Here is a 115343-nt window from a genome sequence, read left to right as displayed (position 1 = left end):
ACCAACGTGGTCGCCACGGCGATGGCGAACAAAACGGCCAGGATCGCTTGGGCGATTATGGTCCGGAAGGAAAATTTCGTCCCAGCAGCGGCTCGAACCGTGGCGTGAATCAAGCAGATTCGAGGCCCGCTGGAAGCCGGAGTTGCATTGCAAGACTGAAGTTGAATGATGGCAAACGGTCGTGACCGTGACTGATAAAGCCCGTCCGTCCCAGAGGACTTGAAGTCCGCTCTTTTGATGGGGCGTCAGTTCGCGGATTCCATCAAGGCCCGTGCGGCTACGCATCGCACACTGGAGGCCGAATACATGACCGCAAGCGATCCGAATGCTGTCGGCCATCTTAGGTCTTGCAAAACGGAGGCCAATGGTATGGACCCCGCCTTCCAGGCGAGGTGAAATCTCGAACGTCAACTGCAACAAAGGAGGATGTCATGCAGGTCGTTCGAATAGGTCTGGATCTTGCGAAATATGTGTTCCAGGTTCACGGGGTCGACTGCCACGGAAAAGTCGTCGTGCAAAAGACGCTGCGTCGCGATGCGGTAGCCTGCTTCTTCGCCAATCTGCCCCGATGCCTGGTCGGCATGGAAGCCTCGAACGGCGCGCATTACTGGGCAAGGGTGCTCACCGAGCTTGGCCATGAGGTTCGGCTGATCAGTCCTCAGTTCGTTACACCATATGTGAAGTCCAACAAGAACGACCGAAACGATGCGGAAGCCATCTGCGAAGCGGTCGGCCGGCCTTCGATGCGCTTTTTGCCGCCGAAATCGACTGATCAGCTGGCGGTCCAGGCCGTTCATCGCATTCGTCGGCGTCTGGTCGCTGGGGAGTTCCGCTGGCCGAAAGTGCATGACGGCATGATGCGGCTGACGGCCGCGCAGCTGTCGGCGCTATTGGAAGGGCTTGACTGGCGGCGGGTCCACGAGGCGCGCCGGACCCGCGTTCCAGCGCAGGCCGGCTGACCCGCGACGAAGCGTCGCGCGCCGGGACCATCGCCTTCAGCGCGTCCGGATCGTCGGGAAGCTGGTCAGCCGTCATCGCCATGACCGGGATCAGACCATATTCGCCGACAGTCCGCGACAGCGGAATCCAGGCTGATTCACTCGGCCGCGCCGCCGGCATCTGCGTCCGGTGCATGAGCGGCTGCTTGTAAGGCTGAAGGCGTCGCCGAAGCTCTTCGCCGACGAGACGACTGCGCCGGTGCTCGATCCCGGCCGAGGCAAGACCAAGACCGGGCAGCTCTGGGCCTATGCGCGTGATGATCGGCCATGGCAGGGAGCCGACCCGCCGGGCGTCTCCTATGTCTACGCACCCGACCGGAAGGCCGAGCGTCCGATTGCTCATCTCGCAGGCTTCACCGGCATCCTGCAGGTCGACGGCTATGGCGGCTATCGCGTGTTGGCCGAAAAGAGCGGCGTGACGCTCGCCTTCTGCCGAGTAGGCGGGGTCGTTACCGAGCCCCGCCCCTCACAGATCCGGACGTGCAGATTTCCCGCATCCGGTTCCTCACGGTCCAGTTTCGCTCAGGTACGGCTCCATTGATGTACGATCCGGGTTGGCGGCAGGGGAAATCGGTCAAGGACCTGGGCCATCCGATTCCAGTTCGGCTTTCCAGATCGGCTGCGGCGCGAGAGCCCGCTTTTCCAGATACGCTCGACCTGATGGTGATACCACGTCAAACGTCGTCCGTTGCCCGTGATCCCGTAGTAGGCGTAGTGGCCTCGCATCATTCGGGTCAGGTGTCGATGCTGAACCGTGAGCGACAGGTGCAGGTGCTTGATGCACCACTCCCTGGCTGCCCGTAAGGCCCGCGCAAACCGATCCTTGGCCGTGACCTGCCGCACCACCGGCTTCCCTCTCCGCGACTGGCCCCAGACATGGGTAAAGCCGAGAAAGTTGAAACTGGTGGCACTCGTTGCCGGATGCTGCCCATGAGGGCGCCGGAAACGGAAGTCCACATAGCGCGTCTTGTCAGGATGTAGCCGAAGCCCATACCGTTCGAAACGCTTGCCCAGCACGGCCAGCATGCGCCGACCGTCCAAGTGATCCTCGAAGCTCATGACGAAGTCGTCAGCGTACCGCACCATCTGGCACCGCCGCTTTAGGCGGGGCTTCGCCACCTCTGCGAACCACTTATCCAGCACATAGTGCAAGAAGATGTTCGCAAGAAGTGGGCTGATCACTCCGCCTTGTGGCGTTCCAGCTACCGATCGGCTCAGGGTGCCTTGCTCCAACACCCCTGCGTTCAACCACTTGTCAATCATGCGTCTGATGACGCCGTCTCTGATCCTCAGGTCGAGGAAGCTGCGTAAATGCCCATGATCGATGCTGTCGAAATACTTCGAGATATCTGCGTCGATCACCCATCGCTGACCGGTGTCCATGATGCCATCGCTTAATGTGCGGATGGCGTCATGAGCCGACCGTTCCGGCCGGAACCCGAACGAGCAGTCCAGAAAGGCCTCCTCGTAGATCGGTTCCAGCAGCATCACGATTGCCCGTTGCGCCACCTTGTCCTCGAACGTTGGGATACCCAGAGGTCGTCGGGACCCATCGGCTTTCGGGATGTAGTGGCGTCGCACCGGGGGCGCGTGGTAACTGCCCGACATCATCCGGATCCGGAGGCTTTCAAGGTTTGCCTCGAGATCTTTCTCATAGTCGTCAGCCGTGCGCCCGTCGATGCCCGCCGCGCCATCCTTGCGCGTTAGAGCCCACGCCTCGAACATCCAGTCGAGGTCAATCAGATGGTGCAAGGATGTGAGCACCCTTTCGGGGTGCTTCCTCGCCTGTTCGGCTATCCACTGCCGTTTCGTGTACACGTTTGTAGGGCTCAGGGTCCCCTCCGTTGTTTCCTGTCAGTGGTTCTGGTTCCGTGACACCCTCCTTTCCTCCTTCGGGTCCCGCCGGACACGGTTCCCCGCGCTCATTGGTACTATGAGGGTGCTACGACTTCCCGCTCACGCTTACCCATCAGCTTATTGCTTCGCCTTCAGGGTTCCATACGGCCCTGCTTGTTTGTGTCCGCCAAAGCGCTCCCTTCCGACATGCAGGGCTGTCGTAGGGCCTGGATTCTTTTACGTCAGCCGGCTCCCCGTTTCCGGCATTGCTTCCTTGGACGTGAGTGGGATCTCTCAGGTTCCCCGGCAATCCATCCCGTGACTTTGCGGCGGCCCAAGACCCCGGACGACCCCGATTGCCTCGCCAATATCGGCCGGTCGGGTGCTGCCCCCGGTCCCAACACTCCGAAGGCGTCATCAAGATCATGATATCGGGGCTTACCCCGCCGCTTTATCACCCGCTGTCTACGCTTCACGAATGACGTTGCCGCCACCCATGCAAGACTCGCTTCCGGCTGGCGGGCTGCGCCTTTGCCGGACGGGCGTTGAACCCGCTGGATCGCTGCGAACGGTTTCTACTCGATTCTCACCTCCTTTCTTGTTCATCCCCCGTTCCGGGGCTTGCCTGACGCAAGCTGGGCACATCTATGGACGCCCCCGACTTTGCAAGGACTTTATGCGCGGCTTCGGCAATGCCCTGCGGCTGCAGTCATCTATTCGGCCTCTACGATGTGGAGCACCCTGCGCCACGGGCCTTGATGGAATATCCGCGAACCGGCACCCAATCACGTTGCGCGAGCTCGAGGCTCGATGCGCCCAACGGGTTCACCCGGTCCCGGTACGCCCGGTCTTGCCATCACCTGCTTACTTGCCCTCGCAACCGCATCAGCCCGAAGCCGGGCCGATCAGAATGGCGTCGGAGATCATGCCGCTCCACGCGTCAGTACGCCGTAGGTTCCACCGTATCGCAGCAATGCCCACACAACGCGTGCCGTCTTGTTCGCGATCGCCACGACCGCAACATTAGCAGGCCGCCGGTCCCTCAATTTAGCGAGCCAAATCCAAGTACGTCCTCGCCAGCGCATCTATGGACGGCTACCGTGAATCAGCAGCTTGCGTAGATAGCCGTTCCCTCGTTTGCTGATCGAGCCGAACTGCTCCTTACCGCCCGTGGAATGCTGCTTGGGCACCAGCCCGAGCCACGCGGAAAAATGACGGCCGGATTTGAAGTCGGCCGGATCACGCATGGACGAAACCAAGGCACTCGCGGTGACAACGCCAACCCCGGGTATGGTCATCAATCGCCGGCAGGCGCTGGAGTCTCTCGCCACAGTAATCAGGTCGCTGTCGATCCGGGCGAGTTTGGTCTTCACCTCTCTTAGCTGCTCGACGAGATAACGCAGCGCATGCCGCGCCACAGGCGGAATACGTGTCTCCGTCTCATCTTCGATCAGAACGGTGAGCAGGCCGATATTATGCGCCCGGTTCGGACCAATCACCCCGAACTCGGCCAAGTGACCGCGGATCGCATTGATAAGCTGCGTCCTCTGGCGGATCAGCATCTCCCGGACGCGGTGGATGACCAGGATCTCCTGCTGCATTTCTTCCTTGATGGGAACGAAGCGCATCGTCGGTCGCGTGACTGCTTCACAGATCGCCTCCGCATCGGCGGCATCATTCTTATTGGTCTTGACTAATCACGAGATCCCCGTAATGCGGAGGAGCGCGGCCTGACTGGCGGATTCTCGCCGATTTCGGATCGGCTTGCTTTGCATTATTCTGTGCCGAACCTCTGCGGGTCAATCGACCAACAGAGGACCCGCCAATGTCGGATAGCCGTCACGAACTAATCGCCGCTCTCAATTCCTCGCTTATTAGTCAGCAATACAGCCCAGTCGTGGCGAGGAACTACTGCACCTACGCATCTGGATTTCTCGATTATCTGGGACCGCGGGGCATCTCGGTCACAGACGTGATCGACGTGCAGGTGGAGCAATACCTGCGGCACGCCATCGTACTGTTCGAAAAACAGCGTGGTCGACGTCCCAGCGCGCGCTGGCACGAGGTCCCGCGTTCCGGAATTCACGCGCTGCTGCGGCTTGTTCACGGCCAATGGCCGCCAGCTATCAATCCTACCTGTGTGGCCGATGAGGTCCGATTTTCAATCTGCGACGAATACGAACTCTGGCTGCGTGAGGAACGCGGGTTGGCTTGCTCCAGCGTCGCAGCATTAATGTGGGAAGCCCGGAACTTCCTTGCCTGGCAGATCGATCACGGCATCGACGGATCGACGGGCCTCAGCATCAGTGACGTTGACCGTTACATGGATTTGCGCGCGCCGAAACTGACGCGCTGCTCGCTGAAGGCTGTAGCCGAGCGGCTTCGCTCGCTGCTGCGTTATCTCCACACCACAGGTCGCGTCACGACGGACCTGTCGGGGCACATCATAGCGCCGATGCTTTATGCATATGAAGGAGTACCTTCGGTCCTGGACCGCAGCCAGATCGTGGCCGTGCTGGAGAGCGCGAAGAAGGACAAGACATCGGCAGGGTTGCGAGACCATGCGATTTTGCAACTCCTTGCAACATATGGGCTACGGTCTGGAGAGATCCGCCATCTACGGATCGAGGACATCGACTGGCGGACGGAAGCCATCCATGTTCGTCACCACAAGACGCGAGCCAGCACATCCTTGCCCCTGATGGAGCCGGTCGGCGAAGCGGTGCTCTCCTATCTGCGTTCCGGACGGCCCCTGACGGACGCCAGAGAGATCTTCATCCGCACGCGCGCGCCCTATCGCAAGCTCGACAAGCTTTACAGCGTTGTTCGCCGGCGACTCCGTGACGCTGGCGTCCAACCGCCTGGTAAGTGTGGACCCCTGTCGAAGACGGTCGAAACCCGCTGATAAACGACGACAAGATCTGAAGCGCTGGAAGAGCAAAGGCGGCCGCCCGCGCGCTCTTCAACTAGCGCTGTAGCGGGCGGCCGCCTTTGCGGCGCGGTGCTGATCATGGGAGGTTGAAGGGATAGACGCGGGGCACGTCTCCAGCCGCCCTGAGGCGGCTTTCGACGTACCCCGCCATGCGCGTGCCTTGTGGTAGATCTGCGGGTAATCAGCGCCGCAGAAACAATCCGGCGTAACACCGATCTCAACTGGCAAGTCCGGGCTCGGTGTCACGCTCCACTGACGGTGCGCGACTGCATTATCGCATTGTCAGCGCATTCCGTCGACCTTTTCCCCGAACTCCCAGCGGCGCTCCGAAAGGATCGTCGCGGATGCTCACGGGCCGCTTCTTTCTGTGCGGCCGCTGCCGTTCGCAGGTAACGATCTGCCGCAGCTGCGACCGGGGACAGCGCTACTGCGGCCAGGACTGCGCCCGTGCTGCCCGCCGCGAGAGTGTGCGCGAGGCGGGGCGACGTTATCAGCGCAGCCGCCGGGGACGCCTGGCTCATGCGGTCCGGGCCCGACGATATCGGGCTCGGCACAATAAAGTGACGCATCATTCTCCACCTGCATCTCCTGCCGGTTCACTACTGGTCAGTCCTCGAACGTCGCCGGGCGGGCGACGACATCGGTCATGCCCACGCCGTGCTGTCGGCGCTGCGACTGTCGACTGTCGCCGTTCGTTCGCACCGGCTTCGTGCGTCGCCGGGGGCCTCGTTATGCCCGTGAAGCTGACTACGCAGACGGAGAGCCCGTATCATGACCATCAGCCCCGAACTGGAAGCGCAGATCCTGCGCCTGTATCACGCCGAGAAGTGGCGCTGCGGCACCATCGCCAGGCAATTGCATGTCCATCACACGACGGTGCATCGCGTTCTGGCCCAGGCGGGATTGCCCCGGCACAAGCCGCTGCAGAGAGCCTCAATCATTGACCCGTATCTTCCATTCATTGAGCAGACGCTGGAAAAGTTCCCCTCGCTGACCGCCAGCCGCCTTTATGCGATGGTGCGCGAGCGCGGCTACCGGGGCTTGCCGACGCACTTTCGGCACCTGGTCGCCCTGCACCGTCCCCGCAAGCCGGCCGAGGCGTTCCTGCGGCTGCGCACATTGCCGGGCGAGCAGGGACAGGTCGACTGGGCCCACTTCGGTCACATCGAGATCGGCAACGCCCGCCGGCCGCTCATGGCGTTCGTGATGGTGCTTTCTTACTCACGCGACATCTACCTGCGCTTCTTCCTCGACGCGCGCATGGAAAACTTCCTGCGCGGTCACGTCGGCGCGTTCAACACATGGTGCGGGCTGCCCAGGGTCCTGCTCTACGACAATCTCAAGAGTGCGGTGCTCGAGCGCCAGGGCGATGCGATCCGCTTCCATCCGACGCTGCTTGCCTTCGCCGGCTTCTATCGGTTCGAGCCACGTCCTGTCGCGGTTGCCCGGGGCAACGAAAAAGGCCGCGTCGAGCGCGCCATACGGCATATAAGGGAAGCATTCTTCATCGCCCGCAAGTTCACCGATCTCGACGATCTGAACGCCCAGGCCGAACAGTGGTGCCGCAACCAGGCAGCCGACCGGCCATGCCCCGAGGACCGGACGATGACGGTCCGCCAGGCGTTTGCGCAAGAGCAGCCACTGCTTCTGCCGCTGCCCGCCAACCCATACCCCGTCGAGGAGCAGGTCGCCGCCAAGGTTGGCAAAACGCCCTATGTGCGCTTCGACCTCAACGATTACTCGGTACCGCATGCTCATGTCCGGCGCACGCTCAGCGTGCGCGCCGATCTCGGCCTGGTCCGCGTCTTCGACGGCGCAAAGATGATCGCCAGTCACCGTCGCAGCTATGATCGCGACCAGCAGATCGAGGACCCTCAGCACCTCAAGGCACTCGTCGCAATCAAGCGCGAGGCGCGCCAGCATCGCGGCCTCAACAGCCTGACCCGCGCCGTGCCGGCCTGCCAGACCCTGATGATCCGGGCCGCCGAGCGTGGCTCCAATATCGGTGCGATCACAAACGCGTTGCTGAAACTGCTTGACCTGTACGGCGCGCAGGAACTGCAGGCCGCCGTCGAGGAAGCTTTGCATGCCGGCGCCTCCCATTCGAGGTCGGTTCGCGACGCACTGGAACGCCGCCGGGTCGCCCGCGGTGCTCCGCCGCCGGTCGAAACGAGCCTGCCCGAACACGTGCGGCGCAAGGATACGACGGTACGGCCGCATCGCCTCGACAGCTACGACCAACTGACCCTTGGAGGCAAAGATGATGAATAATCCCGACATCCTGCTCAACCGGGCCAAGGCGTTGCGCCTCAATGGCCTGATCACCCATTGGGACGAAATCGCTGACGCGGACTGGCTGGCCGCCGTCCTTCAATGGGAAGAAGAGGAGCGCTCCGACCGTTCGATGCGGCGACGCACGCGTGCCGCCAGGCTCGGCCACTTCAAGCAACTGTCCGATTATGACTGGCACTGGCCTCGCCGCATCGACCGCGCCGCCGTCGAGGATCTGATGACCCTGTCCTTCATGAACGATGCCGCCAACATCGTCTTTATCGGCCCCAACGGCGTCGGGAAATCGACACTTGCTCGCAATGTCGCTCACCAGGCGCTCATCTGCGGTCACACCGTCGTCTTCCGAACCGCCAGCGAGATGCTCGGCGAACTCGCCGCCCTCGACAGCGACGCAGCCTTGCGCCGACGCCTTCACCACTACGCCGCCGCCGACGTTCTTGCGATCGACGAGGTCGGGTATCTGTCCTACTCGAACCGTCATGCGGACCTGCTGTTCGAACTCATCAGCCGGCGCTACGAAAAACGCTCAACCATCATCACCACCAACAGACCCTTCGCTGATTGGTCGGAGGTCTTTCCCAATGCCGCCTGCGTCGTCAGCCTCGTCGACCGCCTCATGCACCGATCCGAGGTGATCTCCATCGAAGGCGATTCCTACCGCTTCAAGGAAGCGGCCGAGCGATCAAAGGCACAGCGCGAAAAACGCACCAGCCGCTCCTCCGGCGAAAAGGTGCCCGCAGCATGAAACCAGATCCTCAACCGTCCGGCCTCAGTCGTGGTATCCACTTCCTCATCAATCCCGAATGGACACCCGAACAGGCGCTCGCTGTCTTCGAGCTCCTCAACGATCTCGCCGATAGCATCTGGTCTCACTACGGCGTCCAACTCCAGGAACTTATCCAGGAGCAGCAACGAACACCGACCGATCACAGCGATATCGAAAAAGCCCCGTCCTCGCTCTAAAGCACACATCCTCCACACTCGGCGGCCTGCAAAGGCCGCCTTTTTGTTCCGTCCACAAGCACCAAACGCTTGTCGTCGTTTAGACGCGCTTTTGAAAAGCCATCAACAACCCCATATCTTCCGTCATGCGCGCGCGGTTGAGATGCTGCGGGTCGCGGTGCCTCAAAAGATCATCGGCGACGTGCTGGGGCACCGCTCGACAGGATCGACGGCTCCCTATCTCAAGCTCGCCACCGAGGACCTCAGGGCCATTGCGCTTGAGGTGCCGGGAATGGAGGTGGCGGCATGACCGCCCGCTGGCCTGATCCCGACCGCGCGACCCTTGACCGATATGTCGCGAGCCTTGATCTGCGTAGCATGAAAAGCCGAACCAGTTATCGACAGGTCTTGCATGGCTTCCAGGATGTCGCCGAACGTTACGAGGCGCTCAATCAGGAGGTGCTGCTGGCCTGGCTACGAGAATCAGCCATTCGCCGGGCGACATCCACGCTCTTGCACCGCACCCGCATCATTGACCGATTCCTCGAGCGCCTGGTGGAAATCGGTGCTATCGAACGAAATCCCGTCGTCGCTCTGCGAGATGAGTGCAATATCAAGCAGTGCATGCCGATCTGGCGGGCACTGGCGTCGCGGGATTCGGAACGGGCTCTTGCCGAACTGCGCCAGCCCAGGCCGTTCTGCAGCGTGCTGGGCGAAATGATGGCCGAGCATGTCGCGATGATGCGGCGCAGAGGATACAAATACACTTCGCAACCCCTGTTGCTCTTGCGGTTCGACCGGTTCCTGTAGTTGCATCCGGGACCGGAAACCGAACCGCTGAGCGCCATGATAGATCGATGGGCGGCAACGCATGTCACGCGTGACCACGCGGAGGAATGCGAAAGGCTCAAGCGCGTCTTTGCGAAAATCCTTCGTCGCCGCGACCCGTCGATGCCTGTGCGGCGACCGGATCCGAGACCGAGGAAGGAGGCCGCCAAGCAATGGCGAAAGCCCCATATCTACTCGCCTGCCGACGTGCGACGGATGCTCGACGTCGCACGTTGTACCTATCCGTCGCCACGGGTGCCGCTTCGGCCGCTGAGCACGTACACGATGCTGCTGCTGGCTTATTGCGCAGGCTTACGGCGCGGCGAGCTTGCCCGGCTCGATCTTGGTGACGTTGACCTGCAGGGCGGTACGATAACCATCCGGCAGACCAAGTTCTTCAAGACCCGGATCCTGCCGCTACCCGACAGCGTTATAGCCGAGCTCCGGGCCTACAACGATGCGCGACGGCGTGCCGGTGGATCACAGGACGCGCGCTCCGGCCTGTTCTGGCACGAGCGAGGCGATGGCCATTACACGCCGGAAATGATCACCTGGCTGCTTGCTGACGTCATACGCCGCGCTGGGTTGAAGCCATTGCGAGGAAAAACGGGTCCTCGCGTTCATGACCTGCGCCACTCGATGGTCGTGAACAGGATCCTCGAATGGTACCGGACGGGCATCAATCCACAGGACCGCCTGCCGTTCCTCGCGACCTACCTCGGCCATCGGGATATCAACTCCACCCTGGTCTACATCACCGTGACGCAAGACCTGCTGCATTACGCAAATGAGCGGTTCCGGGCGGTTGGCGCATCATGCCTCAACCTGGGGCGGGAGGTGCGGTCATGAGCAGGGCTGATCGGTTCCCAGACCTGATGCGCGCGTTCTTCTACGAATGGCTGGTCGAACAGCGCAACGCGTCCATCCATACGGTTCGATCATACCGCGATACCTGGCGGTTGTTGCTCCGATTCGTCGCCCAGCGCACTGGGAAGAAAGTGGCTATGATCATGCTGACCGATCTGGCGCCCGCGAGGTCGCCGCGTTCCTCAGTCACGCCGAACATGAACGCGGCGGTACGATGGGCACGCGCAATTGCCGGCTTGCCGCGATCCGCAGCTTCTTCCACTTCGTGGCCACCAAGGATCCTGCATCGATCGCGCAATGCGTGGAAATCCTCAACATACCGATCAAGCGCGCTCCGGTGTCGGAACCGAGCTATTTGGATCCGGCGGAAGTGACGGCGATCCTCGGTCAGCCAGACCGTTCGACCGTTGAGGGCATGCGAGATCATGCGCTGCTCTCGTTCCTCTACAACAGCGGCGCACGAATACAGGAAGCGCTCGACCTGTGCCCCGAAGCAATCCGGTTCGAAAGCCCGAACTGCGTGCGTCTGATCGGCAAGGGCCGGAAGGAACGTATCTGCCCGCTCTGGCCGGAAACCGTGATATTGCTGAAGAAACTGCTTGAGCGGCAACCACGGGCGCCCGACCAGCGGCTGTTCGTTAACCGCTATGGTGAGCCCCTAAGCGCCTCGGGGGTCCGGTTCAAGCTCGCCGCCTACGTGAAGGCGGCGGCCGAAACCATGCCGACGCTGCGCGCCAAGCATGTAACGCCACACGCCTTCCGGCACGCCACCGCCGTGCACCTCATCTCGGCGGGCGTCGACGTTACGGTCATCCGCAGCTGGCTCGGCCATGTGAGCCTCGACACAACCAACCACTATGCCAGGGCCAATCTGGAAACGAAGCGGAAAGCCCTGGAAAAGGTCGCCGTTCCAACGACACCCGGCGGCCAGCCATCTTGGAAGCGCGATGCAAGCGTGCTCGCCTGGCTGGATACGCTCTGAAATAATGCGGAGGAACATGGACAAAACCGGCGAAAATCCGCCAATCAGGCCGCGCTCCTCCGCATTACGGGGATCTCGTGATTACTGAAGTTATGGCGAGGTGAGCATAACTTGACGTAGGGCCGAACGTATTGCGCCGGGATCAAGCGGACCTCGTGCCCCATACTGCGCAGCAGCCGACCCCAGAAATGTGCACCCGGGCAAGCTTCCAGCCCAACCAAGCAGCTCGGAAGGACGCGAAAGAACTGCTCCACGTCATCGCGCCTGAGCTTCCGTCGGACAATTGCTCTCCCATGCTCGTCAGCCCCGTGAACCTGAAAGACTGATTTGGCTATGTCGAGACCGACCACGTGAACTTCATCTGGCATGGCAATATCCTTTGTTTGACCACGCCCCATACTCCTCGCCACAGGGCGGAAGCGGAAGGGGGCGTCCATGCCATCACGTGCGCCGCCGCTTCTATGAACTGGCCGCTGCCGGCCCCGCGCCGATCGCCAGCGAGGCGCTCAAACGGATCGCCGAACTCTACAGAATAGAGGGTGACATCCGCGGCCGATCGACCGACGAACGCCACGCCATGCGCCAGGACAGGAGCCGCCCGGTCATCACCGACCTCGAACCTTGGCTGCGCGAAAAGCTCGGCCTCATCAGCCAGAAGACGAAGCTCGCCGAGGCGATCCGCTACACGCTCTCGCGCTGGCAAAGCCTCTCGCGCTTCCTTGACGACGGCCGCATCGAGATCGACAGCAACACCGTCGAGCGCTCAAGAATTCGCTGGCTCGGACGGCGGCGCCGAGCACTGGGCAGTCATTGCGTCGCTGTCGAAACCGGCAAACTCAATGGCGTCGAGCCACTCGGCTATCTCGCCGACGTACTCACCACGATCGTCAACGGCCATCCGAACAGCCAAATCGACGACCTGCTGCCTTGGGCCTACATCCGGGCGGCCGAGCTAAAGTCCGTGGCCTGAGAACACCCCTTACCCTTGAGCGGTGGTTGCCGAACAACTTTCTGGCTGCATCAAAGGATTCGCATCCGCCGCTTCAGCGATCCTCACTGCCGTTGCCAGGCTGACTGCCCCGCAAAGAACGAGGGGGGTCAGAAAGCGCGTGGTCATAGGTTGCCCCATCATACCTCACGAACTCAGACATTAGGTCGCTTCCGAGGATCGTCCGTGACCGAGTGTGGCCGGCTTCCTTATCGACGGTCGCTCTTTGGCGCCCACCAAGGGAATGGCCAAGGAAGCGGCATACCTTCGCCGCTGATCGCCGCCGGACTCGGCGCAGCGGCGCCGTGGATCTTATCCTCAACTGCGTTCGTAGAGCTATGAACCCGCACGCCAACTACCCAACCGGGAACAGGAAACGCCTTGGTCACGCTGATCCTCGTAAATACTTGGAGCACGAGGCCGGTGGGCGGGGTGGCCACAAAATCGAGATCGAGAATACCGTCTTTCGGAGGGACTATGTACATCCATGGCGCAAGATCGGGATGCGACCATCCACTTGTAGGCACCCATCCCCTCGCCGATACCGAAATGGCCGGCGGGTTCTCGGGGATCACCATGAGGCCCTCAACGTGCACATCATCGACGGAATAGACACGCGACATACCTTCTTCTCCATCCACTCGTGTTCATTCGCACATTTGCGGCCGCTTGTGTTTCGCCACCGCTGTATCACTTATGAAAGGCATCTGGATGCCGCGTCGAACGATCAGCGTGCGGTCAATTCCGAGGATCTTCCGGGCGCTCGCGAGTGCAGCCTCGTTCACATCGATGTACGCGACGATGTACCACTCGCCATTCTCCTCCCTCGCCATACCCATGGGCTCTGCCCGCCATTTCAGGGCGCCATGATGAGGCATGAAGTAAGTCTCCTGGATACCGCCGACGGCACTCAAGCCCTCGTCAAGCGCGTATTCCATCACCGCGCAACATAGCTGCGTTAACGTGCCGCGCAGCCCCGTCGAGCGTTTGTCAGCAACGACGAAAGTCCGTGTCCATTCCGCCCAATCCGGCCGTCGAGGTACACCGGACCTCTCGCACATGTGAGGAAAAACCTCCGAAACCATGTGCGGCTCGCTCGTTGGGATCAATCGAGCCGATGTCACCACGCGACCGTCTTCGAGACCAAGCAGATAGGTCGCTGCGTCGGTATCGAATTGGTCTCGTTCTCGACCGTCCGGGCTTGGAGGACGCCAGCGTTTTTGATGAACGAAGAAGTCGTGTCGCCTGCGCAAAAACTCGTCGAACTCTTTCTCATAGAGATGTTTGTTCTGCGCATTGACGACATGAGCCGTGATCATCGCGCGGTCCTCCAATCAATTTTTCAGGCAGATAGTTGCAGTTGCTCTAAAATAGGTCACCTGTCCGATCGGACAGTTGACTGCAGAAGAGACGATGTTTGGTGTTCACCAATCAACGAACCCTCTCAATCCCTCGCAAGGCATCTCATAAGCGCCCTTTCCGGCGCATGAGCGTCGGCACAACTACTGCGTGTTCCCACACACCTTGCTCGCGTCGGGCTTCCATTCCGCCGGTTTGAGCAGAGTTCCCTGTTGGCATGTATCTGCATCGCCAGTAACGCTACCCGTTACGGTGCCATAGGTGCCCACTGTTGGTTTTGGGGTGGCATGTGTGATGTTATAGAGCTTTTCGCCGTCCTTCATCACAATGCATCCATTTTCAACGCCGGCTTCTGCGCATCCAGAGGCAGTCACCTGCTGAGCCTCGGCAGCGAACGTGAGGCTCACTGACACTGCAGTGCACAAAGCAAATAGGGCTTTTTTCATCTCGTCCTCTCGATACAATGGTTGACCGCGCTGATTGCTGCTAACATGCTCTTCGGAGCACCGATCCGTCGATACTGTGGGGTTCTTGGGCATTAACGATATCAGTGGCAACCATGCACAAACTCCGTGATCGCCATGCGGGATAGTTGCAGCGCGTCTACAATACGTCACCTGTCCGATCGGACAGTTGACTCAGGGCATCTTGGTTGATGTTTTTGATACCATTACGGCGCCGTGCGTTCAGGTCAGAACGTCCACGGACAGAATTTCGATCGCCGAATTGATTGGGGCGGATTTGTTGTCTGATAAGGTCATCGCAACAATCGCAGCCGTGGGCAGATTTGCAAATCGCCAAGCTGGCAAGGAGAGAAACACTTCCTTCGTTTCGCCCACGATCAGTGGTTTATAGAAGGCCGACCCAGATGCATCCGGCGAGACCGCATCCGTTGTAATGCGAACATCAGAAACCGGCTTGTCTGTTAGTTGCACCTGGAGCAGCAAGTGCTCTTCTGGATCGACCCTAAGTGGCCGGAAGCTGACCTTTATCGTGATTACCCCCGACGTCAGGACTTTTGCCTCAACCCCCCTCAAAGGAACTACAACTGCACGCCGATCGGTTGCGATGTTCGGTCCCAAGAACTCAACGCCATCCACAGTTGACTCGGAGACCTGCTGGCAAGCGGCCAAGTTTGTCGGAGCACCCACAAGGACCGCTGCAGACCATATCAACGCCATCATTCCAATGGCTCGACCATTGATCCGAGAACTCAAGGCATCTTGGCATTTCGACCGCAGCTCCATAGCCCTTTACGCCCCATAATTTGGGCTGAAATCAGGCCGATAGGATCGTAACACCCTTGAAGGGGATACGGACGTCCGCGGGAACACCCTCAGCGATAGGAACAGCCATCAATTGGACTTTGAAGCCGTTGTCTGCCAGACGGCCTTGCGATGCGACACCCCGCAAGGCATCAGTCAAGTCGATGTAGAAATTTCTTCCGCCGCCGTGATGCGCGTGCGCTCCGCCGGGCCCGAAAAAGCTGAACACACCTGCGCAAAGCTTGTCGTCAGTTGGCGTTTCAGGTGAGAGATAGGGACAATTCACGAACACCCCTACGGTCATATCGGTGTTTTGAGGAACCTCAACGCCTTCTATGCGTGCAATGATGCGGCTCGGCTCGATTGCTTTAAGGGACGTTTCGGGTGCGTAGAAGACTCGCACGTCTGATAGAACTTTGACCAAATCATTTACTTTCACATCGACTGCTCTTTCGATGTTTGGCAGCGCGGGACCTGGAGAGGCACCCGACCCTATGGACGTGGCAATGGTCAGATTGAGCTTCGAGAGCAACGCGCCTCCGCCCGTGTCGAACTTCTGTAGATCGAGCTTCGCTGAAATTTGTTCGATCACCGCCGGCTCGATCGTATCATAAATGTAGTCAAACGATCCAAGCGACAGCGCGCCCTTCGATGTCGGATCGCTGACTGGCTTGCCATCTGCGTCATAAAAGCTGTCGGGATACGTGTTGTTCGGATCCCCAGAAGTATTTCCAACAACCTGCCATTCGGCCCAGATGCGATCGATATTGCAATGGTGGAGCCAGAATATGGGGTCAAGGGAAGACATTCCGCTGCCCATGTGACCCTTTGCACCGTGGAGAGATCCCACAGCCACATGAGTGTTGTTGTGCGGTTGCCCCTCGAGTAGGCCGGTGAATATCTCGAAGTCGGGCTGACCGCGAATACCGTCCAAAGTGGATTTCCGGAACGAATTGGCAAACTGCGGGATCGACGTCATGGTCTGCCCCCTGGAAATCCCGCGTGCGCCGACAGTGGTTACTTTACCTGGTCCCCAATTGTCGGATTGCTCGTTCGATTGATCGCTCCATTGGACGACATTGAGTTGCAAAATGTCGAAGAAGGTATCTGGTACCTTGCTATTGCTGTCCTCCCAATCCCAATACGCCAGCGCAAAATCCGGCTTGCCAATCAGCTTTGCACAAATCTGCTCAAAGAACGAAAGATACCATCGATGCCAGTGCGTAAAATCAGTAACGCCATGGGTGCAGTGGCGTATGTGGATCAACGCCTGATTTCGCCAGTTGCGTTGGTCGCTCACGGGCAATTGGTGCATCGCCTCGATGGCTTGCGCATAATCAGAAAAGAAGGGATCGGTAGGCGCCATGATAGAGGCATTGCGGCGAACGCGAGACGCTGATGACCATGCTGGTCGATAGCGGAGAATTGCCGGCGCCGCTACACCAACTGCCGTGGCCGCCAGGAAACTGCGACGAGTGAGCATTTGTGACCCCCTTCCCTCGATTGCTGTGGATGTAATGAATTCATGTCGATTGGTCGTCACTGTTGGACTGCTATGAAAGACGCTACATAGCCCGCAGGCGCACCATTGTGCGGCTTGGCTCTTATGACGCTCCCGACCAGAGCGGGAACCTGTCCCACCCCTTGCGGCCAAGTATGAGCCAAATATCCCAAGTAATCATATTCCCAATCTTGGGTGCCTGTGCCGACCCGCCCCATTCCGACGATTTGAACCGTCAGGGGCGCGCCGGATGCAGCTGGTTGGACGCTTCCATGGAGATCCAGGCCACCGCCGCTCCAGTCGATTGTTCCCGTGAGTATGTTGTCAGCGGCAACGTCAAACGTAAAAGTAGCCTCCGCGAAAAAGAGGCCAAGAGCCGTCTGGCCATTGTCGGTTACGAGATTCTTGTTGTTGTGGAAGCTGCGGTATGTCCATTTTCCTGTGATGTCCTGAGGCGAATTCGGCGGGGCCGCTAGTCTTACTGCGTCATAAATTTGGATATTTCGGCTTCGACTGAGCGCAGCAGGGACATCGCATCAATCTGCGGGCAAGTGCGACGGTCAGTTTTCTATGCAGCGTCGCGATCGAATTTGAGGTGTGCCGTTCGGGGCGAATGGGCGGGCTCGCTGGATCGTGAACCGCGGGGAATAGGAGGTTTTTCGCTGCTTTTGGAACGGGCGATTGCTGAGGGGGGAATCGTCTCCCGTTCGGAGAGGAGAAACCCGTAAGCCGCGATGCAAAGACTGGCGTGATGATGGAATCCGCGCCAACCTCGACCCTCGTAGTGGCCAAGGCCCAGTTCCTGCTTGAGCTCGCGATAATCCCGTTCAATCCGCCACCTTAGCTTGGTCGTGGCAACAAGATCACGCAGCGCGGTCGTTTCCGGCAGGGTCGAAAGCCAGTATTTGAGCGGCTCTTTGTCACCTTCGGGCCATTCGACAAGCAACCATTCTTCGGCGTGCGGATGTCCGAGATTATAGTCTCTGGACGCGACACGAAGACGAACAGCGGTAAAGCGCGACGCAAGATCGGTATTGCTGCCCTCCCGCCATATGACGGTCTGCCACGCGTCTATCGGCAGACTTTCCGCAAGCGCCTTGGCTGAAAGAGGTTGATGATCCGCGCTTCGTTGCATCAGCGACGGCGGCCGACCCTTTCCGCTCCAGGTCTTGGGCGGTAGCGGTCCTTCGCCTGGGCGCCAAACACTGAGCGTCGGCTGGACACCCACGACATAGCTGAGGCCCAGCTCGGTCAATCCTCGGCGGAACCCGCCGTCTGCGCCGTAACCGGCGTCGGCAAGGATCACGCCCGCCGGCATCTGCGTCTCTAGCGCCGCACGTACTTGTTCAAGCGCGATCTGTGGCTTGGTTTGAAATAGGATCTCGTCCGGGATCTTCGCCTTCTTCCGGCGCTCTGGATCATTTGCCCAGATCTCAGGTAGATAAAGCTGCCAGGCAACCGGTAAGCTGGCCCCCTCATTCGCAATCGAAAGACTGACGGCAACCTGGCAATTGTCCTGCTTGCCGAGCTGGCCGCAATATTGGCGTGCGACACCGACGGAATGCTTCCCCTTCTTTGGAAAGCCAGTGTCGTCGACAATCCAGGCGGTGATCGCACCGCCACGCTCGATCATGCGCGGCAAGGCCCAATCACGAACGCGCGCCAGCAGTGCGTCATCCGACCAAGGCGCTTGTCCCACGAAATGCAAAAGCGATTGATGCTTGGCCGAAACACGTGATGGCGCCGTAACGGCGGCCAGGGGCTCCACGCTTTTGCGCGCCACCGGCATCATCAAACCCGTACAATAATCCCGCAGCGGCTCTGCCCGATCGGCATGGCCTATGACCTCGACCAGTGCTTCCAAATACCCATCAAACGCGGCTGCTTCGCAACCGTCCTCGCTGACCATGGCGCCCATCCATCGCTGTGAATCGCCAACCTATCACAACCAGGTCGCCTACGAATCCCCCTCCGCGCGCTTTCGTGACTCAGTAAGACTAGGCATGAAGCATCGCGGATGGCTCTGTGGGCACCGAAATCATAGGGATCAGGACGCTTCTGGTGTTCGGTACCGGACAATTCGCCCTCTCGGAAAGAGGTGGGAAAGAAAGTTGAAGTCCCGAATGTTTCCCTTGCGCCCGCTTGTCGCGCCTGCAGGAAAACGGGCGTCGTTGACGAACTTGCGCTCGTGGATTCCGAGGGCCTCGAATTCCAGCCGGCAATCTGGCGGACGTGTGCCCCGATGCGCCTGCGGCGGGGTAAGACTCCGAAGCCCTTCTGGTCGTGGGATCGGCCGATTATCTCGACCACGATATCGAGGTAGGCAGCCTTCCATGAGCTTGAGCCGATCGTAGCCGCAGTCGGCGAAGGTCTTTCACCCAGGGCCAGTGGGGGCAGGGAGGCCCGTCTACTGAACGAGTTGGTTGGCGGTCAGATAGAATAGGACTTTGCTGAAAAAGATCGTGGATACGAAGCGCCGGACCAGCCCCATCGCTCTCCCCCGTGATCCGTTCGCGCAAGCGCCCTCAACCTCTCGCAGGGGCGAAGCCAACGGCCGAGATCACCTGAAGTCTTCCGAAAGATCGGACTGCGTTCACGAGCTTCCGGCGCTCGTCCTCAGCGCACACGGATAGCATTACATCACTTTCGCAGTCGGTGTGTCAGGCCTGTTTGTCGGGCCGAACCAGATCCGTGTGGCTAACGCCGAGGGCCAATGCAAGCTCATAGATCGTGATGATTGTTGGATTTCTTCGGCCTTTCTCCAAACCGCTGATGTACTGCTGGCTGAACCCGGAAATGTCGGCAAGCTGCTCCTGCGTCAGGTGCTGCCGTTGCCTGATTTTCTGCACATTCCGTCCGACCAACCTGCGCATATCCATGCAGGAAAGCGAGCGGATTGAGCGGTTTGAGTTTATCAACTATAATATGTAATTCACATTTCAGCACCTGAATCCGCTGGCGAGGGGCTTCGCGGAGGCCATTTTTCCGGAGGTAGAATCGAGCGATGTTACAGCCTAAATCGAACACCCCGATCGCCGATGAAGCCCCCTGGTCGGAAAGCCTCACGGCTTACGACAAAGAGCATTTCACTATCTATATGCAGCTCCTGGACGCATCCGCTGACGACGCCAGCGAAGAGGAAATGGCGCATCTGATCCTCGGCATTGATCCGGCAAAGGAACCGGAGCGCGCCCGAAAGGCTCTCCGCAGTCATCTCGACCGTGTGAACTGGGTTGTGACCACCGGCTACAAGGAACTGTTCGGCAGCTGACGAATTGCGCGGTGCTCGATTTTCAAAACGAACTCCCGGCGCCCGCCATTCACAAGCGCCTGGCCAGTGGCGGGGTAGACTGATGCAGCCATGCAGATGATGACGGGCATTTTCAGTCGACCTGGACCCGCAGTTCGCTGCTACGGCAATTTTCCCGGCGCGAAGCCTCCCCAGGCGAGCCCGTCGAGAACCTGGGGGACGTCCGCAGATGTCGGCCACGCGCTTCCGGCTGAAACAGGGTCTTTGGCCGGCGTCCGTCCGCACTGAGACTGCCGAGCTGCCCAGGGGGGCCAGACTACGTCGACATGGAGGTGGACGGACAACAAAACGCCAACGCTCGACACGACAAGCTGGACGTCCTAGATGCCGTAATGGGCCGGCCTTCGCGAGCATAGCCAGGTTGGGTGGCTGTCCCTCAGAATGATGGTGTTGAAACGGAGTCCGAGCGATCGGCTCCAAACATCATGAGAGGAACAGCCATGGAACATTATGCGGGAATCGATGTCTCTCTGGAAGAGAGCAGCGTGTGCATTGTTGACGCGACCGGAACGATCATGCGCGAGGTCAAGATCGCCAGCGAGCCGGAGGCGCTGGTCCGCTATTTCGACGAACTGGAATTGTCTGTTAGTCGCATTGGGCTCGAGGCCGGGCCATTGTCGCAATGGCTGCATGCCGGGCTTGTGGCCGCCGGACGCGATGCGGTTTTGCTCGAGACGCGGCACGTGAAGGCGGCGCTCTCGGCTATGACGGTGAAGACCGACCGGAAAGATGCACGCGGGATCGCCCAACTGCTGAGGATGGGATGGTACCGTCCGGTTCATGCCAAATCGGTGACTTGCAAGGATAGCCGAGCCCTTCTTGTTGGACGCAAGCTTCTGCAAGGCAAGCTTCTCGACGTCGAACTTAGCATCCGCGGGATCTTGCGCGGCTATGGGCTGAAGGTCGGAGAGGTCAGTCGTGGAAAGTTTGAGACGCGCATCCGGGAGCTGACAGCAGGCCACGTCACTTTGGAGACGGTGATTGGTGCGATGCTGGCGGCGCGGATGGCGTTGTGGTGCGAGTTCAGCAAGCTCCATCGCGAGATGCTGAAGATCGCGCGCGCTGATAAGGTCTGCCACAGATTGATGAGCACACCTGGCGTTGGGGCCTTGGTCGCCCTGACCTATCGCTCGGCGGTGGACGACCCGATGCGGTTTGGAAAATCCAGTACGGTCGGAGCCTACTTCGGGCTTACGCCCAAAAAATATCAATCCGGTGAGACCGATCGGGACGGTGGTGTCAGCAAGGTCGGCGACGCCATGGTGCGAACTGCGCTCTTTGAAGCTGCGCACGTCATGCTGACGCGGGCGATCCGCTTCTCGAGCCTGAAGCACTGGGCGCTCGACGTGGCGAAACGTCGGGGCATGAAGCGCGCCAAGGTGGCCCTTGCCCGCAAGTTGGGCGTCGTGCTCCATCGCATGTGGGTGGATGCGACCGACTTCCGCTGGAGCAAGGCCGCAGCGATGGCATAGGAGATAGAGCGTTCGGAGCGAGCCGAAACGGCACCGCTCTCCTGAGGTCCCGTCGCCGGGACGAGGGCTTGGCAAGGTCGTGTGTAGTGCTGTGAATGCTTCGGCAAACCACGCTTCCTAGATTGACCTGTCAGCTCTGGATCTGATGGCATAGTGTGGCGGCCTTCGCGCTGACCACGGACAGAAGCATGATCCTGGCGACGAGATATCGTTCAGAGGGGACTTGACGAACGAAGGCCCATTACAGAAGCACTACTTTGGCAGTTTAGGTTTGAGGGCGTGTGCGAGCAGCTTCTGACAGTGAGGACATCTGCGGGGTGGCGACCGCGTGAAGAGGTCGAGAATGGGCTTGTCTAACAGCTGGCATGCTCGGTTGTGGCGGTGGTCCGCCGACTCTTTTTTTTCCGTCCCGCTGCTTTGAGGCGGCGGGCTTGGAGAAAGGCGTAGGCGATCATGGTCATCAAGGCGTGTCGATGTAATCCAGTCCATGATCGGCCTTCGAAGTGGTCGAGGCCGAGTTCCTCCTTCAATTGCTGATGTGCCTGCTCACAGACCCACCTGGCCTTGATCGTGGCGGCGAGCATCTTGAGGCTCGCATCGGCCGGTAAGTTCGACACATAGTATTTTTGCTCGCCAGTCGACCGGCGTTCGCCGACGAGCCAGACCTCGTCGCCTGGCATGCACTGCACGCGATTGTCGAGCATGCGGTGCTTATGACCATCCGCAACGCGGACACGGCGAGCCGCAAACAAACATGTCAGCCGACCTTTAGTGCCGCGCCGCCAGCTTATCTTGTGCCATCTCTCACCAGACAGCATCACCTCGGCAGAGACCGGCGGCTGGTCCGGGATGTGATATTGGCGGCGCCTGCCGGTGGTCGCGACCGGGAAGATCAGATCAACATCGGCCGGATAGACGTTTTGGCGCCGCGATAGTCCTACCGCCCACAGCAGACCGCGCTCACTCAAAGCCTGACGAAAAGAGCTGCTCGACCCGTAGCCCGCGTCGGCAAGCACACAGCCGAAACGCGCGCCGGAGGCGATGACACGATCGATCTCTTCGATGGCGATCTCCGGCTTTGTCAGAGCGACCTGTCGATCCTTCGGGACGCGCGCCCGCATCATCCGCTCGGGATCATTCGTCCAGGTGTCGGGCAGGAAGAGCCGAAGGCCCACCATCATCGGCACTTCGCGCGAGGCCAGGGTCACCGACACCAGTGACTGGCAATTGGACGTCTTGCCAAGCGACGAAGCGTATTGAGGCGCGACACCAACCGAATGTTGTCCCTTCTTCGGTAACGCTGTGTCGTCGATGACGAGAAAACCCGCCTCATCGCCGACCAGGCGATCTGCCTCCTTCAGCAGGGCGGCCTCGAGCGGAGCGCTGTCCCAAACCCCTGCCGCGACGAAATGATGAAGCTGATCGTAGCCGACCTCGCCAGTGCGCGCGGCCATCGGTTGTACGCTCTTACGGTCGCCCGGCCCGATCAGACCAGCAATGTACAGCGGACACATCCGGCGCCGAGCTGGATGCGAAAGACCCGCCAAAAACGGCCGAAGCCATTGCTCGAGATCGGTTTGCCAATCCACGTCCATTGATCGGCCCTCCATGAGCCGACCTCTCATGAATCACGCAAACTCTCTCTTGGGAATTCCAAAACGCGCCCGAAGCTAAATAACTGCCAAAGTAGTGCTTCTGTAATGGGCCTTCGTTCGTCAAGTCCCCTCTGAACGATATCTCGTCGCCAGGATCATGCTTCTGTCCGTGGTCAGCGCGAAGGCCGCCACACTATGCCATCAGATCCAGAGCTGACAGGTCAATCTAGGAAGCGTGGTTTGCCGAAGCATTCACAGCACTACACACGACCTTGCCAAGCCCTCGTCCCGGCGACGGGACCTCAGGAGAGCGCTGCCGTTTCGGCTCGCTCCGAACGCTCTATCTCCTATGCCATCGCTGCGGCCTTGCTCCAGCGGAAGTCGGTCGCATCCACCCACATGCGATGGAGCACGACGCCCAACTTGCGGGCAAGGGCCACCTTGGCGCGCTTCATGCCCCGACGTTTCGCCACGTCGAGCGCCCAGTGCTTCAGGCTCGAGAAGCGGATCGCCCGCGTCAGCATGACGTGCGCAGCTTCAAAGAGCGCAGTTCGCACCATGGCGTCGCCGACCTTGCTGACACCACCGTCCCGATCGGTCTCACCGGATTGATATTTTTTGGGCGTAAGCCCGAAGTAGGCTCCGACCGTACTGGATTTTCCAAACCGCATCGGGTCGTCCACCGCCGAGCGATAGGTCAGGGCGACCAAGGCCCCAACGCCAGGTGTGCTCATCAATCTGTGGCAGACCTTATCAGCGCGCGCGATCTTCAGCATCTCGCGATGGAGCTTGCTGAACTCGCACCACAACGCCATCCGCGCCGCCAGCATCGCACCAATCACCGTCTCCAAAGTGACGTGGCCTGCTGTCAGCTCCCGGATGCGCGTCTCAAACTTTCCACGACTGACCTCTCCGACCTTCAGCCCATAGCCGCGCAAGATCCCGCGGATGCTAAGTTCGACGTCGAGAAGCTTGCCTTGCAGAAGCTTGCGTCCAACAAGAAGGGCTCGGCTATCCTTGCAAGTCACCGATTTGGCATGAACCGGACGGTACCATCCCATCCTCAGCAGTTGGGCGATCCCGCGTGCATCTTTCCGGTCGGTCTTCACCGTCATAGCCGAGAGCGCCGCCTTCACGTGCCGCGTCTCGAGCAAAACCGCATCGCGTCCGGCGGCCACAAGCCCGGCATGCAGCCATTGCGACAATGGCCCGGCCTCGAGCCCAATGGTAAGCGGTTAGCTGACGGCGTCTGGTTTGAAGTTCCAGGGCATGAGCATTTCGATTTTGGCTGCGGGCCAGCGCTGAGCGATGCGGGTCAAGGTCTGGGAGAGCCAGGCGAGTGGGTCGACGCCATTCATTTTACAGGTTTGCAGAAGTGTCGCGACGGTGGCCCAGGTGCGTCCACCGCCCTCGCTTCCAGCGAAGAGACTATTTTTTCTCGTAATTGTCTGGGGCCTGATTGCACGCTCGACGATATTGGAGTCGATCTCGATACGACCGTCCATCAGAAAGCGTTCCAGCGCCTCCCGCCGGGTGAGCGCGTAGCGGATCGCCTCGGCAGTCTTGGATTTTCCGGAGACCTTGTGCAGTTCTTTTTCCCACAGGTCGAAGAGGCTCGCGACAATGGCCGCGGACTTTTCCTGACGCAGCGCGGCGCGGCTCCCAGCATCCTTGCCGCGAACCTCGTCCTCGACCTTCCACAATTCGGTCATGGCGGTGATCGTTGCCGTCGCGGCCGGTGAGATCCCGCTGATGTGCAGATCGTAAAACTTGCGCCGCAGATGCGCCCAGCACCCTGCGAGCCGGATTGTTTCATTGCCGCCGGCTTTGGCCCGTGCCTTGACCAGGTTAGTATAGGCCGAGTAGCCATCCACTTGCAGGATGCCCCCGAATCCAGCGAGGTGACGCGCCACGCAATCGGCGCCCCTGCTATCTTCAAAGCGATAAGCAACCATCGGTGGGCTGGTCCCGCCGAACGGTCGATCATCACGCGCGTAGGCCCACAACCAGGCTTTCGTGGTTTTCCCGGACCCAGGGGCAAGGGTGGGCAAGGTCGTCTCGTCGGCGAAGACCCTTTCGCCCTCCTTCACACGCTCCAGGATATAATCGGCGAGCATCTGCAATTCAAAGCCCAGATGTCCCATCCACTGCGCCATCAGCGACCGGCTGATCTCGACACCGTCGCGCAGATAGATCGCCTCCTGCCGGTAAAGCGGGAGGCCATCGGCGTATTTCGAGACAGCGATATAGGCGAGCAACCGCTCCGTCGGCAGGCCGCTTTCAACGATGTGCGCCGGCGCCAGAGCCTGGACCACGCCGTCACGGCCCCGGAAAGCGTATTTGGGACGGCGCGTCACGATGACTCGGAACTTCGGCGGCACGACGTCCAGCCGCTCGGATCGATCCTCGCCGATCATAACCTTTTCCAACCCCTCGCAGTCGGCCGGGATTTCCGGCTCGATAACTTCCTCGATGCGTTCGAGGTGGGCGGCAAAACCCTTGCGCGGGCGCGGGGCACGCTTCGGCTTTTCCCCGGCCGCGTGAGCAAGTTCGCTCCGGATCGCCGAAAGGCCGGTCTCGACCTCCTCGAAGACAAAGGAGGCCTGCTCGTCGTCGATGGCCAGGCGTAGCCGCTCGGAACGCGTGCCATGTTGCGTGCGCTGCAAAACTTTCAGGATCGACGTGAGGTTGGCAATACGCTCGTTGGCGCTTTTCTCGACGGCTTTCAGCCGGGTGACCTCCGTCTCAGATGCTGCGATCCGAGCTTCGGCGACTGCGATCCGGGCCTCGCTCGCAGCCTGCTCGCGAGCCATGGAAAGGATCATCGCCTTCAGCGCATCAACGTCGTCGGGAAGGGCAAGATCCGGTAGAACCATGGCAAGCAGCAGAGCACAAAAACAGCCGCTTTCCCAACCGTTACAGCCCCATGATTCATCTTGCCGCAGCCGGTTTCAGCCCGTCGATAACGGCCGCCTGACCCTGGCCGGACGGATCTTTTTCCAGTCTAGCCCGGCCAGAAGCGCCATCAACTGGGCGTGGTCGAGACGCATGCGCGCGGCCGATATCGCAGACCAGCAGAAGCTGTGCTCTTCCAACGTTTTCGAATAAAGGCAAACCCCGCTGCCGTCCCACCACACGATGCGAACCCGGTCCGCACGCTTCGAACGGAATACGTGAAGCGCCCCCGAGAACGGGTCCAGGCCGCCGTCCCTGACCAGCGCCATCAAAGATGCCGCGCCCTTGCGGAAGTCGACCGGCTGGCACGACACGTAAACAACCACACCGGAAGCGATCATGCCTTGCGAACCGCGCGGATGATCCTCGCCAGGCGATCGGGATCAACATCGCCGCCGGCGCGCACCACTGCATCGCCAATGACGATTTCCACCGTGTCGCTGCCCACCGCTTCAAAGCGCGTGAACTTCGCCGGCTTGCTCGCTGCCTCCGTCAGTGGCGCAACCATGCCCGAAAGCGCCTTGCGGCGCCACGCATAGAGCTGCGAGGGATCCAGCCCCTCGGAACGCGCAACCGCCGACACACTGCCCCCTGGCGAGAACGCTTCGGCGACAAGCCGTGCCTTCTCTTCGTCCGACCGATGGCGCGGCTTGCGTCGGGACGGCACAGGCTCCGCCGTCAAAATCTCGAATGTTCGATGATGGCTCATACTGTCGCTCACAGGATTCTCCGCATGATTCATGCTGAAAATGAGCGATCAACCGCCTGCACGCTACGTGGGGATGCCTACGCGCTTACAGTCTAAACAAAAAAGTTGCGGCTTCTGAGCGTCAAAGGAATCAATCTAATTTCATATCCACCCTTTCGTCCGACAGGTCCCAGTCGAGCCTGGCCCTTGAAACCTCGGTACCACACACGGCCACTGGAGAATGCGCTAGCCGAGACAGCCGGTGTACAGGCACAGGCGGAACCAAATGACGAAATTCAGTTCTTAAAGAATTGAAGACTGTGAGGAGGCCAGCAGCGCTATGGCCTGGTTTTGGGTGCGCACGCCGAGCTTCTTCTTGGCGTTATCCAGATGGAAAGCGGCGGTGCGCGGCTTGACGCCCAAGATGCAGCCCATGTCTGAGGCAGACTTGCCGCGCGCTGCCCATTGCAGGCACTCATGTTCGCGGGGTGTCAGCAAAACGCCGTCGACCATTCGATTGCCCGAGAGTTTACGGCGAACATGTATGTGAAAGTACGTCGCCATGAGCTGGAGCGCCTGCTCATGCTTCTCGGCAGCGCGCATGAACGCAGAATTGGGCTCATCCGCAGCAAAGGTCATTGCTGCAACGCCGCCCCTGCGATCGACAATCGGAATCGTCAATCCGCAACAGATGCCAAACTCTGCCGCTTCAGCAAACAGCCTTTGCTGAACCTGCGATATCCCAACGCCACGAAGATCCGGCTCCCATATAAAAGGACATCCGCCACACCGCGCACGCAAGACGATTGGATCGAGTTTATGATACCGGTTTCGCAGATAGTACGCGGTCCAGGAAGGCGGATAATTCGAGATCAGCCTGGCCTCGCCGGAAGGTTGCAGTGGCAAGGACAGATAAGCAAACGTGAGTAGATCAAGTCTCAAGGCCACGCTGGCCATTGCTTCGCGGAAATCTGTCTGATCGACACTCTCCGACAGCTGTTTCAGGAATGTCTCGAAGATAGCTGGCAGGTCCCTCGTCATTATCCTGACTCAATCCCTCCGTCTGTCTGCTGCGCGCCACCCGGTTTGTAGACTCCATCGCAAGCCGGCCCGCACAAACGTGGCCGGGCTTTGTCTGAGATGCTGTTGTATCCGCCAACACAATAATGCAAGCAAAGTCTTTCTTGGATGAAATGAAATACAATCGCGAGAAGTCATCCTGCGCCACCACTGGTCATCGGCATCGAAATCGTCGTCAATCCGGTGATTGCCACGTGAACGTCCGTCGGGACGAAGAAGAGGACATCGGATAGATGACGCTAATGATCCAGAACGCATCGTTACATTGTCATAGACAAGGGGCCGCTGTTCTGCGCTAAAATTGAAATAACTATCATCTTAAGCCGGGCCCAACCCAAGCCGGCACTGTCCCCCGGCACTTCTGCGGCGACATCCCATTGAAGGCTCTGAAACACTTCGCGAAGTGCGAAGCCGACATGAACCCGCAGGCCATGGCAACGTCGATGATGGGCATCCGCGTGCCTTCGATCAGGCGCTTCGCATGGTCTGTGCGAATCCGGAGATAGTGACGCACCGGCGGAAGTCCGATATGGGAAGCGAACAAGCGTTCCAATTGGCGCCGCGATACTCCGGCCCTTTGCGCGACCTCGTCCATTGCCAGCGGGAACTCCACATTTTCTTCCATTATCCGCATCGCCATCAGAAGTTTGTCGCTCACCCCCGCGAATGCTAGACCTGATGGCCCCGTCTGGCGGTTCGATCCTGAGCGCTGACCTTCGACCGTTGCGTGACGGCAAACCTCCTGCGCGGTAAATCCACCCGCCTGGCTAGCGATCAGATCCACTGCCAGATCGAAGGCTGCCAGTTCACCGGCGCAGGTCGAGAACTGACCATGTTTTACGAAGAGAGAGTCGCGGATACACGCCTGGTTAAACACTTCCGAAAAAGCAGCTAGCCGCGACCAGTGGATCGTGCAGCGTGTGCCCGCCAGAAGGCCGGTCTGCGCAAGCAGCCATGTCGCTGTTCCGACGGCTGACATGGGAACCCCACGGCGGGCCATCACCCGAAGAAATCCGTTAAGTTGCGGCGTGAGTTGCCGTTCTACAGGCTCGCCTGCAACGATGGCGAGTTGGCCGACTCTCCGATTCTCCGGGTTGGAGGTCAGCTCATCTATGGTGACATCAATAGAAATCGCGAGGCCATTGGCGCCCTGGACTGGCCGCGCGTCCAACCCCGCGATCCGCCAGCGAAACAGCGGCAGCCGTGATACTGTATTGGCAATGCGGAAGGGTTCAATGTAGGCGTAAAGCGCCAGATGCGAAAACCCTGGCAGCACCAGAACCACCAGATCAAATGGTCTGTCGGCCGCCGCCGAAATTTCCGGCGTCGCCAACGACTTCACGGCGCTGATATTGGCGGGCGCATTCATGCGTATGGGGCTATCGGCTTGCCGAACATGCCGAGTTCGGGCTTCACGCCGAGACCCGGCAGTTGCGGGACGGCGATATGTCCCTGCGTGATGATGACCGGGTTCTTCGCGTCGAAATGTCCTTCGATATATTCCTGCGCGATCCACGCGCCCTCAAAACGGCGCGGCTCCACAGTGGAAGCTATATGCACGCAAGCCGCCGCGATTATGTCGCCACCCCATGCGTCATCACAGCTGTGCGGGAGCGAACGAATGGCGCAAAGGTCGCGCACGGCCGTCATTTTGGTGAGGCCGCCAAGACGGGTGACCTTCAAGCCGAAGCCATCCGCGATGCCGAGGGAGATCGCCCTGAGCACAGCATTCTGATCTTCGGTGTTCTCGTCCAGATACACCGGATGCGTCACCCTGCCCCTCAGCGTGGCGACCTCATCCATCGTGTTGCAAGGCTGTTCAAAAATAAATGGGATCGCCTGGCAGAGCCGATCGAGATGAATTGCGGAAGCTACAGTTAGGCCCCTGTTGGCGTCCACTGCGATGCGCGCCTCATAGCCGACCGCTTCCCAAACCTTGTGAACGGTGGCCACATCCTCTTCGACATTTCGTCCCGAGATCTTGACCTGCAGGCGTGGATAACCTGCCTTCACCTTGTCTGCGGCAATCCTGGCCGTTTCGTCGGGTGAGCCAACTATCAGGGAGTAGTAGGCCGGGACGCTATTGGTCAGCGCGCCGCCCAACAGCGTTGAAACCGGTACGCCCAGCCGCTGGCCGAGGAGATCTAAAAAGGCGATGTCGAACGCTGCCTTGGCATACCCTTGTCCATTCAAGCGCTCGTCCATGCGTTTGGCGAGAAGCCTGATTGAAGCTATTTCCGAACCGATCAGGCCCGGGGCAATTTCGGCGATCGCTGCGCGGGCGCCCAATGCATGATGCGGCTGATAGACCGGTCCGACGGGACAGGTTTCACCCCAGCCGGTTAAACCGTCATCGGCAACTATCTCGAGAAGCGTGCTGTCCAGCGACTTTACGTCGACGCTCGCCATGCGGTACGTGCCAGCTTTGACTGGCAGATTAGCCGTGTAAACGTTGATCCGGTCTATCCGCATGACGTCGCTCAGTAGTCTTCATTCAGTGCATCAACAGCGGGAATTTCGCGGGAGCGCCGGTCGATATAGGCGCGCAGCTCCTCATCTTTCGCAATGTCGAGCGTGGGCTCCTGATATTCGACCAGAAGTCGCCGAGCATGCTCCAACGCCCGCTGCTTGATGTCCTTCGAGCCGTCAGCGTACCACTGCTCGACCGAGTTGTTGTCGAAGAGCTTCGGGATGAAGAAGGCCCGTTCAAAGTTTGCCTGCGTGTGCGGGTGACCGAAATAGTGCCCACCCGGCCCAACGTCGCGCACAGCAGCGAGGGCTTCGTCGAAGTCATCCCACTGTATGCCCTGCGTCATGCGGTAGCCCATTGCGCACACCTCGGCATCGACGACGAACTTGGCGATCGAGCAATGCATGCCGGCCTCGTTCCAACCTGCCGAATGCCAGATGTAGTTGGCGCCCGACATCAGCACGGCCATCATGGTCATGGCGCTTTCATAACCCGCCTGCGCATCGAACACCTTAGCACCGCCGAGCAGGTTCGAAGTGCGCCACGGCACGTTGTAGCGACGCGCCATCTGGCCGATCATGAAATTCATGAGTGAAATTTCCGGCGTTCCCGCCATCGGCGCTCCCGATTGCATCGACACCGTCGCTAAGTAATGTCCGTAGATTGCGGGGCAGCCCTTGCGTACCACCTGCGTGTAAGCGAGCGCGGAAAGCGCCTCGGCGTTCAACTGGGCGACGGCCGCGGCGGTGGAGGCGGGCGTGTTCGCACCGCCGAGAACGAAGGGCGAACACAGTACCGGCTGGTTGCGTCGGCAGAAGGCCCGCATGGCGCCGAGCATAACCTGGTCCCAGACCAGCGGCGAATTGCCATTGCAGTTTCCTGTCGTCACCGCATGCGTCTCAAGAAAGCCCTCGCCGAAAAGGATCTCGCACATGTCGAGCACATCCTCGGCATTCTTCGGCGAGGTGGTCATGCCCATGAAGATCTTGTCGGAATGCTTCATCGACGAATAGGTGATGTGCAGGTGTCGATGCGCGACGACAAGGTCCATTGGTTCTACGATGTGGTGCGCCGATGAATGTAACGCTGGCATCATATGCGCCAGTTTGTGGAAGGTACCGAGATCCGCGATCGTGGGGCCTCGCCTCACATCGTCCAGGTCGCGCATATACGGCGCGCCTGTCATCGGGACGAAAATCGATTTGTTTTCTCCAAGCTCGACATTCTTGGAAGGGTCACGTGCGAAATATTCGACCTTGGGGGGAATGGTCTTGATGAGCTCCATGACCAAGCCGCGGTCGAGATGAACGCGGTCATCCGCACGGACGTCGGCCCCTACCTTCTTCCAGTCCGCAATCGCGACCGGGTCGCGGAACACCACGCCCACCTCTTCGAGAATTGCGAGTGAAGCCTCGTGAACGCGCTCGACCTGCTCAGCATCCATCGGCTCTACCACCGGCAGGCCGCGCGTGAGCGTCGGCAGCATGTCGATCTTTGGTGCCATGCGTATGGTACGCCGCGCTTCTCGGCCTCCTCTACGAGAAACTTGTAGTTGAGCAGTCATGCCGGCCTCCAAACAAAGTGCCGCAGTGCCGAAATCGGACCGCGAGTAACTATCGCCGGAGCCAGGGCATTTGACCTACTGCAAAAGTCTCACTCGTGCGTTGAGTAAAGCGCCGTCGCAATCATATCTTGGGTACGATCGCAGCTCAGTTGTACTTGAGCGCACCGGCCGGCCCCAGCGATAGCACAGTGAACACCGGTCGCGGTAATCAGATCAGTTACTCGTCGCCTGCAGGTCGGCGAGTTTGCAGCCCGGTCTCGCCCCGATGGTGCGCGCAACCCATCAATCGTCACGAGGCAGATCGGCGAGAACCGAACGTACAGACTGACCGGAGGCCGCGATCGGCCGGGGCCCGCTCTTTTACGAAAGAGGAAGAGGCACTTTTCTGGTGCGCCCCCCGTCGACGACATAGACCTGACCGGTCACAAAGGCACTTTCCTCCGAGGCAAGCCAGACAGCCAGATTCCCGACATCTTTCGGTTCGCCCAAGCGCCCCACCGGATGCATGGCGAGCAACTCGCTACGAACACGAGAGCTGTCGACCATGCTGTTGATGTATATTTCGCTGAGGTCAGAATTGATCCAGCCCGGCGCAATGGCATTGCACCGGACGCCTTCGTGCCCATGGTCGACTGCGACCGCTGCTGCGAAGCCATGGATGCCTGCTTTCGAGGCGGAATAGCAGTGTGCCCCGGATTGGACGCCAGCCCTTCGATCGAGCCTATATTGACGATGCTTGCACTGCCGCGCATCCGAAGGTGCGGCATTGCCGCCTTTATCAGTAAGAACGGAGCCTTTAGATTGATGTCCATCATCTGGTCCCAGTCCGCTTCGGTCATCTCCTCGATCGTTTTCTCGAACATGATCCCGGCGTTGTTAACCACGATGTCAAGGCCCCCGAGCCGTTCGACAAACGTCTCGACGGCCGCTTTAATCTGCTCAGAACTTAACAGGTCTGCCTTCACGTAGATGGTGCGATCGCCGAGGATCCCGTCAGACGGTGATGTCCTCTGACAATTGCGACATTTGCCCCTTCCTCCACGAAGCGTTGCGCGATCCCAGCGCCAATGCCCCGTCCACCGCCGGTTATGATGGCAATCTTCCCTGCAAACCTGTCACTGGGGGCGTTCTCAATAAACCGGCTTCGCGTTCACTTCAATCACCGCACCGGATCGGTCAAGACAAGCCTGGCCGGTGTCCCGTGACAACTACTCGGACCGCGTCCGCAATGAACTGTCCGGAGATGATTGCCCAATATCGGCCGCTATCACAGTAGTTGTCTTCTTGATATCGGTCATCGCCCACACCCTTTTTTGCTGAGACAAAGGTACGACCATGTTGCCTGAACGGCGGCCGAAGACCAGTGAGGTTCGCTCTGAAAAAGTCTCATCTAGGTATTGAGTTTTAAGCCGGTCGCCTGAGGTACCCGAAGCCCTTCACCAGGAAACATCGGAGCTTGATTGTAAGCCGTCGCACGTCGTAATGGACATGACATGCAATCCTTATGATATCGGCCGCGAATGGGTTTCGAGCATCCATCGTCGCGACTACCTGCAATGCAGTTAATCACCTCCCTCTACAAACCGAGTTAAGGGATTTTGCGCCCCTTGCCTTGTCGGTCGTGCCGCGTGATCATCAAAATGGTAGGAGATTGAGATGGTTCGCCGATATTACGACTTGCCCTCCCTGACTGCATTGGCGGTTTTTGAGGCGTCTGCGCGGCACCTGTCATTCAAACTGGCGGCTGCGGAACTGAACGTTACGCCTGGCGCCGTCAGCCGGCAGATCAAAGCGATCGAGGACGAGCTAGGTGTGCCACTATTTACCCGGCTTGCAACCGGGGTGGCTCTGACAAGTGCTGGCGAAGAGCTCTACAGCGTGTTGGCCAGCGGCTTTTCGCGAGCGGCGGACATCGTCCGAAATGTGAAGCGCGGCGACCGCTCGAAGTACGTCACTCTCGCGTGCTCTGATGCCTTCGCCTCGATGTGGTTGATACCACGAATGCCGGATTTCTGGACGCAATATCAGGACATTGCTGTTGACCACCTAATTTCGGACAACCCTCGAGACTATCGCCGTGCCGAAGTCGAACTGCGCATCCGCTACGGGTTCGGATCGTGGTCGAATGAACATGCCGAGCTCCTTTTCGACGAAACCATCTATCCGGTATGTGGGCCCAGGTTTGCAAGCACGCATCGTGACGCAACGACGGACTCTTTAGCGGACCTCCCCTTGCTGCATGTTGACTGGGTGGATCCGGACTGGACTGGCTGGGACGAGGTCTTACGACGCGCGGGGGTGCCGCACGGGTCGACTCGCGGTCGGCGTTTCGGCAAATTCTTTGTGGCGCTTCAGGCCGCTCAGGCCGACCAGGGCGTTGCCGTTGGCTGGCACCGCCTTGTGAAGGCACAGATTGATGAAGGGAAACTAGTCAGAGTGACGGATCTCGAGCTCCCAGCACCAGGCGGCTACTATCTCACCTGGAATGAGAATCGCGTGCTTTCCCCTGCCGCAGAAAGCCTGCGCAGCTGGATCCGGGAGATAGCGGCGCAAGAACGAGGGAACTAGAGTTCTCTCCCAGCGCGCCTCTGCATCGCCCAAAGCTTCAGTGGGGCGCCAATCGACATCAGCGGTTCTGGATACAGCCGAACTGGGGCTGGCTCATTCAGGGCGTCTGCTACCATGGGCTCGTTGCTGCCCGCAGCAAGATCGGCAGACAGCATCCCGAAGAGGGTGCCCTGCACCGTTCCCAGACCATTGCAGCATCCGGCGACGAACACCCTCTCCTCAACTTCCCCAAACGCCGGCGCGGAATTGAGGGAGAGACACAAGTGGCCTCCCCATCGAAACTCCATCTCCATTTTGCCCAGCATTGGAAAGCGCGCGCGGAACGATCGATCATGGGCCGCGCCGATCCGGTTGATCTGCTTCTCGTTCGTAGACATGTCCGGGTTGTAGGTGAAGGTGTTGCGGACGACGATGCGGTCGCCGATGCGGCGAATGGTCGATCCCATCGGATCGGCCGGGATCAATCCCCAATTTGGCTCACCGCCCAGAGTGGCCTGCTCACTCTTCGAAAGCGGCCTGGTCATGCTGGCGTAAGTAAAGACATGCAGCAAGCGTTTCCTGAAGAAGCCGAAGCTTTCGAGGTGGCCGTTTACCGTCAAGATCAAGCGCGGCGCGGTGATCTCGCCCCCTACCGTCCTGACGGTGTGCAATTTGCCGGTCTGCACGGATGTAACCGGCGAGTTCTCGAACAACCGAACGCGGTTCGATAAGCCTTCGGCGAGTCCACGAATGAACCCGGCTGGCTGAGCCATCACCGTTCCCGGCGTGAAAGTGCCACCGATGAAGAAGTCGGTTCCCGTGATTTTCTTCAACTGCGGCCCGTCGAGTCGCTCGAATGGCTCGCCGAGGCCCGTCAGATGGTTTTCAAATTCGCGCAGCACGGCAAGGCCGTGATCCGTTGCAGCCCCATGGAACTTGCCGGCCCGAAGGAAGAAACTCTGTAGTCCGAATTCATCCGCCGCCGCCGCCGAGAACTCGATCGCGGCGCGGTTCATGCGAATGCGCTTGCGGTCGTGGTCCTGGTTTCCGCCATAATTCTCGCCGCCAAGCTCGTGTGGCAGGTCGATCATAAAGCCTGTGTTGCGTCCGGCAGCACTCCACGCGACGCGCTGGGCATCGACAACAACGATACGCTCGTTCGGCACCAGTTGTGTGAGGCGCCGCGCGGCCGCCAATCCAGCAAATCCAGCTCCTACAATGAGCCAGTCTGCTTTTTGACGGCCGCGCAGCACCTCAGGTGCCTTGGGAGGCGGCAGAATACCGTACCAGCCCGACAGGGACGTGTCCGCGGGCGCGCGGACGGCCACATGATCACCCATCGTTGACCAGACTAGTCTACGGAACGCGAGACTTTCTGGTCGGAAATGTCCGCCCAGATGGTCTTGAGTTCGGTGTATTGGTCGTGGGCTTGAAGTGACTTATCGCGGCCGCCAAAGCCAGAAAGCTTGAAGCCTCCGAATGGGGTCGAGATGTCTCCTTCGCCGTAGCAATTGATGGTCACCGTACCGGCGCGGATATCTCGCGCGATGCGATGTGCCTTGCCGAGGTTGGCGGTGAAGATCGAGGCTGTAAGCCCGTATTGCGTATCGTTAGCGACGCGGACCGCCTCGTCAGCGTTGGCCACCTTGATCACCGATAGAACCGGGCCGAAGATTTCCTCCCGGGCGATCGTCATGCCAGGCGTGACATCATCGAACACAGTGGGCTCGATGAAGTAGCCCTTGCCGTGCTTGTAGGCGCTACCGCCCGTCACGATCCTGGCTCCTTCCGCGCGGCCCTTCTTGATGTAGCCCATGATGCGGTCGAACTGCTCCTTTGAGACGATGGCGCCGAGCCGATTGCCCGGATCCAGTGGTTCGCCCAAAGGCCATTCCTTGAGCTTGTGAAGGACTATTTCCACCAAACGGTCTTTGATCTTCTCATGCACGATCAGCCGCGAATTGGACGAGCAGTTTTCGCCCATGTTCCAGAACACCGCCTGAGTCACATGTTGTGCGACAACATCAAGGTTTTCCGCGTCATCAAGCACGATGCAGGGGTTCTTGCCGCCGCATTCGAGCACAATGCGTTTGAGGTTTGACCTAGCGGAATATTCCAGGAATTTCCGCCCGACATCGGTGGAACCGGTGAACGCAACCATGTCGATATCCGGATGCATGCCAAGCGCCTTACCGGTGATTTCGCCCAGGCCGGTTACGATCTGCAGGACGCCCGGCGGCAACCCGGCCTCGTGTGCCAGCTCGGCAATCCGCAATGTCGACATGTTGGTCTGCTCGGCCGGCTTGACGATGACGGAGTTGCCGGTCGCGAGAGCCGGCCCAATCTTCCAGGCCAGCATCAAGATCGGGAAATTCCAGGGTAGAACGCAGGCGACCACGCCAAGTGGCTGGCGCACTATCATCGACACGACGTCATCGCCTGAGGGCGACGTCTGGCCGTAAAGCTTGTCAGTGGCCTCCGCGTGCCATTCCAGGCAGTGCAGTGCCTCGGGGATGTCTATGGTTTCGACGTCGTAGATCGGCTTGCCGCTTTCGAGCGTCTCAAGCACCGCAAGCTCATGGGCATCGCGCTCCATCAGCCTGACCAGGCGCCGCAGCACCCGCTTGCGTTCGCTCGGATGGGCACGCGACCAGGCGCCCGATTCAAACGCCAGTCGTGCCTTCTCGACAGCGAGGTCGACGTCGGCCTGGCCGCAGGAGGCGATGCTTGAGATGACCTGGCCCGTCGCGGGATTGATGGTCTCGAAAGTTTCCCCAGATTGTGCCGCCCGCGCCTTGCCGTCGATAACCGCGTTGGTTGGCAGCGGCAGGCTGTCGGCCAGGTTCTGGTACTCATCACGCGTTAATAGCGATGACATTCTCGGAGGCCCTCTTTTGGGATTTTGCAGTGATTGACGCGATGGCTGCTTTGAGCGTGCGGATCGTCATCTCGAGTTCCCGCTTCTGCTCATCGTCGAGCGCCCGCATCGGGCGGCGCACGGGTCCGGCCGGCAGCCCGACCAGCTCGCAGCCGAACTTGATGCTCTGCACGAACTTGCCGCCCTGTTCGAGAACTCGCATCAAGGGCAGCAGCGCCGACATGATCTGCCGGCCTTTGCTGAAATCCTTCTCGACGACGCAAGCGTTGTAGAGGGCAAGATGCTCTCTGGGCAGGCAATTGCCAGCGCCGCAGATCCATCCCTTGGCGCCCCAGGCGAAGAATTCCAGCGCCTGATCGTCCATGCCGCAAAACAGGTCAATATGCGGATAGTCACGTGCCAGCGCGTGCAGCTGGTTCATGCTGCCACTGGACTCCTTGATGGCGCAAAAATTGGCGCTGCGGCCTACCCGGTCCAAGAACTCGAGGTCCATCATTGTACCGGTACGTCCGGGGTAGTTGTATAGCATTACCGGTAGATTGGCTGCCTTGTCGATCGCCAGAGCATGATTGGCCAGTTCGAGCTGTGTCGGGACGGCATAATACGGCGAGCCGATCAGTATACCGTCGTAATTCAGGTCCTTGGCGACAAGCGCATATTCGATGCAATCCTCTGTGCGGATCGCGCCAACGCCGGCGATCAGAGGCACTTTCCCCTTCACCAAGCTCCTGGCAAGCTTTAGCAGGCCGATGCGTTCATCGCGCGATTGGGCGTAGTATTCACCGGTCGTGCCGCCGACGATGATGCCGTGCACGCCCGACGAAACCAGATGCTCGACCATTACGCAGAAGCCGTCGCGGTCAATTGATCCGTCCGCATGAAAGGGCGTGGTGACGGGCGGGATAACGCCTTTGAACGACATCTGGCCTCGCTCCAAATAGGGCTACAGGTCAGTGTTATATCCAAGCTACGGGGCCGGAACAGCCGAAATAAAGTCACCTGGCAGGCAATTTTTTTGCGCGACACTAGACTTGTTAGTCGTGGTAACCCTGCCGTTAAGACCGGCTCATAAAACCAATGGGAAACAACGATGAGCGGATGTGGCGTGTTAAATCCGTTCGCGTGCGGCACCCTGCCGCTCGCACAATTCGTCAGCGATGGTCTGCGGTGGCTGGTCGACAATTACCGGCCGATTTTCCAGGTTGTTAAAGCACCCTTCGACACGGTTCTCCAATCGCTGGCCTCGTTTATGACTTCGGCGCCACCTCTCCTGGTAATAATCATTATTGTCCTTGTTGCCTGGCAGCTTGCCAGTTGGCGGCTGGCCGTCGTTGTGGGAGCGATCCTTTTTTTTATTGGCTTCATCGGCGTGTGGACAGAAACCATGATCACGCTGTCGATCGTGCTTACGGCCCTGATTTTTGCTGTGGCCATAGGCATCCCCTTCGGTATCCTTGCGACGCGCTCAGAATGGCTATATGCCGTGCTGCGCCCGCTCCTCGACGGCATGCAGACCATTCCAGCTTTTGTGTACCTCGTACCCATCGTTATGCTTTTTGGAATCGGAAATGTGCCGGGCGTCATCGTGACCGTGATTTTCGCGGTCTCCCCCGTGATCCGGCTTACTTATCTTGGTATCGTACAGGTGCCAGAAGAAGTGATTGAGGCCATGCGGGCGTTCGGGGCCAACGAACGCCAATTGCTTCTAAAGGCACAGCTGCCGCTTGCCCTCCCGACCATTATGGCAGGTGTCAATCAGACCCTCATGATGTCTCTGTCAATGGTCGTCATCTCCTCGATGATTGCGGTGGGGGGGCTCGGCCAAATGGTGTTGCGAGGCATTGGCCGCCTAGACGTGGGACTCGCGACTACAGGTGGCCTTGGCATCGTTGCCCTTGCAATCGTTCTCGACAGACTTACACAGGCGCTGGCGCGGCGACGCCGGCGGCCTGGTGAGGTCTGGGAACACGGCCCGGTCGCGGCGGTGAACCGCCTCTTCGCGCAATTCAAAGCGTCCTCAGTTCAGGCCTCGGTAGCCAGCGAAACGCCCCATCATCTGGGTTCCGGTGGCAAGGGCGCAACTTGAAACAAAGTGAACTCCAAGGAGCAAATCCAGAAACGCGTGACAATCGCAGCAGACAAGACTTTGGATAAGTGGATCGCTGCGACCGAGCAGCGACGCAATTGTTACATCGCTGGCTTCGGTGAGCAAAAATGGACTGTGGCAGCAGACAACGTTGGTGATCGATGAGTAAGACTGCAATCCAGTGTTCTGGCGTATGGAAGATTTTCGGGAACGGCGCTCTCGACGCATTTCGGGCGATCCGCGACGAAGGCCTTTCAAAGTCCGACATACTGAGGAAGTTCGGTTGCGTAACTGCGGTCGCCGACGTCTCGTTTTCTGTGGATGAAGGCAAAATCTTTTGCATCATGGGACTTTCGGGCTCCGGCAAGTCGACGCTGGTACGGCACATCAACCGGCTGGTCGAGCCGACAGCCGGGGAAATTATCGTTGCAGGCCGCAACATCAATGCCTTGAACACGAGGGACCTCCGGGAGCTTCGCTCTCTGAGCGTAGGCATGGTGTTCCAGAACATGGCTTTGCTTCCCCACAGAAGCGTGGAGGACAACGTCGCGCTGAGCCTGGAGCTGCGGGGTACGAAGCGCTCAGAGCGGACTGCCAAAGCCCGGGAGAAGCTCAAGCTCGTCGGCCTTGAGGAGTGGGCACTTCGGTATCCGGAAGAGCTTTCCGGGGGCATGAAGCAGCGCGTGGGATTGGCGCGGGCAATGGCAGCCGACCCTGAGATCCTGCTCATGGACGAGCCGTTTTCAGCGCTAGATCCGCTTATCCGGCGCCAGCTGCAGGCGCAATTCCTAGAACTCTCGAGACTCGTCAAAAAGACAACCATTTTCATCACGCACGACTTAGACGAGGCGATCCGACTGGGCGACCGTATCGCGATTATGAAAGACGGTAGATTCGTCCAGGTCGGCACACCGGAAGAAATCGTAACTGAACCGACTGATGGTTACGTGGCTGACTTTGTAAAGGGAATATCGAGGCTAGACCTCGTGACAGCTCGCAAAATCATGAAACCGATCGGCGGCTCGATGGCGGTCCACAGTCGTGCTATCGTTAGCGCCGACGCAACTATCGGCTCCCTCATAGGAATGGCGACCGAGCACGACGGCGAAATCACCGTGCTCGATGACAAAACGCCCGTGGGAACGATTTCCCGCAAGGATTTGCTGCTCGGTATCAGGGGCTGATGTGTTGGCTGACCGTTGGTCGCTTCTTTCCACCGTCTGTCTGGGTCAACAGCAACCGCCGGGAGCTATGCTGGAATTTGGGTGACGAGGCTGATCAAGCGGCGCTCTGCGGCTTCGTTTCGATGACCTCGATTCCGTCTAGGAACTTGGCACCTGCGATGAGTTTCGGCAACTGATTTTGTCCTTTCAATCGTCGCCACGTCCTGGCTGCGGCCATGACCAGCTTGAAGACCATCAGCCTGGCGGTTTTCGAGGACAGCGAGCCCTTGGTACGCACCGTGCGGTGGCGAACGGTCGCAAAGACGCTTTCGATGGGATTGGGACGTTCGCAGCTGATCCCAGTGTTCAGCGGGGAAATCGTAGAACGCCAGCAACGCATTCTGATCTTTCGTCAGGCAGTCGACCGCCTTGGCATATTTCGCGTCATATTTTTCGACGAAGACGGCAATTGCCGTCTCGGCGGAGGCCCGGTTGGGAGCGAGATAGATTTCGCGCAGGTCTGCCTTCATGCCCGCCTGCACCGATTTCGGCACCTTGTTGAGAACGTTGGCTGTCTTGTGCAGCCAGCATCGCTGGTGTTTGGTGCCGGGAAGGAGCTCATCGAGCGCCTTCCAGAAGCCAAGCGCGCCGTCGCCCACGGCAAGATCGAGCGCGATCTTAAGGCCACGACGCTTGACGTCGACCAGCAGCTCGCGCCATCTTTGCACACCGAATACCGGTCTGGAAGCCGACAAGTTCCTTCTGCCCTCGGGTGTGGCGCCGATCAGAACCAGCATGCATTCGCCTTGGTCTTCCATCCGGGCCTGCGGATAGACCCGTCCGCCCACACATAGACAGTAAGCGGTGCGCCAAGGCACCTTGCAATAGGCCGATGAACATGGAGTTTTCGCGCCATGACATTGGAACATGCAGAGGGCGATTTGGTCGCCGAGTTAAGCGGTGCGGCGGCGGCCGAAGACCGTGCAACAGTGGTTGGGCGCTCGCGGCAACGAAGGCTGTGGAGTTGCGCCGAGAAGCGCGCGTTGGTCGACCTGGCGAGCGCGGCGGGGTCGTCGGTGACCGAGGTCGCGCAAGCGTTCGGCGTAGCCCCATCACAGCTCTATGCCTGGCGCAAGCAGATGGCCGGCGGCGAGCCTGATGCCGATCAGGCGATGGCGACCTTCGCGCGCATCGACGTGAGCGATCTGCCCGAGGTTGAACGCCCCGTCGCCGATTGCCCGGACCCGGCCGGCAGGATCGTCGTGGCCTTTCCGAGCGGCGCGCGATTGCGGATCGACGGGATCGTCGATCCGACAGCACTGCGCATCGTCCTGGCGGAGTTGACCAAGTGATCACGGTGGTGCCGACCGACCGGATTTACTTGTGCTGCGGCGCGACCGATATGCGCCGCGGGATCAACAGCCTGGCGCTGATGGTGCAGCAGGTGCTTGCGCTCAATCCGCACACTGGCGCGATCTTCTGCTTCCGTGGACGCAAGGGTCATATCATCAAGATTCTGGCGCATGACGACCAGGGGTTCTGCCTTTTTACAAAACGGCTTTCCGAGGGTTGTTTCGCCTGGCCAACCACGAAGGATCAGGTCACCGTGTCGCTCACCAAGGCGCAGCTTTCGCTGCTTTTGGACGGGATCGATTGGCGCCGGCCAAGCAAGATTTATCGACCGCGTCTGGCTGGCTGATTTTGCTCGTTTCTTATTGATTCTGTGTCGATTCTGCTTCCGTAAAGAAGCTCTTTCGGGTATGTAATTTGGGTGTCGGAACAGACCCCCTCAATCGCTGATTTCATCGCCCGGATCGCCCTTCTGGAGGCGGCCGTTTCATCACCATCGCCGAACGCGATGAGCAACTGCGAAGGGAGCGCGCCGAGGCCGCACTTCGCATCCAGCGCCTGCAGCTGCAGATCGATCGCTTCAACCGCAAGGCCTTCGGCCGCTCGTCCGAGAAGCTGGGCCAGATGCTGCTCGAACTCGAAGATCTCGAGACAGATTTCGCCGCCGGCGTGCCCGATATCGAGCTGCCCATCGTCGCCGACACCGACAAGGTCCGGGTGTTGCCGGTGCGCAAGCTCAACCCCAACCTGCCGCGCAAGCGCATCGTTCGCGAACCCTCTTGCGCATGCTGTCCGGGCTGCGGCGGCGATCTGCGCGCCATGGGCGAAGATAGCGAGGAGATGCTCGATCTGGTCGCCCAGGCCTGGCAGGTGATGGAGACCATTCGACCCAAGTACAGCTGCCGGACCTGCGATAAAATCATCCAGGCGCCGGCACCAGCCAAGGCCATTGCACGCGGCAAGCTCAGCTATGCCGCGCTCGCCCATATCATGATGGCGAAGTGGGGTTATCATCTACCCTTCTACCGTCAGGCACAGATGATGGCCGCCAAGGGCGTCGATATCGAGCGATCCACCCTTGCGCGCAGCGCCGGCTACGCCGCCGCCTTGCTCGATCCGATCTACAATCGCATCCGCGAGATCGGCCGTACCCGCACCAAGATACACACCGACGACACGCGGCTTCCGATCCTGGCGCCCGGCACCGGCAAGACGCACAAAGGCGCGCTCTGGGTTTACGTCGCCGACGACCGCAACTCGGGTTCGCAGGAGCCGCCGATCGCCTGGTATCGCGCCACCATGGGACGCGCTGGCGAGAGCGTCATGACCGAGCTCGCCGGATTTGCCGGCACGCTCCAGGCCGACGGTTTCAGCGGCTATAACCAGATCTACAAGGGCGGCGCCATTCGAGAAGCTGCCTGCCTGGCCCATCTGCGTCGCAAGATATTCGACGTTCACGACAGCCAGCCGACCGAACTCAGCACGACCGCGATGGCCGGTATCCAGGCGATCTACCGGATCGAGGAAGAGATACGGGGGCTCCCACCCGCCGAGCGATTGGCCGCACGACGAAGGCGGACCCGACCACTGGTCCGGGCGCTGCGACGACAGCTCATGCGCCAGGGCAACGGTTTGTCGCGCCATGCCGATATCGCGAAGGCCTTCGCCTATGGCGCCAGGCGATGGCGCGCGTTCAACCGCTTCCTCCACGATGGCCAGCTCGAGCCCGACAACCTGATCGCGGAGCGCGCGATTCGTGGATTTACGGTGGGCAGGCGCAATTGGCTTTTCTCGGGCAGCCTCGCTGCGGCAGAGCGGTCCGCGGTCGTGCTCAGCATCATCGAGACCTGCAAGCTGTGCGGCGTTGATGCCGAAGCCTACATGGCCGATGTCGCCGAGCGCATCCAGAACGACTGGCCAGCCTCGCGCTGGGACGAGCTGATGCCGTGGAATTGGGGGCGCCGCGAAGAGATGCCGCTCTCCTTGGCGGCATGAGCGCGATCGATGACATGGCGCTGTCGGACGAGGCGCTCGAAGCCTGGATGGCCGCCAAGACCGCCCGCCGCCCGTTGGTGCGGACCATGTCGGCGCTGGATGGCTTCGTAACGGCGGCGGTCACCGGGCCGCGGTTCGCGGACCCGCAAGACTGGATGTGCCCGCTCATGGGGTTGCCGCGCGACGTCTTGGCCAAAGGCTCTGCAACCGATCACGCCGTGTTTGCCAGCCTCGCCAGGATCCACAACCGGATCAACGCGACGCTGTTCGACAGACCGCAGGATTATGCGCCCCGATTCGCCACCAAGCCCAGCGGCGGCATCGACCCCCGGCCGTGGTGCCAGGGGTTCTACGCGGCCATGAATCTCAACATCAAACGCTGGAAACGGCTGCTCGACCTCGACAACCCCAACCACGGCCTGCTGCTGCCGATCCTGATCTACTGCGTCGACAAAAAGGGCAGGCCCGTTCTCGGCAAGCCCCGACCGGGGCCCGAGACCGCGCACTTCATCGAGCACGAGGCCTACAAAGACATCGCCCTCGTCATCCCCGCCCTCCGCGAACTCCACTACGTCACCCACTACGATCAGTGATCGACGCCGGCGCGGCGGCCAACGGCTGACCTACCATAGACGCATCACAAGACGATTTTGGGAGGTGCCTTGGCGCACCGCTTACGATCCGGGGTGTGACCATGCCGGACAATCCGGTCACGACCATCGGCAAGCTTGAGATCCTTCATCTCGGCAAAGAAACGCCTCGGCCTCGATCTCGATCGCCTGCGCAAGCAATGTGCGCGCGCCCCTGCGAAGCACATCCGTCAGGGGATCATCGATTTCGTCGTGCTGACGAAGGCGAACAATGTTGATAGTCTCGTTCATGGCGTATCGCTCTCCTTGAGAGGTTCTGGCAGGCTTCATCACCCGCCTCGATACGCCGCTCTCCTCAAACCGTCATCACCCAGTTTCCGCCATAGCTCAACCGCCGGCGACCATGCCATCTTGATCGTCCGAGATTCTGTTAATGGCAGCTACCTGCCGCAGCTGCTGGGACTAGAACCGATAGGCCGGAGTCGGCGAGAAGTTGGGTAAAGGATCAGGCATGCCGGCTGAAAGAGAGCCCCGACACGGATCGAGTTTACTCATCATGGCTCGAGGCACAGGATTTCTCACGGTTCAGAGTTTGCAACTCTGCTAAACACATCCCGAGCGTTTCCATTCATCAGCCTCGCTGCCAGTTCAGGAACCTCAGAACGACCGACCCAGTTCTTAAGAAAAAGGCTCGAGAGCGTCTCAGAAATGCCTTTGCGCGCAATAACGCTGTGGCCTACCACATTCTCGACCATGATGTAGTCGCCGCCAAAGGTCAGCACCTTGTTGGACGGCACCGCAACGAGAAATTCAGTAAGGAAGCGCACACAGGCTACAGGATTGACAATCCACGCCCAGCACAAGTCGACATACGCGTTACTATATTGTTTGCAGAGAGCAATGATTTCGTCCTGATAGGGGTAACCGATGTGCATTAGGATGAAGCGAACACCAGGATAATCCTGTAGCAGGCTGCATAGGTCCGCTGCATTGTTCTTTACCCGTGCTAGAGGCATGGAATCCCTAGTGGCAAAGTAACCGGTGTGCAGCTTCACAGGCAGGCCGTACTCTCCTGCCTTTTTCACGCAGTAGTGGAACAGGTAGTCTTGCAGGACTTTCTCGCCATGTGGGCCGATAAATGGCCGCTCGGCATGATGGCTTTTGAAAAATTCCGCGGCAGAGCGTTCCGACACATGTTCGAAATTCAATCGCCGCGAATAGGCGCCCTGGTATTTGACTGCTACCGCCTGCTTCCCGTACCGCTCAAAGTAGTGGTCGATCGCGGCCAGCCACCCTTCGAAACTCCTTATGTGCAGGCCAGTCTCGCCTTCAACCTTCACGATGTCGGCTGCGCTACACCGGCTGAGTTCGAGGATGCTGATATCCTGCCTCAGCAGCATCGGCTGCTCGCTTTCCATGAATATCCGCTCAAGCGAATTCACATGGCACTCGGTCAACCTGCTGACATTTTTCAGCACGTGCTCATAGTAGCCCGGCTTCTTGAGCTCGCAGTACCTGCTTGCGAGCTCTTCAATGCGCCGCAGCGAGAACGAATCGATTCCATAAAGATTGCGCAGCGTATGAGTGAATGCCTGGGCGTAGCCAGTATGCTTGATGCGCTCCCAGAACGGATGCACGAGCCTGAACTTGTCGATTGAGGGCGTCCCAGGATCGTAGAAGCGCTGCTCATCCACAGTGCTCATTCCAGCGCAGTGCAGATCATCTTGGATATACTCCCTGAATAGAAGCGCCCAATCATCGCACGGAAAGAGCCAACCGCTTGACTCGTTGGTGCGCCGAGATTCCTCTACGAGATGCTCATGCGTGTCCGCCAGGCCCGTTTCAGCGACGATCTCTTTGATCCAGTCCACCTTTGTGTTCCTTCCGTTTGTGCTGCGCCGGCAGTGAGCGGATCGGTTGCGCCGACCACCATCTCGGGAACAGCTTCGTCACAAGGGGAGCCCGAGATAGCGGTTCTCCTCTATGCACGTATCTGCGGGACTGGAGTTGGCATTGCCGTTCGTCCAAGCAATGCCACGTCAGGGCCAGAGTAGTCGTCTAATCCCCGCTCAAGAGTTTGCCAGCGACTCGGACGCACTGCTCTCCTAAAGCGTTCCGCAGCTTTGAAATGCCTTTCGCGTAAGCGACCAGTGCCTCCCGAAGTTCCATCGGCAGAACCTGTCAAAATTCAAACGGCAGAACTTTTGCCATTTGCGGTCGTTCTCTAGAGACCGACCGTTTCTTATTTTGCAGCAGCCTTTGCCTCTGCGATCCAGGCGTCCCATTGTGTCTTGTGTTTCTCCCTCCATTCTTCAGCGTCGCGAAGCACGTCCGCCGGTGAGTTCTTTCCTTCGTGCACGAGCATGTTTTCGGCATTGACGTCTTGGATCGGGATTGTCAAAAGCTCAAACCACTTGCGCGCAACCGGGTTCTTCTCAAGGAATTTCGTATTAGCAATCACATGCTGAGTGTTCACCGGAAATCCGGTATTGCCGATACCCGGCACATCAGTGACTGCACCTTCCTGATCCTTCGGCAAGGCCGTGGATGCGACCGTCAGCCATTCCACCTCATGGCCGGGGCGCAAGATGGCACTCATCCACATCGGCGTCCAAGAATAGTAGAGCGTGGGTTTACCTGCCTTGATCCGCTCAATGGCATCAGCAATGATCGTTTCGTAGCTACCCTGCAAGTGATGGACCGTGTCTCGCAGGCCGTAGGCATCAAGCTGGTATTCAATGACCCGTTCACAGCCCCAGCCAGGATCGCAGCCGTAAAGATCAGCTTTGCCATCGCCGTCGATGTCGAACAGTTTGGCGATCGCCGGATCTTTGAGCTGGTTGATTGTTTTGATCTTATAGGTATCGGCCGTCTTCTTGTCGATCAGGTAGCCCTGAATCGAGTTCGTCACCAGCGTGCCCAACGGCTGCAGCTTCGTTTCGCCGCCGGCCTGTTCAAAGAATGTCTTATGGAGAGGCTCCCAGTACGCGGCGTAGAAGGTCGCATCGCCGTTGGCGACCGCAATATAGGCCGCCTGCATCTGCATTGAAGCGGACTCCTGTACATCATATCCGAGATCCTTGAGCCCCATGCTGACCAGATCTCCTTGAAACCACTCATTGACGTAGTTCTGATCGGCGGGCTGGACGGTAATCCCAGCACCGGGCAATTCGTCTCCGACGGCCGCCGTCAAAGCTGCGCAACTAAACATCAATACCAGAGCTTTCTGCAGCCCTGCCCGACCATTCCCTCGCATTTACGTTCTCCCTTTGGTGTTAGCGGTAACCGGACGAGATCCGAAACTGCCGAAGTCAACTACTCAGCGAGGTTGGAACTCACCAGTTCTCCATCATTGGAGCGCAAGGACCCAGCTATTGAAACTGCAAAATACTCATCTGGCAGTTGACTGAGCCCGAGATGCTCGTCCGGGGCGGTGTTACCATTTTGCGATATCAGCTAACGCGTTGGGTGGCGGGCGATGCTCCTCCCAAGGTGTGCTTCAACGCTCCAACGACAAGGTTGCCGCAGCTGATTGCCACGCTTCTTCCCTGCTGGATTAAAGCAGGCCGCGCGGAATGGTTTCGGACCATTCTCTTGCGAACACCTCGATTTCGTCCAGGCCCTCGATGGCGCGCACCTTGCGGTGTAGGTAGAAGTGTTGAGGGTCGCAACTCATGCTGTGTTCGGTCTTGATCGTAACCTGCCACTGGTCACGTTGGTAGGTGAAATTCCATTGGCTTTCGAAGATGGCCGATGCTGGATTGTCGGGATGGATGGCGTAGCGCATCCGAACATCGCTGCCTACGGCCATTCCGTGATGCGGATTGATCTTCTGGCCGAAGTCATCGAACGTATCCAGCACTACCGTGCCATCCTCCAAGGTATGCGGCTTTGAGGTGCTACTGGCTGGACGCATCTGCTGGGCTTGTAGCTTGGGATACTCCCGTGGCGGACCGGGGTCCAATGGCGGGATTTCCTCAGTTACTGTTCGAATTGGCAGGTGTAGCGTGCTATTTTCCAAGTGCAGCGTGACCACTGCATTTCCAGGCGCTGGCCAGACCAATGGCCAATAAGAGGTCGACAGCGCCAGCCGAAGGACATGTCCGGCTCTCAGTCGATGGGCGCACTCGTTCAGCTCTATCTCGGCTTCGTAGACCTGCCCCGGCACCAGTGCTTGCGGGCTCTCATGGCTGGCAAAATGGGTCAGGTTCAGGGGGCGAAAGGTAACCCGCTGCGAAACGCCCTCGGGTGAGACGTCGCACAGGCGCGCCACGATCTGAGCCACTGGTCTGTCAACTGAAAAGGCAAACTTCAGTTTGGGACGACCGAGCAGTTCCATCGGCTCTGTCAGCGGTGCTGTGTCAAAGCAGGTCGACAGAGCATCGTCGGCTGCCTGGTCCTCGGCAAGTTCGTTGTCGATGCGCATGCCTGGGCAGTAGTACCCTCCTGTCTGACCGATGTGCGCAGGGCTTGAGACAGCTATAGTCCCCAAGGTCGCATTGTCCTTCAACCCATCTGACCCCAGGAAAAGAACTCGGTCATTCACGTGGGGTGAGGGCCAGCTCTGCTCCGCCACCCAACGGCCCACGCGTGGGCCGTACTTCTTGCTCGGGTTGAAATGTTCCTGGATGTAAACACGGTAAGCGGGGAGGTCCTCCGCGCCGTTCTGCTTCCCCTTCAGCCAGCGGTCGAACCAGCGAAGCGCTTCCGAATGGAAATCTGCAGGATCGAGCCGCGAAAGGTGGGAATAGCTGTGTTCCCAGGGCCCGATCATGGCTTTGCACGGAACCTGGAGGTTCGCCGCCAGCGCCGGCGGCGCATTGACATACGGGTCCGCCCAGCCGGTGATTGCCAGAACTGGCGCCTCAATGCGCGACCAGTCCTCGCAGACCGAGCCGTGCTTCCAGAATTCATCCCGTGTCGGATGACGCATCCAGTCAACGGCAGAGAAGGGAACGTTTTCCAGTCGTGCGATCCAGTCCTCACGCCAGTCAGCGCGTAGTCGAGGATCCGCCGGACGGGTTAACCAGGCAAACAACTGGGTGGCTCCGTTCAGATTGTCGCTGAGCAGGCAGCCGCCCATGAAATGAATGTCATCGGCGTAGCGATCAACGGTGGAGGCCATGCTGATCACCGCCTTCAGCGCTGGTGGGCGGCGATATGCCAGCTGCAAACCATTGAACCCGCCCCACGAGATGCCGATCATCCCAATGTTGCCGTCGCACCATTCCTGCGCTGCGATCCAGGTCAGAACCGCCTCGCCGTCGCTCAACTCCTGCTCGGAATATTCGTCGTCGAACTGCCCCTCGCTGTCACCCGTTCCGGCAATGTCGACACGCACGCACGCATAGCCCGCATCGGCAAAAACGCGATGCGTCGTCTCATCGCGCCCCGCAGTTCCATCGCGCTTGCGGTAAGGCAGATACTCGAAAATGGCAGGTGCCGCTCCCCCTGAGGCGGGAAGCCAAATCCTGGCCGCCAACCTGCGCCCGTCCGGCATCCGAATCCATTCGTTCTCAATCACTTTCGCCAACATATGCGCTCCCCGGCCTTCGATTCTGCGTAAAACTCTGATGATGATGACGCTAGCACGACTGTTCTCTTTGGAAGTCGCGCAAAACCAACCTGCCGAATGATCTTATTTCGCCCTCTCGCCCGTTGTTACGTCGCATCCGGCCAAGCTGAAGAACACCTTCACGAGTCCGGAACGACGGGGGAGAGGGTCGGTTTGATTGTGCGCATTTTTGCTATTAGGCGTCTGGACCATGCTCGACCGCCGATGTGGGAGTCAGAACAGCGGGGGCGGATTAGTGGCTAGGCTTTGATAGAGGTCGGTGCCATGGCGGCAGAAAGTGTCTGCTGCTCCAGTTGCGGCGCGGCTTCCCGCTCCAGCGGAAAATGGCACCTGAAGCTGTGCTTCGGGTCATGCGGGTCTGCTGAAGGATCGGGGAAGACCCGGCCGCAGATGTCCTGCGCGTAGCGACAGCGCGTGTGGAACTCGCAGCCGGACGGCCGCCGCAGCAGGCTGGGGACCTCGCCCTTAAGCTCGATCCTGTTGAGCACAGCATCCGGGTCAGGCTCGGGATTAGCCGCAAGCAGCGCCTCGGTGTAGGGATGACGCGGTTGATCGAAAATGCCGTCGGTCGAGCCGACTTCAATGAAGCGGCCGAGATACATGATCGCCATGCGATCGGTCATGTGGCGCACGACATTGAGATTGTGTGAGATGATCAGGATCGCCATGCCCAGTTCGTCCTGGAGGCGCGCGAGCAGGTTTAGCACCTCGCCCTGCACCGAGACATCGAGGCCTGCGGTCGGCTCATCGGCGATGATTAGGTCCGGCGTGACGGCAAGGGCTCGCGCGATGCCCACGCGCCTAGCCTGACCTCCGGAAAGCTGATGGGGATAGCGGCGAGCAAAATCCGCCGGCAAGCCAACCATCCGAAGTAGGCGCTCGGCCTCGGCTCCGAGGTCGCAATCCTTTAATCCATGGATTCGAAAAGGTTCTGTCAGGATCGATCGAACCGTCAGCCTCGGCGAGAGTGATCCAATTGGATCCTGGAACATCATCGACATGCGCCGCAAGTACGGCTTGCGTTCGGCTCCCCTGAGCCCCTCAATTTCCTGTCCCTCGAAGCTAATGCTACCGCTAACTGCCCGTTGCAACCCGATTATCGTGCGAGCGATAGTGGATTTGCCTGAGCCGCTTTCGCCGACAAGGGCCAGAGTCTCGCCTTTGCGGACCTCAAAGGAGACACCACATACCGCGTCTATGAAAGGAGCCTTTGTGCCGGTGGCCAGCGCTTTCAGCGGACCCATCGTGCGGAAGCGCACACGCAAATCCTGGACGCGAAGCAGCGCACTCATGCCGACACCAGCCGCTCTTCCCCGAGGAGATGGCATCGCGCGACTTGGTCCACGCCGACTCGGTACTCGCCCGGGTTCTCTTGTACGCAGCGGCTGATCGCATGCTGGCAACGTGTGCGGAAGATGCATCCTATTTTGTTGCCGAGGAGACTGGGCACTTCACCGGGTATGGTCGGCAAAGTGCGTGTCTTCTTTCTGATCCGTCCCGGGTCGCACTCAAGCAGCGCGCGCGTGTAGGGGTGGGCAGGTTTGTGGAATATATCCCGAACCGCCCCCTGCTCCACCACCTCGCCGGCATACATGACGGCGACCCGGTCGCACAGCTCAGCCACAGCGCCGAGATGGTGAGAAACGAAGAGGATCGAACAACCGATCTCTTTCTGCAGATCCTTGAGTAGACGGATGATCTGCACCTCCAGCGTTGCATCGAGGGCAGTGGTCGGCTCGTCGGCGATGAGGAGCGCCGGTCTCACAAGAAGCGCCATTGCGATGCAGATGCGCTGGCGCATACCACCTGAGAAGTGATGCGGGTAGCCGCCGATGCGGCTTTGGGGATCGGGAATTCCGACCCGGTGAAGCATCTCGAGGGCACGAGCGCGCTTCTCGCTCCGGCTTCCTTGTTCGTGGTGCTGGATATCGATCATCTGGCTCTCGATATTCCGCACGGGATTGAGTGCGGTCATCGGGTCTTGGAAAATCATCGAAAGACGATCGCCGAGCAGGCTCCGACGCGCTGGAGCGGACATTTTGAGCAGGTCTTTACCTTCGAACACGATGCTGCCGGCTGTGACATCTGCATTTTCGGGAAGCAGGCCCATCGCCGCATAGGCGAGCGTCGATTTTCCGGATCCGCTTTCCCCAACGATCCCAACCACCTGTCCGAAGGGCACATCGAGCGAAACGTTACGAAGGGCGTGGACGCGCCCACGCGGTGTGCCGAAATCGAGACAGAGCCTGCGGATCTCCAAAAGCGGAAGGGCGGACGTAGGGGATATCGAATCATCGCGTCTCATAGGTCTTTCCGCAGCTTGGGATCGAATATGTCGCGCAGTGCCTCGCCCAGGAAGGTAAAGCCGAGCGTGGCGAGGACGATCGGAATACCGCCAGCGATAACCAGCCAGACCGTCTGTTGGATGTAGCTATATCCATCGTAAAGGATCGATCCCCAGTCGGGCGTCGGTGGGCGCACGCCCATGCCGAGAAAGCTTAGGCCTGCCGCTACGGCGATGACGGCCGGGATGTCCATGCTGACCAGAATCAGAAGCGGTCCTAGTACGTTAGGAGCCACGTGATAGGCGAGGATCCGGGTCGTGCTCGCGCCCATGCTGTGCTCAGCGGCAATGTACTCACTATTGCGTAGGGCCTGCGTCTGGGTACGGACGACACGCGCGTAGATCGGCACTGAGCCGATCGCGATCACGAAAATGAGAGTGGCGAGACTGGGTCCAAGAAGCGCGATCATAGCCATCGCGAAAATGATGCCAGGAATGGAGCGGTTCGTATCGAAGACAAGTAAGAGCAAATTGTCCAGCCAACGCGGCCCTATGCCTGCGATGAGACCGAGTAAAAGGCCGACCGCCAGCGAACTACCAAGGGAGGCGAAAGCGACGAGGAGCGGGATGCGCCCGCCCATCATGACACGCGAAAACGTGTCGCGACCCAACTGGTCCGTGCCCAGCAGAAAATCCATTGAAGGGCCGGCCAGACGCGGCCCAACCATAATGCGGGTCGGGTCGTGCGTGATAATGAGCGGGGCAAATAGCGCACTTGCCACCACGACCACGACGAGTACTGCTCCTAGCACGCCCAGGCGGTTGCTGCGCATTTGCCGGAGGAAGGTGCGAAATGTGCCTAGGCTCTCTTCCTCATTGGCTTCGGGGTTGATTGCTTCAACACTCGCCATGCTAGAGGTTCTCGCGGGTTCGAGGATCGAGCGCTGCAGCGATCAGATCGGAGAGTGTCGTCGCGACAACGACAAGGAAGGTGGTCACCAGCACGGTGCCCAGCACGATTGGATAGTTGCGCGCTTCGACCGCGTTTTTGATCAGCGCGCCGACGCCAGGTCTTGCGAAGACCACCTCGATAAATACGGCAGATGAAAGCAGCCAAGCTATACCCACGCCGAGGATAGTCACGGTTGGCAGAATTGCGAGCGGCAGAGCATAACGCATAACGATGCGCCATTCCGGAATGCCGAAGGAGCGAGCCATGCGTATGTGGTTTTCTCCCAGGATTTCGAGCATGGATGCGCGTATTAGTCGGGAGATATACCCAACCCAGCCGATTCCGATGGCGAAGCCTGGTAGAACCAGATGGACGAAACCGTCCCAAGAACCATGGCCAGCTCCTATTGCCGGCAGCCAGCGTAAAGTCACGGCAAAAATCAGAAGCGCGTACACTGCCATCACAAATGAAGGAATAGCGATAGTGGCGACTGCTACAATTCCAAAGACCTGGTCGATCAAAGAATTCCGACGCATCGCCGAGTAGCACCCAAGCGGCAGGGCCACCACAACCGCCCAAAAGATCGACGCCAGGATCAGTTCGATTGTATACGGCAATTGCTCGAAAACGATGTCGGCAACAGGTCTCTGGCTGAACACATCAAAACCAAGGTTGCCGTGGAGCAACCCTCCAAAGAATGTGACCATTTGCACGACAAAAGGTTTATCGAGCCCCATCTGCTGACGTATCTGCGCTATCATTTCCGGGGTCGCCCGTGGGCCGAGCAGAGCCACGGCAGGATCGCCCGGAACTGCATGGATCATCAGGAACAAAACCGCCACCGCGGTCACAATGATTGCAACCGCCAGGACAATGCGTTTGAAGAGATATAGCAACATGTTGCCGTGCCGATCAAACTGAAGTCTAGACCGGCTTGAAATCGAGATAGAGCGGGTTCCCGTCCGGGCGGGTTGCGCCTTCCACCTGCGTGGTACGGTATGCCAATACAGATGCCTCGTTGGTTAAGAACCGGTAGGCACCCGACTCCTCCATCAGATCCTGCATTTCGTAATAGAGCTTTGCCCGCGCGTCTGGGTCGTCGATCGTGACCGCCTTGGCAACCAGTTCGTCAAACCGCTCGCTGCGGAAACGCTCCCAGTTCCAAACGCCGACCTGATCTTGCGTGAACCACGACACTTCGTAGTGCGGATCCGGCAGACCGATGAAGCTATTGACGATGAGCTGCAATTCCTTCCAGCGATCACCCTCGGACTGCATGCCGAGCGTCCAGAATGTACTGGTATCCCGGACATTAACCTCGACCGAAATGCCAATCTGAGACAATTGTGCCTGTACCGTCTGGGCTATAGTTGAATGACCGCTTTCATTCCTGCAGTCAATGGTCAGGGCCAAGTCGGTGACGCCGGCCTTCTCGAGGAACTCCTTGGCCTTTGCTAGGTCGCCTTCTGGTGGAACGAGGGCCTCTTCCCGATGTCCGACAAGGCCCGAAGCGATGGTCCCCGTGGCCACTTCGACCTCACCGGCATAGGCGGCATCCAGTATCTGCGGCACATTAATCGCCCATTGAATCGCCTTTCGGACATTGATGTCCTTCAACTTCGGATTCTCGATATTCATGCCGATCCAGACGTAGCCGATCGACGGCCTTTTCTCTACTTTGGTGTTCGCAGGCGGAGTTTTCTTGAATGTAGCGAGCGAATCCAAGCTGATCCCGGTGAAGTCGATGTCGCCGGCTTGATAGGCGCGCTCCGCTGCTTTGACGTCGTCGATCGGCAAGATGCGGATTTCGTCAAAGCCTGGCTTCGGCCCTGACCATTCCGGATTGCGAGTCAACGATATGTATTGTTTCGGCTTCCAGTCGGCGAGCACATACGGTCCAGAGAAAGCAGGCGGCTTCATGCCGAAATCACCGCCGTCCTTGGTTGCTTGCATCACCGCGTTCTCGCAAACGATTTGGCCCGCAGCATAGGGAAGCGGAACGAGCCAGACCGGCGCGTATGGCTCTTTAAATACGATCACGCCGGTATAGTCATCCTCCAACTCGACATGATCGAACGGCCCCCAATCGGGCTTCGTGGGTGCATTGAGCTTAATCACGCGCTCGAACGAGAACTTGACATCCTTCGCGGTCAACTCGCCGTGGCCCCCGGTGAAATTAATGCCCTTCTTTAGGTGAAAGCGAATATGGGTCGGATCGACCTGCTCAATCTTTTCCGCCGCCTCGAGTTCCCAGCCCCATTCGGAACCAGGCTTGTAGCGAATGAGCGTCGAATAGATGCAGTTCATCACATCAACTTCGACGGCACGTGCGTAGAAGGCGGGATCGAGTTTAGTGAGGTCCCCATAGGAGCTAGCTTTGAGCACCTTGCCCTCGGCTGCCCAAATGGCTTGCGACAATGGCATGCCGCTTGCGAAAATGCCCCCTCCAAGCGCGGCGCCGGTCTTCAGAAAGCACCGGCGGCTCACATTGCGTATGTCTTTCATAAATGTTCCCCTTTTCAACTTGAGCGATCTTCTTTGCAGGCGGACCGTTTTCACATCACGGCATTGACCATAAATGACGGCTGCACGCGGGGCACTCGAAATAACCTCAAGTAGGGCGTTACATATTTTCGATCCAAGATGACCTGCCACTGAACATTCATCCAGCGGCGATTAGAGCCTTGGCCGTTTCTGTTACGCCTCTTGGCGCGGGTTGAGCAACCGGCGGAGGCGCAGAGCCTTCCATCAGCACAGCGTCGGAGCCGGTTGCGGTGATGTCCTCGGCGTATGCCGCCGGGGTCTGGTAGCCGAGCGAGGAATGAGGCCTCGCGGTGTTGAAGTCCTCCCGCCATTCGGCGATGGCGCTGCGGGCGTGGTCGAGGCCGAAGAACAGGCTCTCGTTCAAAAGCTCATCGCGCATGCGACCGTTGAAGGATTCGACATAACCGTTCTGCATCGGCTTGCCCGGCGCGATGTAGTGCCATTCGATCCCGTGATCCTTCGACCATGCAAGGATGGCGTTCGACGTGAACTCCGTGCCGTGGTCGGAGACGATCATGCTTGGCTTGCCGCGCTGGGCGATCAGTTCCGTCAGCTCGCGAGCAACCCGACGGCCGGAGATCGAGGTGTCCGGAATCGCGGCCAGACATTCGCGTGTCACGTCGTCGACGATGTTGAGCACACGGAAGCGCCGGCCGCAGGCGAACTGGTCATGGACGAAATCCAGCGACCAGCGCGCATTCGGCTTTGCCTCGACCAGGATCGGCGCCCGCGTGCCGACTGCTCGCCGTCTTGCCCGGCGCTTGCGCACCGTCAGACCTTCCTCGCGATAGAGACGGTAGATACGGTTGACCCCAGATGCCTCGCCCTCGCGCCTGAGCAGGATGAACAGCCGCCGGTAGCCGAAGCGTCGGCGCTCGTTCGCGAGGTCACGCAGCCGACCACGCAGCTCCGTCTCTGGCGGTCGGCGAGACTGGTAGCGGATCATCTTGCGATCGGCGCAGACGAAGGAACAGGCCCGACGCTCCGACAGGCCCATGACGGCCTGCAGATGCGCGACGGCTTCGCGCTTGGCGGCGGGCCCTACCATTTTTTTGACAGAAGCTCACGCAGCGCCGAGGCTTCGAGCATCTGGTCGGCGAGCAGCTTCTTCAGCTTGGCGTTCTCGTCTTCCAGAGCCTTCAGGCGCTTGGCGTCAGAGACGTCCATCCCGCCATACTTGGCCTTCCAGTTATACAGCGTCGCCTCCGAGACCCCGTGCTTGCGGGCCAGATCGCCCGCCTTCGCACCCGCCTCATGCTCGCGCAGAACCGCGATGATCTGCTCTTCCGTAAAACGCTTTCTCTTCATCAGTCCGTCCTTCAATCAAGGCCCGGACTCTAAGCTCAGATGGAGGAAATTCTCAGTGGCAGGTCAAAGAAGCGCCGCAGTGTCCGCTGAAACGCTCGTCGTTATCAGCCTGCGCCTAAAACGTAAGAGTCCGTTTTGAAATTCAGGGATGGGCACGGCCGCGACGCCCAGGCTTGGGCATTAACGGGGCGATCTGCTCCCATTCCTCGTCCGTCAAATCGGATGGGTAGCGCTTGGTTTTCTTGGCGATCTGGGCCATTCGCCCACGGCTCTGCTCGGTCCACATCCAGAGCTTGAATCACAAATCGCTTCACCGCAAAGCCCCGACCCCTCGATTTTCCAAACGGACTCTAAGCGGTGCGCCCAGACACCTTCCGCGAAACCAAATGGGTGTCTGTAGTGGGCCGGTCGCATTGGACTATTCCCAATCCAGAATTGCCGCCAGCGACTGCCACCTTGCCCTCAGTTTGCATCAAGAAATTCTTCCTAGTACCTCTGCACAGAGGTTATGACTCTTTGGAAGTCGGCTTGGGATAGGCTTTGGCCATCTTAAGGCGTGCGTTTTCGGTAGAGAACATCCAGTTGATGCGAGCGCCACTGGTGTTTCGCAGGTGCTCCCAGGCAGCGGTCTCCGCGACGAGGCGATCATAGCTATTGATGCGACGATCGAGGCACTGGCCGCGCAGGACGCCGATTTCGATCTCGACCATGTTGAGCCAGCTGGCGTGTTTGGGCGTGTAGTGGAATTCCAGCCGTCGAAGGACGCGTCGCGCCTCTGAAGCAGGCAGAGCCTGGTAGAGCGCGGCGGCCGAGTGGGTTGACAGATTGTCGAGCACCACCCTGACGCGTTCGGCCTGCGGGTAATGGATATCGACGAGGTCGCGCATGCAATGGGCAAAGTCTTCCGCGGCGCGCCGCTCGGTGACCTTGACTTTGCGCCAGGAGCGGTGTGCGTCGAGGAAGACGAACAGGTTGGCGGTGCCGTTGCGCTTGTACTCGCAGTCATACCGCTCAAGCCGGCCCGGTTCGGCCGGGATCGGCTGTCGCACCTCGCCGATGAGTTGGGTCGGGCTTTCGTCGAAGCACACCACCGGTCGCTTCGGGTCCGGTGCCTCGGCATAGAGGTCGAGCACGTCCTCCATGCGCGCGACATACTCGGCGTCGACCTTGGGGATGCACCACATGTCCTTGCGCCAGGGCTTGAGATCGTTGTCTGCCAAGCGTCGGCGCACCGTCTCGCGCGACAGTTCTTGGTGATCGGTCAGCTTGACGAACTCACCGGCCAGCAGTTCCAGGGTCCAGCGGGCGCGGCCCGGCGGCGGACTGGAACAGGCGGTGGCCACCAGCAGGGCTTCTTCCTTGCCCGTCAGCTTGCGTTGCGCGCCTGCGCGTGGCTCTTCGCTGAGCGCCGCCTCCAGACCCATCTCCACGAAGCGGCGCTTGGTGCGATAGACAGTGGAGCCGCCGACCACCACCGTCGCGGCAATGGCCTCGTCACCCAAGCCCGCGTCGACGGCGAGCAGGATCTGCGCCCGCTTGAGCTTGCGAGCCGGCTGCTTGCCGCCTGCCAGCATCGCTGTGAGTTCATCGCGTTCGGGTTGGTCGAGATCGACACGATAGCGTAGATTCATCCAGAAAGCCTCCTCGGTTGCCAAGGGTTCCGGATGAATCGAAAATTGAATCAATTACTTGACGGGCAAACGCCTGCGGGTCCCAGCTTCACCGAAAAACAGGGCCAGTACCTCGCCTTCATCTGGGCTTATATGCAGATCAACCGCCAGCCGCCGGCCGAACGCGACATGCAACGCTATTTCGGCGTCACCCCGCCGTCCGTCCACCAGATGGTGCTAACCCTCGAACGCTCCGGCCTCATCCGCAGGCAACCAGGTGTCGCGCGCAGCATCCAACTGCTCGTCGACCACGACATCCTACCCAAACTTCAGCCGGTTCAACCCGTCATAACCTCTGTGCAGAGGTACTAGTCCCTATGATTGCTGGGCCTGAGGGCGGCCCGTCATCCGATATGCAACGGTACGAGGGTTAAGCCGGCTGGGCCGGCACAGAGCCTCATGCATAGGAGACGGGCCACATGGAACATACCCGATTTGTCGGTTTGGATATTCACAAAGAACGGATTTCAATCGCGGTGGCGGAGAACGGGCGCTCCGGTTCGGTGGAGTATCTTGGCGAGATTGCGAATGACCCTGATGCCATCAGCAAGCTGTGCGATCGTCTGGGGAAGTCCGGTAAACCGCTGGTGTTTTGCTATGAGGCCGGACCGTGCGGCTATGGCGTTCATCGCCAACTGACAAGCCTCGGCCATCGATGCGACGTGGTGGCGCCGTCACTGATTCCGAAGAAGCCCGGCGATCGCGTGAAGACGAACCGTCGCGATGCGACCATGCTCGCCCGCCTCCACCGGGCCGGCGAGTTGACGCCGGTCTGGGTGCCCGACGCCGATCATGAAGCCATGCGCGACCTGATCCGGCTGCGCAGCGTCGTGCGACAAGTGGTGACGCGAGCGCGCCAACATCTTCAAGGATTTCTGCTGCGTCACGGACGCAAGCACGAGCGGGGAACCGCCTGGCGAATGGCTTATCGGCGATGGCTTTCGACATTGGCCTTCGAACATCCCGCTCAGCAGATCGCATTTCAGGACTACGTCGATGCCGTCATGGATGCGGAACGGCGCCTGCGGCAGGTCGAGGAACAGATACTCAGCCTTCTCCCGGAATGGGACCAGCGCCCGGTCGTTGACGCCTTGCAGGCGATGCGCGGGATCGCGCTGATCAATGCCGTGGTGCTGGTCGCGGAGGTCGGTGACTTCACACGCTTCTCAAACCCACGTCAGCTCATGGCCTATTTCGGCTTGGTCCCGGGCGAGCGATCGAGCGGCGAGAGCGTCTGGCGCGGCGGCATCACCAAGACCGGCAACACCCATGCCCGGCGCGCGCTGGTCGAAGGCGCCTGGGCTTACCGGATGAGGCCGCGCATCGGCCGTCACAAGGTCGATCGAATCGAGGCGTTGCCAAAAGTCGTTCGCGACATCGGATGGAAAGCGCAGGTTCGACTGTGTACCCGATATCGTCGGCTCAGCGCGCGCGGCAAGAACGCCAACGTCGTCAATGTCGCCATCGCACGCGAGATGGTGGGCTTCATCTGGTCGATCGCCTGCACGGTTCAATCACCCCAAAGGCGGCATGACATCAACTTGACAGGCAGCCAGGAGAGGAGATCGCAACATCCAACATCAGCCTCGGCGCGATATACGGTGCTGGAGGCGGGACAATGCCGGGGAGCCCTCGTCTCCACTATGAGCCTTGACGCTCGCCACCTAGACAGAGGCAGCCCCAAACGAAACAAGGTCATGCGGCTCGACCCGCGGATGAGAGATTGTTGACCGACGTTCAAGTCCCGCCTCTTGCACCTCATATCCGCCGTACAAGTACCTCGGCCGCCGATCGGATTCGGCCGACTGCAACCTATGCCAAAGGCTATTGTCAGCAATCATGAGAGTGGATGGAATCCAACGCTTGGTGCCCGCGTTTAACGGCAGCGATGATTTTGTCTGGGTCGGCGGCCCAAGTGAAGGGCTTTGGTTTCTGGTTGTGCTCAGCGAGAAAGCGGTTGATTGCCGCCTGGAGGTCGACGACCGAGTGGAAGACGCCTCGCTTGAGGCGCCGCTTCGACAGTTTGGCAAAGAAGCCCTCGACGGCGTTGAGCCACGAGCACGAGGTCGGGGTGAAGTGGAAGGTAAAGCGTTGATGGCGGTCGAGCCAGGCACGCACCTTGGGATGCTTGTGAACGGCGTAGTTGTCGAGGATGACGTGGACGGCCTTGCCGGCCGGCACTTGCGCCTCGATGGCGTTGAGGAAGCGGATGAACTCCTGGTGGCGGTGGCGCTGCATGTTCTTGCCGATGACGGTGCCGTCCAGCACGTTGAGGGCGGCAAACAGCGTGGTCGTGCCATGCCGTTTGTAGTCGTGCGTCATGGTGCCGAGCCGTCCCTTCTTCATGGGCAGACCAGGCTGCGTGCGGTCGAGCGCCTGGATCTGGCTCTTCTCATCGACCGACAGCACGATGGCGTGGGCCGGCGGATCAACATAGAGGCCGACGACGTCGCGCAGCTTGTCGACGAATTTCGGATCGTTGGAGAGCTTGAACTGCCGCCAGCGATTTGGCTGCAGCCCGTGCGTCTTCCAGATGCGGCGCACCGCGCTGGCGCTAATGCCGGCCGCCGTCGCCATCATGTCGGCGGTCCAGTGCGTCGTCTCGCCCGGCGGGTCTGCAAGCGTCAGCGCTACCACGCGCTCGGCCACCTCGGGTCCGAGTGGCGCAATGCGCGAGGGCCGCGTCTTGTCGCGCAGCAGCCCTTCGAAGCCTTCGGCGGCGAAGCGCTCCTGCCAGCGCCACACGCAGGTCTTGGACTTGCCGGTTTGCCGCATGATCTCGACGGTGCCCACGCCGTCGTCACTCAACAGAACGATCTCGGCGCGCCAGACATGCTTCTGCGGCGCATTACGATCCCTGAGCAGCGCCGTCAGGCGCTGGCGATCGATCGGCGAAACGGTCAACGAAATTCCTGTACGCATGCGCCAGACTCGCATGCACGCCCACCAAAGGGAATCCCAAACAGGACTCTTATGTCAGGAGGAAACCACTAGACCCTGCGCCGCTGCCAAAGCCTTGTCTTGTCCCGTTATCCCTGCAAACAAAGGTGGTCGCCGCTTTGTCCAAGGGATTGCCTGTTCCAGATCCCGGGCGACGCGGACAACGGTCGACTCATGGGCGAAGCGTCCGACGATTTGAATGCCGACAGGCAATCCTTTGGAACTGCAAAAGAGTGGCAATGATACAGACGGTTGGCCGGTCACACTAAATATACCAAGATATTGACAGAGTGCCGCGTCGAATGTCAGTAGATCGTCTGCGGACATGTTTCCGAGACTCATAGAGTAGGCATCATGCGGAAGAGCGGTGCAAGGCATTGTAGGTGTCAGCAGGATATCAAAACCCTGAATGGCTTTCCCGACATCGAAACGTATCTTGCGGGCGTGTTCGAAAACTCTTTCTGCGTGGGACAGAGGAAGATTCTTCGCCCTCTCATAAATTATAAGATTTAGCGCTTCGAGTGTCGTTTCATCTACCTTTCGGCCGAGAGCGCTTGCCTCGGCATCTAGATTTGCATAGCTGAGATAATAAGAGCCAACTATCAATTCCCGGTATTCCGCAGCAGAAAATGGCTGGGGAATTTCCTCCACCTCATGCCCCATCCCCTCAAGCACCTTGGCCGTTTCCGCCACCCGGTCGCGAATTTCCGGATCGAGCTTGACTTCCGCCCATGAATTCAACGCGACACCCACCCTCAAACGGCTGCTCGAACACGAAAGCTCTTCAACATAGGGACGTTCAGCTCCGGGAATAATGAATGGATCGCCCGGGTAGTTTCCGGATAGCACGTCTAGTCTTACTGCGTCATAAATTTGGATATTTCGGCTTCGACTGAGCGCAGCAGGGACATCGCATCAATCTGCGGGCAAGTGCGACGGTCAGTTTTCTATGCAGCGTCGCGATCGAATTTGAGGTGTGCCGTTCGGGGCGAATGGGCGGGCTCGCTGGATCGTGAACCGCGGGGAATAGGAGGTTTTTCGCTGCTTTTGGAACGGGCGATTGCTGAGGGGGGAATCGTCTCCCGTTCGGAGAGGAGAAACCCGTAAGCCGCGATGCAAAGACTGGCGTGATGATGGAATCCGCGCCAACCTCGACCCTCGTAGTGGCCAAGGCCCAGTTCCTGCTTGAGCTCGCGATAATCCCGTTCAATCCGCCACCTTAGCTTGGTCGTGGCAACAAGATCACGCAGCGCGGTCGTTTCCGGCAGGGTCGAAAGCCAGTATTTGAGCGGCTCTTTGTCACCTTCGGGCCATTCGACAAGCAACCATTCTTCGGCGTGCGGATGTCCGAGATTATAGTCTCTGGACGCGACACGAAGACGAACAGCGGTAAAGCGCGACGCAAGATCGGTATTGCTGCCCTCCCGCCATATGACGGTCTGCCACGCGTCTATCGGCAGACTTTCCGCAAGCGCCTTGGCTGAAAGAGGTTGATGATCCGCGCTTCGTTGCATCAGCGACGGCGGCCGACCCTTTCCGCTCCAGGTCTTGGGCGGTAGCGGTCCTTCGCCTGGGCGCCAAACACTGAGCGTCGGCTGGACACCCACGACATAGCTGAGGCCCAGCTCGGTCAATCCTCGGCGGAACCCGCCGTCTGCGCCGTAACCGGCGTCGGCAAGGATCACGCCCGCCGGCATCTGCGTCTCTAGCGCCGCACGTACTTGTTCAAGCGCGATCTGTGGCTTGGTTTGAAATAGGATCTCGTCCGGGATCTTCGCCTTCTTCCGGCGCTCTGGATCATTTGCCCAGATCTCAGGTAGATAAAGCTGCCAGGCAACCGGTAAGCTGGCCCCCTCATTCGCAATCGAAAGACTGACGGCAACCTGGCAATTGTCCTGCTTGCCGAGCTGGCCGCAATATTGGCGTGCGACACCGACGGAATGCTTCCCCTTCTTTGGAAAGCCAGTGTCGTCGACAATCCAGGCGGTGATCGCACCGCCACGCTCGATCATGCGCGGCAAGGCCCAATCACGAACGCGCGCCAGCAGTGCGTCATCCGACCAAGGCGCTTGTCCCACGAAATGCAAAAGCGATTGATGCTTGGCCGAAACACGTGATGGCGCCGTAACGGCGGCCAGGGGCTCCACGCTTTTGCGCGCCACCGGCATCATCAAACCCGTACAATAATCCCGCAGCGGCTCTGCCCGATCGGCATGGCCTATGACCTCGACCAGTGCTTCCAAATACCCATCAAACGCGGCTGCTTCGCAACCGTCCTCGCTGACCATGGCGCCCATCCATCGCTGTGAATCGCCAACCTATCACAACCAGGTCGCCTACGAATCCCCCTCCGCGCGCTTTCGTGACTCAGTAAGACTAGCAGGCTGTTGAAAAAGCCTCTCGCGACCGGATTGGAGGTCTCGAAAAACCTCCCCATTTTGACCGGTTTGTGATTCACTGCCGTTGCGATTTGGAAGGAGGGATTGGATGCGGGGACAGGCCGGGTTCTGGGATATCGATGAGCGCTATGCTCGGCTAAGCGAAGCCGGCGATCCCCTGGAGAAGTTGAACGCCGTTGTGCCGTGGGAGGTTTTCCGCAAGCCTTTGGCCAAGGTGCTGAAGCGCTCGGACGGCGCCAGGGGCGGTCGTCCTGCCTACGCCCCGGTGATGATGTTCAAGATCATGGTGCTGCAGGCGCTCTACGGGCTGTCCGACGACCAGGCCGAGTTCCAGATCCAGGACCGGCTGTCCTTCATGCGCTTCCTCGGACTGGGGCTCGGCGACAGAGTGCCAGACGCCAAGACGATTTGGCTGTTTCGCGAGCATCTGACGCAGGCCTGCGCGGTGGAGAACCTGTTTGCCCGCTTCGACAAGCACCTCGCCAAGGCCGGCTATCTGGCGATGGGCGGGCAGATCGTCGACGCCACCATCGTGGCGGCGCCGAAGCAGCGCAACACCGACGCCGAGAAGGCCGACATCAAGGCGGGCAAGGTGCCGGACGCATGGAAGGAGAAGCCGGCCAAGCTGCGCCAGAAGGATCGCGATGCCCGCTGGACGGTGAAGTTCTCCAAGGCCAAGGTCGCCGAGGAGGGAAAGGCGCAGCAGCGCGACATCGCCATTCCCGCTTTCGGCTACAAGAACCATGCCGCCATCGACCGCCGGCACGGCTTCATCCGCGGCTGGAACGTCACGAGCGCATCCGCCTATGACGGCGCGCAGCTTCGCAACGTGCTCAACCGCGCCAATACCGGGTCTACGGTCTGGGCCGACACCGCCTATCGCTCGAAGAAGAACGAGGAGTGGCTCGACCGGAACGGATATGTCTCCGAAATCCACCACAAGAAGCCGAAGGGCCGGCCTATGAGCGAAGCGACGTCGCGGGCCAACGGCCGGCGCTCAAAGACCCGAGCCTTCGTCGAGCACGTCTTCGCCCGTCAGAAGGCGCAGATGAAACTCTTCATCCGCACGATCGGCATCGCCCGCGCCAGGACCAAGATCGGCATGACGAACCTCGCCTACAATCTGATGCGCTACGTCTGGCACCAGGGGCGAACTGCGCCTGCATGACGCCAAAAGCGGCGGAAAACGCCGCCGCGACGCCAAACTCGGCACCCAGCATCAACCTCAACGACCAAAACCGAAGCCACTTCCCGCCATCAGCCCGGGCCGAACCGCTTTGCCGCCCCACAGGTCTCGGAAATGCCGTAGTTCGAGGTGCCCGATTGGGATCATGATTCACTGTCACCGAAGGAACTCGGAGACTGAATCGTGCGCGGTGGCGACAATCGAACTGGCGAACTGTTCAGCTATGTGGACCTCGAGGCGCGGGTTCGGCGGGATCATCCGCTTCGGACGATCCGTGCGATCGTGAACGAGGCACTGTCGGCGCTGGAGCGAGAATTCGCGGCGCTGTATTCGCCGATCGGGCGACCATCGATCCCGCCGGAGAAGTTGCTTCGGGCTATGCTGCTACAGGCGTTCTATTCGATCCGTTCGGAGCGTCTGCTGATGGAGCGGCTGGAATACGATCTTCTATTCCGCTGGTTCGTCGGCATCGGTGTTGACGACGCGGCGTGGGACCATTCGGTGTTCTCGAAGAACCGCGACCGGCTGCTCGAAGGCGATATCGCGGCGAAGTTTCTGAACGCGGTCTTGGCACGGCCCAAGGTGAAGAAGCTTCTCTCCACGGATCACTTCTCAGTCGATGGCACGCTGATCGAGGCTTGGGCCTCGATCAAGAGCTTCAAGCCGAAAGACGGCCCGGATGAGCCGCCGTCGGGTGGCGGCGGGCGCAATGAGGAGGCGGACTTCCACGGCCAGAAGCGGTCGAACGAGACGCATGCCTCGACGACCGATCCCGATGCGAGGCTCTACCGCAAGGGCAAAGGCAAGGAAGCCAAGCTCAGCTTCATGGGGCATGGGTTGATGGAGAACCGCCATGGTTTGCTGGTCGATGCCTGCCTGACGCCGGCTGACGGGCATGCCGAACGGGTGGCGGCGCTGCACATGATCGAGCCGCATGCCGACCGTACGCATCCGAGGTGGGCCGCCTTGTGAGAATTGTCGGATTTGGCACTGACTGTCCTTATTGACGTCAATACGGACAGTGCGGAATGGAACGACTTGAGATTATCGATAGCGGCCGGCGGCGACGCTTCAGCAAAGAGATGAAGCTGCAGATTGTCGCCGAGAGCTATTCGGAACCTGGCTTGTGTGCGACGACGGCGCGACGACATGGGATATCGCGTTCGCAGTTGTATGAATGGCGCCGGCTCGCACGAGCTTGGCAACTGGATGTTGGGTCACCTGTCGGTGGCTTTGTCCCGGCGCTGCTTGTCTCGGAGGTAGAGCCGGCAGCAGGGGCATTGCCGACCGCCGGCCGGATGGAGGTTGTCAGCGCCAACGGTCACCGTGTGATCGTGGACCGCGATGTCGATGTTGAAGCGCTACTCCGGATCATGCGCGGATTGGAGACGCTGCTGTGAATCCGTTTCCGATAGGAACAGGGGTCAAGGTCTGGCTTTCGACGGGGTTCACGGACATGCGCTGTGGCTTTCCCTCTCTGGCGCTTCGGGTGCAGGAGGTTCTGAAGCATGATCCGTTGTCAGGGCATCTCTTCGTCTTCAGGGGGCGCAGATCGGATATTTTGAAGATCATCTGGCATGACGGTCTGGGCGCCTGCCTTTTTACCCGGCGGCTGGAGAAAGGCCGGTTTATCTGGCCGGACATGGAGGGCGGCGCGGTAGCGATCTCACCGGCGCAATTGTCTTATTTGCTGTCCGGGATCGACTGGCGCAATCCGCAGGAAACCTGGCGTCCGACACGGGTCGGATAGCATTATTGCATTGAAAATATTGAGTGAATCTGATTCACAGGCTTCATGATCTCGAAGCCAGTGGATCTTCCTGCGGACCTTGCGAGCGCCTACCTGGCGCTGCTTTCCGAGTGTGAGATGTTACAGGCTGAACGCGACGTCGTTGTTGCCGAGCGGGACATCGCGGTGGCGCAAGCCGCCAATGCGCAGGCCATGCTGTCGGACAGTGAGGCCTTGATTGCCAGTCTGGAGCTGGCGATCGAAAAGCTGAAGCGCGAAATGCGCGGCCGGCGATCCGAACGCACGGCGCGCCTGATCGACCAAATGGAATTGCAGCTCGAAGAACTGGTGATGGCGGCGACGGAAGATGAAGCCGCAGCTCAGGCGGCTGCCGCCAAAACCGCGAACGTGCGTTCGTTCACGCGCAAACGGCCGGTTCGCAAGCCGTGGCCGGAGGACATCGAACGTGAACGCGTAATTATCGATCCGCCGGCCACCTGCACATGCTGCGGCGGGTCGCGCCTGTCGAAACTGGGCGAGGACGTCACCGAGACGCTCGAGGAGGTTCCGCGCCGGTTCAAGGTGATCGAGACGGTGCGGGAGAAATTTACCTGCCGCGACTGCGAGGCGATCAGCCAGCCGCCGGCGCCGTTCCATGCCACACCGCGCGGCTTCATCGGTCCTCATCTGCTGGCGACGATCCTCTTTGACAAGTTTGGCATGCATAGCCCTCTCAACCGCCAGAGCACCCGGTTCAAATGCGAGGGCATCGAGCTTTCGACCTCGACGCTGGCCGACCAGGTCGGGCATGGCACAGCTGCGCTCCTGCCGATTTTTGATCTGATCGAGGCGCATGTTTTCGCGGCCGAGCGCCTTTTTGGCGACGACACCACCATTCCCATTCAGGCCAAAGACAAATGCACGACCGGGCGCATATGGACCTACGTGCGCGATGACCGGTCCTACGGCGGCGCGGCGGCGCCGGCGGCCATATACTATGCGTCGAGCGACCGCCGCGGCGAGCATCCGCAGAAGCACCTGGCCGGGTATGGCGGCATTCTGCAGAGTGATTGTTACAATGGCTTCGAGCCGCTCAGTGTCGCCGAAAAGAAAGCAGTACCGATCACCTTCGCCTTTTGCCATGCGCACGCGCGGCGCAAATTCTTTGAACTGGCCGATATCCAGAAAAGTGCCCGCGAGCGCAAACGCAAAGGCAAGCCGATCTCGCCGATCGCCCTGGAGGCCGTCCAACGGTACGAGGCGTTGTTCGAGATCGAGCGCGAGATCAATGGATTGAGCGCCACAGAACGACTGGCCGCGCGGCAGGAAAAGAGCAAGCCGCTGTTCGATGACATGCACGCGTGGCTGAAACGGGAGCGCGCAACGCTCAGCAAATCGTCCGAAGTGGTCGAGCCGATCGATTACATGCTGAAGCGCTGGGATGGTTTTGCCCGTTTCCTGGAAGATGGCCGGATTTGTCTCACGAACAACGCGGCGGAGCGCGCGCTCAAAGGTATTGCTCTTGGGCGCCGGAACTGGACCTTCGCCGGTTCTCAGCGTGGGGCCGATCGTGCCGCCATCATGCTCTCCGTCATCACGACCTGCCGTCTCAACGACGTTGACCCAAAGGCGTGGCTCGCCGATGTGTTCGCCCGCATCGCCGATCTTCCCGTCTCGCGCCTACACGAACTGCTGCCTTGGCAATGGAAGTCACACAAAGGGACGGCTATTGCGGCCGTCGCGTAAACAGCTCCCGGAACAATGCTTGCGAACGCTCCAAGCCTTCATCGGTCAGGATCAACGACTTCGACTTGTTGACCGGGTCGCCGATCATGCCCTTCTTGTGAAGCCGATCCGTCGTTGCCCAATCGAAGCCCTTCCAGGCACACCGCTCGTTATGCAGCGTCAGCCATAACAGCGCCAGAACGGCATCGTCGATCTTGTCCTCATCGATCTCCATGAACCGACGCTACCACGCGCGGCGCCCAAAATCCCGCGGCCCTGCTCGGATGGATACCCACGATCACCATCAGGGCCGACAATAGTGGTGAGATCGCCTTTGGCGCTCTGCAAGCCGGCCTCGATCTGAGCTACAGCCCCTCGACGGTCTGCTTCACGTGGGCCGGCTTCGACGAAATGGACGAAGCCACAGGTGATGGCTCCGCCGAACTGCTCGACGACGGCTCCATCGAGATCGCATTCGCCTATCACAATGGCGATGAGGCCATCCTCAAAGCCAAGCGCGACACTTCTTCAACAGCCTGCTAGCGCCGCGGCCATATCGCGAACGGTCCGGCAAAGTACGAACCTTCTACTGATACCGTGACCTGGATCCTGCGCACTTGGCCCCCCAGAGAGTCGCCCGCGCGAAGGATTAAGACCTACGAGCCCGCAATAGGCCGCTGGGATACGGGTCGATCCGCCGCCGTCACTAGAAGACGCTGTAGGCACGATGCCAGCGGCGACGGCCGCTCCTGATCCCGAGGACGATCCGCCTGCTGTCCGATCAAGATTCCAGGGATTGCGCGTGATCCCACATAATGCAGTTTCACTAAGGCCGGATACTCCCAACTCAGTCGTGGTAGTGCGTCCCACTATGCGTAAACCCCCGGCCCGAGCCCGTTCCACGAAATAGCTATTTACTACGGGACGGAAGCCTTGGTAGAGTTGGCTTCCGCATTCAAATAGTCGGCCAGCTTCGGTTGAACTAATATCCTTTCGCAGGAATGGCACGCCGACGAACGGCCCTTCATGTGAGCCTGGCGCGGACTCGGCGTCATCATAGAACTCTATTACGGCGTTGAGTGTAGGATTTAGCTGATCGTGGGCCTCACGTGCGAGCCGGATAAGCTCTTCCGCAGTGACCTCGCGCTTGCGAACTAATTCCGCGAGTCCGGTGGCGTCAAAATTGGCATATTCATGGAGCTTCACACGACTTTTCCTTTACCACTGTTCCCCTTCGGGCCCGGCATCTACCTTCCAGTCTCAGCTGCGGTGAAAAGACGCCTCATACGTTCACGCTCGTGCGGGGCAGTGAATAGGACGGTTAGGTGCTCACATCTAGCGTGCATCACCAGCGGCCACGGTACTCAAGAAGCGCTTGATCCGCGTTATATTCATTGTCGTTCCTCGGACACGTCAAAGCAGGCCGCGCGGAATGGTTTCGGACCATTCTCTTGCGAACACCTCGATTTCGTCCAGGCCCTCGATGGCGCGCACCTTGCGGTGTAGGTAGAAGTGTTGAGGGTCGCAACTCATGCTGTGTTCGGTCTTGATCGTAACCTGCCACTGGTCACGTTGGTAGGTGAAATTCCATTGGCTTTCGAAGATGGCCGATGCTGGATTGTCGGGATGGATGGCGTAGCGCATCCGAACATCGCTGCCTACGGCCATTCCGTGATGCGGATTGATCTTCTGGCCGAAGTCATCGAACGTATCCAGCACTACCGTGCCATCCTCCAAGGTATGCGGCTTTGAGGTGCTACTGGCTGGACGCATCTGCTGGGCTTGTAGCTTGGGATACTCCCGTGGCGGACCGGGGTCCAATGGCGGGATTTCCTCAGTTACTGTTCGAATTGGCAGGTGTAGCGTGCTATTTTCCAAGTGCAGCGTGACCACTGCATTTCCAGGCGCTGGCCAGACCAATGGCCAATAAGAGGTCGACAGCGCCAGCCGAAGGACATGTCCGGCTCTCAGTCGATGGGCGCACTCGTTCAGCTCTATCTCGGCTTCGTAGACCTGCCCCGGCACCAGTGCTTGCGGGCTCTCATGGCTGGCAAAATGGGTCAGGTTCAGGGGGCGAAAGGTAACCCGCTGCGAAACGCCCTCGGGTGAGACGTCGCACAGGCGCGCCACGATCTGAGCCACTGGTCTGTCAACTGAAAAGGCAAACTTCAGTTTGGGACGACCGAGCAGTTCCATCGGCTCTGTCAGCGGTGCTGTGTCAAAGCAGGTCGACAGAGCATCGTCGGCTGCCTGGTCCTCGGCAAGTTCGTTGTCGATGCGCATGCCTGGGCAGTAGTACCCTCCTGTCTGACCGATGTGCGCAGGGCTTGAGACAGCTATAGTCCCCAAGGTCGCATTGTCCTTCAACCCATCTGACCCCAGGAAAAGAACTCGGTCATTCACGTGGGGTGAGGGCCAGCTCTGCTCCGCCACCCAACGGCCCACGCGTGGGCCGTACTTCTTGCTCGGGTTGAAATGTTCCTGGATGTAAACACGGTAAGCGGGGAGGTCCTCCGCGCCGTTCTGCTTCCCCTTCAGCCAGCGGTCGAACCAGCGAAGCGCTTCCGAATGGAAATCTGCAGGATCGAGCCGCGAAAGGTGGGAATAGCTGTGTTCCCAGGGCCCGATCATGGCTTTGCACGGAACCTGGAGGTTCGCCGCCAGCGCCGGCGGCGCATTGACATACGGGTCCGCCCAGCCGGTGATTGCCAGAACTGGCGCCTCAATGCGCGACCAGTCCTCGCAGACCGAGCCGTGCTTCCAGAATTCATCCCGTGTCGGATGACGCATCCAGTCAACGGCAGAGAAGGGAACGTTTTCCAGGCGTGCGATCCAATCCTCACGCCAGTCAGCGCGTAGTTGAGGATCCGCCGGACGGGTGAGATAGGCACATAGCTGGGTGGCCCAATTAGCATTCTCACTGAGCAGGCAGCCGCCCATGAAGTGAATGTCATCGGCGTAGCGATCAACGGTCGAGGCCATGCTGATCACCGCCTTCAGCGGGGGTGGACGGCGATATGCCAACTGCAAACCATTGAACCCGCCCCACGAGATGCCGATCATCCCAATGTTGCCGTCGCACCATTCCTGCGCTGCGATCCAGGTCAGAACCGCCTCGCCGTCGCTCAACTCCTGCTCGGAATATTCGTCGTCGAACTGCCCCTCGCTGTCACCCGTTCCGGCAATGTCGACACGCACGCACGCATAGCCCGCATCGGCAAAAACGCGATGCGTCGTCTCATCGCGCCCCGCAGTTCCATCGCGCTTGCGGTAAGGCAGATACTCGAAAATGGCAGGTGCCGCTCCCCCTGAGGCGGGAAGCCAAATCCTGGCCGCCAACCTGCGCCCGTCCGGCATCCGAATCCATTCGTTCTCAATCACTTTCGCCAACATATGCGCTCCCCGGCCGTCACTTCTGCATGAAATTCTGATGATGATAGGCGGAACGCTAGCACGACTGTTCTCTTTGGAAGTCGCGCAAAAAAGTAATCTGACGCATGACCTTATTTCACTGTGATCTTCAGGGCCTATACGGTTATAGGAGAAACGGTGAACTCGGCGTCTAAGCCCGTCCTATTCACGAGCAGCGTGGTTGGGTTGAGGCTGAGCGTCGGACACGTTGCGGCGCGGCGTCTCTTTCATCGCGGCTTGGTCGGGACTTGTGAACGCGCTGGGGGGTGAAGGTATAGGGCTCATCGGGGCTTGCTGCCCCGGCGCTCATGGTGCTGCGGGCTGCAGTATAAGTGTGATCGCTCGGAACAGGCTGGCCTCGGGACATGCGGCGGCGAAGGCCAGGCGGGTGCGCGAGACGGTTTCAGTGACGCGGGCGCCGAGCTTGAGAAGCCTGAGCCGCAGCGTGGCGAACTCGGCGTTGCGCAGATGATGGGTCGCGGGCGCGGCGCCGCGGAGCGCGAGCATCAGCCAGTAGGCGGCGGTGTGCAGGACAAGACGGACCTGGTTGGCGATCGGTGAGCGGCAGGAGGTGCGGTCGGAGGCGAGCTGGCTCTTATGCATCTTGATCAGGTTTTCGGCCTGGCCGCGGGCGCAGTAGATCACATCATAGATGTGCCCGGCGGAGCCTTCACCAAGGTTGGTGACGACGAAGCGGATGTCGAGGCCGAGCCGGGTCGCCTCGATGCGGGCGCAGGCGCGGCGCGCGGCCTTCCAGGACTTGGCCTTGTATCGGGTCTCGGCGTAGCCGCGCAGCACCGGCTTGTGTTCGAGCGCGCGGCGGGTGCGGATGTCGTCGGCGGCTTCATCGACGAGACGCTGGAGAACCTTGTTGCCGGAAAGCCCGAAGAGGTAGTCGATGCCGTTGTCCTCGCACCATGCCATGACCTCCGCTCGGCCGTAATGGCTGTCGCCGCGGATCAGGATGCGGGTCTCGGGCCAGCGGGCGCGGATCATCCGGACGAGGCGGCGCAGATGCGCGCGGATCTCCTTGCCGGCCGGCGTCTTTCCCGGACGCAGGATCATGGTGACCGGGCGGCTCGTCGCGGCGTCGTAGATGTGGATCGGCAGGAAGCAGCGCTCGTCGTGATGGCCGTTGAAGAGCGAGAGCTGCTGATGGCCGTGAACGACATCACCGTGTCGTCGATGTCGAGCGTGACGCTTTTCGGCGGCGCGGCATAGCTCGACAGCCACAGATCGACCAGCACGCGGCCGAGCCGGATGACGGTCCTGAGGTCCGGCAGGTTCTCCAGCCGCGAAAACGTCGGCTGCGAGCACAGGTCGAGCCCGCTATCGGGCAACCGCCCGCAGGCGAGCTTGAAGGCCGGATCGGTGCGCAACCGGTCGAGATCATTGGCGTCCTCATAACCGCAGGCGATGGCGAAGATGCGGGCACGCAGGATGTCGGCCATGGCGTGCGTCACGCGCATTGGATCACGTGGATCGTGGATCGCCGCGGCCAGCCTGTCGGCCAGTTGCAGGCGACGCTCGGCTGCGGCCAGAAGCATGACGCCGCCATCCGAGGTGAGGCGGCCGCCGTCGAACGCGGCTGTGATCTTCTTGCGCCCAACGGCTGGAAAAGAGAACGGCAGCAACGTATCGTCGGTCATGGCGGGTGTGGCTCGCGAGATGCGGTGGAAGGGCTGGCTTAGACAACCGAATCCTACGCCAAATCAATCGCTTAAGCTACATCCGCCAGCCCCAAAGGCGCATCGTCGTGCATAAGACGGGCTTCTGTAACGGGCCTCGTCTTGTCAATCCCTCGTAACTTCGTCCGCTACCGGGGTCTTGCTTCTGTCCGCAGTCGGCGCTTTTGGCCGCTGCCTGATGGGATCTGATCGGGATCGGCTGGCCAATCTAGGGACGCGCAGTCATCAAACGAGCTGCTCCCGTCTTAGCGGCCTAACCGGGTCCACCGTCCCGGCAAGGGACGTCGTAACGGCAGGATCTGGTGTCGATGCCCGCCGTGTTCCTCCTTATCCTTATCCTCTCATCGAACGCTTCACGACACGACTGCCGCAGGACGGCCTGTCGGCAGAAAGCGCTCAGCGCTGCGCATCATCTGGTGCAGAACCACCGCCAGCTTGCGCGCAAGTGCAACCTTGGCCTTTCGCATCCCGGCCCGCTTCGCCACCGCAAGCGCCCAGGACTTCAAGGCCGAGCCCTTGATCGGTCGCGTCAGCATCACGTTGGCCGCCTCGTAGAGCGCCACACGCACCCCATGGTCGCCGACCTTGGAGATGCGCCCCGTCACGTCGGTCTCACCAGACTGGTACTTCCTCGGCGTCAGGCCGAAATGGGCGCCCACCATCCGGGACGAGCGAAACCGCGACGGGTCGTCGATGGCCGCCGAAAATGTCAGTGCTACCAAAGCCCCGACCCCCGGCACGCTCATCAGGTTGCGCACCTGCCCATCGCGACTTGCCAACCCGACAAGACGCTTCTCGATCGTCTTGAACTCGCACAGCAGCACCGCTCGGGTCTTGAGAAGAGCCTCGGCAATCTGCTGCAGCGTGTCATGATGGGCGACCAGTTCGCGAACCCGCCGCTCAAACGTCTTCGGCGTCGTCGGGCCAACCTTCAGGCCAAAGCCGCGCAAGACCCCGCGGATGCTCATCTCGACATCGTGCCGCTTCGACTGCAGGAGCTTGCGCGTGGTCAGCAGGGCGCGGACCTCCTGTGCCGGCAGTGACTTGCAGTGCACGGGGCGGAACCAGCCAAGCCGCATGAGCTGTGCAATGCCGCGCGCATCTTTGCGATCCGTCTTCACCGGCATCGCCTTGAAGGCGTCGCGCACGTGGCGCGTCTCGAGAAGCTCCACTGCCAGGCCGGACGCCTGCAGCCCAGCAAATAGCCATTGCGACAGCGGGCCTGCCTCCAAGCCAATCCGCGCAAGCGGTACTTCGAGCAGCCGCAAACCAGGCGATCAGCGCCTCCGGCTCGCTCGCCACCGTCGCTTCCCGCACGATCTTGCCCTGCCCTTCAACCACACAGACACTTGAGCATTCCAATGACACATCAATCCCGGCATAATAATCCACGGTCGTCTCTCCTTGATGTTTGGCGCTGGCTTCGGCCATGCCGCCGTTCACACCATCATTGTGAGGGACGACCGCCTCGACCGAAAGTCTGGCCGCGGCGCCAGAGGCCCGTTACCCATCTAGCCCGGAAAATTCATGGGGGTTGGCGGATGTGGTGCAAGCCGTTGAAATGACGTAGGATTTGGTTGCTTAAGCCGATCCGAACCATTTCCCGGAGACCACACCCGCCATGAATGATCTTACGCTGCCGCTGAGCGGTTTGTCATCAGTCGGCGGCAAGTCCGTCGTCGCCCGTTTTGACGGCGGCATGTTGTCCTCGAACAGTGGTGTTCTGGCTCTGGCCGAGGTGGAAAAGCGGCTGCGTGTGGCCGACCGTGTGGCGCGTTGCATCGACGATCCGCGCCGCCCGGACCAGATCATCCACAGCTTGGCGGACATGATCGGCTTTCGCATGAAGATGATCGCCGCCGGCTACGAGGATGGCAACGACGCCAACCGGCTGCGCTGCGATCCGGTCTTCAAGATGGCCCAGGATGCGCTGCCTTCGGGTCGGGATCTGGCCTCTCAATCGACGATGTGCCGGCTGGAGAACCTGCCTGGCGTGCGGGAACTGGTCGTTATGGGCCGTGCGATGGTCGACCTCTATTGCTCTTCCTTCCGCCAGGTTCCGAAGCGGATCGTGCTCGACATTGACGACACTTTTGACGCCGTGCATGGCGGCCAGCAGCTTCGTCTCTTCAACGCCCATCACGACGAATACGGCTTCCAGCCGATTGTTGTGTTCGATGGCGACGGCCGGTTCGTCGGTGCGGTCCTGCGACCAGCGAAGCGGCCGAGCGGGGCTGAAATCCGCCCCCACCTGCGCCGCCTGGTGCGGGCGATCCGCAGCAATTGGCCGAACATCCGCATCCTGATCCGGGCCGACAGCCACTATTGTAGTCCGCAGGTCATCGACTGGTGCCGCGCCAACGATGTCGACTTCATCCTCGGCGTGGCGCCCACCACGACCCTGCGCAAGCATGTCGCGGACCTGGAGAGCAGCACGATGGCGCGTTTTGAAGTGTCATCGAAGACGAACAAGGTCCGCCGCTTCAAGGAGTTTTTTGACGGCGCCGCCAGTTGGAGCCGCGTCGAGCGCATCATCGCCCGCGTCGAGGTCGGCGCCCAAGGTGCCGATACCCGCTTCATCGTCACCAACCTTGCAAGTGGCAAGGCCAAGGCGCTCTACGAGGATGTCTACTGCCGGCGCGGCGCTGCCGAGAACCACATCAAGTCGTGGAAGACGCATCTCGCCGCCGACCGCACCTCCTGCACAAGAGCGACGGCCAACCAGTTCCGGCTGTTCCTGCATGCCGGCGCCTACTGGCTGATGTGGGGCCTGCGCGCCGCGATGCCGAAACGCTCGAGCTTTGCCGTCGCCCAATTCGACACGCTGCGATTGCGCCTCATCAAGATCGCCGCCCGCGTGGTCGAGATGAAAACCCAGATCCGTCTGCACCTGCCGACATCCTGCCCCGACCAGTGTATTCTGCGCATCGTCCTCAGCCGCATCCCGCAACTCGCGACATAAACGATGGGGCGCAGACGTCCCGAAACAAACCCGCCGACCTCAACCCGCAAACCCCCGCCTTCCATCACGACGGATCATCGCCGGCGCCCGACGAGGCTTGTCAAAATGCACTCCGAGGGCGGCCAGATCGCCATGCAGGCCGCCGAAAGCCGATCGCCGTGCATCAAGCGGGCAAGTTGGATCGCTCATCGAAGATGCCCGAGGAGTTTCTTCCGCCTGCCCGGCATGTCGCACTTAGGCCGAAGCGAGTGTTTTCTGGTAGCGCTTCCAGACCCCTGCTAGCGCCCTCTGTAGCCGATCGACGATCTCGTCACAATCCGTCGAAGCGACGATCAAAGGGGGCGCCACGATGAACCAGTCGCCGAATTTTCCACCTGACGTCCTGCGGGAATAGATGATCAAACCTTCCTTCAGCGCCTCCGTCCGCGCGACTTCTGTTACGTTGCAGCTATGAGGGAACTGCTGCTTCGAACCCCTGTCGACGACGAGTTCGACAGCATATAGGAGTCCTATTCCGCGTACCTCCCCGACCGGATTCGAACTCGCCAAGCGGGTCCTGAGACTGTTGCCGAGATACGCGCCGCTCTGAGCGGCATTACCGATTAGGTCGTGGTTCTCGTACTCGTCCAGCACGGCAAGGGCCGCGGCACACGAGATGGGATTTGCTCCGTAAGTGTGGGAGAAGTTGAAGCCAGTCAGCTGCGCAAGTTCGTCCACCGGAGCGGCAGGCAACAGGATGGCTCCGAGCGGACTGTAACCTGCACAAATTCCTTTCGCCATCATCACCACATCCGGTGTGAAATCGAGGTGATGACTAGCCAGGAACTTTCCGGTACGGCCTGCGCCGCAAAGGATCTCGTCGAAGACCAAGAAGATGCCGTATCGGTCGCAAAGCTCCCGCACGCGCTTGAAATATCTGGCGGGGAGCGCAAGGCAACCTGTAGCCACCCCGCCGACCGGCTCCACCACGAAGGCGAGGACGTTCTCGGGTCCCAGTTCGAAGAAGGTCTTCTCGAGCGCGGCGACGCTCTCTTCGGCAATCGATTCCGGAGTGCTACCGGACGGAATGCGATACGTCATCGGAGCTGGCACCTTCGCTCCGTTGACCGAGAACCCCGCAAGGAATGGAGCGAATGACTCATCGCCCGAAATCATAAGCGCTCCGATAGAGGCACCATGGTAAGAGGGCATATTGGAAACGAGGAACCTCCTGTTCGGGGTGCCTTTCGCTACCGCATACTGGCGCAGAAACTTCAAAGCCAGATCCATCGCTTCGCTGCCGCCCGATGCAAGACCGACGCGTTCAAATGGCTTACCCGCCAGCCTACACAAAGGCTCGGTCAGAGCTGCATTCGGCGCATGACGGGCTACCCGGGGATAGGCATAGTCAAGCGTGATGGCCTGTTGGTACATCGCATCGGCGACGCGACGGTTTCCATGGCCGATGTTGCTGGCGATCGGGCCGGAGGAGCCGTCTATGTAGGCGTTACCCTTATCGTCGTACATCCAAATGCCTTCGGCACGCACCATCATTGGAACGGGCTCGGACCCATCCTGCTGGAAGAAAGCGTCTTGAAACATTCCGTGTTGAGGTTGGGTATTAGTGAGCACTTCGTTCTCTTTCATTCTGGCGGGATGGATGACGATTATGGTCAGGCCGATGGGTTTGCCTCAGTCCTCGGAGGTCACGCCGGTGGGGGTGCTCGACGTACCAAGCGCCTCCGTGGTTCAGTCCCCATAGGATCGGGACAAAGTAGCCCTAAAGAAACCCTCCGTAACGTCAAAGAGCGTCTGTGCGTGAAACGGAAATCTCGAAATAGCGTTCGATGTGCAACGCGCGGCTCAAGTATTTCTGTTCCCGAGTACGGTTTCAGCAAGCCCCACCCAGTAGCCATCCCGTAAATCAAGGCGGCGTCATTGAAGTCATAGGCCGGATGATGGACTTCCGCAGTGTTCCCGTTGCCGAGGAAAACGAACGCGCCCGGGCGCGCCTTGAGCAGATATGAGAAGTCCTCCGCGCCCATGATAGGGCCTCATCTGATCATTAACTCGGGCATCTCCCGCAATGCCCCGCGCGACTTCGACGGCGGCCGCTGTTTCCGCGGGCGAGTTGAGGGTGACCGCACGGAACGAAGGTAGTGGAACTCGATCTGCGCTCCGAACGCCTCCGCAATTCCGGTTGCCGCTTTCGCCATCTCTGTTTCGGCAAAGTTCCGAAGGTGGGCGAAAGCGTCCGGGACGGTGCCCGATAGAGTTCACATGGTCCGGGATAACGTTATAAGCCTCCGATGCGGTCAGCTTAGTAACGGATAGGACGAGGGATTCGAGAGGTGGATCGACGTGACGCGTTACCAAGATTGGAAGCCAAGGATGATCTGAGCGGCGATGACCACCGGGTCGACCGCACGATGAGGGGCGGCTGCATGTCCTCCCCGACCTTTCACGGCCACGTCGAAGTCGTCCTGGGCTGCTATGATTTCCTCCGGCGCAAATGCCGAATTTGCCCACGTCCATTCCGGGCCAGTTATGCATGCTGAAAACCTTGGCGAGGTTGAAGCGCTCCATTTTACCTTCCTGCACCATCTTGAAACCGCCCGAAGGCAATTCGACCTCTTCCGCAGGCTGGAATATGAGCGCTATCGATCCCTTGAACTCCCGGGTCCGAGCCAAGTGCTTGGCGGCCGCAAGCAACATTGCCGTATGACCATCGTGGCCGCACGCATGCATCTTGCCGGGCTCTGTGGACGCCCACGGCTTACCCGACGCCTCAAAGATCGGAAGCGCATCCATGTCCGCTCGTAGTCCAATGGTCGGACCATCGCCATGACGATCGCGGATGACGGCGACTATAACCGGCTGGTGCGGATCGGGATGATAGTCTACCGGCATGATTGAAGACTCGCCCGCCCGCCAAACGTCACCGATTTCCTGCCGAGATCATCGGGCACGCGGTATGGCTCTACTATCAGTTTCCACTGAGCTGTGCGACGTCGAAGACCTACTTGGCGAGCGCGGCATTGACGTATCGTTTCAGACAGTCTCGGAGTGGGCGGAAAAGTTCGCCCTCAAGTTCGCCCGTCATTTGCGGCAACGGTCCGGCGGTCACTTTGCCGACAAGTGGCACCTTGACGGTAAGCGGTGCGCCCAGGCACCTTCCGCGAAACCATCTGGTGATGTGTCTTTGGTGGGTCGGTCGTTGGTCCGCTGGCCGCCGGAGATCACTCCGGATCGTGATAACGGGTGACGTAGTGGAGTTCGCGGAGGGCGGGGATGACGAGGGCGATGTCTTTGTAGGCCTCGTGCTCGATGAAGTGCGCGGTCTCGGGCCCCGACCTGGGCTTGCCGAGAACGGGCCTGCCCTTTTTGTCGACGCAGTAGATCAGGATCGGCAGCAGCAAGCCGTGGTTGGGGTTGTCGAGGTCGAGTAGCCGTTTCCAGCGTTTGATGTTGAGATTCATGGCCGCGTAGAAGCCCTGGCACCACGGCCGGGGGTCGATGCCGCCGGTGGGCTTGGTGGCGAAGCGGGGCGCATAATCCTGCGGTCTGTCGAAGAGCGTCTCGTTGATCCGGTTGTGGATCCTGGCGAGGCTGGCAAACACGGCATGATCGGGGGGCGGTCTTGGCGGCCATCCAGGCCTCGAGCGCCTCGTCCGACAGCGCCATGTCATCGATCGCGCTCATGCCGCCAAGGGGAGCGGCATCTCTTGGCGGCGCCCCCAATTCCGCCCGATTGCAACAGGTCGGCTGGATCAAGATCATCGGTCACAACTGCTGACGTATATCCGGCTTCCTCATGCGGCTGGACAACGTCTTCGCCGCGAGCCCCGATGGATTTTCGCGCGCTTCCACCTCATCGGCCCCTAGTCTTACTGCGTCATAAATTTGGATATTTCGGCTTCGACTGAGCGCAGCAGGGACATCGCATCAATCTGCGGGCAAGTGCGACGGTCAGTTTTCTATGCAGCGTCGCGATCGAATTTGAGGTGTGCCGTTCGGGGCGAATGGGCGGGCTCGCTGGATCGTGAACCGCGGGGAATAGGAGGTTTTTCGCTGCTTTTGGAACGGGCGATTGCTGAGGGGGGAATCGTCTCCCGTTCGGAGAGGAGAAACCCGTAAGCCGCGATGCAAAGACTGGCGTGATGATGGAATCCGCGCCAACCTCGACCCTCGTAGTGGCCAAGGCCCAGTTCCTGCTTGAGCTCGCGATAATCCCGTTCAATCCGCCACCTTAGCTTGGTCGTGGCAACAAGATCACGCAGCGCGGTCGTTTCCGGCAGGGTCGAAAGCCAGTATTTGAGCGGCTCTTTGTCACCTTCGGGCCATTCGACAAGCAACCATTCTTCGGCGTGCGGATGTCCGAGATTATAGTCTCTGGACGCGACACGAAGACGAACAGCGGTAAAGCGCGACGCAAGATCGGTATTGCTGCCCTCCCGCCATATGACGGTCTGCCACGCGTCTATCGGCAGACTTTCCGCAAGCGCCTTGGCTGAAAGAGGTTGATGATCCGCGCTTCGTTGCATCAGCGACGGCGGCCGACCCTTTCCGCTCCAGGTCTTGGGCGGTAGCGGTCCTTCGCCTGGGCGCCAAACACTGAGCGTCGGCTGGACACCCACGACATAGCTGAGGCCCAGCTCGGTCAATCCTCGGCGGAACCCGCCGTCTGCGCCGTAACCGGCGTCGGCAAGGATCACGCCCGCCGGCATCTGCGTCTCTAGCGCCGCACGTACTTGTTCAAGCGCGATCTGTGGCTTGGTTTGAAATAGGATCTCGTCCGGGATCTTCGCCTTCTTCCGGCGCTCTGGATCATTTGCCCAGATCTCAGGTAGATAAAGCTGCCAGGCAACCGGTAAGCTGGCCCCCTCATTCGCAATCGAAAGACTGACGGCAACCTGGCAATTGTCCTGCTTGCCGAGCTGGCCGCAATATTGGCGTGCGACACCGACGGAATGCTTCCCCTTCTTTGGAAAGCCAGTGTCGTCGACAATCCAGGCGGTGATCGCACCGCCACGCTCGATCATGCGCGGCAAGGCCCAATCACGAACGCGCGCCAGCAGTGCGTCATCCGACCAAGGCGCTTGTCCCACGAAATGCAAAAGCGATTGATGCTTGGCCGAAACACGTGATGGCGCCGTAACGGCGGCCAGGGGCTCCACGCTTTTGCGCGCCACCGGCATCATCAAACCCGTACAATAATCCCGCAGCGGCTCTGCCCGATCGGCATGGCCTATGACCTCGACCAGTGCTTCCAAATACCCATCAAACGCGGCTGCTTCGCAACCGTCCTCGCTGACCATGGCGCCCATCCATCGCTGTGAATCGCCAACCTATCACAACCAGGTCGCCTACGAATCCCCCTCCGCGCGCTTTCGTGACTCAGTAAGACTAGCAGGCTGTTGAAAAAGGTTTTTGACCCTCTCAAAACTACCGAGATCGCTCTTACGCGTGCCAGAAAACTCAATGTTTTCAGCGAGAGAAATTGAGACGACTGGCCCTGCGAACCCAAAAAGCGGAAAATCGACGCTTGAACCCGACTTTTTCAACAGCCTGCTAGACATTGGCCGAAGCCAAGCCGGTCCACACACCAGGTTCGGGAAGCGACGGAATGACCGTTTCACCATCTCCTGCCATTTTGCTGCAATTGCCGGGGTGAGACCTCCTTCTGTTGTTTTCCTCGCCGCTTCGCCTCAAGCTGCTTTCACCGACTGTGCGGGCTCGTAGAATGTGCCACCCGAGAGGATGGCCCACACGACCCTCGCATTCTTGTTGGCGAGCGCGACAGCCGCGACGTTGGGGTGTCGTCTTTGCCGCAGCTTACTGAGCCAGAGGCTTCGTGGATCCTGCTTGCCGGCTGCTTTGCCAAGCGCAGCACGAGCCCCATGGATCATCAATGTGCGCAGATAGCGATCGCCCCGCTGCTGATGCCGAATAGCCGGGCTCGCCCTCCACTGGATCGTTGTTTGGGTACCAGGCCAAGCCAGGCCGCGAACTGACGGCCATTTTTGAAGCAGGTTCTATCGCCTACGGCAGCGATCAAGGCGGTTGCCGTCACGGGGCCGATGCCTTCGATCTTCCCAAGCCGTTGGCACTGCTCGCTGGTGTGGAAGATTTCCCGTATCCGCCGATCATAAATTGCAATGCGATCGTCGAGCTCGGCCAATTCCGTCTGCAGCTCCCTCATCAGCGACCGGACCATCTCGCTGAGTCCGACATCATCATTCCCCACGATGACGGCGAGGCCGCGCCGCAGCTGCGAGATATCGCGGGGAATGACGATCCCGTGCTCGGAAAGAAGGCCGCGAATCTGGTTCACAAGCCGAACTCGATCGGCGACCAGACGCCGACGAATGCGATGAACGGCCTGGACCGTCAGCTGATCAGTCGATTTCGGCGGCACAAAGCGCATCGAAGGCCGGCCGACCGCTTCGCAGATGGCTTCCGCATCGTTTCGGTCGTTCTTGTTGGACTTCACATATGGTGTAACGAACTGAGGACTGATCAGCCGAACCTCATGGCCAAGCTCGGTGAGCACCCTTGCCCAGTAATGCGCGCCGTTCGAGGCTTCCATGCCGACCAGGCATCGGGGCAGATTGGCGAAGAAGCAGGCTACCGCATCGCGACGCAGCGTCTTTCGCACGACGACTTTTCCGTGGCAGTCGACCCCGTGAACCTGGAACACATATTTCGCAAGATCCAGACCTATTCGAACGACCTGCATGACATCCTCCTTTGTTGCAGTTGACGTTCGAGATTCCACCTCGCCTGGACGGCGGGGTCCATACCATTGGCACCCACTTGCAAGTGTTTTTTACAGATATTTTTGATCGGATCGCTTGCTTCCATATGTGCGGCCTTTGTGTGTGGTCGCACATGACCACTGGCCAAGATGGTTTCCGCAACGCATGTTCCTAACACGGCAACGACCTTGAAAGGCCAATGGAATTGACGGAGTATCACGCGTCTTGGATCGATCGATCGCACCATCTGCTTTTCTCTTGCAAGTTCACAGCATCAGCTCAACACGGTAGCATTCTATTCTGCTCACCGTGATGGCCAATTCCTATGTTGCTTGCGTTTGCAGAGCTGCGAGGGATCCAGCCCCTCAGAACGCGCAACCGCCGAGACATTGCCCCCTGGCGAGAACGCTTCGGCGACAAGCCGTGCTTTCTCGTCTTCCGACCGATGGCGCGGCTTGCGTCGGGACGGCACAGGCTCCGCCGTCAAAATCTCGAATGTTCGATGATGGCTCATACTGTCGCTCACAGGATTCTCCGCATGATTCATGCTGAAAATGAGCGTTCAACCGCCTGCACGCTACGTGGGGATGCCTACGCGCTTACGATACACCTTCCGGTAGAATCCGTTGAGCGCTGGACTATGCTGCCTGTAATAGTAGGGGTAGTGTCCATTCAGCATGACGGAAAACCACATATGCTGTGCATCCATTGGCGCGTGCTTGTGGTGTGCTGTCAGCTTGCGGGCCAGGCGTCTCCGCTTGTGATTCACGGTGAACCGGCCGTCCGGATTCGCCCACATTAGGCGGTAAGAGGTCTTGGCCGCCGCTGGCCGCGCCGATGATCTAAGAGGGCCGCGAACCGGCCAAACTGGATCAGCCGCGTCCTGTCTTCCTGGAGTATTAGGCCGAAGTTGGGAGGCTCAGCTTAAGGGCCAAGAGCATCTCCTCCGCGTCCGTCTTGCTGTCAAAGCTCACGACGAAGCTGGGACCGCAGACCGGTAGATGACGGCCCGACAACAGTTCCGCCGTCTCGTCAGGCCACGAGCCGAGCCGCGGAGGATGCGCGGCTCGACTTGAGCGCCCCGTGCGAACTGTCGGATGGTGCTAATTGCGCAGCATCAACCACATCGACGCGAATGCATCGCCGGAGGCATCGTGACGTTCCCGGAACGATCGCGTTTAATGGTCGTGACAACATCGGACGCCTTGGCAAGGATGCCTGCCAGCCCGCTGTAGATGTCTTTGCCAGCGCTGGTAAGTATCACGCTGGTTCCTCGCCTCATAAATAGCGGAACACCAAGGTGCTCCTCAACGGCTTTGATCTGTCGACTGATTTCTCCCGATGTCACGCCCAGCTCGGAAGCCGCAAACTTGAACGAGAGATGGCGTGCCGAGGCCTCGAATGCCGTAAGGGCAGTCAGTGACGGGAGATCGTAATACCGAGCAACCATTTAAGACTCCAATCAGATCGGGAGTCCAGGGTATCCGCTCGTCCTCTGGACCATGACGGACCGCCGCCATTTGATCAATCACGGCAGCCTCCTTCACGGAGTTCGGTCTGTCCGCCGTGACTAAAGCAAGTTGCGTGCCGAATTGGCGCACCGTTTTAGTTGCACCAGTTTCTCCATACCGACTGCTGTCGCCCTCGCGATCTTTTCGTCGGGGTTCCGACATTCTTGTCCAGCTTCGACACAAGGTTTTGTGGACAGAGATGCGCGGGACTGCACATTGATGATGTGAAGTCCGGCCACCGCGTTGATGAGTATGAAGAAGCCCCGTCAAATATATCGATATATCCACCATCGTTTCTCTGCCGAGGCGCTCAGAGTGGGGGCCAGCCACGACACCGCGCCCAGGCGCCTTGATCAAAGCGTGCACCGGATTCAGCACCGCGGCACAGACGCCGACCTAGCAGGCTGTTGAAGAAGTGTCGCGCTTGGCTTTGAGAATGGCCTCATCGCCATTGTGATAGGCGAATGCGATCTCGATGGAGCCGTCGTCGAGCAGTTCGGCGGAGCCATCACCTGTGGCTTCGTCCATTTCGTCGAAGCCGGCCCCCGTGAAGCAGACCGTCGAGGGGCTGTAGCTCAGATCGAGGCCGGCTTGCAGAGCGCCAAAGGCGATCTCACCACTATTGTCGGCCCTGATGGTGATCGTGGCGGGTCCGTCGAGGTTGAGATAGCCGCGATCCCACAGATCGGCCTCGACGATGCGCCAGCGGCCGATCAATTGGCAGCCAGCAGGCGCGGTCATGTCGGCGCCGCCAGCAGCTTTGGCAACCGCACCAGATTGTAGGCGGCTGCAGCGAAGATGAAGGCCCATCCGACGCGATCTCGGCCACGGTACTTCGTCTTCTGCTGACCTGCGACGACCTTTATCCAGCCGAACGCCTCTTCGATCCGTTTGCGGATGCGCTGGCTGACGGCGTAGCCGCCGTGCCGGGTCGTGCGGCGATCGATAGAGGAACGGCGCCCGTTCGTGTTTTGCGCCACGTGCGGGGTCACCTTCATCGAGCGCAGTTCGTTGATGAAGTCCTGCGCATCATAGCCCTTGTCGCCACCGAGCGTGATTGCTCGCGGCCGGTCGGCATGCGGCTCGATCATGTGCAGCGCCGCCACCCGTTCGGCATGCCCGTCAGCCGGCGTCAGGCAGGCATCGACCAGCAAACCATGGCGGTTCTCCATCAACCCATGCCCCATGAAGCTGAGCTTGGCTTCCTTGCCTTTGCCCTTGCGGTAGAGCCTCGCATCGGGATCGGTCGTCGAGGCATGCGTCTCGTTCGACCGCTTCTGGCCGTGGAAGTCCGCCTCCTCATTGCGCCCGCCGCCACCCGACGGCGGCTCATCCGGGCCGTCTTTCGGCTTGAAGCTCTTGATCGAGGCCCAAGCCTCGATCAGCGTGCCATCGACTGAGAAGTGATCCGTGGAGAGAAGCTTCTTCACCTTGGGCCGTGCCAAGACCGCGTTCAGAAACTTCGCCGCGATATCGCCTTCGAGCAGCCGGTCGCGGTTCTTCGAGAACACCGAATGGTCCCACGCCGCGTCGTCAACACCGATGCCGACGAACCAGCGGAATAGAAGATCGTATTCCAGCCGCTCCATCAGCAGACGCTCCGAACGGATCGAATAGAACGCCTGTAGCAGCATAGCCCGAAGCAACTTCTCCGGCGGGATCGATGGTCGCCCGATCGGCGAATACAGCGCCGCGAATTCTCGCTCCAGCGCCGACAGTGCCTCGTTCACGATCGCACGGATCGTCCGAAGCGGATGATCCCGCCGAACCCGCGCCTCGAGGTCCACATAGCTGAACAGTTCGCCAGTTCGATTGTCGCCACCGCGCACGATTCAGTCTCCGAGTTCCTTCGGTGACAGTGAATCACGATCCCAATCCGGCCGCGAGAGGCTTTTTCAACAGCCTGCTAGATGCCGTAATGGGCCGGCCTTCGCGAGCATAGCCAGGTTGGGTGGCTGTCCCTCAGAATGATGGTGTTGAAACGGAGTCCGAGCGATCGGCTCCAAACATCATGAGAGGAACAGCCATGGAACATTATGCGGGAATCGATGTCTCTCTGGAAGAGAGCAGCGTGTGCATTGTTGACGCGACCGGAACGATCATGCGCGAGGTCAAGATCGCCAGCGAGCCGGAGGCGCTGGTCCGCTATTTCGACGAACTGGAATTGTCTGTTAGTCGCATTGGGCTCGAGGCCGGGCCATTGTCGCAATGGCTGCATGCCGGGCTTGTGGCCGCCGGACGCGATGCGGTTTTGCTCGAGACGCGGCACGTGAAGGCGGCGCTCTCGGCTATGACGGTGAAGACCGACCGGAAAGATGCACGCGGGATCGCCCAACTGCTGAGGATGGGATGGTACCGTCCGGTTCATGCCAAATCGGTGACTTGCAAGGATAGCCGAGCCCTTCTTGTTGGACGCAAGCTTCTGCAAGGCAAGCTTCTCGACGTCGAACTTAGCATCCGCGGGATCTTGCGCGGCTATGGGCTGAAGGTCGGAGAGGTCAGTCGTGGAAAGTTTGAGACGCGCATCCGGGAGCTGACAGCAGGCCACGTCACTTTGGAGACGGTGATTGGTGCGATGCTGGCGGCGCGGATGGCGTTGTGGTGCGAGTTCAGCAAGCTCCATCGCGAGATGCTGAAGATCGCGCGCGCTGATAAGGTCTGCCACAGATTGATGAGCACACCTGGCGTTGGGGCCTTGGTCGCCCTGACCTATCGCTCGGCGGTGGACGACCCGATGCGGTTTGGAAAATCCAGTACGGTCGGAGCCTACTTCGGGCTTACGCCCAAAAAATATCAATCCGGTGAGACCGATCGGGACGGTGGTGTCAGCAAGGTCGGCGACGCCATGGTGCGAACTGCGCTCTTTGAAGCTGCGCACGTCATGCTGACGCGGGCGATCCGCTTCTCGAGCCTGAAGCACTGGGCGCTCGACGTGGCGAAACGTCGGGGCATGAAGCGCGCCAAGGTGGCCCTTGCCCGCAAGTTGGGCGTCGTGCTCCATCGCATGTGGGTGGATGCGACCGACTTCCGCTGGAGCAAGGCCGCAGCGATGGCATAGGAGATAGAGCGTTCGGAGCGAGCCGAAACGGCACCGCTCTCCTGAGGTCCCGTCGCCGGGACGAGGGCTTGGCAAGGTCGTGTGTAGTGCTGTGAATGCTTCGGCAAACCACGCTTCCTAGATTGACCTGTCAGCTCTGGATCTGATGGCATAGTGTGGCGGCCTTCGCGCTGACCACGGACAGAAGCATGATCCTGGCGACGAGATATCGTTCAGAGAGGACTTGACGAACGAAGGCCCATTACAGAAGCACTACTTTGGCAGTTTAGGTTTGAGGGCGTGTGCGAGCAGCTTCTGACAGTGAGGACATCTGCGGGGTGGCGACCGCGTGAAGAGGTCGAGAATGGCTTGTCTAACAGCTGGCATGCTCGGTTGTGGCGGTGGTCCGCCGACTCTTTTTTTTCCGTCCCGCTGCTTTGAGGCGGCGGGCTTGGAGAAAGGCGTAGGCGATCATGGTCATCAAGGCGTGTCGATGTAATCCAGTCCATGATCGGCCTTCGAAGTGGTCGAGGCCGAGTTCCTCCTTCAATTGCTGATGTGCCTGCTCACAGACCCACCTGGCCTTGATCGTGGCGGCGAGCATCTTGAGGCTCGCATCGGCCGGTAAGTTCGACACATAGTATTTTTGCTCGCCAGTCGACCGGCGTTCGCCGACGAGCCAGACCTCCTCGCCTGGCATGCATTGCATGCGATTGTCGAGCATCCGGTGCTTATGACCATCCGCAACGCGGACACGGCGAGCCGCAAACAAACAAGTCAGCCGACCTTTAGTCTTACTGAGTCACGAAAGCGCGCGGAGGGGGATTCGTAGGCGACCTGGTTGTGATAGGTTGGCGATTCACAGCGATGGATGGGCGCCATGGTCAGCGAGGACGGTTGCGAAGCAGCCGCGTTTGATGGGTATTTGGAAGCACTGGTCGAGGTCATAGGCCATGCCGATCGGGCAGAGCCGCTGCGGGATTATTGTACGGGTTTGATGATGCCGGTGGCGCGCAAAAGCGTGGAGCCCCTGGCCGCCGTTACGGCGCCATCACGTGTTTCGGCCAAGCATCAATCGCTTTTGCATTTCGTGGGACAAGCGCCTTGGTCGGATGACGCACTGCTGGCGCGCGTTCGTGATTGGGCCTTGCCGCGCATGATCGAGCGTGGCGGTGCGATCACCGCCTGGATTGTCGACGACACTGGCTTTCCAAAGAAGGGGAAGCATTCCGTCGGTGTCGCACGCCAATATTGCGGCCAGCTCGGCAAGCAGGACAATTGCCAGGTTGCCGTCAGTCTTTCGATTGCGAATGAGGGGGCCAGCTTACCGGTTGCCTGGCAGCTTTATCTACCTGAGATCTGGGCAAATGATCCAGAGCGCCGGAAGAAGGCGAAGATCCCGGACGAGATCCTATTTCAAACCAAGCCACAGATCGCGCTTGAACAAGTACGTGCGGCGCTAGAGACGCAGATGCCGGCGGGCGTGATCCTTGCCGACGCCGGTTACGGCGCAGACGGCGGGTTCCGCCGAGGATTGACCGAGCTGGGCCTCAGCTATGTCGTGGGTGTCCAGCCGACGCTCAGTGTTTGGCGCCCAGGCGAAGGACCGCTACCGCCCAAGACCTGGAGCGGAAAGGGTCGGCCGCCGTCGCTGATGCAACGAAGCGCGGATCATCAACCTCTTTCAGCCAAGGCGCTTGCGGAAAGTCTGCCGATAGACGCGTGGCAGACCGTCATATGGCGGGAGGGCAGCAATACCGATCTTGCGTCGCGCTTTACCGCTGTTCGTCTTCCAGAGACTATAATCTCGGACATCCGCACGCCGAAGAATGGTTGCTTGTCGAATGGCCCGAAGGTGACAAAGAGCCGCTCAAATACTGGCTTTCGACCCTGCCGGAAACGACCGCGCTGCGTGATCTTGTTGCCACGACCAAGCTAAGGTGGCGGATTGAACGGGATTATCGCGAGCTCAAGCAGGAACTGGGCCTTGGCCACTACGAGGGTCGAGGTTGGCGCGGATTCCATCATCACGCCAGTCTTTGCATCGCGGCTTACGGGTTTCTCCTCTCCGAACGGGAGACGATTCCCCCCTCAGCAATCGCCCGTTCCAAAAGCAGCGAAAAACCTCCTATTCCCCGCGGTTCACGATCCAGCGAGCCCGCCCATTCGCCCCGAACGGCACACCTCAAATTCGATCGCGACGCTGCATAGAAAACTGACCGTCGCACTTGCCCGCAGATTGATGCGATGTCCCTGCTGCGCTCAGTCGAAGCCGAAATATCCAAATTTATGACGCAGTAAGACTAGTGCCGCGCCGCCAGCTTATCTTGTGCCATCTCTCACCAGACAGCATCACCTCGGCAGAGACCGGCGGCTGGTCCGGGATGTGATATTGGCGACGCCTGCCGGTGGTCGCGACCGGGAAGATCAGATCAACATCGGCCGGATAGACGTTTTGGCGCCGCGATAGTCCTACCGCCCACAGCAGACCGCGCTCACTCAAAGCCTGACGAAAAGAGCTGCTCGACCCGTAGCCCGCGTCGGCAAGCACACAGCCGAAACGCGCGCCGGAGGCGATGACACGATCGATCTCTTCGATGGCGATCTCCGGCTTTGTCAGAGCGACCTGTCGATCCTTCGGGACGCGCGCCCGCATCATCCGCTCGGGATCATTCGTCCAGGTGTCGGGCAGGAAGAGCCGAAGGCCCACCATCACCGGCACTTCGCGCGAGGCCAGGGTCACCGACACCAGTGACTGGCAATTGGACGTCTTGCCAAGCGACGAAGCGTATTGAGGCGCGACACCAACCGAATGTTGTCCCTTCTTCGGTAACGCTGTGTCGTCGATGACGAGAAAACCCGCCTCATCGCCGACCAGGCGATCTGCCTCCTTCAGCAGGGCGGCCTCGAGCGGAGCGCTGTCCCAAACCCCTGCCGCGACGAAATGATGAAGCTGATCGTAGCCGACCTCGCCAGTGCGCGCGGCCATCGGTTGTACGCTCTTACGGTCGCCCGGCCCGATCAGACCAGCAATGTACAGCGGACACATCCGGCGCCGAGCTGGACGCGAAAGACCCGCCAAAAACGGCCGAAGCCATTGCTCGAGATCGGTTTGCCAATCCACGTCCATTGATCGGCCCTCCATGAGCCGACCTCTCATGAATCACGCAAACTCTCTCTTGGGAATTCCAAAACGCGCCCGAAGCTAAATAACTGCCAAAGTAGTGCTTCTGTAATGGGCCTTCGTTCGTCAAGTCCCCTCTGAACGATATCTCGTCGCCAGGATCATGCTTCTGTCCGTGGTCAGCGCGAAGGCCGCCACACTATGCCATCAGATCCAGAGCTGACAGGTCAATCTAGGAAGCGTGGTTTGCCGAAGCATTCACAGCACTACACACGACCTTGCCAAGCCCTCGTCCCGGCGACGGGACCTCAGGAGAGCGCTGCCGTTTCGGCTCGCTCCGAACGCTCTATCTCCTATGCCATCGCTGCGGCCTTGCTCCAGCGGAAGTCGGTCGCATCCACCCACATGCGATGGAGCACGACGCCCAACTTGCGGGCAAGGGCCACCTTGGCGCGCTTCATGCCCCGACGTTTCGCCACGTCGAGCGCCCAGTGCTTCAGGCTCGAGAAGCGGATCGCCCGCGTCAGCATGACGTGCGCAGCTTCAAAGAGCGCAGTTCGCACCATGGCGTCGCCGACCTTGCTGACACCACCGTCCCGATCGGTCTCACCGGATTGATATTTTTTGGGCGTAAGCCCGAAGTAGGCTCCGACCGTACTGGATTTTCCAAACCGCATCGGGTCGTCCACCGCCGAGCGATAGGTCAGGGCGACCAAGGCCCCAACGCCAGGTGTGCTCATCAATCTGTGGCAGACCTTATCAGCGCGCGCGATCTTCAGCATCTCGCGATGGAGCTTGCTGAACTCGCACCACAACGCCATCCGCGCCGCCAGCATCGCACCAATCACCGTCTCCAAAGTGACGTGGCCTGCTGTCAGCTCCCGGATGCGCGTCTCAAACTTTCCACGACTGACCTCTCCGACCTTCAGCCCATAGCCGCGCAAGATCCCGCGGATGCTAAGTTCGACGTCGAGAAGCTTGCCTTGCAGAAGCTTGCGTCCAACAAGAAGGGCTCGGCTATCCTTGCAAGTCACCGATTTGGCATGAACCGGACGGTACCATCCCATCCTCAGCAGTTGGGCGATCCCGCGTGCATCTTTCCGGTCGGTCTTCACCGTCATAGCCGAGAGCGCCGCCTTCACGTGCCGCGTCTCGAGCAAAATCGCATCGCGTCCGGCGGCCACAAGCCCGGCATGCAGCCATTGCGACAATGGCCCGGCCTCGAGCCCAATGCGACTAACAGACAATTCCAGTTCGTCGAAATAGCGGACCAGCGCCTCCGGCTCGCTGGCGATCTTGACCTCGCGCATGATCGTTCCGGTCGCGTCAACAATGCACACGCTGCTCTCTTCCAGAGAGACATCGATTCCCGCATAATGTTCCATGGCTGTTCCTCTCATGATGTTTGGAGCCGATCGCTCGGACTCCGTTTCAACACCATCATTCTGAGGGACAGCCACCCAACCTGGCTATGCTCGCGAAGGCCGGCCCATTACGGCATCTAGAGCGGAATGAGATTAGTTTCGGTCATAGCCTGAGTTTTCGAAGTAGTGTGAGCACTCTGTCGGTGTGACGCGGTTGAGGGTTTGGCCGATGGCGTCGCAAACGGCTTCGACGGTGCGGCTTGCTGCCTTTCTCAGCCAGTGCTTGAGCTTTGAGAAGAGCTGCTCGATCGGGTTGAGATCAGGTGAGTATTTCGGCAGGAAGAAGAGTCTTGCGCCGGCGGCGCGTATGGCGCGGCGCACCGCCTTGCCTTTGTGCGAGCCGAGATTGTCCATGACGACGATGTCGCTGGACCGCAGGGTCGGGACGAGCACCTTCTCGATATAGAGGAGGAACCTCTCGCCGTTGATCGGGCCGTCGATCAGCCAAGGGGAATCGACACGGTCTTGGCGCAGCGCGGCCAGGAAGGTCATGGTCTTCCAGTGGCCATGCGGCACCTTGGCCTTGATCCGCTGTTGCGCGGCGTCCGGGCGTAAGCGATCCGCTCAGGCAGATCAGATCGACCCAGCGTCTGTCGAAGACGGTCGAAACCCGCTGATAAACGACGACAAGATCTGAAGCGCTGGAAGAGCAAAGGCGGCCGCCCGCGCGCTCTTCAACTAGCGCTGTAGCGGGCGGCCGCCTTTGCGGCGCGGTGCTGATCATGGGAGGTTGAAGGGATAGACGCGGGGCACGTCTCCAGCCGCCCTGAGGCGGCTTTCGACGTACCCCGCCATGCGCGTGCCTTGTGGTAGATCTGCGGGTAATCAGCGCCGCAGAAACAATCCGGCGTAACACCGATCTCAACTGGCAAGTCCGGGCTCGGTGTCACGCTCCACTGACGGTGCGCGACTGCATTATCGCATTGTCAGCGCATTCCGTCGACCTTTTCCCCGAACTCCCAGCGGCGCTCCGAAAGGATCGTCGCGGATGCTCACGGGCCGCTTCTTTCTGTGCGGCCGCTGCCGTTCGCAGGTAACGATCTGCCGCAGCTGCGACCGGGGACAGCGCTACTGCGGCCAGGACTGCGCCCGTGCTGCCCGCCGCGAGAGTGTGCGCGAGGCGGGGCGACGTTATCAGCGCAGCCGCCGGGGACGCCTGGCTCATGCGGTCCGGGCCCGACGATATCGGGCTCGGCACAATAAAGTGACGCATCATTCTCCACCTGCATCTCCTGCCGGTTCACTACTGGTCAGTCCCTCGAACGTCGCCGGGCGGGCGACGACATCGGTCATGCCCACGCCGTGCTGTCGGCGCTGCGACTGTCGACTGTCGCCGTTCGTTCGCACCGGCTTCGTGCGTCGCCGGGGGCCTCGTTATGCCCGTGAAGCTGACTACGCAGACGGAGAGCCCGTATCATGACCATCAGCCCCGAACTGGAAGCGCAGATCCTGCGCCTGTATCACGCCGAGAAGTGGCGCTGCGGCACCATCGCCAGGCAATTGCATGTCCATCACACGACGGTGCATCGCGTTCTGGCCCAGGCGGGATTGCCCCGGCACAAGCCGCTGCAGAGAGCCTCAATCATTGACCCGTATCTTCCATTCATTGAGCAGACGCTGGAAAAGTTCCCCTCGCTGACCGCCAGCCGCCTTTATGCGATGGTGCGCGAGCGCGGCTACCGGGGCTTGCCGACGCACTTTCGGCACCTGGTCGCCCTGCACCGTCCCCGCAAGCCGGCCGAGGCGTTCCTGCGGCTGCGCACATTGCCGGGCGAGCAGGGACAGGTCGACTGGGCCCACTTCGGTCACATCGAGATCGGCAACGCCCGCCGGCCGCTCATGGCGTTCGTGATGGTGCTTTCTTACTCACGCGACATCTACCTGCGCTTCTTCCTCGACGCGCGCATGGAAAACTTCCTGCGCGGTCACGTCGGCGCGTTCAACACATGGTGCGGGCTGCCCAGGGTCCTGCTCTACGACAATCTCAAGAGTGCGGTGCTCGAGCGCCAGGGCGATGCGATCCGCTTCCATCCGACGCTGCTTGCCTTCGCCGGCTTCTATCGGTTCGAGCCACGTCCTGTCGCGGTTGCCCGGGGCAACGAAAAAGGCCGCGTCGAGCGCGCCATACGGCATATAAGGGAAGCATTCTTCATCGCCCGCAAGTTCACCGATCTCGACGATCTGAACGCCCAGGCCGAACAGTGGTGCCGCAACCAGGCAGCCGACCGGCCATGCCCCGAGGACCGGACGATGACGGTCCGCCAGGCGTTTGCGCAAGAGCAGCCACTGCTTCTGCCGCTGCCCGCCAACCCATACCCCGTCGAGGAGCAGGTCGCCGCCAAGGTTGGCAAAACGCCCTATGTGCGCTTCGACCTCAACGATTACTCGGTACCGCATGCTCATGTCCGGCGCACGCTCAGCGTGCGCGCCGATCTCGGCCTGGTCCGCGTCTTCGACGGCGCAAAGATGATCGCCAGTCACCGTCGCAGCTATGATCGCGACCAGCAGATCGAGGACCCTCAGCACCTCAAGGCACTCGTCGCAATCAAGCGCGAGGCGCGCCAGCATCGCGGCCTCAACAGCCTGACCCGCGCCGTGCCGGCCTGCCAGACCCTGATGATCCGGGCCGCCGAGCGTGGCTCCAATATCGGTGCGATCACAAACGCGTTGCTGAAACTGCTTGACCTGTACGGCGCGCAGGAACTGCAGGCCGCCGTCGAGGAAGCTTTGCATGCCGGCGCCTCCCATTCGAGGTCGGTTCGCGACGCACTGGAACGCCGCCGGGTCGCCCGCGGTGCTCCGCCGCCGGTCGAAACGAGCCTGCCCGAACACGTGCGGCGCAAGGATACGACGGTACGGCCGCATCGCCTCGACAGCTACGACCAACTGACCCTTGGAGGCAAAGATGATGAATAATCCCGACATCCTGCTCAACCGGGCCAAGGCGTTGCGCCTCAATGGCCTGATCACCCATTGGGACGAAATCGCTGACGCGGACTGGCTGGCCGCCGTCCTTCAATGGGAAGAAGAGGAGCGCTCCGACCGTTCGATGCGGCGACGCACGCGTGCCGCCAGGCTCGGCCACTTCAAGCAACTGTCCGATTATGACTGGCACTGGCCTCGCCGCATCGACCGCGCCGCCGTCGAGGATCTGATGACCCTGTCCTTCATGAACGATGCCGCCAACATCGTCTTTATCGGCCCCAACGGCGTCGGGAAATCGACACTTGCTCGCAATGTCGCTCACCAGGCGCTCATCTGCGGTCACACCGTCGTCTTCCGAACCGCCAGCGAGATGCTCGGCGAACTCGCCGCCCTCGACAGCGACGCAGCCTTGCGCCGACGCCTTCACCACTACGCCGCCGCCGACGTTCTTGCGATCGACGAGGTCGGGTATCTGTCCTACTCGAACCGTCATGCGGACCTGCTGTTCGAACTCATCAGCCGGCGCTACGAAAAACGCTCAACCATCATCACCACCAACAGACCCTTCGCTGATTGGTCGGAGGTCTTTCCCAATGCCGCCTGCGTCGTCAGCCTCGTCGACCGCCTCATGCACCGATCCGAGGTGATCTCCATCGAAGGCGATTCCTACCGCTTCAAGGAAGCGGCCGAGCGATCAAAGGCACAGCGCGAAAAACGCACCAGCCGCTCCTCCGGCGAAAAGGTGCCCGCAGCATGAAACCAGATCCTCAACCGTCCGGCCTCAGTCGTGGTATCCACTTCCTCATCAATCCCGAATGGACACCCGAACAGGCGCTCGCTGTCTTCGAGCTCCTCAACGATCTCGCCGATAGCATCTGGTCTCACTACGGCGTCCAACTCCAGGAACTTATCCAGGAGCAGCAACGAACACCGACCGATCACAGCGATATCGAAAAAGCCCCGTCCTCGCTCTAAAGCACACATCCTCCACACTCGGCGGCCTGCAAAGGCCGCCTTTTTGTTCCGTCCACAAGCACCAAACGCTTGTCGTCGTTTAGACGCGCTTTTGAAAAGCCATCAACAAGCGTCACGCCGTAGAAGAAAAGCAAGGCGCAAACGGTCTGGTTCAACGCGCCCCACGAGACCCTTCGGCCCACCGAGTGGGCCTGATAGGCGCGCACCTCTTCGTATCCCAGTTGATCGGGTGATCGTCCAAAAAATCGACTGAACTTCGCCACGTGATGCACGTAGGATCGCTGGGTCTCCGGTGACAAATTGCGGATCGTCAGATCTTCAATCATCCGCTGACGCAGAGGGCTTATCTGGGCCATCTGGGATTCTCCTGTCTGGAAGGTTGGCTCGACACCAAATCTTCTCAGACAGGGGCCTCCTCAGGCCAGACCCGCGCATCAGTTTACCGCGACAGCGGTTTCGTTGTGTGCCCAGCATGTTCAACCGCTTGGGGGTGAAAGTCCCCTTGCCAACCTGATGGAGGTGAAGGCTTAGCAAAGCGCAAGGGCATTACCGCGAGGTGGTGTCTGAAGGAAGCGTGGAGCAAAACCGCGACCTGACGAACAGAAACCGGATATGAGGCATCCCTGGCCGGACGAGCGGGCAACGTGTCGCGAAGTCCATATCCATCAAGGGGCAGGGCTGTAGATCCGGCAGGTGCGCGGGGAAGGCGATTGAACTTACCTGGGGAGGCCTGCGTCATGTTCCGACTTCGGAACTGAGGGAACCGCAAGGTGACCTGACCGTGATGCAGGAGTCAGCAGAGGGCGTAGTAGGTGATGCTGTCGGCAAGGCTAGTGAGGCACTCCAAGCCGAAAGGCGGAGCAAACGGATAGGCCGAGCCGGAAACGATGACCGAAGGCCCGAACGATTGGAAGTGGCAAATAGGACTGGCAACTCATGAGTGGAAAGCGGCAGAAGACCCAGTACTCACTGGCCCTGGAACCGAGGGACCGGGGTGAAGCCCCTGTCAGCGGTTACCAAGGGGCCGAACCACTCGTGGCGAAGTCGGCACCCGAAAGCCCGGCCTGGACAGAACAACTAATGGAGACGGTATGTAGCCGAGAGAATCTGGAAACAGCGTGGAAACGCGTTCGAAGCAACAAGGGCGGTCCAGGCGTGGATGGGATGACCATCGATGACGCCAAGGGCTACCTGCGTGAGCACTGGCCAAGCATCCGGTCTCGATTGCTCGAAGGAACCTATCAGCCGCAGCCGGTCAAGCGGGTCGAAATCCCCAAGCCGGAGGGCGGGGTCAGAAAACTCGGCGTGCCTTGCGTCGTCGACAGACTGATCCAGCAAGCCCTGCTGCAGGTTCTCCAGGAGCAGTGGGACCCGACGTTCTCCGAGCACAGCTACGGCTTCCGCCCAGGACGCTCCGCCCATCAGGCGGTAGCCCAATCGCAACGCTACGTTGCCGAGGGCTACAGCCACGTGATTGACATCGATCTCGAAAAGTTTTTCGACCGAGTCAATCACGACAGCCTGATGGCGCGCGTCGCCGCGCGGGTATCCGATAAGCGCGTGCTCAAACTCATCCGCGCATTCCTCAATGCGGGGGTGATGGAGGATGGCTTGGTCCGTCCGGTGGACGAGGGGACCCCGCAAGGTGGCCCGCTCTCGCCCCTCCTAAGCAATCTCCTGCTCGACGACCTCGACAAGGAACTGGCCCGAAGGGGTCTCCGCTTCTGCCGCTATGCGGATGACTGCAACATCTATGTTCGCAGCCGCCGCGCCGGCGAACGGGTCATGACCTCTGTCGGCCGGTTCCTGACCAAGAAGCTGCTGCTGAAGGTCAACGAGGCGAAGAGCGCGGTGGCGCGACCGGAGGAGCGGAAATTCCTTGGGTTCAGCATCTCAAATGACGGGAGCGAACGGCGCATCGCGCCAAAGGCCCTCGACAAATTCAAGGCGCTGATCCGGGACATGACACGCCGGACACGGGGAATCAGTCTGCCGCAGATGATCAAGGAGCTGAAGTCATACCTCATCGGATGGCGCGGCTACTTTGGCTTCTGCCAGACCCCACGGGTGCTTACGAACTTGGAAGCGTGGACCCGCCGGAGACTACGCATGTATCTCTGGTGGCAATGGGGGAACGGGCACAACCGCTTCAAGGAACTACGTCGTCATGGCGTACCAAAGTTCGGAGCTGCGGTTGCCGCCGGTTCACCGACGGGATTCTGGCGCATGTCAGGACACCCGGCGGTCCAACAGGCCCTGCGCAACCATTACTTCGAGTCTCTCGGTCTCCCTCGACTTCATGTCTCTGCCCAAGCTTAATACGATCGAACCGCCGTGGTACGGACCCGTATGCCCGGTGGTGTGGGAGGGGCGGCGTCGCGAGGCGTCCCCCTATCCCGATCAATCCTGAATATCAACAACCCCTAGTCTTACTGAGTCACGAAAGCGCGCGGAGGGGGATTCGTAGGCGACCTGGTTGTGATAGGTTGGCGATTCACAGCGATGGATGGGCGCCATGGTCAGCGAGGACGGTTGCGAAGCAGCCGCGTTTGATGGGTATTTGGAAGCACTGGTCGAGGTCATAGGCCATGCCGATCGGGCAGAGCCGCTGCGGGATTATTGTACGGGTTTGATGATGCCGGTGGCGCGCAAAAGCGTGGAGCCCCTGGCCGCCGTTACGGCGCCATCACGTGTTTCGGCCAAGCATCAATCGCTTTTGCATTTCGTGGGACAAGCGCCTTGGTCGGATGACGCACTGCTGGCGCGCGTTCGTGATTGGGCCTTGCCGCGCATGATCGAGCGTGGCGGTGCGATCACCGCCTGGATTGTCGACGACACTGGCTTTCCAAAGAAGGGGAAGCATTCCGTCGGTGTCGCACGCCAATATTGCGGCCAGCTCGGCAAGCAGGACAATTGCCAGGTTGCCGTCAGTCTTTCGATTGCGAATGAGGGGGCCAGCTTACCGGTTGCCTGGCAGCTTTATCTACCTGAGATCTGGGCAAATGATCCAGAGCGCCGGAAGAAGGCGAAGATCCCGGACGAGATCCTATTTCAAACCAAGCCACAGATCGCGCTTGAACAAGTACGTGCGGCGCTAGAGACGCAGATGCCGGCGGGCGTGATCCTTGCCGACGCCGGTTACGGCGCAGACGGCGGGTTCCGCCGAGGATTGACCGAGCTGGGCCTCAGCTATGTCGTGGGTGTCCAGCCGACGCTCAGTGTTTGGCGCCCAGGCGAAGGACCGCTACCGCCCAAGACCTGGAGCGGAAAGGGTCGGCCGCCGTCGCTGATGCAACGAAGCGCGGATCATCAACCTCTTTCAGCCAAGGCGCTTGCGGAAAGTCTGCCGATAGACGCGTGGCAGACCGTCATATGGCGGGAGGGCAGCAATACCGATCTTGCGTCGCGCTTTACCGCTGTTCGTCTTCGTGTCGCGTCCAGAGACTATAATCTCGGACATCCGCACGCCGAAGAATGGTTGCTTGTCGAATGGCCCGAAGGTGACAAAGAGCCGCTCAAATACTGGCTTTCGACCCTGCCGGAAACGACCGCGCTGCGTGATCTTGTTGCCACGACCAAGCTAAGGTGGCGGATTGAACGGGATTATCGCGAGCTCAAGCAGGAACTGGGCCTTGGCCACTACGAGGGTCGAGGTTGGCGCGGATTCCATCATCACGCCAGTCTTTGCATCGCGGCTTACGGGTTTCTCCTCTCCGAACGGGAGACGATTCCCCCCTCAGCAATCGCCCGTTCCAAAAGCAGCGAAAAACCTCCTATTCCCCGCGGTTCACGATCCAGCGAGCCCGCCCATTCGCCCCGAACGGCACACCTCAAATTCGATCGCGACGCTGCATAGAAAACTGACCGTCGCACTTGCCCGCAGATTGATGCGATGTCCCTGCTGCGCTCAGTCGAAGCCGAAATATCCAAATTTATGACGCAGTAAGACTAGCAGGCCGTTGAAAAAGTCGGGTTCAAGCGTCGATTTTCCGCTTTTTGGGTTCGCAGGGCCAGTCGTCTCAATTTCTCTCGCTGAAAACATTGAGTTTTCTGGCACGCGTAAGAGCGATCTCGGTAGTTTTGAGAGGGTCAAAAACCTTTTTCAACAGCCTGCTAGTCCGCAAGCTTGGAGTGGCCGGGCTCGATGCTCCTGCGGTGACAAGCGGTCCGCTGGTTCGCCGGCCAAAGCAGGGGACTTCGCAAATAGGATCGTCGCCAACAGGTGCGGCTGGGCAAAGCCGCGCGACGCCACATGGAAAGGTGCAGGGCGGCTGCATGATCGTCTCGCATTCTCGAAGGTGAACTTCTCGCGCTCGGTCTGGGTCACGTACAATAACGCGGATGAGCATCACTACTCGGCGACATCGTCGCCAAGGTGCGCCAGTCTGGCCCTAAAAGTGCGAAAGACACTGTCACGTGAATTTTGCGTGTACGCTCTCATCGCGCCTTTGCTAAGTGAGCGTAACTTGCTGCGAAACGCCCGAATTTGTGCTCGCCGCACGTCACCGGCTTGTAGCGAAGCGGGTTGCTGTTCGTGACACATGAGGGCAATGGTTCGATAATCGCATTGAAATCAGCATCGATAAAGAAGGGGATTGAGTATCGCTCGCGTCCCGAGATATTCACCACACGGTGCATGTTCGCCAGGTAGACATCATTCGTGAGCCGCTGAATTAGATCGCCAATGTTGATTACGAATGTGCCGTGGATCGGAATGCCCTCGACCCAATCGCCATCTCTGTTCATTACCTGAAGACCACCAACGTCGTCCTGCGCTAGGATGGTCAGGTTGCCGTAGTCCGTGTGGGCGCCGATACCTATGATCTCTTCGCCAATATGACCACTCTGCGGCGGGTAATGAAGCAGGCGCTGAATGCTAATCGGGTTACGCATGAGGTTGTCGAAATAGCATTCCGACTGGTCCAGGCTGAGCGCGATGCCCTTCAAGAGTATTTTCGCGAGATTCGCCATCTGTTGATGGTATCCGTATGTCAGCTTCCGCAACTCGGGCAGACTTGAGGGCCACTGGTTCGGGCCCCAAAACGGGCCTTCCAACGTCGGACGTTCAGGTCCGATGTCAAAGCACTCCTTCAGGTCTTTCGTTTTGCCCGGATCGGTGTTCTCCCCGAACGGCTCGATGTATCCACGGAAGGCCACATCGGATTTGCTAATGTGCAGTGTCATCTTCTGCGACATGGGCAGATCAAAAAACCGACGGCTAACATCGAATACCGAATCCACGAAATTCTTAGGGATACCGTGATTCTTCACATACATGAACCCGGTGTTCGACAAGGCCCAACGTATCTCCTGGGCTACCCTCTGTTTGTTGCTGCCATCGAGTAGCGGCGCTATATCAACCACCGGGATTTTGTCAAAGTTGTCGCGCTTCGCCCGTAGCTTGTCGTCCAGTCTGATCACCAGATTCTTAGACATGAATAGACCTTTTGTTTGACATTGGGCGTCGACACAATGATTTCGGGCAATTTTCTTATTTGGCCGGCAGCGTGACGAAACGTCGGGAAGCCTAGATGGGCTGTTCCGAGAATTCTTTCGGGGTGCCGCGCTCTACAAAGTAGAAGAACCGGAGCTCCTAGGCAGGGCGCACGCAGGGCGCGCTCGCTTCTCGTGTTAGCTTGCATCGGCTGCCGGTTTTTTCGTCAACTAGTTTTGCGGAAGCGTGGTCACGGCCGCTCCTCCGTTGGTGCGCTAGCCTTATCGCGCACCTTGAAAACCCAGTAGTGCGCGCCCTCCTCTGCGAGGTATCTACCGTCCTTTAAACGCTGTGTCAGTACAAGGAGGCCCGACTCTTCCAGACGCCGCACCTCCTCTTCGAAGCATGTGGTCTGGGCATAGCTCTTTCGGGTGCTTGCTATAATAAATCCATTCGGGCGCGTGACGCGAGCCAGTTCGCGCAGTCTATCCGGTCGGACATGCCCGAGCGTGAAGACGCCGCAGCTGACCGTCACGTCATAGCTCGCGCTGGAGTAGCCGGAGAGCAGCCCGTTAAGGTCGACATGGCCTCGGACGTGGCGGTAAACGCCCGTTTGCCGGGCCTGTTCGGCCATCTCCTCGGAGAGGTCGAACCCGTCGATCAACCGGAAGCCGAGGCGTTCCAGTTCCACACCGACGAGGCCAGTTCCACAGCCGGCGTCCAAGATTGCGATGGCTGCTCGTTGCCTAGCCAAATAGGCCATCTGCACGGCACCCGCCAGTTCCGCCACGATCGTCGGCCCGCAGTACCCGTCGCGACCGACATCCAACTCGTAGGAACTGACCCATTCCCGATAGAAATGAGTCAAGCGATCGGCATCGCCGTCGAGCGAATGGGAATCCTTGATGCGCTTTCGTGCGGCGTGCTCCAGTGCCGTCCTCTGATCGAACGTCTTCATGAGTGTTCCTCCGTTCATGGCAGTTGGGAGCAGCTGCGCGAAGATCGCCACCTGCTGCCGCCTGCCAGAATGGCATCAAAACTCGTGCCAATTGGCCAAGAGGCAGAGAAAACATCTTGTGGCTGTTCTCGGTTATGGCCTGAGGCAAAAAGAAATTGGCGAAACAGCCTACGTCGTGGCCCCGACAAAACTGACAGAATGTCGGGTACCGTCATGAGACCATGTGCGTGAGGTCGCCGGAGAGCCAAAACAGGAGGCCCTTCTTTCCGCTTACGGCAGCTGTCCGGGGAAATGCTTGGGAATGGCAAGCCGCGGTCCCATGCCCGCAGGACCGCAGCTCTGGATTTCGAGTGTTAGAAGGGACAAGGCAAATGATTCATCTCAACGGTCCGTAGCGGCCGATGGGACGATTAATTAACGACCACTTCCAGGGCAATTGGATGGCCACGACGAGTTGTTCAGCAGTAATGGCCACTCCGTCTGCGGGCGAGGTTAGCGCGAGCCTGCCGAAGGGGAATTGCGCCTTTGAACCGCTGTAGCCCTTCGCGCCTGACCTTATTAAAATGATAGAGGCTGCCAGCGGGCGATGTGAGCTATGCTGGAATTTGGGTGACGAGGCTGATCAAGCGGCGCTCTGCGGCTTCGTTTAGATGACCTCGATTCCGTCCAGGAACCTGGCACCTGCGATGAGTTTCGGCAACTGATTTTGTCCTTTCAATCGTCGCCACGTCCTGGCTGCGGCCATGACCAGCTTGAAGACCATCAGCCTGGCGGTTTTCGAGGACAGCGAGCCCTTGGTACGCACCGTGCGGTGGCGAACGGTCGCAAAGACGCTTTCGATGGGATTGGTAACCGGTATGAAGATGGCGGTGCCGATGTCCGGCTGCGGTTTTCGTGATCGCGGCGTATGGTGCGACCATCCGGGACAGAGGCACCGGGAGCACGAAGGTGCGGGCAGGCCGATCTTGTACGTTGAGCTGCGAGCTCGTGTTAGTAGATGGCCGCCTCTGCGACTCGCCCGGTTGCGCCGAGAGCGCGGATCCGTAGTTGTCGTGTCGCCCGCCGCTCCCCTCTGACTGATCGAGAGGAGGCAGGAATGCGACGTGTAATTGGAATCGACACCCACCGCACCTTTGGCGAGGTGGTGATCTGGGAAGATGGTCGACTGCGGCATGTGGGCCGGGTCGATATGACGCGAACCGCGCTGGAAGGCTTCGGCAAAACCCTTCTGGCCGACGACGAGGTGGTCATCGAGGCCACTGGCAACTGCATGGCGGTCTCTCGGGTGCTGTCGCCATTCGTGAAGCGGGTGGTGATCGCCAACCCGCTGCAGGTCAAAGCGATCGCGCACGCTCATGTGAAGACCGACAAGATCGACGCCGGCACGCTGGCCAGCTTGTACGCAGCCGGCTACCTGCCGGAGATCTGGACACCGGATGCCGCCACGGAGCGGATGCGCAGACGGGTCGCGCGGCGCTACCAGGTCGTGCGGCATCGGACCTGGATCAAGAACGAGGTACATTCGATCCTCTACGCCCACCTGATTCCGCGGTGCCCCCATGCCGACCTGTTCGGGCGCCTCGGTCGTGCCTGGCTCACCCGTCAGCCGGTGCCAGATGACGAGCGCGCCGCAATCCAGCGCCATATCCGGGAACTGGACAGGCTGGGTGACGATCTCCGCGTGCTTGACCGGGAGATTGCCGAGAGCGCGCTCGATGATGCGGTGATCAAACGGCTGCTCACAATCACTGGCGTCAATCTCGCAGTGGCCGGCGGGCTAGTCCCTATGATTGCTGGGCCTGAGGGCGGCCCGTCATCCGATATGCAACGGTACGAGGGTTAAGCCGGCTGGGCCGGCACAGAGCCTCATGCATAGGAGACGGGCCACATGGAACATACCCGATTTGTCGGTTTGGATATTCACAAAGAACGGATTTCAATCGCGGTGGCGGAGAACGGGCGCTCCGGTTCGGTGGAGTATCTTGGCGAGATTGCGAATGACCCTGATGCCATCAGCAAGCTGTGCGATCGTCTGGGGAAGTCCGGTAAACCGCTGGTGTTTTGCTATGAGGCCGGACCGTGCGGCTATGGCGTTCATCGCCAACTGACAAGCCTCGGCCATCGATGCGACGTGGTGGCGCCGTCACTGATTCCGAAGAAGCCCGGCGATCGCGTGAAGACGAACCGTCGCGATGCGACCATGCTCGCCCGCCTCCACCGGGCCGGCGAGTTGACGCCGGTCTGGGTGCCCGACGCCGATCATGAAGCCATGCGCGACCTGATCCGGCTGCGCAGCGTCGTGCGACAAGTGGTGACGCGAGCGCGCCAACATCTTCAAGGATTTCTGCTGCGTCACGGACGCAAGCACGAGCGGGGAACCGCCTGGCGAATGGCTTATCGGCGATGGCTTTCGACATTGGCCTTCGAACATCCCGCTCAGCAGATCGCATTTCAGGACTACGTCGATGCCGTCATGGATGCGGAACGGCGCCTGCGGCAGGTCGAGGAACAGATACTCAGCCTTCTCCCGGAATGGGACCAGCGCCCGGTCGTTGACGCCTTGCAGGCGATGCGCGGGATCGCGCTGATCAATGCCGTGGTGCTGGTCGCGGAGGTCGGTGACTTCACACGCTTCTCAAACCCACGTCAGCTCATGGCCTATTTCGGCTTGGTCCCGGGCGAGCGATCGAGCGGCGAGAGCGTCTGGCGCGGCGGCATCACCGAAGTTGTCATGATGCCTCCTTCCTTGATCGCCTGTTGCGTGCGATGCGCGCCCGCAGCGTGCTGATCTGGTTGTCCGAGAGTTCGATTTGCCATGGCTGGCCTTTCGTGAGCTGACGCCCCGTGACCCATCCGCGGGCGAGATAGTCGAAGATAACCTGCGGTGTGATACCCAAGGCGGCTGCTGCCCCTTGAACGGAGTAGGTTCCATCCGGCCACCGAGCTGGATTGGCGCCAATCCCGTTGATCTTGACGGTGGGAATGCTCCAGCGTGTCCGCAGAAGCCAGACATTCTCACCTTTGAACGCGCAGCCGCGTGCTGCGACAAAGCCTTCCGCGTTCAGCGTCGCCGCAATCTCCTTGTCCATCTTGCCGTCGGCATTCAGCTCCGTCACGCGCTCGCGCAATCTCTCGATATCGATGTAGTTGGCGTAGGTGTGGACACGCCTTTGAAGAGAATGCTCGCTTGTTGCCCCGGTCTGCCACAGGATCTTGAACCAGACCTGGCCCCGCAACCGCTTCTGATCGAGGACGACCTCGTCAATGATGAGACGCAGGATGCCCTTTCGCTCGGCCGACGTCGTTGAAGGGGCATACCAGATGCCAGGCAGGTCTTCGCCCAGCTTTTGAAGACACTCGCGGTCGGACTCACTCAAGACCAGGGGCTCGTCGGACCGCCACCGTTCGTAATCCTGCTCGACGGCTTCGGCGGCGCGCAGCTTCTCTTCCCAGCCGCGCTCCAGAGAACGCGCCACCAGACGGTTCTCGGGCTCCACCGCGTCGTATTGGCGCCGTGCCCGTTCCGTCTCATAGCGGGCCCGCTCGCGCCTCAGAGCCCACTGTCGCTCGAGCTGACGTGTCTCTTCTTCAATCTGGCCCAGCGCGGCAATGGCGATGGCAATCCTGTCCGGCTTCAAAGCGTCGAGCAGGATGCTTTCAACATGTGCGTCGACGGGCAGCGCGCGCACTTCCTGGCATAGCGGTCCGCCGTCCTGATCGCGGTCGGCACGACACGTGTAGACGGGATAGTTACCTGCAGGACCGCTATAGCGTAGGCTCATCCGGCGACCGCACCGGCCACAAACGGCAATACCCTGCAACAGTGCCGCTCCCTTGCGCGGCACGCCGGAATGGCCAGCCTTATAGCGGTTGATGTTGTTTGCCAGTAGTCTCTGATTCTCCATAAATTCCTCCCAGTCGATGTATCCGGGATGGGCAGACTGAAGACAAACCTCCCAGTCCGCGATGGGGACCTTCACCGTCTTCGGGCGATAGACATCATGGCGAACCCGCCCGCCCTCCGCCCGGTATCGTCCATAAACATACGCCCCGGCATAGGCAGGATTTTGGAGAATGCTGAGGACCCGTGAACTGTCGGCCTCGCGCCACATGATATCGTGCGGAGCGGGACCCATAAGTGGACGCACAGGCAGTGGCAGATCGTTCTTTCGCAAGTATCGCATCACGGCCCGTGCACTGTGAAGCTCGCGGAATTTGGCGAAGACAAGGATGAGCCTTGCCTGCACCTGCTCATCGGGATTGAGAACAATCCCGCCTGCGCGATCATGGGCCAGTCCGGCGGGAACGGGAAGCCGCAGCTCGCCACGCGCCGCCTTCTGACGTTCGCCCTGATGGAGGCGCTGCCTGATCTGGTGAAGCTCCGCCTCGCTCATGATGCCGGACAGGCCGAGCAGCAGGCGATCGTGGTAAGCGCAGGGATCATAAAGACGTTCGCCGTCGGCAATGATGACGCCGAAGAGCGAGCACAAATCAAGGAGCTGATGCCAGTCGCGATTGTTGCGGGCAAGCCGCGAAGCGTCGAGGCTGATAACAAGGCCGGCATTGCCCAACCCGATCTCGGCGATCAGCTTCTTGAACCCCACCCGCTCAACTGTCCCGGACCCCGATTTGCCAAGATCCTCATCGATGACGTGCAACGTTCATGCGGCCAGCCGAGGGCGACGGCACGATCGACGAGGCGGTACTGCAACTCCGTGCTTTCTTGATGATGCCGCACCTGGTTCACGGAAGACTGGCGAACGTAAATATAAGCGAGCTTGCCGCGATGCGCGGCTGTCACACATTCGTCCGGCCTATTCGACGCTCTCAACATGCCCGTCCGCCTCGAGCAGCGCGCGCGTTGGTCGCATCCGCATCAGCAGGGGAGCAAGGTTCTGTGCGATCTGCTTTTGCGTTTCCGCTGGCAAGTTGAGCCAAGGTCCCGGGAGTGTTGTCATGCCCGGGTTCGGAAGTTCGGTGAAGGTCTGGGACGCTACGCGGTGCAGATTCGACTGGATGTTCATCGCGAATCACCTCCTCGATACGAGAGGCGAATGTGCTGTTCAAATGGTGCATCAATGTGAGCAACGTCCGGGCGTTGATCCGCCCCAACGACTTCGACGCCCCTTGTTCTTTCGGAGACGGCGCTGCGAGGTCGGTTACCGAGCGCCGAATAGAACGCCGGCGCCCGTCAGACAGCCGTACGACGACGAAGTCTGGACCTCGGGCCGAATGGGATGACAAAAGCTGAAGACGCTGACCCGCAAGGCCGTGGCGCGGATCCGTGACGGTTAAATGAGATACCACCCCGTCCAGAATGGCGGCACCCTGTAATGTTGGGTTCACCAAGACCGGCAACACCCATGCCCGGCGCGCGCTGGTCGAAGGCGCCTGGGCTTACCGGATGAGGCCGCGCATCGGCCGTCACAAGGTCGATCGAATCGAGGCGTTGCCAAAAGTCGTTCGCGACATCGGATGGAAAGCGCAGGTTCGACCGTGTACCCGATATCGTCGGCTCAGCGCGCGCGGCAAGAACGCCAACGTCGTCAATGTCGCCATCGCACGCGAGATGGTGGGCTTCATCTGGTCGATCGCCTGCACGGTTCAATCACCCCAAAGGCGGCATGACATCAACTTGACAGGCAGCCAGGAGAGGAGATCGCAACATCCAACATCAGCCTCGGCGCGATATACGGTGCTGGAGGCGGGACAATGCCGGGGAGCCCTCGTCTCCACTATGAGCCTTGACGCTCGCCACCTAGACAGAGGCAGCCCCAAACGAAACAAGGTCATGCGGCTCGACCCGCGGATGAGAGATTGTTGACCGACGTTCAAGTCCCGCCTCTTGCACCTCATATCCGCCGTACAAGTACCTCGGCCGCCGATCGGATTCGGCCGACTGCAACCTATGCCAAAGGCTATTGTCAGCAATCATGAGAGTGGCGGCTGTCGGTGACATCGGCCGTTTTTCCAGCCCGCAAAAACTGGTGAGCTATTTCGGCCTGAACCCACGCGTGCGCCAGTCGGGGCTCGGCGCGGCCCATCACGGGCGGATCAGCAAGGTCGGACGCAGCCATGCCCGCGCGATGCTGGTGGAAGCCGCCTGGGCGGCCGCCAAGACGCCGGGGCCGCTCCATGCGTTCTTTGTCCGCATCCGGGCCCGGCGCGGCCATCAGGTTGCCGCCGTCGCCGTGGCGCGCAAGCTGACGGTGCTCGTCTGGCATATGTTGACGAAGGAGGCGGACTACCTCTGGGCGCGACCCAGTCTGTTTGCACACAAGATGCGCAGCATGGAACTGCAGGCCGGCAAGCCGCAGAAGAAGGGCAACAGCCGCGGACCGACCTATGCCTACAATGTCAAGGAGCTGCGGAACCAGGAGATGCGCGTCGCCGAGCAGGCCCAGAAAGGATACGAACACTTCGTTGAGGCTTGGCGCCCGCGCCTGCCAAAGGAAAAGGCGCGCGGGCGCCTCAGTCCGGCAAGGCTCGAATAAGGCGGCCCGGCGGCGCTTTCAGCCGATGCACCACGCTTCGCCACGAGGTCGCCCGCGCACGAAGACAATAGCTGACTGCGTCGGGTATTTCCAGTTGCGCCAGCCCCTCGGGGGAATATGGGGCACGGGGTGGGCCAAGTTTGCGTCAAAATACATCGGTTTTTGAAATGCTGACCGCACTAAGCGATGCAGTTTGAAAGGTCGCCAGCTTCTCGGACGTATTCTGACGGACTTGTGTTGCGAGCGGCCGTGAGGCGAGCGCAGAGTCCCGGGAAATCGCTGGATTAGTAGCAACGCGTCTCTTTCGTGGTCTCGTGCACGAATGTCCGGCGACAGTCACTTTCGATCTGGCGACTGCGCCGATGCGGGCAGGTAAGGTGCCGCAGATTGTTGCTGTTTGCCAGGAGGCTGAAATGGTATGATCGACCAACTGATGAGGTCGACGGCTCGCTGAAGGATCGCCTCGGTCCTAGCAAGGCTGGGCGAAACGGCAATGACATATCCGATACAGTCTCGGTGATCGCCCTTTCTAATCATAGGCGTCCTTGTTTTGACATGCAACTTCACCTCGGCGACGCCTGGTACAGCAGCCGCCCGACTCTCGCTGCCGATCCAATCGAGCGTGCCATCGCGATCAAGAACCAGGATTCGTGCGGCCGCAGTCTGCGAATGCCCTCTTCGCAAATCCCATTCGTCGCCGATGACAAGCTTAATGTGCTCGGTGACGAGATCGACACCATAAGCCAACTGAACTAGTTGAGGATCGGGCGCGCCAGCCATACGCGGATTGATTTCAATGACGACTGGACCACGCTTCGTCCACCGGACTTCAATGTTCGTTGGCCCCCAGCCAAGGCCGAGAGCTCGCAAACAGCGCAGCGAAACATCGACGATACTATCATGCTGCTCGCCAATCAGTACTGCCGGACAGGTGAACTCGCGATAGACGAAATGGGGCGGACTGCCGAATTCAGCGGCGACTATCCCAATGACCTCATTTCCCATTATCTGAACTGTATATTGAGGGCCTTGTGCAAATTCTTCGACCAGTATCCTTGGCGCAGACCGCCATATGTGTTTTCCGCCCAACAAATAAGTCGTATGTTCGGCTAACTCATCAGCGTTGCGGCACAATCGGACACCTCTGCTGCCGAGGCCTACAGCTGGCTTAAGAATCACCGGCAGGCCGATCTCCGCGGCAGAGCTTTCAACCTCCGCCGCAGTCGCTGCTAAGCGATAAGTAGGTATTGAAATGTCTGCCTCCGCGAGGAGTTGACGTTGAGCGAATTTGTCGCAGCATCGTTCGACGGATTCAGGGTCCGGTCCCGGTAGATCGAAATACCGGCAGAGCTTGCCAACTGTCGCATAAAACGACTCGGTGGCGGACGTAATGCCGGCCATGTCATAAGTCGCACGTAACCGGGAGCATTCGCGGATCAGCGCATCGAGATTGTCTGTATCGACACGGATTGCCTCAATGTTTTCCGCCGCAAGATAGTCGTACTGGGCTGGGTCAGTCGACAGGGTAATTGGATGAAGGCCAAGACGCTGGGCCGCTCGGACGAACAGCAGACCAAGCCCCTTTACATTGCCTTCAACCAGGATAAGCGCTCTTCTTGCCATTGGCTGTTAACCTCGACTTGCGTGTTGTCCGGCGGTCCGTGCGTAAATCAGCATCAGCTCTTTGGCGGTGCCTCGCCTCAGACTTCGTATTGATCGTATCATTGTCGGCGATGTGCGGTTGCAAAGGTTCTGTAAATTCCTTTGAAGATTCCGTTGCAATGTATTGATGATTGGCAGTTTGAGATGATCTCGGTTTCTGAGACAGCGGCATCCTCATGCTGGATCGTCCTTTCATCGGTCGATCCACCTTATTATGCGCACAATAGGCCTGTTCGCCGATCTATCGGGCCCCGAAGACAAGCGAACCGCATCGCCGATGCGGTACGGCTTCCTCTACCTCGTCGCCATCATGGACTGGTCCAGCCGCAAGGTGCTGGCCTGGCGGCTATCGAACACGATGGATGCCGACTTCTGCGTCGCCGCTCTTCGAAGAGGCGATCGAACGCCACGGCAAGCCCGATCTTCAATACGGACCAAGGCTCGCAGTTCACCAGCTTCGCTTTCACGACGACGCTGAAGGATGCAGGAATCCGCATCTCCATGAACGGGCGCGGCCGCTGGATGAACAACGTCTTCATCGAGCGACTGTGGCGTAGCCCTCAAATACGAATGCCTCTTCCTCAGCGCCTTCGAGACCGGCAGCGAAGCCCGCAGCGGCATCAGTTCCTGGATCGACTATTACAACCGGCGACGCCCACACTCGACCTTCGGCGACAGGACGCCCGACGAGGTCTAAGCTACGGCAGAAACCATGGAGAAACTGGCGGCGTAGAAACAACCCCGATCCACCTTGGCCAAGCCGCCAAACTGTCTCACCAGGCGGGTCCACCCGGCTTTTAATCGGAATGCTGTCCGGTAAATCGTCGAAATCTGGAGGGTTATGTGAGGTCGCATCCGTCGTCGCGGCGAGCTCGAGCGACCTCACATAAGCCGGATTGAAGTAAGCCGCGGGTTGTTTGAAACGGCTACGTCCGCGTATTCGCCCGTCATCGGGCTGCCGCTGATCCGCGGACCCAGATCCCCCCGGACGGTTTGCTACCCTTTCGCCCGAAGCGGGCACGGCCTTATCTCTATTCAAAGGAAGACATCCAGCGCCTACTGTCCGCAGCGCTTGAGATGCCGTGCCGATATACCCGCTGCAAGCTCAGGCCATGGACATATTATTGCCTGTTCGGATTGCTGAGCGTTTCCGGCCTGCGCCTCGGCGAAGCCCGGAACCTCAAGCTTTCGGACATCGATTTCGATGCCGCTGTGCTGACGATCCGCGGCACGAAGTTCGGAAAGTCCCGCCTTGTGCCGATGCACGCATCAACGTGCGAAGTGCTTCAGGATTATATCAAACGCCGCCGACAGCATTGTGCAGCCCAAGCCGGGTCTCCCTATTTGTTCACTTCGCAGTTGGGCAATCGCCTTGATATGGGAGACATTCATCGAACATTCTATGCTCTGTCTCGCCAGATCGGCCTGCGCGGCGCAACTGACAGCCACGGCCCACGCCTGCATGACATGCGCCATGTATTCGCGACGAACACCCTAAGGCTTGTTGAGATTCATCGTGAGTTTATGACGGCAGCAGCAAGATTGATGAAGGCTGCGAAGCTCTGGTCGGTTTTGTCAGCTCGCATGGCGATACGCTTGAATTCCTTGAGTTTGCAGAAGAAATTCTCGATCAGGTGGCGCCATTTGTAGAGTTCCTTGTCGAGCGGCAGAGGAAAAGTCCGACGTGAGTGCTGGGAAATGACGATCTTGGCACCACGTTGGTCGAGGTCGGCGATGATGGAGTTGCTGTCGAAGGCCTTGTCGGCGATCAGAGCGTCGAAGGAGAGACCGTCGACGAGTGGTTCAATGCCGACCGTGTCGAACCGCTGCCCCGGCAGCAAGACAAAGCGGACGAGGTTGCCGAGGGCGTCGGTCAGCGCCAGGATTTTGGTCGTCATGCCGCCCTTGGAGCGCCTATGGCCTGGCTCTGAGTCCCCCTCATATGAGGCTCGTTGTGTCAATAGTAGCGGCGGCGGCTTAATCACCTTCGGACGCTGTCGGGATCGGCCTCGCGGCGAATTGCGGAACAAGTCCACATCACCTCATATCCGGTCGGCTCTGGTGGAGCCTGCACCCATATCCCGCATGCACGGGCAAGTTTGGCGAGGCCGGGAAGGATGGGACCCATCTTTTTGACGGCGTTAACAGCCCTGGGGGGCGCCGGTCCACATCCATCCCGCTTCGTCGCAAGTGACGTTGGCCGCCCCTCGCGTCGAACTCTTTCGTCAGGCTTTGGTCATGGCGCCCTCCGGCAGCAGGCCCTGGGTCAGATACCGCCACAAGGCGATTATCAGCTTGCGCGCCAAGGCGACGATCATGGTGCGGCGGAGGCGTCCTTTGCCGGCGCCGACGCGCTCATGAAACCAGCGCGCGAGACCGCTATCGGGCTGATGGCGCAGCCACAGCCAGGCAAGTTCAAAGGCGGTTCGACGCGCTCGCGGATTGCCCGATCTCTGGATGCCTTGATCGCGGCTGACCGCGCCACTGCTCCAGGGGCTGGATGCAAGACCGAGATAACCGGCGACCTCACGCCGGTTCTGGAAGTCGCGGAAGAAGACCTCATTCGTCATTACGCTTGCGATCGTCAGGCCAATGCCACGCAGATGACTCAGTTGGATGATCCCGGGAGCTGTGATCTCGGCGGCCTGACGCTGCTCAGCCTCGACCTCCATGATCATCTCAATCACTTGCCACAAGCGGTGGCACTCGCGCTTGATCTCGTTCTTCAGGCAGGACGGCAGATCCCGCCCGTCAGCCGTGCGCAGCGTCTCGAGCTGCTCACGCCAGTCCCGTCTGGCTGGCTTGAAGTCGCGGATGCCCTGGGTCATCAAAAGCCCCTTGACGCGGCTCGAATGCTGGCCGCGTTCGTTGACGAGCCGAGCCCGTTCCCGGCTGCGACGGCGATCGTTCTCCTGCTCGAGGCTCGGCACCCGCACAACCCGGCAGACCCTCGGCTCGCCACGTTCCAGCGCCATCAGCGTGCGCAGCAGCGCCGCCGCATCGAGGCGGTCCGTCTTGGCGCGGCGTGACCGGCGGTCGACCAGGATGCTGGCCGCGTCCAGAACCTGATTGTCGATGCCGCGGTCGCACAGGAAACGATGCAGCCAGAAACCGTCGTAGCCGGCCTCGTAGCACGACATTACCCGAACCGGACGCGTCAAGGCGGCCTGCGCCTGTTCGCGCCGGTGTTCAATGAGAGCCATAAGCCCTTCGGTGTCACCTCCTTGCAGGCGATGCAGGCTGATCTTGTCGACCGCCGGCGAGTGCAGGGCCACAAGCCAGGTCGACTTGCTCAATTCCAGTGCCATGAAAATTGTGGCAGTCTTCTCGTCGACGGGCGGCAGAGCAATGGATGAGAGATTCATGAGACGTCTCCAGGGTTAGAGCGGAATCTGATCACTCTGGCTCATATCCAGCGGCGCTGAAGTAGTTGGTGCATTCCTGGGCGGTGAAGCGAGGCAGCGCGTCGCGGATTACGTCCCAAAGCTCGGGGATGTTGCGGGCGGCGGCTTTCCTGAGGATCGACTTCAGCTTCGAGAAGGCATTTTCGATCGGGTTAAAGTCGGGGCTGTAGGGCGGTAGGAAGAGCATTCGCGCGCCGGTCGCTTCGATCGCTTGGCGTGCGGCGGTGACTTTGTGAGCGGGCAGATTGTCGAGGATGACGATGTCACCAGCTCGAAGCGTAGGCGCCAGTACCTGCTCGGCATAAGCGGCGAACCATTCACCCGTCATCGGTCCGTCGAGGACCATCGGCGCAGTCATGCCCGTCAGGCGCAATGCGCCTGTAAAAGTGGTCGTTTTCCAGTGCCCGTGTGGGATCGGAGACCGGCACCGCATGCCCCGCTTTGCCCGCCCACGCAGGCGAGCCATCTTCGTCGACGCGCCGGTCTCGTCGATAAAGACCAACCGGTCGGGATCGAGATCAGGCTGGGCCTTGAACCAGGCGCGTCGCCGCGCGAGCACGTCGGGCCGATCCTGCTCGCTGGCGTGCGCCGTTTTTTTTCAAGGTCATCGAGTGACGGTCGAGAAAGCGCCAGATCGTGCTCGGCGCGAACACGACCGCATGCTCCACCCTGAGAAACTCAGCCAACTCGACCAGCGTAATGTCGTCCTGACCTTCGATCGCAGACAGGATCATATCCCGATGGGCCTCGAT

Annotated in this window: 87 protein-coding genes and 28 pseudogenes (2 of these 115 running past the window's edge); 46 read left to right on the top strand and 69 right to left on the bottom strand. The window is 59.9% G+C overall.

Annotation, left to right across the window (positions count from 1 at the left end):
* From ACFOJ9_RS02695 to ACFOJ9_RS02680, 4 genes and pseudogenes are all read left to right on the top strand, one after another.
* Positions 1-108, top strand: the 3' end of a protein-coding gene (locus tag ACFOJ9_RS02695) for a transposase (RefSeq protein ID WP_378976870.1). Its footprint begins 372 nt before the window's first position; only the last 108 of its 480 coding nucleotides appear in the window; its start codon lies beyond the left edge, outside the window; the stop codon is at positions 106-108.
* Positions 109-431: 323 nt separating this feature from the next.
* Positions 432-818 (top strand): annotated as a pseudogene (locus tag ACFOJ9_RS02690) (IS110 family transposase); the annotation flags it as partial.
* A 36-nt stretch (positions 819-854) separates the two neighbouring features.
* Complete coding sequence (locus ACFOJ9_RS02685) at positions 855-959, top strand: hypothetical protein (RefSeq protein ID WP_363452268.1); 105 nt, start codon at positions 855-857, stop codon at positions 957-959.
* Between the two features lie 116 nt (positions 960-1075).
* A pseudogene (locus ACFOJ9_RS02680) lies at positions 1076-1431 on the top strand (IS66 family transposase); the annotation flags it as partial.
* An 89-nt stretch (positions 1432-1520) separates the two neighbouring features.
* Here the strand turns inward: ACFOJ9_RS02680 and ltrA (ACFOJ9_RS02675) are convergent.
* The gene (gene ltrA / locus ACFOJ9_RS02675) at positions 1521-2750 is read right to left on the bottom strand and encodes a group II intron reverse transcriptase/maturase (protein WP_378976868.1); all 1230 of its coding nucleotides are present in this window, start codon (positions 2748-2750) and stop codon (positions 1521-1523) included.
* Between the two features lie 1169 nt (positions 2751-3919).
* A pseudogene (locus ACFOJ9_RS02670) lies at positions 3920-4510 on the bottom strand (IS110 family transposase); the annotation flags it as partial.
* Between the two features lie 149 nt (positions 4511-4659).
* Between ACFOJ9_RS02670 and ACFOJ9_RS02665 the strand changes: the two are divergent.
* The 8 genes from ACFOJ9_RS02665 to ACFOJ9_RS02630 all read left to right on the top strand — a co-directional run bounded on the left by ACFOJ9_RS02665 (position 4660) and on the right by ACFOJ9_RS02630 (position 11677).
* Positions 4660-5739, top strand: a complete 1080-nt coding sequence (locus tag ACFOJ9_RS02665; RefSeq protein ID WP_378976866.1) for a tyrosine-type recombinase/integrase — start codon at positions 4660-4662, stop codon at positions 5737-5739.
* Between the two features lie 798 nt (positions 5740-6537).
* On the top strand, positions 6538-8037 hold the full coding sequence (gene istA, locus ACFOJ9_RS02660; RefSeq protein ID WP_095090781.1) for an IS21 family transposase: 1500 nt from the start codon (positions 6538-6540) through the stop codon (positions 8035-8037).
* A complete protein-coding gene (istB, locus tag ACFOJ9_RS02655) occupies positions 8027-8803 on the top strand; it encodes an IS21-like element helper ATPase IstB (protein ID WP_206073656.1) in 777 nt (258 codons plus the stop codon). The genes istA (ACFOJ9_RS02660) and istB (ACFOJ9_RS02655) overlap by 11 nt, the downstream gene beginning before the upstream one ends.
* Positions 8800-9021: a hypothetical protein gene (locus ACFOJ9_RS02650; RefSeq protein ID WP_095085189.1), complete on the top strand. Its 222-nt coding sequence runs from the start codon at positions 8800-8802 to the stop codon at positions 9019-9021. The genes istB (ACFOJ9_RS02655) and ACFOJ9_RS02650 overlap by 4 nt, the downstream gene beginning before the upstream one ends.
* Positions 9022-9064: 43 nt before the next feature.
* Positions 9065-9310 carry a tyrosine-type recombinase/integrase gene (locus ACFOJ9_RS02645; RefSeq protein WP_378976864.1) on the top strand — a complete coding sequence of 82 codons (246 nt, stop codon included), beginning with the start codon at positions 9065-9067 and terminating at the stop codon, positions 9308-9310.
* Positions 9307-9810: a hypothetical protein gene (locus ACFOJ9_RS02640; protein ID WP_378976862.1), complete on the top strand. Its 504-nt coding sequence runs from the start codon at positions 9307-9309 to the stop codon at positions 9808-9810. Before ACFOJ9_RS02645 ends, ACFOJ9_RS02640 begins: the two co-directional genes overlap by 4 nt.
* 234 nt (positions 9811-10044) lie before the next feature.
* Complete coding sequence (locus ACFOJ9_RS02635; protein ID WP_378976860.1) at positions 10045-10677, top strand: tyrosine-type recombinase/integrase; 633 nt, start codon at positions 10045-10047, stop codon at positions 10675-10677.
* Positions 10678-10909: 232 nt separating this feature from the next.
* Positions 10910-11677 carry a tyrosine-type recombinase/integrase gene (locus ACFOJ9_RS02630; protein ID WP_378976858.1) on the top strand — a complete coding sequence of 256 codons (768 nt, stop codon included), beginning with the start codon at positions 10910-10912 and terminating at the stop codon, positions 11675-11677.
* Between the two features lie 110 nt (positions 11678-11787).
* Here the strand turns inward: ACFOJ9_RS02630 and ACFOJ9_RS02625 are convergent.
* Positions 11788-12045, bottom strand: a pseudogene (locus tag ACFOJ9_RS02625) (IS110 family transposase); the annotation flags it as partial.
* Between the two features lie 77 nt (positions 12046-12122).
* Between ACFOJ9_RS02625 and ACFOJ9_RS02620 the strand changes: the two are divergent.
* Positions 12123-12647 carry an IS66 family transposase gene (locus ACFOJ9_RS02620; protein WP_378976856.1) on the top strand — a complete coding sequence of 175 codons (525 nt, stop codon included), beginning with the start codon at positions 12123-12125 and terminating at the stop codon, positions 12645-12647.
* A 227-nt stretch (positions 12648-12874) separates the two neighbouring features.
* Here ACFOJ9_RS02620 and ACFOJ9_RS02615 read toward each other — a convergent pair whose 3' ends face one another.
* The 5 genes from ACFOJ9_RS02615 to ACFOJ9_RS02595 form a co-directional block, all read right to left on the bottom strand.
* Positions 12875-13288 (bottom strand): hypothetical protein, encoded by a 414-nt coding sequence (locus tag ACFOJ9_RS02615; protein ID WP_378976854.1) that lies wholly within the window; start codon positions 13286-13288, stop codon positions 12875-12877.
* Positions 13289-13312: 24 nt separating this feature from the next.
* Positions 13313-13984, bottom strand: a complete 672-nt coding sequence (locus ACFOJ9_RS02610; RefSeq protein ID WP_378976852.1) for an acyl-homoserine-lactone synthase — start codon at positions 13982-13984, stop codon at positions 13313-13315.
* A 183-nt stretch (positions 13985-14167) separates the two neighbouring features.
* The gene (locus ACFOJ9_RS02605) at positions 14168-14470 is read right to left on the bottom strand and encodes a hypothetical protein (protein ID WP_378976850.1); all 303 of its coding nucleotides are present in this window, start codon (positions 14468-14470) and stop codon (positions 14168-14170) included.
* Positions 14471-14710: 240 nt separating this feature from the next.
* Positions 14711-15106: a hypothetical protein gene (locus tag ACFOJ9_RS02600; protein WP_378976848.1), complete on the bottom strand. Its 396-nt coding sequence runs from the start codon at positions 15104-15106 to the stop codon at positions 14711-14713.
* Positions 15107-15302: 196 nt separating this feature from the next.
* Positions 15303-16772, bottom strand: coding sequence for a tyrosinase family protein (locus tag ACFOJ9_RS02595; protein WP_378976846.1), 1470 nt, complete (start codon positions 16770-16772; stop codon positions 15303-15305).
* Positions 16773-17062: 290 nt separating this feature from the next.
* Here ACFOJ9_RS02595 and ACFOJ9_RS02590 point away from each other — a divergent pair, with 290 nt between their 5' ends.
* Positions 17063-17266: a hypothetical protein gene (locus tag ACFOJ9_RS02590; RefSeq protein ID WP_378976844.1), complete on the top strand. Its 204-nt coding sequence runs from the start codon at positions 17063-17065 to the stop codon at positions 17264-17266.
* Positions 17267-17358: 92 nt separating this feature from the next.
* On the opposite strand, the gene ACFOJ9_RS02585 is transcribed toward ACFOJ9_RS02590, so the two are convergent.
* Together ACFOJ9_RS02585 and ACFOJ9_RS02580 are read right to left on the bottom strand one after the other, a co-directional pair.
* Positions 17359-18699 (bottom strand): IS701 family transposase, encoded by a 1341-nt coding sequence (locus tag ACFOJ9_RS02585; protein WP_378925689.1) that lies wholly within the window; start codon positions 18697-18699, stop codon positions 17359-17361.
* A 751-nt stretch (positions 18700-19450) separates the two neighbouring features.
* Positions 19451-19669, bottom strand: coding sequence for a helix-turn-helix transcriptional regulator (locus tag ACFOJ9_RS02580; RefSeq protein ID WP_378924681.1), 219 nt, complete (start codon positions 19667-19669; stop codon positions 19451-19453).
* 125 nt (positions 19670-19794) lie between these two features.
* On the opposite strand from ACFOJ9_RS02580, the gene ACFOJ9_RS02575 reads away from it, so the two are divergent.
* Both ACFOJ9_RS02575 and ACFOJ9_RS02570 read left to right on the top strand, forming a co-directional pair.
* Positions 19795-20061 (top strand): hypothetical protein, encoded by a 267-nt coding sequence (locus ACFOJ9_RS02575; protein ID WP_378976842.1) that lies wholly within the window; start codon positions 19795-19797, stop codon positions 20059-20061.
* 479 nt (positions 20062-20540) lie between these two features.
* Positions 20541-21572, top strand: coding sequence for an IS110 family transposase (locus ACFOJ9_RS02570; protein WP_378976780.1), 1032 nt, complete (start codon positions 20541-20543; stop codon positions 21570-21572).
* 265 nt (positions 21573-21837) lie between these two features.
* On the opposite strand, the pseudogene ACFOJ9_RS02565 reads toward ACFOJ9_RS02570, so the two are convergent.
* The 11 genes and pseudogenes from ACFOJ9_RS02565 to ACFOJ9_RS02515 form a co-directional block, all read right to left on the bottom strand.
* Positions 21838-23204, bottom strand: a pseudogene (locus ACFOJ9_RS02565) (IS701 family transposase).
* A 310-nt stretch (positions 23205-23514) separates the two neighbouring features.
* Positions 23515-24393: pseudogene (locus ACFOJ9_RS02560) on the bottom strand (IS110 family transposase); the annotation flags it as partial.
* A 9-nt stretch (positions 24394-24402) separates the two neighbouring features.
* Positions 24403-26043, bottom strand: coding sequence for an IS66 family transposase (gene tnpC / locus ACFOJ9_RS02555; RefSeq protein WP_378976840.1), 1641 nt, complete (start codon positions 26041-26043; stop codon positions 24403-24405).
* A 75-nt stretch (positions 26044-26118) separates the two neighbouring features.
* Positions 26119-26463, bottom strand: coding sequence for an IS66 family insertion sequence element accessory protein TnpB (gene tnpB, locus ACFOJ9_RS02550; protein WP_378976391.1), 345 nt, complete (start codon positions 26461-26463; stop codon positions 26119-26121).
* Positions 26460-26843, bottom strand: coding sequence for a transposase (locus ACFOJ9_RS02545; protein ID WP_378976389.1), 384 nt, complete (start codon positions 26841-26843; stop codon positions 26460-26462). The genes tnpB (ACFOJ9_RS02550) and ACFOJ9_RS02545 overlap by 4 nt, the downstream gene beginning before the upstream one ends.
* Positions 26844-27113: 270 nt before the next feature.
* Entirely contained in the window at positions 27114-27839 is a 726-nt protein-coding gene (locus tag ACFOJ9_RS02540) for a LuxR family transcriptional regulator (protein WP_449288655.1), read from the bottom strand.
* A gap of 364 nt (positions 27840-28203) precedes the next feature.
* Positions 28204-29259 carry a GlxA family transcriptional regulator gene (locus ACFOJ9_RS02535; RefSeq protein WP_378976836.1) on the bottom strand — a complete coding sequence of 352 codons (1056 nt, stop codon included), beginning with the start codon at positions 29257-29259 and terminating at the stop codon, positions 28204-28206.
* Positions 29256-30362 carry a mandelate racemase/muconate lactonizing enzyme family protein gene (locus ACFOJ9_RS02530; RefSeq protein WP_378976834.1) on the bottom strand — a complete coding sequence of 369 codons (1107 nt, stop codon included), beginning with the start codon at positions 30360-30362 and terminating at the stop codon, positions 29256-29258. The genes ACFOJ9_RS02535 and ACFOJ9_RS02530 overlap by 4 nt, the downstream gene beginning before the upstream one ends.
* A gap of 8 nt (positions 30363-30370) precedes the next feature.
* Positions 30371-31924, bottom strand: coding sequence for a trimethylamine methyltransferase family protein (locus ACFOJ9_RS02525; RefSeq protein WP_378976832.1), 1554 nt, complete (start codon positions 31922-31924; stop codon positions 30371-30373).
* 360 nt (positions 31925-32284) lie between these two features.
* A pseudogene (locus ACFOJ9_RS02520) lies at positions 32285-32889 on the bottom strand (SDR family NAD(P)-dependent oxidoreductase).
* The gene (locus ACFOJ9_RS02515) at positions 32886-32981 is read right to left on the bottom strand and encodes a hypothetical protein (RefSeq protein WP_378987536.1); all 96 of its coding nucleotides are present in this window, start codon (positions 32979-32981) and stop codon (positions 32886-32888) included. The pseudogene ACFOJ9_RS02520 and the gene ACFOJ9_RS02515 overlap by 4 nt, the downstream one beginning before the upstream one ends.
* 599 nt (positions 32982-33580) lie before the next feature.
* On the opposite strand from ACFOJ9_RS02515, the gene ACFOJ9_RS02510 reads away from it, so the two are divergent.
* A complete protein-coding gene (locus ACFOJ9_RS02510; protein WP_378976830.1) occupies positions 33581-34492 on the top strand; it encodes a LysR substrate-binding domain-containing protein in 912 nt (303 codons plus the stop codon).
* Here the strand turns inward: ACFOJ9_RS02510 and ACFOJ9_RS02505 are convergent.
* The 3 genes from ACFOJ9_RS02505 to ACFOJ9_RS02495 are packed head-to-tail and all read right to left on the bottom strand — an operon-like array spanning position 34489 to position 38271.
* Positions 34489-35799 carry an NAD(P)/FAD-dependent oxidoreductase gene (locus ACFOJ9_RS02505; RefSeq protein WP_378976828.1) on the bottom strand — a complete coding sequence of 437 codons (1311 nt, stop codon included), beginning with the start codon at positions 35797-35799 and terminating at the stop codon, positions 34489-34491. The two genes, ACFOJ9_RS02510 and ACFOJ9_RS02505, sit on opposite strands and share 4 nt — an antisense overlap.
* A 23-nt stretch (positions 35800-35822) precedes the next feature.
* Complete coding sequence (locus ACFOJ9_RS02500; protein WP_378976826.1) at positions 35823-37349, bottom strand: aldehyde dehydrogenase; 1527 nt, start codon at positions 37347-37349, stop codon at positions 35823-35825.
* Positions 37327-38271, bottom strand: a complete 945-nt coding sequence (locus tag ACFOJ9_RS02495; protein ID WP_378976824.1) for a dihydrodipicolinate synthase family protein — start codon at positions 38269-38271, stop codon at positions 37327-37329. Before ACFOJ9_RS02495 ends, ACFOJ9_RS02500 begins: the two co-directional genes overlap by 23 nt.
* 168 nt (positions 38272-38439) lie before the next feature.
* Between ACFOJ9_RS02495 and ACFOJ9_RS02490 the strand changes: the two genes are divergently transcribed.
* Both ACFOJ9_RS02490 and ACFOJ9_RS02485 read left to right on the top strand, forming a co-directional pair.
* Entirely contained in the window at positions 38440-39435 is a 996-nt protein-coding gene (locus tag ACFOJ9_RS02490) for an ABC transporter permease (RefSeq protein ID WP_378976822.1), read from the top strand.
* Between the two features lie 161 nt (positions 39436-39596).
* On the top strand, positions 39597-40619 hold the full coding sequence (locus ACFOJ9_RS02485) for a quaternary amine ABC transporter ATP-binding protein (protein ID WP_378976820.1): 1023 nt from the start codon (positions 39597-39599) through the stop codon (positions 40617-40619).
* A gap of 94 nt (positions 40620-40713) precedes the next feature.
* On the opposite strand, the pseudogene ACFOJ9_RS02480 reads toward ACFOJ9_RS02485, so the two are convergent.
* Positions 40714-41478: pseudogene (locus ACFOJ9_RS02480) on the bottom strand (IS256 family transposase); the annotation flags it as partial.
* Positions 41479-41512: 34 nt separating this feature from the next.
* Here ACFOJ9_RS02480 and tnpA (ACFOJ9_RS02475) point away from each other — a divergent pair.
* From tnpA (ACFOJ9_RS02475) to ACFOJ9_RS02460, 4 genes are all read left to right on the top strand, one after another.
* Positions 41513-41950, top strand: a complete 438-nt coding sequence (gene tnpA, locus ACFOJ9_RS02475) for an IS66-like element accessory protein TnpA (RefSeq protein ID WP_378976734.1) — start codon at positions 41513-41515, stop codon at positions 41948-41950.
* On the top strand, positions 41947-42297 hold the full coding sequence (tnpB, locus tag ACFOJ9_RS02470; protein ID WP_378976736.1) for an IS66 family insertion sequence element accessory protein TnpB: 351 nt from the start codon (positions 41947-41949) through the stop codon (positions 42295-42297). Before tnpA (ACFOJ9_RS02475) ends, tnpB (ACFOJ9_RS02470) begins: the two co-directional genes overlap by 4 nt.
* Positions 42298-42437: 140 nt before the next feature.
* On the top strand, positions 42438-43943 hold the full coding sequence (tnpC, locus tag ACFOJ9_RS02465) for an IS66 family transposase (RefSeq protein WP_378987533.1): 1506 nt from the start codon (positions 42438-42440) through the stop codon (positions 43941-43943).
* Positions 43940-44536, top strand: a complete 597-nt coding sequence (locus ACFOJ9_RS02460) for a UPF0149 family protein (RefSeq protein WP_378976738.1) — start codon at positions 43940-43942, stop codon at positions 44534-44536. The genes tnpC (ACFOJ9_RS02465) and ACFOJ9_RS02460 overlap by 4 nt, the downstream gene beginning before the upstream one ends.
* Positions 44537-44619: 83 nt before the next feature.
* Here the strand turns inward: ACFOJ9_RS02460 and ACFOJ9_RS02455 are convergent.
* The 12 genes and pseudogenes from ACFOJ9_RS02455 to ACFOJ9_RS02400 form a co-directional block, all read right to left on the bottom strand.
* Positions 44620-44824: pseudogene (locus ACFOJ9_RS02455) on the bottom strand (IS256 family transposase); the annotation flags it as partial.
* A gap of 287 nt (positions 44825-45111) precedes the next feature.
* Positions 45112-46404 carry an amidohydrolase family protein gene (locus ACFOJ9_RS02450; protein ID WP_378976818.1) on the bottom strand — a complete coding sequence of 431 codons (1293 nt, stop codon included), beginning with the start codon at positions 46402-46404 and terminating at the stop codon, positions 45112-45114.
* Between the two features lie 371 nt (positions 46405-46775).
* A complete protein-coding gene (gene proX, locus ACFOJ9_RS02445; protein WP_378976816.1) occupies positions 46776-47789 on the bottom strand; it encodes a glycine betaine/L-proline ABC transporter substrate-binding protein ProX in 1014 nt (337 codons plus the stop codon).
* Positions 47790-48089: 300 nt separating this feature from the next.
* On the bottom strand, positions 48090-50057 hold the full coding sequence (locus ACFOJ9_RS02440) for a CocE/NonD family hydrolase (RefSeq protein WP_378987530.1): 1968 nt from the start codon (positions 50055-50057) through the stop codon (positions 48090-48092).
* Between the two features lie 290 nt (positions 50058-50347).
* Entirely contained in the window at positions 50348-51400 is a 1053-nt protein-coding gene (locus ACFOJ9_RS02435; RefSeq protein ID WP_378976814.1) for an ABC transporter ATP-binding protein, read from the bottom strand.
* Entirely contained in the window at positions 51397-52413 is a 1017-nt protein-coding gene (locus tag ACFOJ9_RS02430) for an ABC transporter ATP-binding protein (RefSeq protein ID WP_378976812.1), read from the bottom strand. Before ACFOJ9_RS02430 ends, ACFOJ9_RS02435 begins: the two co-directional genes overlap by 4 nt.
* Complete coding sequence (locus ACFOJ9_RS02425; RefSeq protein WP_378976810.1) at positions 52410-53303, bottom strand: ABC transporter permease; 894 nt, start codon at positions 53301-53303, stop codon at positions 52410-52412. The genes ACFOJ9_RS02430 and ACFOJ9_RS02425 overlap by 4 nt, the downstream gene beginning before the upstream one ends.
* 1 nt (position 53304) lies before the next feature.
* A complete protein-coding gene (locus tag ACFOJ9_RS02420; protein ID WP_378976808.1) occupies positions 53305-54243 on the bottom strand; it encodes an ABC transporter permease in 939 nt (312 codons plus the stop codon).
* Between the two features lie 25 nt (positions 54244-54268).
* Positions 54269-55849 carry an ABC transporter substrate-binding protein gene (locus ACFOJ9_RS02415; RefSeq protein ID WP_378976806.1) on the bottom strand — a complete coding sequence of 527 codons (1581 nt, stop codon included), beginning with the start codon at positions 55847-55849 and terminating at the stop codon, positions 54269-54271.
* A 157-nt stretch (positions 55850-56006) separates the two neighbouring features.
* Positions 56007-57196, bottom strand: a protein-coding gene (locus tag ACFOJ9_RS02410; RefSeq protein ID WP_378976804.1) for an IS3 family transposase whose coding sequence is annotated in 2 segments (ribosomal slippage) — positions 56007-56944 and positions 56944-57196 — 1191 coding nt in all. Because the reading frame shifts where the segments join, the coding sequence is not laid out codon by codon here.
* A 154-nt stretch (positions 57197-57350) separates the two neighbouring features.
* Positions 57351-57482 (bottom strand): annotated as a pseudogene (locus tag ACFOJ9_RS02405) (transposase); the annotation flags it as partial.
* A gap of 220 nt (positions 57483-57702) precedes the next feature.
* A complete protein-coding gene (locus ACFOJ9_RS02400; protein ID WP_095081716.1) occupies positions 57703-58827 on the bottom strand; it encodes an IS630 family transposase in 1125 nt (374 codons plus the stop codon).
* A 33-nt stretch (positions 58828-58860) separates the two neighbouring features.
* Here ACFOJ9_RS02400 and ACFOJ9_RS02395 point away from each other — a divergent pair, with 33 nt between their 5' ends.
* Both ACFOJ9_RS02395 and ACFOJ9_RS02390 read left to right on the top strand, forming a co-directional pair.
* Positions 58861-59178 carry a LexA family protein gene (locus ACFOJ9_RS02395; RefSeq protein WP_095081630.1) on the top strand — a complete coding sequence of 106 codons (318 nt, stop codon included), beginning with the start codon at positions 58861-58863 and terminating at the stop codon, positions 59176-59178.
* 107 nt (positions 59179-59285) lie between these two features.
* Positions 59286-60377: pseudogene (locus ACFOJ9_RS02390) on the top strand (IS110 family transposase); the annotation flags it as partial.
* A gap of 319 nt (positions 60378-60696) precedes the next feature.
* Here the strand turns inward: ACFOJ9_RS02390 and ACFOJ9_RS02385 are convergent.
* The 3 genes from ACFOJ9_RS02385 to ACFOJ9_RS02375 all read right to left on the bottom strand — a co-directional run bounded on the left by ACFOJ9_RS02385 (position 60697) and on the right by ACFOJ9_RS02375 (position 64094).
* The gene (locus tag ACFOJ9_RS02385) at positions 60697-61788 is read right to left on the bottom strand and encodes an IS630 family transposase (RefSeq protein ID WP_378976802.1); all 1092 of its coding nucleotides are present in this window, start codon (positions 61786-61788) and stop codon (positions 60697-60699) included.
* A gap of 54 nt (positions 61789-61842) precedes the next feature.
* The gene (locus tag ACFOJ9_RS02380) at positions 61843-62655 is read right to left on the bottom strand and encodes an amidase family protein (protein WP_378976800.1); all 813 of its coding nucleotides are present in this window, start codon (positions 62653-62655) and stop codon (positions 61843-61845) included.
* A gap of 98 nt (positions 62656-62753) precedes the next feature.
* Positions 62754-64094, bottom strand: a complete 1341-nt coding sequence (locus ACFOJ9_RS02375; RefSeq protein WP_378925689.1) for an IS701 family transposase — start codon at positions 64092-64094, stop codon at positions 62754-62756.
* 199 nt (positions 64095-64293) lie between these two features.
* Here ACFOJ9_RS02375 and ACFOJ9_RS02370 point away from each other — a divergent pair, with 199 nt between their 5' ends.
* From ACFOJ9_RS02370 to tnpC (ACFOJ9_RS02350), 5 genes and pseudogenes are all read left to right on the top strand, one after another.
* On the top strand, positions 64294-65373 hold the full coding sequence (locus ACFOJ9_RS02370) for an IS5 family transposase (protein ID WP_378976622.1): 1080 nt from the start codon (positions 64294-64296) through the stop codon (positions 65371-65373).
* A 201-nt stretch (positions 65374-65574) separates the two neighbouring features.
* Positions 65575-66336, top strand: a pseudogene (locus ACFOJ9_RS02365) (IS5 family transposase); the annotation flags it as partial.
* A gap of 83 nt (positions 66337-66419) precedes the next feature.
* Positions 66420-66791 (top strand): IS66-like element accessory protein TnpA, encoded by a 372-nt coding sequence (tnpA, locus tag ACFOJ9_RS02360; RefSeq protein WP_378919519.1) that lies wholly within the window; start codon positions 66420-66422, stop codon positions 66789-66791.
* Positions 66788-67141 (top strand): IS66 family insertion sequence element accessory protein TnpB, encoded by a 354-nt coding sequence (tnpB, locus tag ACFOJ9_RS02355; RefSeq protein ID WP_378976798.1) that lies wholly within the window; start codon positions 66788-66790, stop codon positions 67139-67141. Before tnpA (ACFOJ9_RS02360) ends, tnpB (ACFOJ9_RS02355) begins: the two co-directional genes overlap by 4 nt.
* Before the next feature lie 45 nt (positions 67142-67186).
* Positions 67187-68866 carry an IS66 family transposase gene (gene tnpC, locus ACFOJ9_RS02350; protein ID WP_378976796.1) on the top strand — a complete coding sequence of 560 codons (1680 nt, stop codon included), beginning with the start codon at positions 67187-67189 and terminating at the stop codon, positions 68864-68866.
* Here tnpC (ACFOJ9_RS02350) and ACFOJ9_RS02345 read toward each other — a convergent pair.
* A complete protein-coding gene (locus tag ACFOJ9_RS02345; RefSeq protein WP_378919521.1) occupies positions 68847-69080 on the bottom strand; it encodes a DUF6429 family protein in 234 nt (77 codons plus the stop codon). The genes tnpC (ACFOJ9_RS02350) and ACFOJ9_RS02345 overlap by 20 nt on opposite strands.
* A gap of 176 nt (positions 69081-69256) precedes the next feature.
* Between ACFOJ9_RS02345 and ACFOJ9_RS02340 the strand changes: the two genes are divergently transcribed.
* Positions 69257-69388, top strand: coding sequence for a hypothetical protein (locus ACFOJ9_RS02340; protein WP_378976794.1), 132 nt, complete (start codon positions 69257-69259; stop codon positions 69386-69388).
* Here the strand turns inward: ACFOJ9_RS02340 and ACFOJ9_RS02335 are convergent.
* The 4 genes and pseudogenes from ACFOJ9_RS02335 to ACFOJ9_RS02320 all read right to left on the bottom strand — a co-directional run bounded on the left by ACFOJ9_RS02335 (position 69374) and on the right by ACFOJ9_RS02320 (position 75336).
* Entirely contained in the window at positions 69374-70051 is a 678-nt protein-coding gene (locus ACFOJ9_RS02335) for an amidase family protein (protein ID WP_378976792.1), read from the bottom strand. The two genes, ACFOJ9_RS02340 and ACFOJ9_RS02335, sit on opposite strands and share 15 nt — an antisense overlap.
* A gap of 207 nt (positions 70052-70258) precedes the next feature.
* On the bottom strand, positions 70259-72226 hold the full coding sequence (locus ACFOJ9_RS02330; protein WP_378987527.1) for a CocE/NonD family hydrolase: 1968 nt from the start codon (positions 72224-72226) through the stop codon (positions 70259-70261).
* Between the two features lie 336 nt (positions 72227-72562).
* A pseudogene (locus tag ACFOJ9_RS02325) lies at positions 72563-73905 on the bottom strand (IS1380 family transposase).
* A gap of 392 nt (positions 73906-74297) precedes the next feature.
* Positions 74298-75336: pseudogene (locus ACFOJ9_RS02320) on the bottom strand (IS110 family transposase).
* Between the two features lie 229 nt (positions 75337-75565).
* On the opposite strand from ACFOJ9_RS02320, the gene ACFOJ9_RS02315 reads away from it, so the two are divergent.
* On the top strand, positions 75566-76906 hold the full coding sequence (locus ACFOJ9_RS02315; RefSeq protein WP_378976790.1) for an IS1380 family transposase: 1341 nt from the start codon (positions 75566-75568) through the stop codon (positions 76904-76906).
* Positions 76907-77140: 234 nt separating this feature from the next.
* Here the strand turns inward: ACFOJ9_RS02315 and ACFOJ9_RS02310 are convergent, their stop codons facing one another.
* Both ACFOJ9_RS02310 and ACFOJ9_RS02305 read right to left on the bottom strand, forming a co-directional pair.
* Positions 77141-78532, bottom strand: a complete 1392-nt coding sequence (locus tag ACFOJ9_RS02310; protein WP_378976788.1) for an aminotransferase family protein — start codon at positions 78530-78532, stop codon at positions 77141-77143.
* Positions 78533-78829: 297 nt separating this feature from the next.
* A complete protein-coding gene (locus tag ACFOJ9_RS02305) occupies positions 78830-79696 on the bottom strand; it encodes a M20/M25/M40 family metallo-hydrolase (protein WP_378987524.1) in 867 nt (288 codons plus the stop codon).
* A 97-nt stretch (positions 79697-79793) separates the two neighbouring features.
* On the opposite strand from ACFOJ9_RS02305, the pseudogene ACFOJ9_RS02300 reads away from it, so the two are divergent.
* Positions 79794-80036 (top strand): annotated as a pseudogene (locus ACFOJ9_RS02300) (IS6 family transposase); the annotation flags it as partial.
* Between the two features lie 88 nt (positions 80037-80124).
* Here the strand turns inward: ACFOJ9_RS02300 and ACFOJ9_RS02295 are convergent.
* From ACFOJ9_RS02295 to ACFOJ9_RS02265, 7 genes and pseudogenes are all read right to left on the bottom strand, one after another.
* On the bottom strand, positions 80125-80505 hold the full coding sequence (locus ACFOJ9_RS02295) for a hypothetical protein (RefSeq protein WP_378976786.1): 381 nt from the start codon (positions 80503-80505) through the stop codon (positions 80125-80127).
* Between the two features lie 357 nt (positions 80506-80862).
* Positions 80863-82203, bottom strand: a complete 1341-nt coding sequence (locus ACFOJ9_RS02290; protein ID WP_378925689.1) for an IS701 family transposase — start codon at positions 82201-82203, stop codon at positions 80863-80865.
* Between the two features lie 390 nt (positions 82204-82593).
* Positions 82594-83624: pseudogene (locus ACFOJ9_RS02285) on the bottom strand (IS110 family transposase).
* 323 nt (positions 83625-83947) lie between these two features.
* On the bottom strand, positions 83948-84157 hold the full coding sequence (locus ACFOJ9_RS02280; protein WP_378987521.1) for a transposase: 210 nt from the start codon (positions 84155-84157) through the stop codon (positions 83948-83950).
* A 603-nt stretch (positions 84158-84760) separates the two neighbouring features.
* On the bottom strand, positions 84761-85093 hold the full coding sequence (locus ACFOJ9_RS02275) for a LysR family transcriptional regulator (protein ID WP_378976784.1): 333 nt from the start codon (positions 85091-85093) through the stop codon (positions 84761-84763).
* A 457-nt stretch (positions 85094-85550) separates the two neighbouring features.
* Positions 85551-85895 carry a hypothetical protein gene (locus ACFOJ9_RS02270; RefSeq protein WP_378976782.1) on the bottom strand — a complete coding sequence of 115 codons (345 nt, stop codon included), beginning with the start codon at positions 85893-85895 and terminating at the stop codon, positions 85551-85553.
* The gene (locus tag ACFOJ9_RS02265) at positions 85892-86983 is read right to left on the bottom strand and encodes an IS5 family transposase (protein ID WP_378924344.1); all 1092 of its coding nucleotides are present in this window, start codon (positions 86981-86983) and stop codon (positions 85892-85894) included. Before ACFOJ9_RS02265 ends, ACFOJ9_RS02270 begins: the two co-directional genes overlap by 4 nt.
* Before the next feature lie 197 nt (positions 86984-87180).
* Here ACFOJ9_RS02265 and ACFOJ9_RS02260 point away from each other — a divergent pair, with 197 nt between their 5' ends.
* A complete protein-coding gene (locus ACFOJ9_RS02260; protein WP_378976780.1) occupies positions 87181-88212 on the top strand; it encodes an IS110 family transposase in 1032 nt (343 codons plus the stop codon).
* Positions 88213-88564: 352 nt separating this feature from the next.
* Here ACFOJ9_RS02260 and ACFOJ9_RS02255 read toward each other — a convergent pair.
* A pseudogene (locus ACFOJ9_RS02255) lies at positions 88565-88984 on the bottom strand (transposase); the annotation flags it as partial.
* A gap of 78 nt (positions 88985-89062) precedes the next feature.
* On the opposite strand from ACFOJ9_RS02255, the pseudogene ACFOJ9_RS02250 reads away from it, so the two are divergent.
* Positions 89063-90402 (top strand): annotated as a pseudogene (locus ACFOJ9_RS02250) (IS701 family transposase).
* Between the two features lie 94 nt (positions 90403-90496).
* Here the strand turns inward: ACFOJ9_RS02250 and ACFOJ9_RS02245 are convergent.
* The 3 genes and pseudogenes from ACFOJ9_RS02245 to ACFOJ9_RS02235 all read right to left on the bottom strand — a co-directional run.
* Positions 90497-91358: pseudogene (locus tag ACFOJ9_RS02245) on the bottom strand (IS701 family transposase); the annotation flags it as partial.
* Between the two features lie 310 nt (positions 91359-91668).
* Positions 91669-92700: an IS110 family transposase gene (locus ACFOJ9_RS02240; protein WP_378976624.1), complete on the bottom strand. Its 1032-nt coding sequence runs from the start codon at positions 92698-92700 to the stop codon at positions 91669-91671.
* Positions 92701-92832: 132 nt separating this feature from the next.
* Positions 92833-93273 (bottom strand): annotated as a pseudogene (locus tag ACFOJ9_RS02235) (IS630 family transposase); the annotation flags it as partial.
* An 882-nt stretch (positions 93274-94155) separates the two neighbouring features.
* Here ACFOJ9_RS02235 and istA (ACFOJ9_RS02230) point away from each other — a divergent pair.
* The 3 genes from istA (ACFOJ9_RS02230) to ACFOJ9_RS02220 are packed head-to-tail and all read left to right on the top strand — an operon-like array spanning position 94156 to position 96639.
* Positions 94156-95655: an IS21 family transposase gene (istA, locus tag ACFOJ9_RS02230; protein ID WP_095090781.1), complete on the top strand. Its 1500-nt coding sequence runs from the start codon at positions 94156-94158 to the stop codon at positions 95653-95655.
* Positions 95645-96421 (top strand): IS21-like element helper ATPase IstB, encoded by a 777-nt coding sequence (gene istB, locus ACFOJ9_RS02225; RefSeq protein WP_206073656.1) that lies wholly within the window; start codon positions 95645-95647, stop codon positions 96419-96421. The genes istA (ACFOJ9_RS02230) and istB (ACFOJ9_RS02225) overlap by 11 nt, the downstream gene beginning before the upstream one ends.
* On the top strand, positions 96418-96639 hold the full coding sequence (locus ACFOJ9_RS02220) for a hypothetical protein (RefSeq protein ID WP_095085189.1): 222 nt from the start codon (positions 96418-96420) through the stop codon (positions 96637-96639). Before istB (ACFOJ9_RS02225) ends, ACFOJ9_RS02220 begins: the two co-directional genes overlap by 4 nt.
* A gap of 107 nt (positions 96640-96746) precedes the next feature.
* Here ACFOJ9_RS02220 and ACFOJ9_RS02215 read toward each other — a convergent pair.
* Positions 96747-96995, bottom strand: a pseudogene (locus ACFOJ9_RS02215) (site-specific integrase); the annotation flags it as partial.
* Positions 96996-97575: 580 nt separating this feature from the next.
* Between ACFOJ9_RS02215 and ltrA (ACFOJ9_RS02210) the strand changes: the two are divergent.
* Positions 97576-98958, top strand: a complete 1383-nt coding sequence (gene ltrA / locus ACFOJ9_RS02210) for a group II intron reverse transcriptase/maturase (RefSeq protein WP_378976752.1) — start codon at positions 97576-97578, stop codon at positions 98956-98958.
* A 196-nt stretch (positions 98959-99154) separates the two neighbouring features.
* Positions 99155-100495 carry an IS701 family transposase gene (locus ACFOJ9_RS02205; protein WP_378925689.1) on the top strand — a complete coding sequence of 447 codons (1341 nt, stop codon included), beginning with the start codon at positions 99155-99157 and terminating at the stop codon, positions 100493-100495.
* 581 nt (positions 100496-101076) lie between these two features.
* On the opposite strand, the gene ACFOJ9_RS02200 is transcribed toward ACFOJ9_RS02205, so the two are convergent.
* The 3 genes and pseudogenes from ACFOJ9_RS02200 to ACFOJ9_RS02190 form a co-directional block, all read right to left on the bottom strand.
* A complete protein-coding gene (locus ACFOJ9_RS02200; protein WP_378976778.1) occupies positions 101077-102075 on the bottom strand; it encodes an isopenicillin N synthase family dioxygenase in 999 nt (332 codons plus the stop codon).
* Between the two features lie 248 nt (positions 102076-102323).
* Positions 102324-103031, bottom strand: a complete 708-nt coding sequence (locus tag ACFOJ9_RS02195; protein ID WP_378976776.1) for a class I SAM-dependent DNA methyltransferase — start codon at positions 103029-103031, stop codon at positions 102324-102326.
* Between the two features lie 646 nt (positions 103032-103677).
* Positions 103678-103881 (bottom strand): annotated as a pseudogene (locus ACFOJ9_RS02190) (IS256 family transposase); the annotation flags it as partial.
* A gap of 246 nt (positions 103882-104127) precedes the next feature.
* Between ACFOJ9_RS02190 and ACFOJ9_RS02185 the strand changes: the two are divergent.
* Positions 104128-104823 (top strand): annotated as a pseudogene (locus ACFOJ9_RS02185) (IS110 family transposase); the annotation flags it as partial.
* A gap of 96 nt (positions 104824-104919) precedes the next feature.
* The gene (locus tag ACFOJ9_RS02180; protein ID WP_378976772.1) at positions 104920-105819 is read left to right on the top strand and encodes an IS110 family transposase; all 900 of its coding nucleotides are present in this window, start codon (positions 104920-104922) and stop codon (positions 105817-105819) included.
* Here ACFOJ9_RS02180 and ACFOJ9_RS02175 read toward each other — a convergent pair.
* The 3 genes and pseudogenes from ACFOJ9_RS02175 to ACFOJ9_RS02165 all read right to left on the bottom strand — a co-directional run.
* Positions 105761-107689 (bottom strand): recombinase family protein, encoded by a 1929-nt coding sequence (locus ACFOJ9_RS02175; RefSeq protein ID WP_378976770.1) that lies wholly within the window; start codon positions 107687-107689, stop codon positions 105761-105763. The two genes, ACFOJ9_RS02180 and ACFOJ9_RS02175, sit on opposite strands and share 59 nt — an antisense overlap.
* Positions 107690-107845: 156 nt before the next feature.
* Positions 107846-108055: a hypothetical protein gene (locus ACFOJ9_RS02170; RefSeq protein WP_095083306.1), complete on the bottom strand. Its 210-nt coding sequence runs from the start codon at positions 108053-108055 to the stop codon at positions 107846-107848.
* 109 nt (positions 108056-108164) lie between these two features.
* Positions 108165-108338 (bottom strand): annotated as a pseudogene (locus tag ACFOJ9_RS02165) (DUF5372 family protein); the annotation flags it as partial.
* A gap of 97 nt (positions 108339-108435) precedes the next feature.
* Between ACFOJ9_RS02165 and ACFOJ9_RS02160 the strand changes: the two are divergent.
* Together ACFOJ9_RS02160 and ACFOJ9_RS02155 are read left to right on the top strand one after the other, a co-directional pair.
* A complete protein-coding gene (locus ACFOJ9_RS02160; protein WP_378976768.1) occupies positions 108436-108855 on the top strand; it encodes a hypothetical protein in 420 nt (139 codons plus the stop codon).
* Between the two features lie 115 nt (positions 108856-108970).
* Positions 108971-109525 (top strand): annotated as a pseudogene (locus tag ACFOJ9_RS02155) (transposase); the annotation flags it as partial.
* A 336-nt stretch (positions 109526-109861) separates the two neighbouring features.
* Here ACFOJ9_RS02155 and ACFOJ9_RS02150 read toward each other — a convergent pair.
* The gene (locus ACFOJ9_RS02150) at positions 109862-111148 is read right to left on the bottom strand and encodes an ATP-grasp domain-containing protein (RefSeq protein WP_378976764.1); all 1287 of its coding nucleotides are present in this window, start codon (positions 111146-111148) and stop codon (positions 109862-109864) included.
* A gap of 304 nt (positions 111149-111452) precedes the next feature.
* Between ACFOJ9_RS02150 and ACFOJ9_RS02145 the strand changes: the two are divergent.
* Positions 111453-111884 (top strand): annotated as a pseudogene (locus ACFOJ9_RS02145) (transposase); the annotation flags it as partial.
* Between the two features lie 296 nt (positions 111885-112180).
* A pseudogene (locus ACFOJ9_RS02140) lies at positions 112181-112669 on the top strand (tyrosine-type recombinase/integrase); the annotation flags it as partial.
* A gap of 29 nt (positions 112670-112698) precedes the next feature.
* Here ACFOJ9_RS02140 and ACFOJ9_RS02135 read toward each other — a convergent pair.
* From ACFOJ9_RS02135 to ACFOJ9_RS02125, 3 genes and pseudogenes are all read right to left on the bottom strand, one after another.
* Positions 112699-113123, bottom strand: a pseudogene (locus ACFOJ9_RS02135) (IS5 family transposase); the annotation flags it as partial.
* Between the two features lie 289 nt (positions 113124-113412).
* Positions 113413-114552, bottom strand: coding sequence for an IS110 family transposase (locus tag ACFOJ9_RS02130; protein ID WP_378976762.1), 1140 nt, complete (start codon positions 114550-114552; stop codon positions 113413-113415).
* Positions 114553-114583: 31 nt separating this feature from the next.
* Positions 114584-115343 (bottom strand): IS630 family transposase gene (locus ACFOJ9_RS02125; protein ID WP_378976760.1). Its coding sequence is split into 2 segments (ribosomal slippage): positions 114584-115190 and positions 115189-115343, totalling 951 coding nucleotides; it runs 189 nt beyond the window's last position; the frame shifts between segments, so codons are not numbered across the junction.

The organism is Mesorhizobium cantuariense, from assembly GCF_042647205.1.
Lineage (GTDB): Bacteria > Pseudomonadota > Alphaproteobacteria > Rhizobiales > Rhizobiaceae > Mesorhizobium > Mesorhizobium cantuariense.
The sequence above is the reverse complement of the archived record's forward strand: the minus strand, read 5'-3'. Positions and strand labels throughout refer to the sequence as shown.

Coding starts and splice junctions, on each gene's coding strand:
- ACFOJ9_RS02685 (WP_363452268.1), top strand. CDS start 855: ATGATGCGGCTGACGGCCGCGCAGCTGTCGGCGCTATTGGAAGGGCTT.
- ACFOJ9_RS02665 (WP_378976866.1), top strand. CDS start 4,660: ATGTCGGATAGCCGTCACGAACTAATCGCCGCTCTCAATTCCTCGCTT.
- istA (WP_095090781.1), top strand. CDS start 6,538: ATGACCATCAGCCCCGAACTGGAAGCGCAGATCCTGCGCCTGTATCAC.
- istB (WP_206073656.1), top strand. CDS start 8,027: ATGATGAATAATCCCGACATCCTGCTCAACCGGGCCAAGGCGTTGCGC.
- ACFOJ9_RS02650 (WP_095085189.1), top strand. CDS start 8,800: ATGAAACCAGATCCTCAACCGTCCGGCCTCAGTCGTGGTATCCACTTC.
- ACFOJ9_RS02640 (WP_378976862.1), top strand. CDS start 9,307: ATGACCGCCCGCTGGCCTGATCCCGACCGCGCGACCCTTGACCGATAT.
- ACFOJ9_RS02635 (WP_378976860.1), top strand. CDS start 10,045: ATGCTCGACGTCGCACGTTGTACCTATCCGTCGCCACGGGTGCCGCTT.
- ACFOJ9_RS02630 (WP_378976858.1), top strand. CDS start 10,910: ATGGGCACGCGCAATTGCCGGCTTGCCGCGATCCGCAGCTTCTTCCAC.
- ACFOJ9_RS02615 (WP_378976854.1), bottom strand. CDS start 13,288: ATGTCGCGTGTCTATTCCGTCGATGATGTGCACGTTGAGGGCCTCATG.
- ACFOJ9_RS02610 (WP_378976852.1), bottom strand. CDS start 13,984: ATGATCACGGCTCATGTCGTCAATGCGCAGAACAAACATCTCTATGAG.
- ACFOJ9_RS02605 (WP_378976850.1), bottom strand. CDS start 14,470: ATGAAAAAAGCCCTATTTGCTTTGTGCACTGCAGTGTCAGTGAGCCTC.
- ACFOJ9_RS02595 (WP_378976846.1), bottom strand. CDS start 16,772: ATGCTCACTCGTCGCAGTTTCCTGGCGGCCACGGCAGTTGGTGTAGCG.
- ACFOJ9_RS02590 (WP_378976844.1), top strand. CDS start 17,063: ATGGAGATCCAGGCCACCGCCGCTCCAGTCGATTGTTCCCGTGAGTAT.
- ACFOJ9_RS02585 (WP_378925689.1), bottom strand. CDS start 18,699: ATGGTCAGCGAGGACGGTTGCGAAGCAGCCGCGTTTGATGGGTATTTG.
- ACFOJ9_RS02580 (WP_378924681.1), bottom strand. CDS start 19,669: ATGGATATGCGCAGGTTGGTCGGACGGAATGTGCAGAAAATCAGGCAA.
- ACFOJ9_RS02575 (WP_378976842.1), top strand. CDS start 19,795: ATGTTACAGCCTAAATCGAACACCCCGATCGCCGATGAAGCCCCCTGG.
- ACFOJ9_RS02570 (WP_378976780.1), top strand. CDS start 20,541: ATGGAACATTATGCGGGAATCGATGTCTCTCTGGAAGAGAGCAGCGTG.
- tnpC (WP_378976840.1), bottom strand. CDS start 26,043: ATGGTTCTACCGGATCTTGCCCTTCCCGACGACGTTGATGCGCTGAAG.
- tnpB (WP_378976391.1), bottom strand. CDS start 26,463: ATGATCGCTTCCGGTGTGGTTGTTTACGTGTCGTGCCAGCCGGTCGAC.
- ACFOJ9_RS02535 (WP_378976836.1), bottom strand. CDS start 29,259: ATGAATGCGCCCGCCAATATCAGCGCCGTGAAGTCGTTGGCGACGCCG.
- ACFOJ9_RS02530 (WP_378976834.1), bottom strand. CDS start 30,362: ATGCGGATAGACCGGATCAACGTTTACACGGCTAATCTGCCAGTCAAA.
- ACFOJ9_RS02525 (WP_378976832.1), bottom strand. CDS start 31,924: ATGACTGCTCAACTACAAGTTTCTCGTAGAGGAGGCCGAGAAGCGCGG.
- ACFOJ9_RS02510 (WP_378976830.1), top strand. CDS start 33,581: ATGGTTCGCCGATATTACGACTTGCCCTCCCTGACTGCATTGGCGGTT.
- ACFOJ9_RS02500 (WP_378976826.1), bottom strand. CDS start 37,349: ATGTCATCGCTATTAACGCGTGATGAGTACCAGAACCTGGCCGACAGC.
- ACFOJ9_RS02495 (WP_378976824.1), bottom strand. CDS start 38,271: ATGTCGTTCAAAGGCGTTATCCCGCCCGTCACCACGCCCTTTCATGCG.
- ACFOJ9_RS02490 (WP_378976822.1), top strand. CDS start 38,440: ATGAGCGGATGTGGCGTGTTAAATCCGTTCGCGTGCGGCACCCTGCCG.
- ACFOJ9_RS02485 (WP_378976820.1), top strand. CDS start 39,597: ATGAGTAAGACTGCAATCCAGTGTTCTGGCGTATGGAAGATTTTCGGG.
- tnpA (WP_378976734.1), top strand. CDS start 41,513: ATGACATTGGAACATGCAGAGGGCGATTTGGTCGCCGAGTTAAGCGGT.
- ACFOJ9_RS02460 (WP_378976738.1), top strand. CDS start 43,940: ATGAGCGCGATCGATGACATGGCGCTGTCGGACGAGGCGCTCGAAGCC.
- proX (WP_378976816.1), bottom strand. CDS start 47,789: ATGCGAGGGAATGGTCGGGCAGGGCTGCAGAAAGCTCTGGTATTGATG.
- ACFOJ9_RS02435 (WP_378976814.1), bottom strand. CDS start 51,400: ATGAGTGCGCTGCTTCGCGTCCAGGATTTGCGTGTGCGCTTCCGCACG.
- ACFOJ9_RS02430 (WP_378976812.1), bottom strand. CDS start 52,413: ATGAGACGCGATGATTCGATATCCCCTACGTCCGCCCTTCCGCTTTTG.
- ACFOJ9_RS02425 (WP_378976810.1), bottom strand. CDS start 53,303: ATGGCGAGTGTTGAAGCAATCAACCCCGAAGCCAATGAGGAAGAGAGC.
- ACFOJ9_RS02420 (WP_378976808.1), bottom strand. CDS start 54,243: ATGTTGCTATATCTCTTCAAACGCATTGTCCTGGCGGTTGCAATCATT.
- ACFOJ9_RS02415 (WP_378976806.1), bottom strand. CDS start 55,849: ATGAAAGACATACGCAATGTGAGCCGCCGGTGCTTTCTGAAGACCGGC.
- ACFOJ9_RS02400 (WP_095081716.1), bottom strand. CDS start 58,827: ATGAATCTACGCTATCGTGTCGATCTCGACCAACCCGAACGCGATGAA.
- ACFOJ9_RS02395 (WP_095081630.1), top strand. CDS start 58,861: ATGAATCGAAAATTGAATCAATTACTTGACGGGCAAACGCCTGCGGGT.
- ACFOJ9_RS02385 (WP_378976802.1), bottom strand. CDS start 61,788: ATGCGTACAGGAATTTCGTTGACCGTTTCGCCGATCGATCGCCAGCGC.
- ACFOJ9_RS02375 (WP_378925689.1), bottom strand. CDS start 64,094: ATGGTCAGCGAGGACGGTTGCGAAGCAGCCGCGTTTGATGGGTATTTG.
- ACFOJ9_RS02370 (WP_378976622.1), top strand. CDS start 64,294: ATGCGGGGACAGGCCGGGTTCTGGGATATCGATGAGCGCTATGCTCGG.
- tnpA (WP_378919519.1), top strand. CDS start 66,420: ATGGAACGACTTGAGATTATCGATAGCGGCCGGCGGCGACGCTTCAGC.
- tnpC (WP_378976796.1), top strand. CDS start 67,187: ATGATCTCGAAGCCAGTGGATCTTCCTGCGGACCTTGCGAGCGCCTAC.
- ACFOJ9_RS02345 (WP_378919521.1), bottom strand. CDS start 69,080: ATGGAGATCGATGAGGACAAGATCGACGATGCCGTTCTGGCGCTGTTA.
- ACFOJ9_RS02340 (WP_378976794.1), top strand. CDS start 69,257: ATGGACGAAGCCACAGGTGATGGCTCCGCCGAACTGCTCGACGACGGC.
- ACFOJ9_RS02315 (WP_378976790.1), top strand. CDS start 75,566: ATGAATGATCTTACGCTGCCGCTGAGCGGTTTGTCATCAGTCGGCGGC.
- ACFOJ9_RS02310 (WP_378976788.1), bottom strand. CDS start 78,532: ATGAAAGAGAACGAAGTGCTCACTAATACCCAACCTCAACACGGAATG.
- ACFOJ9_RS02305 (WP_378987524.1), bottom strand. CDS start 79,696: ATGGATGCGCTTCCGATCTTTGAGGCGTCGGGTAAGCCGTGGGCGTCC.
- ACFOJ9_RS02290 (WP_378925689.1), bottom strand. CDS start 82,203: ATGGTCAGCGAGGACGGTTGCGAAGCAGCCGCGTTTGATGGGTATTTG.
- ACFOJ9_RS02280 (WP_378987521.1), bottom strand. CDS start 84,157: ATGAGCCATCATCGAACATTCGAGATTTTGACGGCGGAGCCTGTGCCG.
- ACFOJ9_RS02275 (WP_378976784.1), bottom strand. CDS start 85,093: ATGGTTGCTCGGTATTACGATCTCCCGTCACTGACTGCCCTTACGGCA.
- ACFOJ9_RS02270 (WP_378976782.1), bottom strand. CDS start 85,895: ATGACCGCGCCTGCTGGCTGCCAATTGATCGGCCGCTGGCGCATCGTC.
- ACFOJ9_RS02260 (WP_378976780.1), top strand. CDS start 87,181: ATGGAACATTATGCGGGAATCGATGTCTCTCTGGAAGAGAGCAGCGTG.
- ACFOJ9_RS02240 (WP_378976624.1), bottom strand. CDS start 92,700: ATGGAACATTATGCGGGAATCGATGTCTCTCTGGAAGAGAGCAGCGTG.
- istA (WP_095090781.1), top strand. CDS start 94,156: ATGACCATCAGCCCCGAACTGGAAGCGCAGATCCTGCGCCTGTATCAC.
- istB (WP_206073656.1), top strand. CDS start 95,645: ATGATGAATAATCCCGACATCCTGCTCAACCGGGCCAAGGCGTTGCGC.
- ACFOJ9_RS02220 (WP_095085189.1), top strand. CDS start 96,418: ATGAAACCAGATCCTCAACCGTCCGGCCTCAGTCGTGGTATCCACTTC.
- ltrA (WP_378976752.1), top strand. CDS start 97,576: ATGAGTGGAAAGCGGCAGAAGACCCAGTACTCACTGGCCCTGGAACCG.
- ACFOJ9_RS02205 (WP_378925689.1), top strand. CDS start 99,155: ATGGTCAGCGAGGACGGTTGCGAAGCAGCCGCGTTTGATGGGTATTTG.
- ACFOJ9_RS02200 (WP_378976778.1), bottom strand. CDS start 102,075: ATGTCTAAGAATCTGGTGATCAGACTGGACGACAAGCTACGGGCGAAG.
- ACFOJ9_RS02195 (WP_378976776.1), bottom strand. CDS start 103,031: ATGAAGACGTTCGATCAGAGGACGGCACTGGAGCACGCCGCACGAAAG.
- ACFOJ9_RS02180 (WP_378976772.1), top strand. CDS start 104,920: ATGGAACATACCCGATTTGTCGGTTTGGATATTCACAAAGAACGGATT.
- ACFOJ9_RS02170 (WP_095083306.1), bottom strand. CDS start 108,055: ATGAACATCCAGTCGAATCTGCACCGCGTAGCGTCCCAGACCTTCACC.
- ACFOJ9_RS02160 (WP_378976768.1), top strand. CDS start 108,436: ATGAGGCCGCGCATCGGCCGTCACAAGGTCGATCGAATCGAGGCGTTG.
- ACFOJ9_RS02150 (WP_378976764.1), bottom strand. CDS start 111,148: ATGGCAAGAAGAGCGCTTATCCTGGTTGAAGGCAATGTAAAGGGGCTT.
- ACFOJ9_RS02130 (WP_378976762.1), bottom strand. CDS start 114,552: ATGAATCTCTCATCCATTGCTCTGCCGCCCGTCGACGAGAAGACTGCC.